Source organism: Chroococcidiopsis sp. CCNUC1 (assembly GCF_023546805.1).
GTDB classification, from domain to species: domain Bacteria; phylum Cyanobacteriota; class Cyanobacteriia; order Cyanobacteriales; family Chroococcidiopsidaceae; genus Chroococcidiopsis; species Chroococcidiopsis thermalis.
Genome location: NZ_CP097480.1, coordinates 2,537,023 through 2,652,365, shown reverse-complemented (window position 1 = coordinate 2,652,365; position 115,343 = coordinate 2,537,023). Strand labels below are relative to the sequence as shown.

The following is a 115,343-nucleotide window of genomic DNA, read 5'->3' as shown; positions in this document are numbered from 1 at the left end:
CGTTACTGGCTCTGCTGGTCTCATTGGTTCGGAAGCAGTACGTTTTTTTAGCGCTCTCGGTATGCATGTCGTCGGGATCGATAACGATATGCGTAGCTTTTTTTTTGGAGAGGAAGCTTCCACAAGATGGAATCTTAGGCGTTTACAATCTCAGATTAGAGAGTACACTCACTACGATGTAGATATCCGAGATAGCGATCGCCTGGATGTCATTTTTCAGTACTACAAACAAGACATTGCCCTTGTCATTCATACCGCAGCCCAGCCATCTCACGATTGGGCTGCACGCGATCCGTTCTCCGATTTCTCGGTCAATGCCAACGGTACGTTGAACTTGTTACAAGCAACGCGCCAACATTGCCCAGACACCCCATTTATCTTCACTTCCACTAACAAAGTCTACGGAGACTTACCCAACTTTTTACCCCTAGTTGAGTTAGACCGCCGCTGGGAGATCGATCCCGCTCATAAGTATGCTTTGGGGATCTCTGAAGATATGAGTATCGATCGCAGCAAGCACTCTCTATTCGGAGCTTCTAAGGTTGCAGCCGATGTATTAGTCCAAGAATACGGTCATTACTTTGGCATTCCTACTGTTTGCTTTCGGGGTGGCTGTTTGACCGGACCCAGCCATGCGGGAACGAAATTACACGGCTTTCTCGCTTACTTGATGAAATGTACCGTGACTGGCGATCCCTACACGATCTACGGTTATCAAGGCAAACAAGTCCGCGATAACATTCACTCCTCAGACTTGATTGCGGCATTTTATGAGTTCTATCTCAACCCTGGAATCGCTGAAGTTTACAACATCGGCGGTGGTAGAGAAAGCAATTGCTCAATGCTAGAGGCGATCGCTTATTGCGAACAAATTGCTAGCAAGGAGTTGAACTACTCTTACACCGATGAAAATCGCAGTGGCGACCACATCTGGTACATCAGCGATTTATCGAAGTTTAAAGCCAAGTATCCAAATTGGTCGATTAAATACGACGTACCGCACATTTTGCGGGAGATTTACACCCAAAACTGTGAAAGGTGGTTAAAGTACAGTGATTAATCGAGGCAAACACTCCATCTTAGGAATTAACATCCACGCTATAGATTACGAATTTGCTGTCAACAAAATTGTTGTTGCGGCTGAAAAGAGAGTTCCCTATGCGGTCAGTGCGTTAGCCGTTCATGGCGTGATGACGGGATTTTTAGACCCCATTCACGCCCGTCGATTGAACGGTATGGATCTCGTAGTTCCTGACGGACAACCCGTGCGCTGGGCGTTGTGGTGGCTGCACAAGCAAGGATTACCCGATCGCGTCTGCGGTCCCAAGCTGACGCTCAGAATCGCTCAAGCTTTTGCTGAAAAAGGATTGAGTGTCTATCTATATGGCAGTCAAATAGAAGTATTACAGCAATTCGCTTGTCAGTTGCAGCAACGCTTTCCCCAGCTCCAAATTGCGGGCATGGAACCTTCTAAATTTCGCCGTCTCTCTTCAGAGGAACGGAAAGAGTTAGTGGCTCGGATTAAAGCCTCTGGAGCTAGTACCGTACTTCTTGGTCTTGGTTGTCCTCGACAAGAAGTTTGGGCTTACGAATATCGCCAAATGCTAGGCATCCCCATCTTAGCTGTGGGTGCTGCCTTCGATTTTCACGCTGGTAGGCTAGCGCCAGCACCGCAAACAATGCAAGATTTGGGATTGGAGTGGTTATTTCGTCTGCTACAAGAACCCAGACGCTTGTGGCGGCGCTATATCCTGCTCAATCCGCTTTATTTATGGTATGTTGGCTTTCAGTTACTCGGTTGGAAAAAATTTGTGCCACCTGCTCCTGACGGTAGCGAACCGATTGAATCTTACGGGTAATCTATAAACGACGTGCAAATTTTGCACGAGGTTTAATCGTCATTATTTGACAGTAAATGCTGCGCTAAACTCCGTGAAGACAGTTGACGGGTGTTTTATTCTGCTCTCTGCTCCCAGCTCGTCCCTGCTCCCTGCTTCGCAGCAAGAGCGATCGCGGCGGGTAAAATTCGATATTCTTGCTGGTGAATTCGTTGGTGTAGAGTTTGGGGGGTGTCGTCAGGTAAGACGGGTACGGCTGCTTGGAGCAAAATGCGCCCGCTATCAACTTCGGGAACGACTATATGCACCGTACAACCTGCGATTTTTACACCAGCAGCAAGGGCTTGTTCTACTGCCTGAATGCCGCGAAAGCTGGGTAATAAACTGGGGTGGATGTTAATAATTCGTTCGGCAAAAGCATTGATGAGTACTGGCGTGACAATTCGCATCCAGCCCGCCATTATAACCCATGATACGTCATATTGATGTAAAGTTTGAACAATTTGACGATCTAGATCTTCACGGCTGGGAAAGTGACGATGATTGAGCAAAACGGCAGGTACGTCACGATTTGCAGCTCGAACTGCGACTTTCGCTTCTGGGTTATTGTAAATTAAAACTTGAATTTTAGCATTAAGTCTACCTTGGGCGATCGCCTCTGCTACAGCTTCAAAGTTACTGCCATTTCCCGAAGCAAGTATACCTAGTTTAATTGGTTCTCCTGGTATCCATAGATCGGTGGGATCGACCGGAGAAATTAAGCTGGCAGTAGAGGCGGTGGTTGCTGGGATCGTCATACAGCATTTTATCGAGCAAGGTGTTGACTCAGTCATTATCCATCATTCGACCGGCGATCGCCTCACTCCGACGTTAAAAATTACCAGGAACAGTTATCAGTTATCAGTTATCAGGGAGCAGTGACCACCAACTACCAACTACCAACTACCATCAACTCTTGACTCCTCCCTGGTCCCTTTAATGAGTAAAATAGCCCTACAAAGTTAAAATACAAAGTATGGCTTTTGAGCGTTCTCGCAAGCAACTGCTAGATAACGATGCGATCGCAGCATGGATTTTTCTCACGCCAGCGCTGCTCATGCTAGGAATATTCCTAATATTTCCCATTGCTTATCTGTGTTATCTCAGCTTCACTACAGGAAGTTTTACCGCTGCTGGCGTGCGCTGGGTAGGGTTTAACAATTACTTACGACTAATTCTCAATCCTGATTTTTGGCAAGTTCTTAGTAATACTTGCTATTTTACCATTGCTACAGTAATTCCCAGTTTAGCGATTCCTTTAGGTTTGGCAGCACTATTAAACCGCAATATAGCTTGGCGAGGTCTATTACGCAGTGCCTATTTTCTCCCTTCAATTGTGTCTATTGTCGCCGCTGGGTTAGGATTTCGCTGGCTATTTCAAACCGAGGGACCAGTCAATACATGGTTGAATGCAATTGGAATTTCTCCGATTCCCTGGCTAGGTAGTAATATTTGGGCAATGCCAGTCATCATTTTATTGAGTATTTGGAAGCAGTTAGGCTTCAATATGGTGGTATTTCTAGCTGGATTGCAGGCAATTCCTCCCAGTCGTTATGAAGCAGCAGAATTAGATGGAGCAAATGCTTGGCAGCAATTTTGGTATATTACTCTACCAGGATTGAGACCGACGTTAATCTTCGCTACGATTACAACAGCAATTTTTACTTTGCGGGGTTTCGAGCAAATTTATGTCGTGACTGGTGGAGGACCTTTAAATTCTACTAATATTTTAGTCTATTACATTTATCAAGAAGCTTTTGGGCAATTCGATTTCGGTTATGCTGCGGCTGCGGCTACAGTTTTGTTATTGGTAGCGCTAGTTTTAGTTTATATTCAGTTGCAAACTTGGGACGAAGAGTAGAAGCACGCTATATATATTTTTTGCTACAAATTAACGAAATACAACTAAAGAAGATGCTGTTTTTGCTTGCTGTCTCGCTTTCTCTATAGCACTCATAGTTTGTAATGAAAGAAAACCAAAACCTACCTTGGAAGCCATATCGAGGAGAGTCACAAACATTGTTTCCACGCTAATATTTAAGAAATTCAAACCTGCGGGACTCAGAAGCCAGACTATCGGGTAAAGCGTCCATATTGTCAAGTGAACTTTCAGCAATTTGTGAAAAGCTGGAATAACTCTAGGGAAGGTACGTTCTACTTGTGGGCGATATTGGTTAAGGAGAAGATATACAGTAGCACAGTAAGCTGCACAACTGACAATATACCAAATATAATTAACTGGATAGGGTGAAATAGTAGCAACAAAACCAGCAGCAATTGTATAAGCATTTGCTCCTAACAAGCTCGCTGTAGTTGTCACGCTAGTTTTTCCAAGATATGTGAGAATTAAGAGCAACAAAGGCGTAGAAATAAACCAAGAAACATATCTGACCCAGAAAGTGGGACGACCGTTAATAAAGTCTACTCCTTGACCGAGAGCCATAATTAAATAAAGTCCAGCCGCGATCGCGCAAACGAAAAAGTTAAGCGTGTACAAAATTTGCCAACGCTGATTTTTCGCATTGTGAGCGCCAATTCCAAAAACGATCGCACCAAACGACATACCAAATACACCAAGCCACTGCCAGAGAAATGTCATATTTCTATAACTTATATAACTGATAACTTGCGATATAACTTTCCATATGCGAGCCAGTGGTTATGTGAGAATTACCAGCAACCGCTGGCATTTGCTTAGCTTGATTTAGATGTTCGTCAACTACATTACTCCCATACTGACTAATTGGCTAGTGTCAATTTTTTGAACTGTTGGCATAATTTGCGAATATGGAAAAGAGATGTTACATAACACCATCATTTGAGATTAACACTGTAATTCGAGAGCTAGTATGGTTAAATGTAATTCCTTAAGCTTGAGTGAATTTCATCATAAAGTACTTGCCTGATGCCAACGCTCGGTCTTGGTGCTTGGCGCTCGTCCTTCGTCATCCCAAGAAAAAGCCTAAGTCAAAAAATCTTCTTTCTGACTTAGGCTTTCTAATTTAGGCTTTGACGTGCAGACTATGAGGAATTATAAATCCTCTTCCTCCTATCTCCAATCATGTCCTAACTATCTGAGCGGATTGCGGCTCTAATTGCTAAAAGCATCCTTGATAGAGTCAACAGTACGCTTGACAGCGTTCATGTTTTTGTCTACTGCTTTTTCAGTCCGAGCGGCATCTTCCTCAGCTCTTTGCTCAATCCGATCTCGATCTCGCTTGGCTTTGCGCTCAACGCCACTACCCTCGTCGTCAGCTCGATCGACTTTAGCAGCATTTTTGTTGGCAGCTCGCTCAACTTTGTTTGCCGTATCTCGGATCAAATTCTTGGAGCCTTTAGCAACATCATCGGCTGCTTCTTTAGTTCGATCGCCCATATCTGCCGCTGCGATCGAAATCGGAGCGGGACTAGCCATTGCTACAGGGTTTGAGAACAAGGCAAAGTGCCATACAAAGCCGATCGCCGACAGAAAAAATAGCGTTGTTGCCAGAAAACGTCCCAAAGTCGAAACTTGTTGCTTCAAATATGTCAGTTTCATCGGATACAATCTCTATACGATTTAGCATTTACAGTACTCCAACTAACTCATCTGCTAGATCGTTCTGCGGATAGAGGGTTTTCAAGTTACTCAGTTGTTAACTAAATTTCCTCCTTTCGGTAGACTAGAAGTCGTTCCTTAATTTAATCCTCGCCAGTAGCAACAGTCATCCTATTTGATTTAGAGAGCTGATGGTTTGAAGATTACGGGTACTACATCCATCGATCGCCACAAGGCGATCGCAGATTTAAACGAAGAACATCACAATGGTGGATGCATCGTTAAGACATGCTGCTTATATTTGCGTAGCGGTAGCGGATGATACCACCAGATGACGATCCAAGAGTAACGAACCAATAATGAATGCAAAAATTAAAAATCAGCCTGGAAGACCGCGTAGTGTAGAAGCCGATCGCGCTATTCATAGAGCCACCTTGGAACTCTTAGCCGAGGTGGGTTACGAGCGCATGAGTATAGAGGCGATCGCTAGCCGTGCAGGGGTGGGAAAAACCACAATTTACCGTCGCTACAACTCAAAAGAAGAACTGGTGGCAGATGCGATCGAAAGCCGTAGAGAAGACGTAGAAATTCCAGATACGAAAAACTTTTGGAGCGATATCGATTTAATTATTGCCAGTGCTACCCAAATGACCTTAGATCCTCTGGGACGGCAAATTGTAGCTTTAATTATCAGTACAGCATCTAACAATCCCCAGTTTGCTCAGGTTTACTGGGCGAGATATCTCCAACCCCGTCGCCAAGCCTTTGCTGCTGTCATCGCACAAGCAAAAAGCAGACAGGAAATTGCCACAGATATAGATGCCGATCTTGTCTTCGACCTCATCAGCGGTATCATGCTTTACGGATTGGTATTTCCACCTACAAACGAGTCGTATCAAGCATACGTTCGTCGTGCTGTTGGTTTAGTTGTAAAAATGTAATTGTCATCTAATTTTGAAAATTTAGACTTCAACCGAATGTCTACTTTACCATCAGGATGCAATCTTCGCCCTGCCAATGCTAAAGATGCTTGGGCAATTCGGAAGTTGGTGCTATCGGCAAAACTCGACCCGACGCAGTTACGCTGGCAACAATTTTCAGTCGTTGAATGCAACGGACGAGTCGTTGCTTGCGGGCAGTTACGGGCTTTTGCTGGGGCGCAAGAATTGGGTAGTTTAGTGGTTGCCTCTAACTGGCGGGGTAAAGGCTTGGGGTCGTACTTGGTGGAATATTTAATTGAACAAGCAACTCAGCCGCTTTATTTAGAATGCTTGGGGCGTAAACTAGCAGAGTTTTACACTCGCTTTGGGTTTGTTGCAGTTACATGGAAAGAATTACCGCGATCGCTCAAATTTAAGTTTGCTTTGTCTGACTTGGCAGCGAAAATCGGTGTTCCTGTAACAATTATGCGTTATTCAAAGCTGTAGTCGTTAATCATACTAGAGAGCAGGGAGTAGGGAGCGCACGAGCAGAGGAGGAAGCAGGGGAGCAGGGGAAGAAGAGAGCTGAGGAAGCTGAGGGAGCAACTACCGATTACCAACTACCAATTCCCCACTCACTACTGTAAAACAAAACGCATGAGTCTATCTTTTGAGAGAAACACTGCTGTAATTCTTGCCATAAAATCGAACAATAAGTTCGATAAAAAGTGGCGATAGTGTTACTATGGCGAATTCAAAATCGGCAAAAAAATCCGCTGCTCAGATTAACAAAACTACAGATAATGAGACAGCAAAAGTTGCCCGCACTATGTCTCCAGAGACAGTTGTAGCAGACGAGTTACCACCAAAACCCGATTATCCCCGCTATCGCGTCACTCCCAACGAACCAATTCAGCTAAGTCAAATCGACCCAGATACTTGTGAAAGCTATCAGAGCAAGAAAGAGATAGAAGCAGAACTAGAGTATTATCGCGATCGCTTGAGTTTGTTACAAGAACGCCTGTACGCCGAGCAGCAGCGCAGTCTACTCATCGTACTGCAAGCAATGGATACTGGTGGGAAAGACGGCACAATTAAACATGTTTTTCAGGGAATCAATCCTCAAGGTTGTCGAGTTTGGTCTTTTAAAAATCCCAGCCAAGAAGAATTGAGCCATGATTTTTTGTGGCGCTACCATCAGCGGACACCGCAACGAGGCATGATTAATATTTTTAATCGTTCTCACTACGAAGATGTATTAATCGTGCGCGTTAAACAACTCGTGCCGGAAGCAGTATGGCAGAAAAGATATCACAGCATTAATGAATTTGAACAAATGCTGGTTTTGAATAATATTAGTATTATTAAGTTTTTTCTACATATTTCTAAAGACGAACAAAAACGTAGATTAGAAAAGCGGCTGGAAGACCCAGATAAGCGATGGAAATTTTCTATTAACGATGTCAACGAGCGGAAATTATGGGATGATTACCAACAAGCTTATGAAGATGCAATTAATTATTGCTCTACAGAGTATGCTCCTTGGTATGTCGTTCCGGCAAATAAGAAGTGGTATAGAAACTTAGTTATTGCTCGGGCGATCGCTGATACCTTAGAAGCAATGAATCCACAATATCCAGCAGCAGCACAAAATTTAGAAAATATAACTATTCCCGATTAACAGTTATCAGTCAGTTATCAGTGGAGAAGAGAGTAGAGAGCAGGGAGTAGGGAGAATTAGTTTTGACTTTTAGCTTTTGACTTTTGACTTTTTTGTTGATGCTTATTCCGAGCGTAAAGCTTTGACAGGATCGAGTTGGCTGGCACGGAGAGCAGGAATAAAGCCAGCACCCATACCGACTAGTAAAGCTGAAGCTAGCGCTAGACTTGCGGTGCTGGGTTCAAATTGATAGGGTAAGTTAAATGTATCGGCGACTGCAATAGCAATTCCATGCACCGTCCCTATGGCGATCGTCCCGCCGATTAAACTTAAAAGCGCAACTTCTAAAATAAATTGCGCCATAATATCTTGCTGAGTTGCTCCCAAAGCCCGACGCAAACCGATTTCTGGCGTGCGTTCTATCACTGAAGCGATCGTAATATTAGCAATACCCACACCTCCTACCAGCAGGGAAATTGCACCCACTACAGTTAGCGCTTGGGAGGCTAGCTGCATGATTTTTTGTTGTTGAATGATATCTTCTACATTGTTCCAAGCCCAATAAGTTCGCCCTGGAAAACGTTGTGCCAAGAGTTGCTGGACTCGATTACCAAAAGCTTCAAGGTCTTCAATTCGGCGAGGACGCAACTGAATTGTATCGACAGCACGGCTACCTGTAAGAGAACTATAAATTGGTAGCGGTACTAACAATTGTCCTTCAGGTGGTGCGTTTTCCTGCATTTTAGTTGGTACGACTCCCACCACTACGTAGGGTCGATCGTTAGCATAGAGGCGTTGTCCAACTGCTTGACCATCTTTAAATAACTTATCCGCCAAAAAGCGATCGATCGCGACCACAGGTCGGTAGTTGGCGAAATCAGCAGCAGTAAAAAACCGTCCTGCTTCCAACGGTCTACCCAAGGTGAGTAAAAAATCTGGGGTCACTGCCATCATCTGAGGACTAGCTTCTTCAGTTTGAAATACAGTTTCTGCCGAACCCACCCAAGCTGCGCCACTACTCGCCCGTAAGCCAGAGAGTCGTTGGCGGAAAAATTCCAAATCTGCTAGGCTCATTTGAGCGCTCAAGTCGCTGCCTGCTTGCCAATTGAGTCCTACCATAATCTGAGGCGCGTCTCTTTCTGCTAATCGTTGGGCAATAACAATCCGGCTGATACTACCAACTTGAAGCGTAGCACTGACCGCAGCCACACCCATAAATACTCCTAACGCCGTCAAAGCAGAACGTAGGGGATTGCTACGCAAAGAGTCAAAGGTGAGGATTAGCAGTTCGACTGGTGAAAGGCTCATTGGATAATTGGTAGTTGGTAGTTGGTAGTTGGTAATTGGTAGACTGACAACTGCTCCCTGCTCCCTAATAACTGATAACTGGTGTTCCTGGGGTCAGGGTGGCTTCGGCGGGGGGTAAAATGACTTTTTCGCCAAAGTTCAATCCAGCAGCAACTTCAGCGGTGAGCAATCCTTCTAAACCCAATTTAAGATATCGTTTCTGAGCTTTGTTTTGACTGTCTTTTACCCAAACAAAAGGACGTTGTTCGGTGCGTTGAATAATTTCTGAATTCAAGACTAAAACGTTGCGCCGCTGCTTTAGTACGATTTCAACGTTTACGCCGCTACCTGGAATGAGCGATCGCGTGGGGGTGTCAAGCTTGACAGTTGCAGGTACTCTAGGTTGATTCGATCGATCGCTGCTACCACCACTACGACCGCTTTGTTTTTGACTTTCTTCGGGAGTCACTGCCTGGGGATATACGCTTTGGATTGTGCCAGTAAAAGTTTTGGCGTTAGGCGCGATCGCGCTGACGCGAACCACTTGATTGACTCTGACTTGAGCGGCGTTTAGAGGAGAGAGCAAAAGCTTGATTTTCACTTGCGCCGGATCGCCTACCGTCAACAGATCGGTACGCAACTCAACTCCATCACCATTTTTGACGCTGACTCCCAAAACCGTGCCATCTAGCGGCGATCGCACTAATGTATCTTGGAGTTTTTGCTGAATGCTTTGACGTTGAAGCTGCTCGATCTGAAGCTGGATTGTCGCGTTTTGAGCTTCCAACTGAGCATTGCGGATGTCAGCTTCATTCTGCCGCACTTTATCTTCTAGCTCTTGGACTTGTTGTTGCGCCACGGCTCCTTCTTGTGCCAAGGCATCTAGTTTTTTACGAATTTTTTCATCAGCGATCAGCTGTTCCTGAGCCTCCAAGATTTTTTGGCGATTGCGTACCAGAGTCGCTTGCGCCTCTAGTATTTTCAATTGCTGGTTGGCTAAAGCAGTTTGGCGCTCGGGATAGCGGAGAATGACGAGTACTTGATCGGCTTTCACTTGATTTCCCGGCTGGACTAAGACGCGATCGACAGCGCCTTCAGTGGGCGACTTGATCGTTCGCTGTCCCTGAAGTTCCACAGTACCGCTTTCATCAATTGTATTTTCTACGGTTCCTGTTTCTACGGCTACCGTTTGTACTGTCACTGGTTCGGCAGTGGAATTGAAAACCAGAAAGTAACCCAGCCCGCTAGCTAAGCAAATTCCGGCTAGAGTCGCCGACCAAGCTAGCCATTGCATACCAGAACGAAATTTGTGTCCCTGTTTTCTGCTCACGATTGACCAGGTGTCAGTTATCAGTTGTCAGGGAGCAGGGAGCAGGGAGTAGGGGAAGAAAAATGGCTTCTGACTTTTTCCCTGTCTTCTGTGTCTCCCTTGTCCCCCTTGTCCTCTTTCCCTATGCCCTCACTCCTCCTTTTATGGCGGCTTCAAGTAAAGGTGGCAGGACGTGACGGGCATCGAAATATTCTTGGGCGATCGCTCTTGCCGCTTGGCAGTGGAATTCGTAGCGGCTGTTAACTACTTCAATCCCCGCGATCGCTTCCTCTAAATTACTAAATGCGATCGCGCCTGCACCAGTAGGTAACCAATCAGAAAAACCCGTGTCTTGAATCACCACAGGACGACCGCTAGCGAGATAGCAGGCGCTGCGTTCGCTAAACAAACCACTCCAAGTTACGGCAAAAGCATCCTTGGTTATACTAAACTCTGCCTTCGATTGTTGAATGTATTCTTGGTAAGTCCAGGGCGATCGCGTCGGTGGCTCTCGCACTCTCCAGCCTTTAGTTGCCAGTTGCTCGGTGGGTGTATTACCTCCACTCACTGCCAGTTCCAAGATCGAGCCTACCCGCTTTGGCAAATCTATGTAAGGGGGAAAAGCATCTGCCTTTAAGCCATAGCGAATACCTTTGTATTCTCGCGCTGGATAACTTTCCCATTGCATGACTGTCGTAAATTTGGCTGCGGCATCTGCTAAGGGTTTTACCAACCAGGTATCGAGAACGATCGGTTGGCGCGTGGGTTGCCAGGGAAACCCATCATCGGGGACAGTACATTTGCTCTGACCGATATTTTCCGCACAAGAAAAGAAAGTTGTATGCTGTCGCGCTTGTTCGTAGGCATAAGCATCGGTGAGGTGGCGAATTTGGGTGAAGACAGAATCTCCCTCAACTAATGCACGGGCGGGAATTTGCAGCAGCCAAGGGCGCAGCGGGTTAACTCCATCTAAATTGAGTAACAGATCGGCAGTAGTGCAAATCTCCTTAATCCGGTCAGCACAACCTCCCAACCACGAACTTGTATGGGCATCGTAATACGCCCAGCGATCGCCTAAACCAACTTGCTCAAAGATACTCGCGGCATATTTCAAGCCATAAGTAGGATCGATATCCATATAACCGCGTGTCGGGTCGTAGCAAGAGGGATAATCATCGCTATCTTCGATGAAATAAACATCGTGACCCAAATTTGCTAGCCCCATTAGGTATTGCAAAGGATGCCAAGACATTCCACCCAAAGGTCCACGCACGATGTATCCGAGGACGACGATTCGCAGGCAACTGGCGCGATCGGGAGTGGGAGAGTGGGAGTCAGCAGGGACGGGTTTGGAAACCCGCCCGTACAGGAGTGGGAGAGTGGGAGTCGTAGGGGCGGGTTTAGCAAATAGCTCCCCGATTGAGACAGTAAATCTTCGGTCAAAACCCGCCCGTACAGGAGTGGGAGAGTGGGAGTCGGGGAATTTTGACTTTTGACTTTTGAATTTTGACTTTTGCATCATGGTTGAAGCCCGTACACAACAAGGCGGGTATTTTTCAACACGCAGCGACAATGCGATCGCAAATAACGTTCCAGCTCAGAATAGTAATCGAACCACCAAAACGCCGACCAGCCAAAAACGATAAACTGCACCCCTTTGCTCTGCAAACGTTCCAGTTCTTGAATTGCCGTTGCATCATCTGCTGGTGCGCCCCAGTACTGTCCATCTTTTTCCAGAAAAGGAATTGCTGGTGCAGAGGCGATCGCTTCCCCTTGCCACTGACCGTCATCAACGAGAATGTATGCTTCTTCTGGGGGGATTAACCGAGCAATTTCCTGGCTGGCTAATTGCAATCGTTCTTCCCAAGTTTGTTGCATGTGAGGTAGAGCCATTTGCGTGTATTCGCTTTGGCGTGCGTGTAGAGCAAGAAAGCGCTCGGCAAGCCATTGTCGATAGTTCTCGTTCCTAGCGCGATCGCTTTGCAACAGATAAGCGACAGCATCGGTAATTTCAGCAATGACACCAATTGGTCCGTTGCGATCGAAGCGCCAGTCTGTTTCGGTAATCTGTCCTGAGTGCAGGCGGACTTGAGCGAGTTCTCGGGCTAAAAAGAAGATGTCAAACTTGGCAGCCAGCCGATAGATCGTCGTCAAGTCAAATGTATGCTTGGAATGGGGACTATCAAACTGTCCCACGACTGCCAATGCTGAAGCGCGAAAAAACAGACTAGAAGTATAAACCGGACAACCCTGCCAGGAAATCGTCTGTTCGAGGAAATCTAGACCCTTAACCAAGCCTTCAGAAATTTTTCCCGTGTGCTGTAAGTCTAAGGAATTACCAGCAGCATCGATCAGCCTCACCATTGCAAATGAAAACCCGACTTGCGGATGCTCGTCTAAAGCTCGGACAGATTCGCTTATCAACTCTGGCAGCATCAAATCGTCATCGCTCAGAATTGTTAAATAAGGACTAGTATTTAATTCAATAGCGAGATTCCAATTACCTAAACCACCAATATTAGTTTCGTTACGAATGTAAGTGACGCGATCGTCGTCTTCAGCAAGCGATCGCACGACTGTTTCAGTATCATCAGTCGAAGCATTGTCGAGTACCATCACCCGAAAGTCTGGATAGTCTTGAGCTAAAACACTTGCCAAACTGAGCTTGAGTAACTGCGATCGATTATACGTAGTTAGGGCTACAGTAACTTTAGTCATTATTGTTGATTGCTAATTGCTAATTGCTCCCTTGTCCCCCTTGTCCCCCTTGTCCCCCTTGTCCCCCTTGTCCCCCTTGTCCCCTTGTCCCCCTTGTCCCCCTTGTCCCCCTTGTCCCCCTTGTCCCCCTTGTCCCCTTGTCCCCCTTGTCCCCCTTGTCCCCCTTGTCCCCCTTGTCCCCTTGTCCCCCTTGTCCCCCTTGTCCCCCTTGTCCCTCTTGTCTAACCAACTCCTAACCTCCCGCTTTTTCAATCAAATTCGTCAGTACCTTATCCGAGTCGAAATATGCTTGCGCGATTTCTCTGGCGGCTTTGGCGTGTCGCTGCGGGTTGGTTTTTAATTTCTCGATTGCCTCTGCTGCTTGAGCTGTTGTCGTAAATGTCAATAGCCCTTCCCCAGTAGGAATGGTTTTGCTAAAGCCTGTATCTTGTAGAATCACTGGTACGCCAAGGGCGAGGTAGCTGGCTGTGCGACAAGAAAACCAACCGCTTTGACTGGCAACGTAAGCATTTTTGGCTATACTCCATTCGCCAAAGGAATGAGCAAGATAATCTCGGTAAACCCAAGGGTTGTGGGAAACTTCGTAGCCATCGCGCACAATCCAACCGCATTCTTGCAGCCTCTCCACTGGAGCGGAACCACTTAAAGCTAATTCGAGTGGTAGCGGACTGTGAGATGGTAAATCCATGTAGCGCTCGAATTCGCTACTTTTTCCGGTATAAGCAACGCCATTTACTATTGGACCCTTTTCTTTTGGTTCCCACGATGCAACGGTTGTCAATACGGGTCGCCGCTCTGTGACTGGTACGGCTGCTCGGTCGAAGCAGTCTAATACTATTGGTTGGCGTGTGGGTATCCAGTCAAACGATTCGCAGGGAACTTTACAATCAGTAGCGCCTATATTTTCTCCAAAGCTGAAGAAAACGTCGTGATGTTCCTGCCACCAAGCAACGCGGGCTGCGACTTCCGCAGGGGAACCAGTCAGCAGTCCGGCTTGGGTGTATAAAGGATCGGTATCGATTAATATGACTTTGGCATTGGTAAAGTTTTCCTCGCGCATCCAATGCCCAGCAGAAATGTGGAGTAACAGGTCGGCACTGCGGCAGAACTCGACGACATCGTGCCAAGGACGACCGTAGGTTTTGCCAGTTACATCGCGAAAAAACCAGCGATCGCTCAAACTCTCGTCTAAAATGGCTAGTTCTCGCGCTAAGAAGGCAGCGTTTTTCGACCCATCCTCCACAAATGTTTTCGCAATCGGGTCGTAACACCATTTACCCGTATCTTCTATATATAGGACATCATGACCGAGCCGTTGCAATCCGAGTAAGTATTGTAAGTAATGCCAAAACATGCCCCCAAAGGGATACGTCCCAGCTAAACCAGCGATCGCAATCCGCAGCGACATATTTATTTCTCCCCCTGTAAACTGAACTGGGTACGGTAGAGCGCCGCAAATGCACTCCGCTGACTCATCAATTCGGCAAATGTACCTTGTTCGACAATCTGCCCAGCTCGTAACACGACAATTGAATCAGCCTGACGCACGGTTGAGAGTCGGTGGGCAATAATTAAGGTCGTTCGTCCGACTGTGAGTCGATCTAACCCTTCCATAATCAGTGCTTCAGTTTCGGCATCCACTGAGGAGGTGGGTTCGTCCAAGATTAAAATAGGTGCATCTAGTAAGATTGCTCGGGCGATCGTCAAGCGTTGTCTTTCCCCTTCTGAAAGAGTCGCTCCCCTTTCGCCTACTACCGTGTCGTACCCTTGGGACGTACTGACGATTAAATCGTGAATTCGAGCAAGACGGGCAGCAGTCACGACCTCTGACAGGGCTGCATCGGGGCGACCGTAGGCGATGTTCTCCCGAAAGCTGAGGGGAAAGACGATCGGCGGTTGCAGCACCATACCGATTTGACGACGCAAGGATTTCAGTTGAAATTCTCGCACGTCAACTCCATCAATTGTGACTCGACCGACTTGCGGATCGTAAAAGCGTGGTAGCAGGCTAACTAAAGTCGATTTTCCCGCTCCCGTGGGACCGACAATTGCCACTTTCTGTCCCGCCCGCACGCGCAAATTTATTTGTTTCAGCGTCGGCTGGTCGGGCAGATAATCGAAACTGACATTATCCCAGACAATTTCTCCCTTAGCTCCAACTGTAGGGAATGTTTTAGTTCCCTCTGGCAGATCTCGCTCGATATCCAAAATTTCAAACACTCGCATCACGCCCACCTGCGCCCACTGAGTCATTCCATAGGTTTGACTGATGCTATTAATTGGGTCGTAAAGCGAGGCAAGATAAGAGGTAAACAACACCAACTCGCCTACTGTCAATTCACCAGCTAAAACTTGATTGGCAGCAACCCACACGACTAAGGCAGTACCCACGGCGCTAACTAAACTGACTACCCCAGAGTAAAGACTTTGTAGATTATAAAGTCGTAAGCGCGCTGCTAAGCTCTCCCGACTCGCCGCCATAAACTTGCTGTGTTCTTCATCTTCTTTGGTAAAAGCCTGGATGATCCGCATGGCAGAAATATTTCGCTGCACGAGCGAATAAACCACGCTCTCCTGTTGGTGAGATTGAGTTGCTGCCTTGTTAATCGGGCGGTTTAACAGCGATAGCGTGATAAACAAAGCCGGACAAACGCTCAGCGCTAAGAAGGTTAGCAGCGGATCGAGCTGCACCATGATAGTAAACATTCCCACCAAAAACACCACTGCTGAGAGGATGGGAATTACGGTGTTCATCGTCAAGCTTTGAATCGCGTAGGTATCGGTAGCAATGCGGTAAAGTAAGTCTCCTACCTGCTGGCGATTGTGAAATGCTAGAGAAAGGCGCTGCAAGTGGCTGTAGAGGTCGCCGCGCAAATCGTTGACCATGCGCTGACCGATGCTAATAGTTGTGTAGTTATGTAATAGTGACAGACCACCCCAAAGTAGGTAAATCAGCACCAGTCCGATACAGATCGCCAAAAGTAGCTGCTCGCGGGACAAGCCTTTTAAAAATTCCCACGGGAGCGGCTGACCGCCGACTTGTACGTTATCGATAATCAGTTTTAGGGGCCAAGGCTTCAGCAATTCTAAAGCATTTAGCAAAATCACCTGCGCGATCGCTACTAAAAATAGAAAGCGATAGGGCAGAAGGTAGCGTAAGGTTTTACGAGCGAGGACTATTATCATTAAAAACCGGGAGTCGGGGGAAGAGAGCTGAGGAGGCTGAGGAGGCTGAGGGAGCTGAGGGAGAGAAGAGAGCAATCGGGAGCTGAGGAAATTACTTACGACTTACGACTTGTTCCACCCCATACCCGTTGTTCACGCACCACCTTTATTGTCAGTCGGCAACAAATAAAGTCTTTGTGCCACGTTTTCCATGACGTGGTAGAGAATGCGACCGAGGCGGGAGTGTTGATAGAGAATTGTCGCAGCGGCGATCGCACTCGTGAAAATCGCGATCGCGCCTAGTTCTGACCTGCCAAGGGCGATCGCGGCAACTGCCATTAAGGTACAGCCGATCGCCGTCATTTTAGCGAGCTGCGTTAGCTTGAGTCCGCACCGTACCCGCAGCAACCGTTTACCGCTACCGTGATTTTCGGTGCAAACCTTGATTTGAGCTTTCGACCAGATGCCTCGGTAAACTTCCAAATCCCAACTGCTCCAACCGCGATCGGGAATGATGAAGTATTTGCGAGATAAAAGTAGTTCCATTGCTCCCAGCAGCAAACTTTCTTTCTCCATTCCTGCTTCTGTCCAATAGGACAAGTAAAAAGCAGACTTGTGCCACACAACTTCGGGTTTTTGCGTGACGCGATCGCACTCGATCGCATCCATCTGAGTTAGTCCTTTAAACCGCCAGCGATACCGCTCTAGACTACGAACCAGTGGACCTAAGTAAATTAACGTTGCTACCAGCAAACGCGCTTTTATGCCCTGAAAACGGGAGTCAATTGGTGCTTGTACGGCAGCAGCCACAGACCAACCCCAGGAAATTAATACCATAATGATGGCAACCCAAGGGAAGTGACCGGATAACAGCGATAAAGTGCCAAACAGGGCGATCGCTAAGTTCCACTCTAAAGTTAGAGGGAGATAGCCAAACAGAGAGGCTGGAGGTTGGTACAGCATCTGAAAGAAGCCGCGACCGAACACTCCAGAGTAAATCGTCGGTTGACCGATGAGAAAAGTGGAGTAAAGTCCGCCGTAAATTCTGCCGAACCAGCGGGGTTGTCCCAATAAATTAAAGCGATAGGGGTGCTTGAAGTAGACGAGAGCTTCTGCCTTACCATAGCCTTGCTGTTGTTTTAGGTAAGCGGCTACGGTATTGCGGCGAAAGTGCCAGACGATCGCAGCGGGACTAAAGCCGATCGTATAGCCTTGGTCTTGTAACCGCCAGCACAGATCGACATCATCGCCAGCAGCATGAAATAACGGGTCGAAACCGCCAATTTCCGCTAGCGCTTCTCGGCGAAAAGCCATGTTGCAACCAGCAATATGCTCCGCTACCTCATCGTTTAGTAAGACATGGGTAGGACCACCAGGAGACACTGCCACGCAAGCAGGGATCAAAGCATCTTCTGGTGGGGGTAAGTTGGGACCACCAACGGCTGAAAGTCCCGAACTGAGAAATTTATCTACCAGGTAAATTAACCAGTCTGGGTCGGCAACGCAATCAGAATCAGTATAGGCAATAATTTCGCCTTCAGCAGCAGCGATACCGACGTTACGAGCGACACTTAACCCCTTATTTTCTTGGTTAATTAAGCGAATATAGTCATATTTTCGAGCAATTCTCCAGCTACCGTCTGTAGAGCCATCATTGACCACAATTACCTCATAGTTAGGGTAATTGAGCCGCTCTAGCGAGGCGAGGCAACTGTCTAGAGTTCGTTCGGCATTGTAAGTACAGACAACCACCGAGACTTTGGGGTATTCAGGTAGTTGTGGTGGTAGCAGCGATTTGTAATACTGCTGCACGCTATAGAACGCAGGCTTTTTATGCCGATCGCGATCGACTAAACCGAACGCCCAGTCTTGAATTGCAAACCCACCAGTAAACCACTCGTCCGTCCAAGAAAAGACTATTGTACCTGCTGCTCCAGTTTTGAAACTCGATGCCAGTTTGCGATCGAGGATCTGAGCTTGCCCCTCTACACCCTCGCGGATAGAATCGATGCCGAACTCGCTCAGTACTAATGGTTTGTCTTCTGCTAGATTGTGCAGCCGCGCTAGGTAACTGCGAAAATCTTTTTCCTTGTGTAGATAGACGTTGAAGGATAAAAAATCAGTGAAGTCAATATCTAAATACTCAGTACAGGGGTAGTTAGCATAACTGACAAGTGCGGTAGGATCGCCATCCTTGGCAACTGAAACTAAATCTCTCAGGAAAGCTCGAACTTGCTTCGCTCCGTGCCAGCGAACGACATCTGGAGGGATCTCGTTACCGACTAGATAAGCAAACGTAGCGGGGCTGTCGCGACAGGCTCGCACCCCATCAGCGATCGCGCCCCGAATCTCTGCTCGGACAGCAGAGGAACTCAAAAAACAGATATGCTCAGCCCAAGGAATACCGACCATTATTCTCAGACCGTAAGCTGCTGCCAAATCCAACAGCCATACAGGGGGAACAGTATACGTGCGAATACAGTTCGCTCCTAGTTCTACCATCAAGGCAAAGTCTTTTTCAACAACCTGTTTTTCAGGAAAGGGAGTGCCGTGTGTTGCCTGAGAAAACGGACCGTAGCTAACTCCTTTGAGAAAAAACTTTCGATCGTTAACGTACAAAAACTTACCTTGAGCTGTGACTGCTTCCCTGGTTGCCAGCGGTGCATAACTGAAGCTAGAACACGGCAGACTCATGCAGGATTCCGCTCCTCATAGTTCAAATTTCTAAATTTTTAAATCTCGATACTTAATTCTTGCCGCTTGTGTTGAGATACAGCACAGAAGTACTGCCCCTCACGCATGTGGCAGAGCGCGAAAGACTGCGATCGCGATCGCTAATTAAGGCAAAAATTGGTCTCTATCAAAACCTAGTCATAAGCTACACTCTTACCAAAGTTAATTACAAGTGTCAACTGCAAAATCGAGCTTTTTGAGAACTTATAACACAATGCCATATTTTCAACTCAGGACAATTGGTCAATATATTCTCTCTAGTTAGTTGTTGTCTCTTGCTTGCAGCTAGTTTGGAGGGAATATTTACTTTCAGAGTTTTGCATAACGTACTTCAATCGCATGTCTGAAGTTCGACCCTACTTTTGCAAGTATCTTCACATTTGTGCAAAATTTGCACAAATATCTCGAACTCGGTATTTGCAAATATGGGGTTGACACGCTCAAATTAAGTGTGTAGTATCCAGTTTAGAGGAAAAGTGAGTATTCAAAATCAATTCTTAAATTGCAATAGGTTTTAAGTTGCATTGACGACTAGCGCCAGCTAGTTGTGAACGATCGGACGTAGTAAGTTTTAGGCATAGTGAAATATAACAATGAATAGCTCGTGCTGTCGTTTCTGTGGCTCTTTGCTGAGACATAGCTTTGTCGATCTAGGAATGTCACCATTGTGCGAGAGCTACATAACACCTGCTCAGCTCAACCAGATGGAGCCGTTTTATCCACTGCATGTGTACGTATGCGATCGCTGTTTTTTAGTTCAACTTCTAGAGTATGTTAGTCCGAGTGACATCTTCAGTCACTATGCGTACTTCTCGTCCTATTCTGATACTTGGCTGCAACACGTTCGAGATTACACTGAAAAAATGGTAGGACGTTGGGGATTGCACGAACAGAGCCAAGTTGTCGAAATTGCAAGTAATGATGGTTATTTGCTGCAATACTTTGTGGCTCAAGGGATACCTGTTTTAGGCATTGAGCCAGCAGCAAATGTAGCCAAAGTAGCGCGGGAAAAAAGTATTCCTACAGTTGTCAAGTTCTTTGGGCAACAGACAGCGCGAGAGTTAGTAGCAAAGGGGAATCAAGCCGATTTGTTGTTGGGTAATAACGTGTTAGCTCACGTACCCGATTTAAATGATTTTGTGGCTGGAATGAAAATTTTGCTCAAACCGGAGGGAGTTATTACAATGGAATTCCCCCATTTGATGCGGTTGATGGAGGGAAATCAGTTTGATACTATTTACCACGAACACTTTTCTTATCTTTCATTTCTCACGGTTGAGAAAGTTTTTGCCACCCACGGACTGACTATTTTTGATGTTGAACAGTTGTCAACTCACGGGGTTCCCTCAGAATTTATGTCAGTCATGCTGAAGATACGTCGAAATCAATTAGTCAACAGGTGAGAGCGTTAAGATCTGAAGAGAAAGCGGCTGGATTTACAACTCTAGAGCATTATTTCTCTTTTGCTCAAAAGGTTAAAGAAACCAAGTTTAAGCTGTTGGATTTTTTAATTACAGCGAAAAGGCAAGGCAAATCTGTTGTTGGTTATGGCGCTCCAGGCAAAGGCAACACGCTCTTGAATTTTTGTGGAATCCGCACGGATTTTATCGAGTATACAGTCGATCGCAGTTCTTTTAAACAAGGTAAATTATTACCAGGCACTCATATTCCTATCTTTTATCCTCACAAAATTTTGGAGACAAAGCCAGACTATCTTTTAATTTTACCTTGGAATCTTCAGGATGAAATTATGGAGCAAATGGCATATATTTGCGATTGGGGTGGTAAGTTTGTTGTACCAATACCTGAAGTAATTGTTTACTCTTAGGTAATGGGTAGTTGGTAGTTGGTAGTTGGTAGTTGGGATTTACACGACTTGCTACCTTATGGCTCAGTTTAAATCTACTCCGACAGAAATAAGGAGAGTATATTATGAAAGTTGTTTTATTTTGCGGTGGTTTAGGAACGCGATTGAGAGAAGCTGCTGCAAATTTACCTAAACCAATGGTTCATATTGGCTACCGACCGATTTTATGGCATATTATGAAGTATTATGCCTACTACGGGCATAAAGATTTTATTTTGTGCCTTGGCTACAAAGCTGATGCTATAAAGAATTATTTTCTACATTACAATGAGTGTTTATCTAACGACTTTACATTATTGAATGGTGGGAAAACTATTCAACTATCTAATAGCGACATTGAAGATTGGAAAATAACTTTTGTCGATACGGGTTTGCATTCTAGTATCGGGCAAAGGTTTAAAGCGGTAGAAAAGTATCTGGAAGGTGAAGAGGTATTTTTAGCAAATTATAGCGATGGGTTGACCGATCTGAATCTACCAAAATTCATTGATGATTTTTATCAAAAAGATAGGGTAGCTTGTTTTTTGTGTGTCAAGCCTTCTCATAGCTTTCACCTTGTTTCTACTACAGAAGATGGTTTAGTCAACGATATTAAAGATGTGAAAGAAGCAGGAATTCGGATTAATGGAGGATATTTTCTTTTTAAACGAGAGATTTATCAATACATTAATGAAGGTGAGGAGTTAGTTTGCGAGCCATTTCAAAGATTGATGAAGTTGAATCAGCTAACGGCATATAAATATGATGGTTTTTGGGCGTGCATGGATACCTTTAAAGAACAGCAGCAGTTAGACGATTTGTATTGCCAAGGGAAAGCACCTTGGCATGTATGGAAATCTACTCAGTCAGAATATTGTTGGGAAACAAATGAATCAAAAACATTCAATCTAGCATATCAGATTGGGAGATAGACTGGATGCTTAAATTCAACTTTGAGGAGAAAAGCGATTCGCATTATAATATCCTGTGTTTGGGAGCGCACTGCGATGATATTGAAATTGGGTGTGGAGGTACAATTTTAAAACTGATAGAAAAATATCAGAATCTTGTTTTCTACTGGGTGGTATTTAGCTCGAATTCACAAAGAGAAAAAGAGGCTTATGAGAGTGCTAAACAGTTTTTAAAAGGAACGCAAATAAAAAATATTGCGATCGCAAATTTTCGAGATGGATTTTTGCCTTTTATGGCGATTGAAGTTAAGGAACTTTTTGAAAGCTTAAAACAAGAATTTCAGCCCGATCTTATTTTGACTCATTACCGTAACGATCTACATCAAGATCATCGATTAATTTCTGATTTAACTTGGAATACCTTCAGAAATCATCTAATTTTAGAATACGAAATTCCAAAATATGATGGCGATCTCGGTATACCTAATTTCTTTGTTCATTTAGATCCAATAATTTGCCAACATAAAGCCCACTTAATTCTCAGTAGTTTTCAGTCTCAAATAGAAAAGCAGTGGTTTACCGAAGAAACCTTTTTATCAATTTTAAGAATCCGGGGAATTGAATCGAATGCACCGGAAAAATACGCAGAGGCTTTTTACTGTCGTAAAATTGTTTTTTAATTTACCAATTACCAAAGTAGTAGGGTGCGTTTTGAAAACGCACCCTATTAGCCTTACAATTTTGTAAAGCTTTTTTGATTGAAAAGAGTCATAGAGGTGTACGGTTGTTTGGTAGGGGCGCACAGCTGTGCGCCCCTACTACGAATTAGATTGTCCTATTTTCCAAAGATAGCTAGAAATTAAATTTGTAAACGTGTGCGCCACAATTGGAACTAATAAATTGTGCGTGACTACAGCACTGAATCCTAGCAATACACCTACTATAGTTGCCCAAACAACATAAGACCATTGCTGAGAACCACTCAGATGTAAAGCACCGAAGCATAGACTTGATATGGCAATGCCAGTAGCATTTAAACCGAGTGCTGGTAGCATGACCCCTCGAAATAATAATTCTTCACTCAGCCCTGGTAATAACCCTACCCAGATAATGTCTGGTAGTAGCAATGGCTTGAGAACAAATTCTAGATAGAAATCCGAACTACGACGATATGCGGGCCACAATCGATAAACTACAAAGCTAGCAGAAGTAATAATGAGTCCTAGACCAATGCCTGTAAGTATAGATCCGGCATCCCAACTAACACTTAAGAGGGACACGGAACCAAATCTTAACCAGAGTTTTGAGATTATTAAAAATACTACAGCAGTCACACCCATCAACATTAAAATTTGGAGGCGCGACAAAGGTTGAAGACTCGGATCTTGCTGCTGACTCACGGAAATGGCAGGGCGGTTAGGGGTTAGTGATAGTATAGGGCTATGGCTAGTCATCTGTGGTAGATAAGCAATGTAAATTTGCGATCGCCCCACAAAGGACAGTTGGATTCACACCTGCTTTGTGGGCAGCGATGACACCGATTGCCTCTAAATACGAGTTTACTGCGATCGCTTTGATTCCCAGTGGTGCGGGTGGCACTTGCATGGTAGTTTGATTTTCTGCCACAGTAATAATTTGCGCCTGGGATTGGCTTAAACTGAGGACGGCACTACTACCGCAAGCCGTGGCAGGGATGACGACAGCATCAATTTGGTTCGCCCATATGTTCTCCTGTAGAGATGTTACATGTAACGTCTCTACACGGTGTGGATTGACAACGAATTGAGGGGCGCGACTTAACCCAACTAAAACGCTAGGCAAAAATGTATATCCCAATTCTTCCGCCGCCGAACGAGGAGACAAATCGGGATCGAGGGGTAAAGGTGATAACGCGGGAGAATGGGCGCAGGGAATTTGAAAAGTTTTGACAATTAAATGGCTGATAATCGCTTCCGCACCCGCTAGCGGATCGACTCCTTGTCCGTGACGATAGTTTTGCAATGCTTCGCTACCAATATCATCAGGGAAACGGGCAACCACTGCGATCGCTTCTGCCCCAGCTTTACTTATCAATACTTCCGCCGCCCGTAACAAACTATCGGGATTGCCAATTGTTCCCCAACTCGCCCCAGAAGCAGCAGTCCGCAATTCCACATTCAAAGGCGCATCAGTAATAACATAGTCGGTTAAATTTAACCCCAAAGTTGCCCTAGCCGCATCCGCAGCTTGGAGATGTCGCAGTCGCAAATCTGTCTCTATTCCTTTGTCAAGAATTAAACCTATGCGATTTTGATGTATTGGACGTAAACCCCAGCATCCCGCTGCGAATTTGTCAAGTCCGTAGCCTTCAACATAGAAAGCATTAGGTAAAGACCAGTATAATTGTGCGCCATTGAGGACGTTCGGGTGAGTGATGAGGCGATCGCATACCGAAGCAAGTGTTCTAGCAACGGGCATTGCATCACCAGCATAACCACCAATAGCTGCCCCAATTCCAGTAGGGACGATTAAGAGGGCTGTGTAGAGACGATTCATATAAAGTCAAAAGTCAAAAGTTAAAAGTTAAAAATTCGTAGGGGCGGGTTTAGCTAAAATCCTTACCAATTCACCAAGATTGTGATTCAAAACCCGCCCGTACAACCGTGAACAATTCGTAGGGGCGGGTTTAGCTAGAATCCTTACCAATTCATACCAATTTACTCTTTGACGACGACAAAAGAGATCCCCCCACCCCCCTTATCAAGGGGGGCTAGGAGGGATCTTCTGTAGCATAGTTTTAGTGAAATGGTATCACCAAGATGGCGATCCAAAACCCGCCCATACAACCGTGAACAATTCGTAGGGGCTGTTTTTGAGAACATCCCTGTAACAGAACAAACAATTAAAAGTGAGGAGTCAAAATTGAGTAACACCTAGTGCAGAATCTTAGATTGAATTATCTCTCTGATAACTATCAACTGATAACAACTGCTTCGACAATTGCTTTTTGGGTGAGGAAATCTACGCTAGTAATTGCCCAGCGTAACGGTTCTCCAGACAAACGTAATTGTGTCTCAATTGCTTGCAGTAACTGGGCTGGCGTTTCCTGAAGATTAATTTCTAGAGTGATAAATTGAGTAGTCATGTAATGGCGGGAGTCGGGAGTCGAGCAAGGGTACAGGGTTTAATTGTAAATTGTGAATTGCAAATTCTCTCCCCTGTCTCCCTTGTCTCCCTTGTCTTCCTTGTCTTCCTTGTCTTCCTTATCTTCCTTATCTCCCTTGTCCTTCACTTCTGGGGTTGTCCAAATTGCAAATCGTATAACTCGTCTTCTTTTTCCGTTTCAATTTTCAAATCGGAACGGGGACGGGCAACACATAGCAAGACATAGCCTTGTTGTTGAAGTTCGGGACTCACACCCATTCCATCGCTTTGATCTACAGTTCCTTCTAGAATTTTGCCAGCGCAGGTAGTACAAACGCCTGCATTACAAGAACTCGGCAAGTCTAGCCCAGCAGCAGTAGCAGCCCGTAAAATGATTTTGTCTTCTGGGACTTGGATCGTGTGAGTTTCGCCTTGATGATGAATTTGAACCGTGTAAGTTTGAGACATATATAAAGTTAGGGCGATCGCAAGCTCGAACGCAGCATCAGCTATTGTAAATTGCTCACCAGTTATTTTATCTTGTACGGTCGGGTTCTAACGAATGGTCATTAGTCATTCGTCATTTGTCATTGGTTGTTGGTGAGTAGCTAGTCACCGAATCTTTATTTAGTCACTAGCCACCAGCCACTAACCACTGATAACTGTTAACTGATAACTGATAACTGGCTCTTGCTAGCACTAAGCTGGAAGTAGGAAGTAAAAATACTGGAGATCCTTAAGAGGTAGAGAATGCTGGAACAATATCGGCAGCAAGTAGCAGAACGCGGGGCATTAGGTATTCCGCCGTTACCATTGGATGCGGCACAAACATCGGATTTGTGTGAATTGCTGAAACATCCGCCTGCTGGGGAAGAGGAGACATTGCTGCACCTGTTGCGCGATCGCATTCCTCCTGGTGTCGATCCGGCGGCTTATGTCAAGGCTGGGTTTTTAACGGCTGTGGCTAAGGGTGACGTGACGAGTCCCCTTGTTTCCCCTACAGATGCGATCGCTTTATTGGGGACGATGGTAGGCGGTTATAACGTGCGATCGCTAATCGATCTACTCAGTGCGGAGGCGACTTTAGCTGCTGCTGCTGCCAAGGCTTTGAGTAAGATCGCTCTAGTTTATGAGTCTTACCACGATGTTTTGGATTTGTCAAGTGAAGGCAATCCTTACGCTAAGCAGGTAGTTGATTCTTGGGCAAATGCCGAGTGGTTCACTTCTCGCCCGACTTTACCTGAAGCTATCACCGTCACTGTATTTAAAGTGCCTGGGGAGACGAACACGGACGATTTATCTCCTGCACCCCATGCTACTACACGCCCTGATATTCCCTTACATGCCTTAGTGATGTTGGAATCGCGGCAACCTGGTAGTTTAGAAACGATCGCTCAGTTAAAGCAAAAAGGACATCCTGTAGCTTATGTTGGCGATGTTGTCGGTACGGGTTCTTCCCGCAAGTCGGCGATTAACTCGGTGTTGTGGCATATCGGTCAAGATATTCCCTGCATTCCCAACAAGCGGGCAGGGGGGTATATTTTAGGTAGTGCGATCGCGCCAATTTTCTTCAATACAGCTGAGGATGCTGGTGCATTGCCAATTCAGTGTGATGTCACCCAGATGGAAACGGGTATGGTAATTACCATCCATCCTTATAAAGGGGAAATTACCAACGAAGCAGGCGAAGTTATCTCTACCTTCACTCTCAAACCCGACACGATTTTAGATGAAGTTCGTGCAGGCGGACGCATCCCCCTATTAATCGGACGTACCCTTACCGATAAAACTCGCACGGCTTTGGGATTAGAACCGAGTCCTATCTTTACTCGTCCCAAGCAACCAGTTGATACGGGTAAAGGCTATACTCTAGCGCAAAAAATGGTGGGTAAAGCTTGCGGTTTACCTGGTGTCCGTCCTGGGACTTACTGCGAACCGATTATGACTACTGTTGGTTCCCAGGATACCACGGGACCCATGACGCGCGATGAGTTGAAAGAACTTGCATGTTTGGGTTTCAGTGCTGACTTGGTGATGCAAAGTTTCTGTCATACGGCAGCTTATCCCAAACCTGTAGATGTGAAAGTTCACCACGAACTCCCCGATTTCATGTCTTCTCGCGCTGGCGTTGCCTTGCGTCCTGGGGATGGTATCATTCACTCTTGGCTGAACCGGATGCTGTTACCCGATACTGTCGGTACAGGTGGCGATTCTCACACTCGTTTTCCCTTGGGAATTTCTTTCCCTGCTGGTTCTGGGTTGGTAGCGTTTGCAGCGGCTTTAGGTGTAATGCCTTTGGATATGCCGGAATCTGTTTTAGTTAGATTCAAAGGTGAGTTGCAACCAGGTGTAACGCTGCGAGATATTGTCAACGCTATTCCCTACGTTGCTATCCAAAAAGGCTTGTTGACGGTAGCCAAGCAGAATAAGAAGAACATCTTTTCTGGACGGATTATGGAAATAGAAGGCTTGCCAGATTTAAAAGTCGAACAAGCTTTTGAACTCACCGATGCGACAGCAGAAAGATCTTGTGCGGGTTGTACCATCAAATTGAGTATCGAAACTGTTTCCGAATATTTGCGTTCTAATATCGCGCTGATGAAAAATATGGTAGCGCGGGGTTATCAGGATGCTAAAACTATCATGCGGCGCGTTGCCAAGATGGAAGAATGGTTAGCAAATCCTGTGTTGATGGAAGGCGATGCTGATGCAGAATATGCCGAAATCATCGAAATTGATTTGAATGAAATCAAGGAACCAATTGTTGCCGCACCTAACGATCCTGACAACGTGAAATTGTTATCGGAAGTGGAAAACGATCCGGTACAAGAAGTATTTGTTGGTTCCTGTATGACTAATATCGGTCATTATCGGGCAACCGCGAAAGTATTAGAAGGTGCTGGCGCTGTTAAAACTCGTTTGTGGATTTGTCCGCCTACCCGCATGGATGAAAAACAACTCAAGGAAGAGGGTATTTACGGTGTGTTTGGTGCGGCTGGTGCGAGAACAGAAATGCCTGGTTGCAGTTTATGTATGGGTAATCAGGCGCGGGTTGAAGATGGCGTAACGGTGTTTTCTACTTCTACGCGCAACTTCAATAATCGCATGGGTAAAGATGCCCAAGTTTATCTCGGTTCGGCAGAATTAGCTGCTGTTTGTGCGTTGCTCGGTCGTCTGCCTTCCGTACAGGAATATATGGACATCGTAGCGCATAAAATTCATCCTTTTGCTGGCGATTTGTATCGCTATTTGAACTTCGATCAAATCTCAGGTTTTGCGGATGAAGGACGGGTAATTCCTTTAGAAGAGATGCCTCGGATTGAGGATATTTTGGGAATGCCTACGGCTGCTAGTAAGTCATAATTGTAGGGTGGGCAATGCCCACCCTATTTCTACATAAATTTTGCACAATAGGATAACTTGAATTATGAGTGAAACTATAACAGTTGTATTTGACGGTCAAGTTTTTCGTCCAGATTCTCCACCTAATTTAGAACCAAATACACGCTACACTATTACAGTTGAATCTGTCGAGCCTGTAGTTAAAGACAATGCTTGGGATGTTCTAGAGGCAATGGCAGGAACGGTAGAAGCTCCTAGCGATTGGTCTAGCCAACACGACCATTATCTATATGGCACACCAAAACATAACACTGAAAATATTGAATGAATGGCGATCGCTTGTTTATAGATACTGTATTTATTCAAGCCTTACTGAATCGTAATGACCAGTATCATCAACAGGCTAAATCTTTTTTACCACGATTACGTGCTGCTTTAGAAGTATGGGTAACTGAAGCAGTTTTGATTGAAGTTGGCAATGCTTTGAGTGCTACTAATCGTACAGCAGCTATTCAGTTTATTGAGCAGTGCTACCAGACCAGTAATATACAAGTTGTCTCTGTCGATACGCAATTGCTAAGCCGTGCCATACAACTTTATCAATCTCGTCCAGATAAAACCTGGGGACTTACGGATTGCATATCATTTATTGTTATGCAAGACCAAAGTTTAATCGATGCAGTTACAGTTGATAGGCATTTTGTCCAAGCAGGTTATCGTGCTTTATTGTTAGAGTAATTTTAGCAAATGTATTAGACTGAGCAGTATCTTTACTTGCAGCAATCATAAAACCGTAGAAAGTTTCTAACAAAAGTCAAAAAGTTTTTATTTTTATTGCTGCATTCTGTTAGTTCTCACTCTTTGCTGTATTTGCTAGAATCATGCTTACTGCTAAGCCTAAATATTACTCCCAGCAACCTAAAAATCATGCCCAAAAAGAACATTGTTACTAATCCATAAACCAAAATATCCAATCCAAGATCTCCAATTAGCTCTCTTTGGAATTTTGTTTTCGGAGAAGTCCAATAAAAACTGGGTTTCCAGTATTGCAAAGCAAAAAATAATAAAAGTATCAGAGCTGCTATGGCTGTGCCTTTATAACTATTTGTTAACTTGTTAGCCTTGGGAGACATAACCTTTCTTAAAGAGAGTAATATGGTACTAAACAAATATTATCAGTAGAATAGAAAAGTCGTGCTAAGCGTCTAAGCGTCTAGCTGGGGGCTGTTGAATTCTAGTTTTGTTAAAAGCATCTGGTAGTTCTAATGTAAATTTAGGAAAGAAGTAACGATGCTAGAAATTCACAAAAGTTATATCCTTGATGAGAAAGGACAACCTATAGCCGTACAAATTCCTATTGCTGAGTTTGAAAAAATTGAAGAAATACTAGAAGATTATGGCTTAGCGCAACTGATGAATGAAGTAAAAGATGAAAAGCCACTATTTAAAGATGAAGCTTTGCAACAACTCATAAAAGAAGAGTAAAGCGCGATCGCACCCCTACCTCTACAAATGCGATCGCTATTTTAAACTATAAATATTTAAGAATCAACTTGCTCGATTCCCATTAAATACCACTTATGTTCAGCATCTATACTAATATTCCAATATTCAGTAAAAGATCGCGGTTCAGGTTCGCCACTTCTGACGTATCCTTGAGGAGAGAGAACGAAGTTAGTTATTTTTGCATTTATCTGTATTTTAAACATATGCTTGTCTTGCTCTTGTCTGTAACTAATCGGTGCAAGTTCAATTATTTCAGGTTGATAAACAATATCAAAATTATTGCCAAAATCACGTAGAAAAATATATTCTTGTTTAGAGTAAAATGGCTCGGCAACATACTCAACCATTCGAGTAAATTTTTTCATCGTCCAGTCAGATTGATACTGGATAAATAGTTGACTTACTTTTTCTATTAGTTCCGCTTTACTACATATGTGCTGATAGTCTTGTTCGTTAATTTCCGATCTAATTGAAATTAAACGCCAAATTTCATTGTCTTTTGTATAGCTAGCAGAATAGCAATTGGTAAAATTTGGATTTACAAGTGTAGCAAATTTAATTAAATCTAGATTATCAGTAAAATCTTTTCTAAAAAAACGAATAGAATTATAAATTTCTCGTCGAAATCCAAAAGGTACTAGTATAGCCAATAAGAGCATACCCACAAATGCAAGACTGTAAATAGTCTTTTTAGTAATTGGAGCAGATGAACCACCTCCATGTCCTCCACCAGAAAAGCCTCTACCACCGCCGCCATGTCCTCCTCCACCACCGCCGCCACCTTTGTTATGTACTAAAATTTTGTTGGCATAAAAGTTATGCTGAAGATTAATAGAAATCAGATTATAGACGGTGATAGGTTTATTTATATGCTCAATAGAAGAAATAATATGAGTAGCAGCATCTTCTCCTACAAGGCGATCGCCTACTTTTATTCTTCGCGCTTCAACTAAATCGATTCCTGTAGAAGTTTGAATGTAAAACGGGTGAGTTCCCGTAACTTTGAGCGTTTCGTTAATTATAAAATAATCAGGAGAAGATAAAACTTGAATTTCACCAACTTTCCCTACTTCAGAATGATGCGTGGTAAAGTTGTAACTAATAACGCGATCGCCTGGATGCAATTGCTCAATTAATTTATCGCCCGTTGGAGTTGAAATTGTGGTTCCCTCTCCAAAGCAACCGCCACGAGCATAAGCAAAATTAGGTAAACAGAAAAATAATAATAAAATAGCCAAACTCATTCCTAACAGTTTGGCACATCCAATAATTTTCATTGAAATATTACTTTTCTAACCGCACGGCGTACCACTGTAAAAACTGCCCTGGTTCTAAGTCTAAATCGCAACTCGTATCGATTAAATACTTAGCCTGAGCTTCGATAGAGTTGAACTTTTGCAACTCTGGGGGTAAATTCTGTTGCCTCTGACTCAAAACATCTTTAAGCTTTTCTAACAATTCCGCAGCCGTAAGAAATTGTTCTGGCTGGTTTGGTTCTAGGACAACAAAGTGATCCTCTTGATACATTAAAGGGTCTGTCATAAATTAATTGTAACTTAGGATATAGTGACAAAATGCGTGTTTCAGCTGCTAGTTTAAAAGAAAACGCAACTATCTGAGTGCCGAATCGGAAGATTTTATGACCCGAAAGACAGCTTGCCTAGTATTTAACCCAGTTGCTGGTCAAAGTAACCCCGAACAAGATTTAGCACAAATTAGATCGCTGTTAGAGCCGGAGTTTGACTTGGATATTCGGATGACAACAGCAGAAATGGATGCGGATGAAATCGCCAGAGAAGCGATCGCAGATGGCGCAAAAGTTATTATCGCATCTGGCGGCGACGGTACTCTCTCAGCGGCGGCTGATGCTGTAGTGGGAACGGATATTCCCTTAGGTGTTATTTCTCGCGGTACGGCTAACGCTTTTGCCGCAGCTTTAGAACTACCAGATACAATTGAAGCTGCTTGTCAGATGATTTTAGGAGGAGTAACGCGCAAAGTTGATGCGGCTTTGTGCAACGATCGCCCGATGGTATTGCTAGCTGGCATTGGGTTTGAGGCGGAAACGGTAGAAAAAGCAGATCGTCAGGCGAAAAAGCGATTTGGAATGCTAGCTTATGTAATGGCTGGACTGCAACAGTTGCGCGAATTGGAAAGCTTTACAGCAGAAATTGAGACAGAAGACAGAATTATCAACGTCACGGCTGCTGCAATTACCGTAGCCAACGCCGCACCACCTACCTCGGTCTTAGCTCAAGGTCCAGACGGGGTAGTATTCGATGATGGACTATTAGATGTTACCGTAGTTTCTTCTACAACTCGCGCCGGAGCGATCGCAGCTTCTTTTCACTTACTCTCTACAGCTTTAAATGAGAATGCAGCCGAACGAGATGACGTAGGGTATTTACGCGCCGAACGAGTCAAAATTCGCACCGATCCGCCGCAAAAAGTTGTTTTAGATGGCGAAATCATTGGTGAGACACCTATCGATGTTAAATGCATTCCAGATGGACTGACGATTTTTGTCCCAAAGGAAGCAGCACCACCCTCAGCCGCAGAAAAACTGGAAGGACTGCCAGATTTGATTGTGGAAAATAAAGTGGTTGTCGGGTTTGCGGATTAATCAGTTATTAGTGACTAGTGACTAGTGGCTGGTGACTAGAATTCTCCCCCTTGTCCCCCTTGTCCCCCTTGTCCCCTCCCAACCAAAAAGCTACACTTCCACCACAACTTTCCCGACTGCTTGACCTGATTCGGCGTAGCGATGGGCTTCTGCGACTTCGGAGAAACGAAAGGATTTAGGATCGAGTAAGGGGCGGATTTTGCCCTGGTCTACGAGTTTGGCAACGTTGAAGAGGATTTTGCCATGTTCGGCTCGTTCCGTGCCGCATAACATACGTAAGAGCATGAAAACGACGTGTAAGGTTAGTCCTTTGGCATGAAGGGGGCTGAGGTCGTGGGTAGAACGGGTAGAAATAGAGACTACTGTACCGTGCATTGCTGCCGCAGCGAAAGAGCGATCGAGGTTGTCTTTACCAACTGTATCAAAAACTACGTCAAAGCCTTTGCCTGAAGTGTGTTCTGCTACGTATTCTTCTACGGTTTGCTGGCGATAATTGATGACTGTATCGGCTCCTAAATCGCGGGCGATCGCTTTCTTCTCTTCATTAGAAACTGTAGTATAGACTTTTGCCCCCGCCCATTTTGCCAATTGAATGCCAATATGACCGACTCCTCCAGTTGCAGCATGAACTAGTACTTTTTGTCCTGGCTGGATTTTGGCGCGATAAATTAAACTTTCCCAGGCTGTAATTGCGACTAATGGTAAAGCAGCAGCTTCTTTCATTGAAAGCGATTTGGGCTTTAATGCAAGTAAATCGGCATCGGCTAGCATATATTCTGCTAAAGCGCCACCCATACCTTTAAATCCGCCTGCACAGCCGTAGACTTCATCCCCAGGTTTAAAAGTGGTGACTCCTTCCCCCACTGCTTCAACTACTCCCGCAACATCTCCATGCAACACGGCAGGGAATTCAGGCGCGATCGCGGGCATTGCCCCTCGTCGCAGTTTAAAATCAACTGGATTAACGCTGGTAGCTGCAACTCGAATCAAAACGTGACCAGGAATAACTTCTGGTTTAGGTAATTCTACAGTTTGGAAGACACTTGGTTCGCCAAAAGAGGCGATCGCTTGGGCTTTCATGGTAATTGGTAATAGGTAATGGGTAATTGGTGGTTGGTGTCAGTATTGCGATAGTTTTGACTTTTAACTTTTAATTTTTGACTTTTTTCCTAATGCCACTGTCATCACTACTATAGTTGCAGCTCCTAGAGTTAGAGGTGTAATTGTCTCACTTAGTAACAGCGCTGAGGCGAAAATTGTCAAAAATGGCTGCAAAAGTTGAACTTGTCCGACTCTGGCGACACCACCCAAAGCTAGTCCGCGATACCAAGGGAAAAAAGCCAGAAATTGACTGATAATACTAACGTAAGCAAATCCCAACCAGGCAGAAGGGGAGGCGGTTAATCCATGCTGGTAAACTGCGATCGCGGTTGGTATGACTAATATTGGGGCTGTAAACACTAATGCCCAACAAATCACCTGCCACCCACCTAAATCTTTTGCCAACCGTCCCCCTTCCGCATAACTCACAGCCGCAGCGAAACCCGCGCCAAGTAAAACCAAATCTGCCCAGTGCATTTGTCCTGCACCCGAAACAATCGCGAACAGCACGACGGTGATACTACCTGCAATGCTGGCAATCCAGAAACCTAAACTGGGGCGTTCTCCTAATCGCCATGCGCCTGCCAATGCCGTTGCTAAAGGCATCAGTCCTAGAACCACTCCGCCGTGGGCAGCTGGTAGCTGTTGCATTGCCCAAGCTGAGAGTAAGGGAAATCCTAAAACCACCCCGCAGCAACAATCGCTATACTTTTCCAGTAACGGCGCTTGGGTAAGGGTTGATGAGTTATTCGTAAAACTACCATTGCCAAAAATGCTGCGACAATCGCCCTTCCTAAACCAACAAAATTGGGGTCAAAATCGGTGACGGCGACGCGAGTTGCTGGTAGTGTTAAGCTAAAGCCGAATACCCCCACAAAGCCATATATTAATCCCAGTAGTTCAGGATCGATGCCGCGAAATTTTTGATTTTGTCTCACCCTTGCAACTTCCTCTTTCTTGGCGCACCACAGGGAATACTTTCAGGTTTAGCTAATCATTTGGCGATCGCAGAAGGTACGGATTGAGAAGTTTTGTCCTAGTACAGTTTTAGTAAAGTTGGTGCTGCTATAGTTCGATCCGTTTTATAGCGAGTTTATAGCGGTTCGATCTGTAGGGGCGCACAGCCGTGCGCCCCCAGAATTGTCGCACACGCGATCGCGAATTGCGATCGAGCAAATTCTGTAATCGGTAGATTTTGGTTAGTAGTTAATAGTTAATAGCCATTAACTATTAACCGCCCTTATGGAATCACAACTAGAATAGACTCTCCCTAGTATAGTTTCAGCAAAGTTTGTCTCGCTATCGCTTGAGTCTAGAAGCGCGATCGCTTTTTCATGTTCGCATTTTGTGACATGATTTATAGCTTTTTAAAACGCTCGCTCTACAAAAGGATGTAAGCATAATGTATTCTTCTGAATCTAATCTGCCGGATGCCGAGCCGTATACAATTTACGAATTTCAAGGAAATGATTCAGCCAAAATCCCTGGTTATTTAGTCGCTAGCACTGCAACACTTAATGTCGAACAAAAAGGCGATGCTACTCAGTCTTTTCTCACTTTCTCTAACTTAGATATTCTGAATCTAAATCGTTTTGGTTCGACGCGAGAAATGTTGGAAGAGATTGCAGATCGTTTACTCAAAAGTCAAGAACCAGAAATTATAGTTAACATTCATGGATATAGTTCTACCATTTCCGACGGACAAGAGGGATGCCAAAAAATTTACAATTATGTTAACGAAAAGATCGCTCAACCCAACAAGTATGTTTTTCTCGGTTATAGGTGGGCGGCTGAAAATCCCTTTAGGCAAGACGAATCTGGTACTTTTCAAGAGAAACTAAGAAATGCATTCGATTCCTTGCCAATTTTACCAGGCGTTATCTTTGTTGTTGGTGCAATTATTAGTATATTTTCTAGCGCGATCTTACTATTTTTGTCGCCCAAAGAATCTAGCCTGTTCCATTTTTTATTAGTCAGTTCTTTAATTTTATCGGGCTTGGCATTTACCACAATTTTTACGCTGTTTCTCCTCAGAACTGTGGTTTATTTTCGCGATGGTTATAGAGCCAGAAACTATGGCGTTCTAGATTTAGTTGAACTCTTCAGGCAACTCGATCTCATATTACAACAAAAAGGAGGAGGGCAGCGAGTCAAATTATCATTTATCGGTCATAGTATGGGATGCTATGTCATCACAAATGCAATTCGCATCCTTTCTGATGTTTTTGACGATCGCGCGATCGGCAAACAACCAAGCTCGCATATCGGTCAAATGTTTTGTTTGGAACGACTAATTCTAGTTGCACCTGATATTCCTGTAGAAACAATTTTACCAGGAAGGGCTAATTTTCTCCGTTCTTCTTTACGTCGTTTTGAGGAAGCCTATATCTTTTGTAATGAGGGGGATCTTGCTTTAAGACTGACTTCTACCGCAGCCAATTACTTTAGCTTTCCAGCTAGAACTCGTATCAGTGGTTATAGACTGGGTAATGTAACTGTGAGTCGTTTTCGCGATCGCTTCGATCGCACTGGTTATATTCCCCAGTATGGAATTGTCAATTTATCTCAGCAAGATGACGCGATCGATCGCCCGTACAAATATCTCGAAATTCGTTCTTCTAACCGAGAACATCGAAAACTCGAAGAAATGAGAGCATTTTTAGAAACAGAGGTGCAAGCCGCAGATTTCTTTACCTATTTTGACTGTACGGATTACAAAGACGAACCGAGTCAACGTACAGGAATTGTTAGCTTAGCTTTACAACAACCAGCGATAAACTTTTGGGATTACGTGTTGCTCTCGGTTGCTGCTATACGCAAATTGAGAAATTACAACGATCCTCAAGGTGTTGATACTCATACTGGCTACTTTGAAGGTAAATTTAGCCAGCAAGCAATCTACGAACTAGCCTTTCTAGGATTTCAAGGGTTTTTACAATCTCTAGCACCAGAAGCACAGGAGAAAGCTCGAATTGACGTTTTATCTAAGGAGTGTAGCAAGAGGCAAATACAAGTCGTTTTAGCACCAAGGCTTAAATTTTAGTCGCTCTCTAGCACGAAAATTTGCATCTGTACTGGTACACGGATTACGCCTGCGCTCCACGTTAAAACAAAATTGCGATCGCACACAAATCTACCATCCTAACGCGCGATCGCAAATCAAAAGCCCCCCAATTTATCGGGGGGTTGGGGGGATCTACTTCTTAGGAGAGATCAACATCATCATATTGCGCCCTTCCTTCTTCGGCGCTTGTTGTAACTCTCCTACCTCTTGCAGATCCGTTGCCATCCGCTTGAGCAAGGTTTCTGCCAAATCGCTGTGTTGAATTTCCCGACCTCGGAACATCACAGTTGCTTTCACCTTATCGCCATCTTTCAAGAAGCGTTCGGCTTGATTGACGCGCACTCGATAGTCATGTTCCTCAATCTTGTAGCGCATCTTCACTTCTTTCACGTCAGCCGTATGCTGCTTCTTCCGAGCTTCCCGCGCCTTCTTCTCCTGCTCGAATTTATACTTGCCGTAGTCCATAATTCGGCACACAGGCGGATCGGCTTTATCACTGAGCAGAACGAGGTCTAACTCTTTTTCCTCAGCAATTTGCAGTGCTTCGTAGGGAGTTAAAATTCCCATCTGACTGCCATCAGTATCGATGACTCGAATCTTAGGGAAGCGAATGCGTTCGTTAATTTGGGGTAAATCTTTTGTGGGTCTTCTTTTTTCAATCACAGGCATATAGGATTATTAGCAACTGTTTGTTAGATAACTGGGATGAATCCAGCTTGAGCAACTATTAGACTAAGACAACTATGTATACCTTCACACCAAAGAATCGGCTTTCGGAAACGTAACTAGTAGAGTCTACAATCCATAGCAAACAGCAGGCTTTCTTAGTACTTGCAATTCACGATAGCACTTTTTTCTGCTAGTTAGGGGTAGGGAAATTCCTCTATTTGCGAACTCCGATCGCCATCCATTTGTTAAGATCGCCTTAACTTATCAGGATAGATGCGATCGCCTCCCATCAAAACATCTCAATTGTTAAAATAATTTAGAGATTTTATAACTTTATTCAAATTGACCAAAACAAGCGTGGATACCTTATTACACTGGCAGCAACGGGTAGGTAGTCAAAGAGACTGGATTTGGCGTGGCTGGCAGACTCGCTACACTTTTATTCGCCCAGAACAACCTCAGCCTCAGACAACACCAATAATTTTACTGCATGGCTTTGGCACGTCAATCGGTCATTGGCGACAAAACTTAGCCGTGCTAGGGGAACAGCACACAGTTTACGCGCTAGATATGTTGGGCTTTGGTGCGTCGGAAAAAGCTCCAGTGAGCTATAAGGTAGAACTGTGGGTAGAACAAGTTTACGATTTCTGGCGCACGTTTATTCAGCATCCAGTCGTCTTAGTTGGTAATTCTATCGGTTCGCTAGTGTCGCTGAGAGCAGCAGCCATGCATCCCGATATGGTGCAGGGTATTGTAATGCTCAGTCTTCCCGATCTATCTATCCGACAGGAAGCCATACCTAAGATTTTACGTCCCGCGATCGCCGCGATCGAAAATCTCTTCACCTCACCCCTATTAATTAAAACCATTTTTCGCATTGTCCGCCGCCCCCAAGTGGTAAAGCGTTGGGCAGGCATTGCATATGCTAATTCTGAAGCCGTAACTGATGAATTAGTAGATATTTTGTTAGGACCAGCTCAAGACCGAGGTTCGGCACAAGCTTTCTATGCCACGCTAAAAGCTATGTTGGATTCTCAATTCGATCCTTCAGTCAAGAGCATCTTGCCAAATCTAAACATTCCCATCCTACTGATTTGGGGACAGCAAGACCGCATGATTCCACCCGCTTTCGCTCCCAAGTTTGCTGCTTACAATCCTAACGTGCAGCTTCTAATTTTAGAGAATGCAGGACATTTCGCTCATGATGAGTGTCCTGAAGAAGTCAACCAAGCAGTCTTGAACTGGATCGACTCTTTCCTTGCCCGTCCCGATCTTGCTCTATACAAAGTTAATAATTAGTTGTTAATGGTTAATTGTTTGTATCGCCATTAACCATTAACAATCAGCCATCAGTTTTTATCCGATACTGACTTGATCGGTAGTTACGTCAGTTGCGCCTTGAACGTTTCTGGCAACAGAAACCATTTTTTGCAAAATATCTTGGCTGGGAACCTTGCCTTTTAAAACCACGGTACTGCCCGTTTGAGCTACGTAGAGAGTATCAATGTCAGTTAAGCTTTGGTCTTCATCAAATGCCAAAGCAACACGCTTAGCTAAACCACTCTGATCGTATTCTCCATTCAATCCTAGACGCTCGGGAGGAACTGATTCAGTGGCAGCAGCAGCCTGTGGCGTAGGATTAACTTGAGCATTTTGCGGTTTGTTCATGCCAAACAGTCTTTGTAACCAACCCATAGATTTTTCTCCTCAGTAATTAACTGCTCTCAGTGTAAGTTTGTGTAGCGATCGCCACACCTATCCGAAAGAAGATATAGTCACAAGTCGATCATCTTAAGAGTAAATCTACGAATTGAAGTTTAATTAAGTTAAATTTAATTTTTTTAGCTACTTTTTAACCTACAATTGCGCTGCAAGTCTCATTATCTACTTAGCGATCGCCCAACTCCCTTTTTGAGGAACGCTAGGGGAGCGAGTCTAGCTTCAAGCGCGTAACTCCTGCAACGACACGCGCCTTTTTTTCAGCTAGAAAACATTTGTTGAGAACGAAAGACGAGATAGATCGAGATAGAATATAAGGCTGAACAGATTGATTTTAGCGATCGGACAGAAAGTAGAGAGCAGTGAATAGCAACTATCAACCATCAACCATCTTCACGCATTGTAGCGCCAGCGCTTACCATCAACCATCAACCATCAACCATTAAAAATGAAACACACCCTTTCAGTTCTAGTGGAAGATGAAGCGGGGGTACTAACCCGCATTGCGGGTTTATTTGCCCGTCGTGGCTTTAACATTGAAAGCCTTGCTGTCGGTCAAGCGGAGCAAAACGGAGTCTCTCGAATTACAATGGTAGTCCCTGGGGACGATCGCGTTATCGAACAGCTGACCAAGCAGCTATATAAACTTGTCCACGTCCTCAAAGTCCAAGATATCACCGAAGTTCCTTGTGTCGAGCGGGAATTGATGTTGATTAAAGTGAATGCTACTAGCTCTAATCGCTCGGAAGTGATTGAAATCGCTCAGATCTTTCGCGCTAGAGTGGTCGATGTGGCTGAAGACTCTCTTACCTTAGAAGTTGTCGGCGACCCTGGTAAAATTGTCGCGCTCGTGCAGTTATTACAAAAGTTTGGACTGCGAGAGGTCGCCCGTACAGGTAAAATTGCCCTCGTGCGAGAGTCGGGAGTCAATACGGAATATCTTAAGTCTCAAGTCGAGGTAAAAGTGTCGTGAGTTAGGCTAAAGTCGTCAATCCGGCAAAATAGTCCTGCAATTGTTGGTTGTGGTCGTGAGCAAGTTGACCGGGAGGTAAAGCACCAGGAGGAAATGCACGAACTTCCATCACTTCTAATGGATCGCGGACTTTCATCCTGCCTGTGACATCTGCCTCAACTACAATACAAATCGAATGGATGCGCGGATCGCGATCGGGTGCGGAATAAACTCCTACCAGTCGTCGAATTTTGACTAAATCCAGCCCCGTTTCCTCAGCTAATTCTCGTTTGACTGCCGTAGCCACATCCTCACCCCAATCTACCATCCCTCCTGGTAGCGACCACAGCCCATTATCACGACGGCGAATCAAAACGATCCGACCATCAGGCAAGATGGGAATGATACTCGTGCCTGGGACGGGATGACGAAATATGATGCCGATGACAGTTTGAATAAATCGCCACCAGCGGCGTAGGGGTTGGGCGATCGCCTTAAAACTAGAAAAAATCACTATTTAACCGTTAATTAAAATTTATAAATTTTCATATGCTGAAAAAATTCGGTGAAACCCCAGACAGATAGTCTATCCCAGCTTTTGATAATGTCTTAATATAGTTTAAGTTCATCTTATCATTTATCGATCTCCAACTCAAAACTATGCCCAGAGCTGTATTTAGCTATAGCTTTTTCCCGAGATTAACTATTGAGATTCATTAATGTTTCTTAATGCAAATGGTGGCGATCGCGCGTGCTAAGTTGGAATTAGCTGACTACTACAGTCCGATTGGTTTATACTTATGACATTAATCCGCTAAGCTGGGAAAATACCGCTGATGTCGGTGAGTCCAATCGCCTCTAGAAACTCTAGGGGTGGTGTTTTGTTGTCTACAAATAATGAGGTGAACATGGCTAAGCGCCGTAACCAAAAAAAAGAAAAGGCGCTACGGAATCAGGCATATGCCCGTAAGTTTCGTAAACGTGCAACTACGGGTCGGATGCAGAATCGTAGAAATCAACCTCAACCACAGGCTGAGGAAGATGAGGATACAGCAGCTAGTAACTAAGACCAGTTAACAGTTATCAGTTATCAGTTATCAGCCACAACCAAGCTTTCTGTAAAGAACAAAGACCCTGGTTCTTATTTACAATCTCGGTTGCTGACACAGTGTAAAAATGTTGCATGTAACGTCTTTACACTGGTCACTGGTCACTGGTCACTGTTAACCAAAGCTAGTCATGCTTTTGACTAAAAAGCCAATAAAAATCCCGATCAGCAAAGCCCATACTTGCCCTGTTTGGATAAAGTGATCGAAAGCTTTCTGCCATTGACCTAGCAGATCTGGATCTTTGATACTTTGAGCTAGCGTACTATGCCAAGGCAAGTGCCAAAGTATTTGAGACATAGAACTCAAAACTTGAGTGTAGTGGGAAAACCACGTAGTGAGTGGAAGAACTGAACCGACAACCATAACGAGTCAATCTCCTAGCTGAGTATTTGCCTTCTCAAGGCAGCATAAGTTCATGACTGTCGTAACACATAGAATTGGTAGTGACCAGTATCAGTGACCAGTGACCAGTGACCAGTTATCAGTGAAGAAAGGGAGCGGGAGGAAGAGAGCTGAGGGAGTTGAGGAAGCGCAAGGTTGCGCTCGGGAGCAAGAGCTGTCAACCAACAACCAACAACCAACAATCAACAACTACCAATTACCAACTACTAGTTGATTCGCATCACTACTAATGTCATATCGTCTTTATTTTGGTTAGTTGCGCCACTGATGAATTTGTGAACTTGAGCGAAAAGATATTCGAGAATTGCTTGGGGGTCTTGACAGTGGCGACAAGCAAATTTGAATTCGCCTTCTAGCCTTTCTTCGTCAAAGCGATCGCCTCTTTGATTAGCAGCATCAGTAAACCCGTCTGTATAGTAAATAATTGTGTCTCCTGGTTCTAACTGAACTTGAGCATCTTCGTAATTGCTATGAGCTTCAAGCCCGATCAACATGCCCTCTAAAGTATCTAAGCGCTTCACTGTTTTTGTAGCTGCTTGCCATAATAAGGGCGGATGATGGGCTGCATTACTGTAAGTCAACCTGCGCGTCTGTGGGTTGTATTCTGAATAGAATAAAGTGACAAAACGATGGGAATTTTCTAAATCGGTATACATGACCCGATTCAAATGCTGCAAAATTCGAGCTGGAGAATGTTCGTTTAATGCCTCAGCGCGCAACATTCCCCGCGTCATAGTCATGATGAGTCCGGCTGGAACCCCTTTGCCCATCACATCACCAATTACTAAGCCCCAGCAACTATCAGGGTTGCTACTTTTACCGTCTGCTTGATTCAAGTCGCGCTCGATCGGGATGAAGTCATAGTAATCTCCGCCAACGCGGTTTGCTGGCTGACATCTCGCCGCTAGAGATACCCCAGGGACGTTAGGACATTGGCGAGGTAAAAGTCGTAATTGAATTTCTGCGCCAATTTCTAACTCGCGGTCTAGACGCTCTTTTTTGCGTAGTTCTACTTTTAGTTCGTCATTTTCAATTGCTACTGCTGTTTGATCGGCAACAAGTCGGACTAACTTCTGTCTGGTTTCCGTCCAAGTATATTCGGGATCGCTGCTAAAGACGTATAGTCGTCCCCGTTCTGCCTGCTTGACTAAAATTGTCGTACCAAATAACTGTATTTGCGATCCTAAGTGATGGCTGACTTGAGCATCTAAAGTTGCCGTAGCAGGAACGATTTGGGCTGTTGTAAGTGCAGTGGTGACGGCACTCGTGGCTGTTTCTAAAGCTTTACGGATTTGTTTGCGTTGGTGAATATCTTGGCAGTGTAGCTTTTCCAAGCTCACCTGACCGTTGGATTTGTAGAGGAACAATACCCCGCCGTCAGCATCCGTTACCCGTGTTGCTATTAACGGAATTAGTTCGAGAAACTGATTCAAATTATTGAAGCTCCTGAGGGCAAATCCCAAGGAACTTAGCAAATCTTGTACCTTATTCTGTTCCCGATACAGGCGCGCCACTAGTTCTTTGAGCGCTACAACTGGGTTAACATCAGTAGCGGCGCTGCTAGTTCGATCGGTGGGTTGGAAGGGCGGTTGAGGCACAGACACGGGTTTAGTTTTATTATGTTAGAGAGTAGTCGTGAGCCATCAAGTTAGGCAGTAAGAGTCATAGAACCAATAGCTAAGTAGTTTAGCAATGTCTTTTGAAGGATATACCTACAGCTACACTAAAAAAAGTGTGTTTTACCCCCTTTTGCTCCTGTTAGTATAGATTCTTTGACAACAATGTAGCTGAAAAAATTTTAATTTTAATTTTGGATTTTACTAAAACTAAGTTAGTTGCTGCATTTTATTGACTTTTACGCATAAGCAGGAGCGATAGGTTAAGTTGAGATATCTTAACTTAAAATTCAATACAATTGCTGTCAAAGTATTACTGAATTTAGAGGGAGCAGAGAGCAGGGAATGAACAGGTGGATTCTTCCTTGTCTTCCTTGTCCCCCTTGTCTTCCTTGTCCCTTAGTTTTCTCTTTCTTCCCCCAGCCCCTAGTTACGTTCCGATCAGTGCTTCTACAAATTCGTAGCTAGAAAAAGGACGCAGATCTTCGATGCCTTCTCCAGCGCCGATGAAGCGAATTGGGAGATTGAGTTGCTGCACGACTGCTAGAGCCACGCCACCCTTAGCCGTGCCATCAAGTTTAGTTAAGACTACACCGCTGAGCTGAGCGGCTTGAGCAAACACTTCTGCCTGTCGCAAGCCGTTTTGTCCCAGGGTAGCATCGAGGACGAGTAAAGATTCTACACGGGCATCGGAAGCTTTTTTATCGACGATACGACGAATTTTACTCAGTTCGTCCATCAAGTTTTTCTTGTTTTGCAGTCTCCCAGCTGTATCGACGAGTAGTAATTCTGTGTTGCGTGCTTGTGCGGCAGCGATCGCATCAAATACCACTGCGGCTGGATCGGTATTTTTACCAGGGTTGGCAATCACTTCGACATTGCTCCTTGCGCCCCATACCTTCACTTGTTCCACGGCAGCGGCGCGGAAGGTATCTGCTGCCCCAATTAGGCAGTCGTAGCCGGACTTCTGCGCGATATGGGCGAGTTTACCGATAGTTGTGGTCTTACCTGCCCCATTGACTCCGGTAATTAACCAAATATTGAGTCTATCTTTTTCTGGAACAAAAACAGGGCTGCAATTTTGCAGGGGGCGATCGAGCATATCTCGGAGAATCTTTTTCAGATAAGCGATCGCGGCATCTGGGGGTAAGGCTGCTTGCTTGATCTGATTTTGCAAAGCTTCGATGATGTAATCCGTCGCTTCCACTCCAACATCCGCTTGCAGCAGCAGAGCCTCAATTTCCATCACTGCTGCTTGGTTCAGCGGTCCTTGACCGACAATTGATTTTAACTGGTTGACAATGTTACGGCGCGTTTTGCCTAAACCCTGCCGCAGCTTTTTCAACCAAGTAATTTCTTCGAGCGAAATATCTTCTGGTCGCCGTCCTTGCGCCGCCAGAACCTCTGCCGACCACAAAAATCCTTCATCAAAAGCAAAGTCAGGAGCTAAGTCAGTATCGGCTGTAGGTGTAGTAACTTCTGTTGCCGTCACTGGCTGTAATACTTCTGGTTCTGGTTCCTCGATCGCAGTTGCCTTTAGCCTCTCCAACCTTGCCTGACGCTCTGCTTCTGCTTTTGCCCAAAAAGGTACGCTCGCTGTTTCCTCCGGCGCAGTTGCTTCTGGTGTTATTTCCTCTGCCGCTGTTTCCTCCGGCGCAGTTGCTTCTGGTGTTATTTCCTCTACGATCGCTGATGCTTCTGTTGTAGCTATTTCCTCAGTCGAGATCGGTTCTGCTAGCGTGGCTGTTTCTGCCGTAACTGGCTCTTCCGTCTTGACAAGTCGCTCTACTTGTGTATCTAAAGCTTCTGCTTCGGATTCCGCTAACTCAGCAGCTTCCTCAGCTCCCTCAGCTTCCTCAGCTCCCTCAGCTCCCTCAGCTCTCTTTTCTGGAGCTTGCTGCTGCCTTTCTTGAATACTTTTATAGGCTGCTTTAGCAAAGCTGAGATAATCTACTGCTGCATCTTGAGCCGATTGTTCCTGGGATACGTCTGCTGGTTGCTCCGGTGCTGGAGTAGCAGGTTGCTCCTCTTGTGGAGTAGAAGATTCATCGTGTTTGCGGCGGAACCAGTTAAAAGGCATTGTCAGTTATCAGGGAACAGGGAACAGGGAACAGGGAACAGGGAGCAGGGAGCAGGGAGCGCACGAGCAGTCACTGTTGACTCTTGACTTCCGACTTCCGACTTCCGACTTCTTTTTGTTTTAAGCGATCGGTGACGCGGCGCAAAACGCCGTTGATAAATTTGTATCCTTCGTCTCCACTGTACCGCTTTGCGAGTTCTACTGCTTCATCGATCGCGACACTAACCCGATCTTGAAAACCTAAAAATTCAATTTCGGCTACTGCAATCCGCAGGATATCGCGATCGATCCGCGCCAGTCGATTTAATTGCCAGTCTACTAGAGCCTGTTCTAAAATTTCATCAATTTCAGCTCGGTTTTGATTGACTGTATTCACAAGTGTTAGTGCGTAACGGCGGACATCAAAATTTGGTTCTGCTGCCGTGGCTGATTGGATCGTCTCTGGTAGTTGCATGGCTGTAGCAAGGCGATTGATTGCACTTTGAGTCAATTGAATCCCATCCTGCAACATAGCTCTGGCTGTTTGGACATCGTTAGCACGGGTTTCGCTCGTCAAGAGGCGATCGTTTGCCCGCTGAACTTCTCCAGAAGCCGTCTCTAGAGCATCTTCTACTTCCGTTGTCAAAGTTCTGACGGCTGCAACTAACAAATTAGATAGTTGTTGCGCTTCCAATTTTTCTGAGGAATTAGGCAGTTGGCTCAAACTAAGCAGAGCCAATTCGCGAGCAATACTTCGTGCTTTCATTATTGGAAGGGTAATTGGTAGTTGGTAGTTGGTAGTTGGTAGTTGGTAGTTGCTCGGCAGTGACTGACAACTGATAACTGTTCACTGATTAATCGCTTGTCCTTGGCGATCTAGCAAAAGTGGGGGTAGGGGCGCATTGGGGGAAACAATACCACCAGAGATAATGACTTTAAAGGCATCTTCAACGGACATGGATAGGTCGATCGCTTCGTCTGCTGGAACAATGGCATACCATCCGGTGGTTGGGTTGGGGGTTGTGGGAATAAATACGCTCAGCATCGGGCGATTCATGTGAGATTGAATTTCATGACTCATAATCCCAGTGACAAAGGCGATCGCCCATATACCCCGCCGAGGATACTCTATTAGAATAACGCGCCGAAACTTCCCATTAGAATCTTTAAGCAGGGTTTCGAGCAATTGTTTTAAGGTTTTGTAAACTGCTCCAGCTAAGGGAATGGCTTGTAATAATTGTTCTCCGAAATCGAGCAGCCAGCGTCCGGCGATATTGCGTGCCATTAAGCCGATCGCTAAAATGCACAGCAGCGGTACTGTTAGACCTACTGCTAAGTTGATGAGATTCACGAGGAAGGGGTTCATTTCATCTAACGGATTCAGTTGTTTGGGAATCCGCGTCAGAAATTCGATCGTCCAACTAGCAACGGCGATCGTCAGCCAGATTGTCGTAGCTAAGGGAATGACGACCAATAATCCTGCAATCAGGTCATTTTTTAGATCCTGTTTCAACCTTTCAAGCACAAGCTGCTGATTCTCCTTTGTCTGGCTATTGACTTTAGCAAGCCTCTTTTCCTGTTTTTCCCTAATTGGGGAGAAGCAATTTTATAAATAGGCATATCTCTATAATATTTTGTTGACTCTGTAAATAAATATTGCAAGTGGGAATTGGTAGTTGGTGGTTGGTAGTTGGTAGTTGGTAATGGGTAATGGGTAATGGGTAATGGGTGGTTGTTGCACCTGAAGCCCACCTGCTCCCCTGCTCCCCTTGTCCCCCTTGTCCCCCTTGTCCCCCTTCGCCCCCTAATCCCCACTCCCTTCGGTCGTGGGGTCCCCGAGTTCCCCCTTGTCCCCCTTGTCCCCCTTGTCCCCCTTGTCCCCCTTGTCCCTCCACTCCACGCATCACTCCTACAAATACTTCTGTAACAAGCCGATCGCGATTTCCGGGGTTTCTAAATGTGGTAAAACACCAGCATGGGCGATCGCCTCAAATGCAATAATCGATCGCAAATTCAGCTTTGCTAAGCGTCTTCCTAAGCCTATTTTGGTAAATTGTGCTTGCTCTCCCCATAAGATCGCTGTGGGTACGGTTAGCTGCGGTACGTACAAAGCCAAGTCAAAATAAAGATTAGCCTTGAGAAAAGCAAGGGCAGCGTATTCGGCATTGGGTTTTTGAGCAGAAGTGAGATAGGCTGCTACCATTTCTGGCGTGACTCGTTCTGGTTCGGCAAAGAGAAATTGTTGGAGAAAGTTACGCACAGAGACTTCGTTTTCTGCACCTATGGCATAAATTAGGCGATCGAGTAAGGGTGTACTAATTAACTGTAGCGGTAGTCTGCGTCCCGCACCTTCGCCGAAGTCGTCAAACCCAGAGGGACAGATGAGCAAGAGAGATTGAAATAATTCGGGACGCTGAACGGCAAGGCGAATTACTAATGCTGCTGTTAAAGAAGAGGCAACTACCCTGATGGGAGGATGGCAAGCTTGAATAAATTCAGCGATTGTAGTGAGATAGTCGGCAATTTGATATTCTCGCACGGGATGCGCTGATTCGCCCCAACCAATTAAGTCGGCTGCAAGAATCTGGTATTCGCTGGCAAATGCAGGGTAAACTTTAGACCATTCGTAAGCTGAAGCACCGCCACCAAAGCAGTGTAGAAAGACTAGGCGAGGTAATTCATGACTGGATGAGGATAGCCAAGGTGCGGCTACCTGGGTGTAGTAAGTCATCGATCCTAAAGAGGTGGCGATCGCCTGTTTTCCAAAGCCAGGGGGCTGAAATTGATTCATGTTAATTTGAATTTGAACGCGCTTGATTTCGACATTTTGACTTTTGTACGGGCGGGCTTACCAAAAAACTCTGACTCCGACAAAGATTTCGGGTGAACCCGCCCCTACGAATAACTTTTGACTTTTGACTTTCTAGAGAGATTGAATGCAAACTATAAAAGTAGCAATTATAGGCTGTGGTTATGTCGGTAAGGCGATCGCGCGTCACTGGCAGCAGGATGGTAAATATCAGATTACCGCAACCACGACAACTCAGGCACGGATGAGCGAGTTAGAACAATTAGCTCAGCAAGTTGTCATCGCTAAAGGAGACGATGAAGCCACTCTCCTGTCAGCCATCCAAGATCGAGATATTGTCATTCTGAGCATTGCGCCTAAATTTTTTGCAGCTGATAGCTACGAATCTACTTACCTACAAACTGCCAAGAATTTAATTCAAGTTTTGCCACAAACTGCTGTTAAACAAATTATTTATACGGGGAGTTATTCTGTTTACGGCGATAAAAATGGGGCATGGGTAGACGAAGAATCACCTTTAACGCCAGCAAATCAAAACGGACAAGTTTTGGCAGAGACAGAAGAAGTATTGCTCTGCGCTGCGAGTGACAAATTGAAAGTCTGTATCTTACGCTTGGGCGGAATTTACGGTGAAGGGCGGGAATTGACAAAAATCTTCAGTCGTGCATTTGGTACAACTCGTCCAGGGAACGGGCAAACCTATACGAATTGGATTCACCTTGACGATATTGTCGGCGCGATCGCCTTTGCCGCAGAAAGGCAATTAGAGGGAATTTATAATTTAGTAGGTGATGAACCTCCATTATCTCGCGATTTGTTGCAAAATTTGTGCGATCGCTATAACCTGCCTCAAGTGTTGTGGAATCCTGAGTTATCGGAAACCCGTCCATACAATGCCAGGGTATCGAATCGGAAACTCAAAACCGCAGGATACAGTTTTATTCACCCAGAAGTTTTGATTTAGGGCTAGACATGGGTAAATTCTGCAAATTTCAAGTTTTGAAAGGCTCCTGTCTCGTCATATGCAATTGTAATCTGTTGCAGATAACTTGAATTAACCAACCAAGTAGCAGCGATTACAATTGGTTTGCCTACCTCAACTTGTCTGGGACAACTTAAAGAAATCTCGTCGGGAAAAAAGAACGATTCGTTCCCTTCTATCTGCCAATTTAAGTTAGCTGGAACTGCCGGAGAAACTTTTAAATCGGGTGTCATCGTAACTGAAGTCCCCGCCCAATTTTCACTCAGACTTCTTTCCGATACTAAATCAAGATTGGTAGACCAATGTTGACTGGGAAAGCCTGTAGAGTCTTCGCGAATACTCAATATTTTAGTTAAGTTAGTACCATCTGTATAAGCCGCGATCGCGCTATGGCGTAAGTTTTTGTGAATGAAAAATAATTCTACTGCAAAAAAAGAGGCAGTTACTAGCTTCTCAGCATGAAAAGCCCCAGCACCTTGAGGAAAAAAAATCGATCTAAGAAATGGCTTTTGTAACTGCCAAGTTTTTTCCTCGATTTTCCCATCGGCATAAATATATCGATTTGTATGTGTAATTTGAGTTTTTTCTAAGTTGGCGCGAAAACTTCTCAAACTTTGAAACGAATCTTTGACCTCTCCTTGAGCAGAATAACTCGTCCAAATTCCATGCCAATCATGTAAATGGTGAGCGCAAAAGTTATTCCAATTTTGTTCTTGAATGTCTATCGGCATAATTAAACTCTTAAATCTTTATCCTCATACAAATACCGCGATCGCCCTACTTCATTCAAGATTTATACCAAAGGCTTAATCATCTTGGCGCTGTTTGTTACCAAAATAGAGATAGCTGCTCGCAATCTGACTAGGAACAAGCTATGACAGAAAAAAATCGTGCTGGCTGGGATGCAGGTAGGTTCATCCGCACTTTAGCCTATTTCGAGGCGATTCCTGGCTGGAGTTGGTTAAAACAGATACTCCCAGGTGTGGCTGACAAACCCGAAAATTATTTATCTGGAGGTAAGCAAGTGGGAGTTATCCTAGTCGCTGGCGCAACGGGTGGTGTAGGTAAGCGAGTCGTACAACGGCTGTTAGAAAGAGGATACCAAGTGCGATCGCTCGTCCGAGATAAAGATAAAGCAAGCTCGATTTTGGGCAACAATGTAGAAACCTATGTCGGCGATATTACCCAACCAGAAACCCTAACACCAGCAATGATGGCAAACGTCCGTGCTGTCATTTGCTGTACGGCGGTGCGGGTGCAACCAGTGGGCGGCGATACCCCAGACAGAGAAAAATACAATCAAGGCGTGAAGTTCTATCAACCCGAAATCGTCGGTGATACTCCAGAACGGGTGGAATATTTGGGGGTAAAAAATTTAGTCCAAGCGGCGGCTCAATATTGGCAACATAACCCAAGTGGTGAAAAAATCGTCTTTGATTTTAGTCAACCAACTCCTCAACTACAACAGATTTGGGGTGCTGTGGATGATGTTGTCATGGGTGGTGTCAGTCAAAGCGAGATCCGCTTTGTGGAAGGGACGGCTTTGTTTACGGGTAATGTTTCTACAGCTAACTCTGGTGGCTTTGCTTCTGTCAGGACAAAAAATTTCACCTCGCCACTAGATTTATCCGGTTACGAAGGCGTGACGCTGCGAGTCAGGGGAGACGGTAAGCGCTACAAGTTTTTCCTGCGCACGGAATCGAGTTGGGATGGAATGGCTTATTCGTATTCTTTTGATACCGTAGCCAATGAGTGGATAACGGTACGAATTCCATTTAACCAATTAACAGCAGTATTTCGGGCAAAAACAATATCAGATGCTCCGGCGATCGATACTAGCAAAATTCGCTCGTTGCAATTAATGTTGAGCAAATTTGAATACAATGGCGAACTCAATCCGCAGTTTTCTGCTGGTGGTTTCGCGTTGCAAGTCGAGTCAATTGGCGCGTATGGTAGTGCAAAACCCCAGTTTATTTTAGTCAGTTCCGCCGGTGTCACTCGTCCCAATCGCCCAGGAATTAACTTAGAGGAAGAACCGCCAGCCGTGCGTTTAAATGACCAATTGGGAGGCATTCTAACTTGGAAATGGCGTGGTGAGGAAGCTGTGAGAGAAAGTGGCGTTCCTTATACAATTATCAGACCGTGCGCCCTGACAGAAGAACCTGAAATACAGCCTTTGGTTTTCGACCAAGGGGATAATATTAAAGGTAAAGTCAGCCGCGATTCAATTGCCGAACTCTGCGTTCGAGTCGTGGAGCAACCCCAGGATGGTAACTTGACTTTTGAAGTCAAAGCCGATCCGAACTACGGTGCTTTTGCTGCTAATTGGCAGAATTTGTTGGCTCGTTTAAAACGCGATTGATAGCGGTTTTCGATTGGGCAAAACACACGATCTGTAGGGGCGCACAGAGAAAGCGCCCCTACAAATGTCACGCACGCAATCGAGAATTGCTATGAGAGTTACGCGCCGGAAGTCCGAGATCTCGATCCCCCCTAACCCCCCTTTTTAAGGGGGGAATTTTATACTTTCTGTGAGATTATCTCTGTTTATTGAGAAAATTTCTTGCCGATTTTTATTAGCCGAGTAGTATTATTGAAAATTAGTTTCAGTAAATTTACTGGCTAAAAAGCGAGTATTTACTTCAAAATCGCGCAAAATCGAATTTTGCATCTCTCTAAAGGAGTAAATCAGCAAGTCACATGATGGTTTGTGAGCGAGGAGTTATTGTGTCAAATTTGCAATTACTATCTGTACTAAGCTTAGTGGGCGCGATCGCCACGTTCGCCCCCGCGATCGCTCAAGCGCAACTTGCATCAGTATCCACTTATACTCAAAACGCGCCCCAAGAGCAGCGTAGCGGTGCAGAGAAGGCAATCGAGGTAACGGGTGTACGACTGAATTCGACTCCTCAAGGGCTAGAACTTATCCTAGAAACGGCAGGCGGGCAGCAATTGCCAGTGGCTACACCCACGGTTGACGATAATAGCTGGATTGCCGATCTTCCTCAAACAAGGCTGGTGTTACCAGAGGGAGATTATCGGGCAGAAAACCCAGCCCAGGGAATCAGTCTCGTTACAGTAACTCAGATTGATGCTAATCGTGTCAGAGTTCAACTCGTGGGAGAGACAGCAGCACCCATAGCAGAAGTTGTACCAAGTCAAAATGGCTTGGTTGTTACCGTTACGCCTGCAACCGCCGCACCAACAGCGCAAACTCCAACAGAAACAGAGACGATTACAGAAGGCGAGCCAGCACAGGAAATTACCGTGACGGCAACGCGGACGGCAGAAGAACCGCAGGACGTACCGCGATCGGTGACGATAATTAACCGCGAACAAATTGAACAACAAACAAGACTGTCCCAAAATGTAGGGGAAATTCTCGGTAAGTTGGTTCCTGGCTTAGCAGTTCCAACTCAAAGCAGCAGTAACTTTGGGCAAACTCTACGGGGGCGCAACATACAAGTTTTAATTGATGGCATTCCGCAATCAACTTCGCGAAATGCTCAGCGCGATTTGCGCACGATCGATCCTTCGGCGATCGAACGAATTGAAGTGGTAAGGGGTCCTTCGGCGATTTATGGTGATGGTGGAACGGGTGGTGTCATCAATATCATCACGCGCACGCCAAGCGAGGAGAGGTTAGCTTCTCAGACTCAAATTGGCATAAGTGGAGCTTTGGGAAATTTATCAGGCGATAGTTTAGGTTATAACCTGCAACATGCGATTTCTGGCACTGAGGATAATCTCGATTTTGCCGTGAGTGGTTCGCTGACGACTACAGGTGGTTTTTTTGATGCCGAGGGCGATCGCATTCCTCCCGATCCGAATGCTCAAGGTGGTTTTTCTGATGCGGAAACACTCAACTTTTTTAGTAAGTTGGGCGTAAATTTAGACGAACAACAGCGTCTCCAGTTGACGTTCAACCACTTCGATGATACTCAAGATACGGACTTTACAACTGACCCCAGCGTCAACTTGTTACCAGGCAGACAAAAAGCTCGCACTCTAGAAGGATTGAACTTAGACGAGCTTCCAGGTACTCGAAACACGCTGCTGAATTTGCAATACAGCCACGAAAACCTGTTGGGCAGCAACGTGCAGGCTCAACTGTACTACCGAGATTATTTAACTGAGTTCTTTCCATTTGACGGTAGAAATTTTAGTAACTTGGGCAACCAGATTTATCAGTCGCGGGTGGAATCGGAAAGGTTTGGCGGACGCTTACAAATTGAAACGCCTTTATTTAACAAAGGGGCAGCGAGATTGTTGTGGGGTGTAGACTACTTTAACGAAGATACCGTGCAACCAGTGACAACCTTCGATCGCGCTGCTTTTGCAGCCAGTGGAGGTTTGGATTTTCTCCCTACAGGCGAACGGACTTGGACACCACCGCTAGAACTCAATAGTTTGGGTTTATTTGCCCAGTTAACCTGGGATGTGAGCGATCGGTTTATCGTCAACGGCGGTGTGCGCTACGAAAATGCTGATGTCAGCGTGGATGACTTCACGACTTTAGCCAATCCCGATACGGTGATTCCTGGGGGCGATCTCAATTTCGATGCGACGCTGTTCAACATTGGTACAGTATTGTTCTTGACAGAAGAGATAAACGTATTTGCGAATTTCGCCCAAGGTTTCTCGCTAGCAGATATCGGCTTAGTTTTAAGAAATGCTCAACCAGGATTCGATGTCGAGTCACTCAATCCAGAACCGCAGCAGGTTGATAGCTATGAAATTGGTGTGCGCGGGCAGTGGGAGACAATCCAAGGGTCTTTATCTGCTTTCTACAATGAGTCAGAGTTAGGTACGACTTTTACCGCACCAGGAACCGTACTGCGCGCCCCAGAACGGATTTATGGTGTAGAAGCTGCTGTAGACGTGCAACCAAGCGATCGCACTTCACTTGGTGGTTCTGTTACTTTACAAGGGGGTGAAATCGATCTGGCTGATGATGGAGAATATACAGCTTTAGATGGCTTTCGGATTCCGCCTTTGAAAGTTGTAGCTTATGTCGAGAATGAAACTTCCCCAGGTTGGCGCAATCGTCTTCAAGCATTATTTTCTGGCGATCGCGATGTGTTTGGTGACAGCATTGCTTTTGGGAGAAGGGAAGTAGAAAGTTACTTGACTGTAGACTACATCAGCAGCATTCAACTGGGAGATGCTGGAACTTTACAAATTGGAGTGGAAAACTTGTTCGACAATCAATATTTCCCAATTGTGTCCCAAATTCAAGCTAACGATTCGGCTTATTCTGCTGCTAGAGGTAGAACTGTGAGCATTAAATATTCGATTGATTGGTAAAAACTCAGGACGTACTAATCTACGCTTCTAGACCCACTTGAGCGATCTAATTTTAGATTTGGGATTTTTGATTCAAGAAAACATCGTAAATCCCAATTTCTAATAAATATTTTTAGCTTTTCTGTATCAATAAAAATTTTGAACTGCTAAGTCAATAGTAATCTAAAAAACTAAAACTCTGTGTTAGCAATACAAAACAATCTGTACTGTTCAGTATTGTTACTTGCTTCTTCCTAACGGCTTATAACTAAATTAACTACTTTTTGGCGCTTTTTCCTCTCTCTAGTTAGAGGAAAATTTTAAGTTAAATTGTGATGAAATACACTATAGCAATCTTAGATGGATCGTGAAATCGATTGTTCGTGTAGAGACGTTACATGTAACATCTCTACACGAGGAAGAACGTGTATAAATCATTTTCTAGAAATAATTGTTTTCTTTTGTATTCAAATAAACACAGCAAACTACATCAAAATCTCTCATAAGTATTAGTGAGATCGTCTATAAGACTGAAATTAACTGGTCAACAACTTGTGGCGATCGCAGCTATGATAAAGTACTTATGTACTTCGATCGAGCGAGGAAAAGTATGTTCGACGTAGGAGAGTATGTAGTTCATCAGAATACGGGACATACAGGTAGGGTAATTGGCTACGGACACCAAATACTCAACGGCGTTTACGTAACAACACTTAAAGTACTAGTGCATGATGCTGAAATTATTGGTAGGCGGGGAGCCATAGAAGAAGATTTATATTCAGCATGGATTGGGTATCATATTTCAAACAATTCTCTTTTTTAAAATTAGTTAGTGAATAGGGTGGGCAATGCCCACCTTAAGACAAGCATTTGTTATTCGTGAAAAAGGGAATATTTCTATAGACAGTTGATAAATATTATTTGAGATTAAATTGCCATAAACAGATATTGCTAAAGATTCAAGTTCTATTTTTGACTCGGTAATTATTGTTGTAATGGATACAAGTATTTCATAGTGCTTTTCACTCTTTAGCCGGTTGCTAGACAAAGCGCTCTTGCTCTATTGTTCACCTAGCAATCTATGCAAGCAGAACCATGACAGATATTAAACAATTTTTCATGTCTCACTTAAGTAGCTTGCAAGGACAAGTAAACAATGAAAACGATCTAATAGCATCTTGGGGTAGTGGTTGGCAAAAACTTAATTTAGATCAAAAAAAACTGGTAAGTGAAATCTTTCACAAGCCAGTTTGCCTGACGATTAAGTTTGTTCAGGTAGAGAATCTACTGGATAATCTGAAAATTGAACCCGAAACAACTAGTTTGATTAATCGAAAAACTGGGGCTATTTGGTCGCTGACTTTGAAGCAAAAAAGACTAACAATAGACGTACCTAACTTTAGCTTTCCAATTTATTCTTGTAGTCCGACTCAATTTAAACCAATCGATCCAGACATGAAAATAGACATTGAATTTGATGAAGATTACCAAAATAAGAACTTACTGATGCACTTGTATGCTAAAGGTGAAAAGCGGGCTACTTTTGAAGCTCTTTAAAAGTGAGTAGTGAGTAGTTGCAGAATCTCTATAGTTGTTGTTGCAGTGCTTGGCGCATAATCTCTACAGGAACGGGTTGTTGTAACCAGATTTTTAAAGCAGCCGCGCCTTGTTGCACTAGCATTTCCAAGCCATCAATAGTCCTTGCACCTTGTTGCTGTGCCTGTTGTAGAAATAACGTTGGACGAGGAGTATAAATTAAATCGTAGGCGATCGCACCTTGTTTTAATACTGCCATCTCACTTAGACTCAAAGGCGATCGATCGACATGAGGATACATACCGATGGGCGTTGTATTTACCAGTAAATCGGCACGGGCAATTAAATCCGGTAGCTTATCCCAAGTATAGACTTGCAAGTTAGCTTGAACTTGAGAATTACTCCAACTCGTGTAAAACTCCTGTAACTTTACCTCATTACGCCCTACGACACAAATTTCCGCACAACCTAGCTGAGAACAACCCGCCACTACAGCCCTAGCTGCACCGCCATTACCGAGAATGACTGCTGTTTGTGGGTAATTGGTAATTGGTAATTGGTAGTTGGTGTTTGGTGAGTCAGTTTCTACTTTTGACTCTTGACTTTTGACTTTTGACTTTTCTAAAAGCGGTGCGAGAAATCCTTCCACGTCAGTATTAGTTCCCGTCCACCCTTCATCTGTGCGCCAGACAGTATTGACTGCGCCTACTGCTTGCGCTACGGGAGAGACTTCTGATAGAAAGGGCAAAATTGCCTGCTTGTGAGGAATGGTGGCGTTAAAACCGACTAAGCCAATCGCTGCAAAACCTTGGAGTGCAACAGCTAAATCTTCCGGTTTTACGGGTAAGGGGAGATAGACATAATCTAATCCTAAATGGGCGATCGCGGCATTGTGCATCGCGGGTGAAAGGGAATGTTCCACCGGATGTCCAATTACGCCAAGTAGTTTTGTTTTACCTGTAATCATCAAGAAAGTGAGTCGTGAGTAGGGAAATCACCAACAACTAACTACCAATTACCAATTCCCTCTAAATTAAAATTAGTAATGTTACTTAACATTACTAAATCGTGCAAACAACAACAGCTGCTACAACCTCGGTTCCTGGTAAGTATTGGCAGTGGCGCGGGCATTCGATTTACTATGTCAAGGCGGGAACGCCCCATCCTCAGCGCCCACCTTTACTATTAGTACATGGATTTGGTGCTTCTACCGACCACTGGCGCAAAAATATTGCCGAACTGCAAAAGGATTTTCAAGTCTACGCGATCGATCTGATTGGTTTCGGACGCTCCGCTAAAGCTAAACTGCAATATAGCGGTGACTTGTGGCGCGACCAACTGCATGATTTTATCACCGAAGTTATCGAACAGCCTGCGGTACTGGCGGGTAATTCATTAGGTGGATATGCGAGTTTGTGCGTTGCTGCCCAGCGTCCAGATGCCGCAGCAGGGTTAGTATTATTGAATAGTGCCGGTCCTTTTAGCGAAGAACAGCCTAGCGTTGAATCAGAATCAGTGCAAACTGAAGTTCAACCACCACGCCAGCCGGACTTATGGCAAAAATTCTTCGGAGATGTAACCAAGTGGACTTTTCAGCAGCCTTGGGCGCGGTTTCTGTTATTTCAGTACATTCGCCAACCGTGGGTAATTCGGCAAACTTTAGAAAAAGTCTATCTTGATAAAAGTGCCATTACAGACCAATTAGTAGAAGATATTTATCGTCCGGCGTGCGATCCTGGTGCAGTAGATGTGTTTGCCTCGGTTTTCAGCACTCCTCAAGGGGAAAAAGTTGATATATTGCTACAACAATTGACTTGCCCGTTACTGTTATTGTGGGGTGAGGGCGACCCGTGGATGAATGCCAGAGGGCGAAGTCCAAAGTTTCGTCAATATTATCCACAATTGCGAGAATACTTCTTGAAAGCAGGTCATTGTCCTCATGATGAAGTTCCCGAACAGGTGAATTCATTGCTGCGGGAGTGGATATTATCGATTTCTACGTGAATTTGGTAATTGGTAATATTTTTTAGGGTGCGTTGATTAATGCACCCTACCAATTTTGAATTTTGTGCATTACCCTTCAGCACAGATAGTAAACAATTTAGCAAAATCTTATTAATTCTTCAAATAAACTGGACGATCGCTCATTTTCTGCTCCATATTAAGTGCATTATCGAGAGTAGGAATTAGGGCTTTGAAATACGATATTCGCTACAAACCAGCCTTTGCTGCTATTTTCGTCACGCTCGATCCTGGGGAGAGTATTACTGCTGAAGCTGGGGCAATGACGAGTATGGATGCGCAGTTATCAATCCAAACTAAATTTTCTGGTGGTTTAATTCCTGCCTTACTGAAAAAGTTTTTGGGTGGCGAATCATTATTCGTTAATACTTTTACCAATCGGACTCAACAATCCCTTAGATTAGTTTTAACTCAATCCACAATTGGCGATATTGGCAGACTTGATTTGAGTCAGGGAGATATTTGCTTGCAACCAGGGGCATTTGTCGCCCATAGTGCAGGGGTGAAAATGGGCTTACAATGGGCAGGAATTAAAAGTTGGTTGGCAGGCGAAGGATTATTTAAACTGAAACTCAGTGGTAGTGGTAGGGCATTTTTTGGCTGCTATGGCGGGATTACAAAAAAGCAGATTCAAGGAGAATTTATTGTCGATAGCGGACATTTAGTTGCCTACGAACCAAAAATTAAAATGAGCATTGGATTAGCTGGTGGCTTAGTTGGTTCCGTCACCTCTGGCGAAGGATTAGTCAATCGTCTTGCTGGTACGGGCGATATTTATTTACAATCTCGCAGTATTGATGGATTAGTTAGATATTTGCGATCGCAAGTTAAGTAGTCAGTTGTCATTGTCATTTGTGAGTAGCTAATTTTGACTTTTAACTTTTAACTTTTGACTTCTATGAACATAGATATCTTACATCAACCCGATAGCGCGATCGCTCATATTAGGATGAGGGCTGGCGAGGAGTTAGTGGCGGAAGCAGGCAGTATGATTGCTATGAGTAGTTATATCAATGCTAGTACTACCCTCAGACAAGGAAAAAATGGTGGAATCTGGGGCGGACTTAAACGAATGATGGCGGGAGAGTCTTTATTTTTGAGTATATTTCGTTCTCCCACACATGACGGTGAAGTCTTTTTAGCCCTAAATTAATGGGCGATATTTTGATTTATCAAATGTCATCAGCTGGGCTAGTTGTTCAAGCAAGTTCTTATTTAGCTAGTGAAGCAAATGTTGATATTAACGTCGGGTTTCAAGGCTTTAGATCGTTCTTTTCAGGAGAATCAATTTTTTGGTTGGACATAGGCGGTTCCGGTCAGATTATTTTGACATCTTTTGGAGCAATTTACGAAATTCTTGTTGATGGCGAGTATATCGTTGACACTGGGCATATTGTTGCTTTTGAAAAAAGTTTAAATTTTAGCATTACAAAAGTTGGCTCTAGTTTAATTGGAGCATTTTTAGGTGGAGAAGGATTAGCCTGTCGCTTTCAAGGTAAAGGCAGATTATTTTGCCAAACTCACAATGCTAATGCTTTCGGTCAAATAGTTGGCTCGCAATTACCTGCAAAATGAGGGAATCAGTTATCAGTGTAGAGACATTACATGTAACGTCTCTACAAATTTACCAATTATCAATTACTAATTACCAATTATGAATATCACTTATAAAATCGAACATTCTCCTGCTTATGCTTCTTTGCAACTCGATTTGAGGGCAAATGAAACTGTACTAGTCGAATCTGGGGCAATGGCGGCGATGGACTCTTGGATAAAAATGAAGTCCAAAATGAAAGGGGGATTGATGAAAGGAATAGGCAGAATGGTAGGAGGGGAGTCTTTATTTATGAGCGAATTTACCGCTGAAGGACGAGCCGGACAGCTACTGCTTTCCCCTGGAGTGCCAGGAGATATTCAGCATTATTATCTAGATAGTAACGGTTTAATGCTGCAATCTTCGGGATTTGTGGCTGCTAGCCCTACAGTTGAAATCGACCCTTCATTTCAAGGATTTAGAGGTTTTTTTAGCGGTGAGTCTTTATTTTTGTTACGAGTTACTGGTAAGGGCGATCTTTGGTTTAGCTCCTATGGTGCAATTATTGAGATTCCTGTAGAAGGCGATTATGTGGTGGATACGGGCTACGTGGTTGCTTTTGAAGATTCACTCAGTTACCACGTAGAGATGATTGGTGGTCTATCATTTAAGAATCTGAGAACGGGAATTTTAGGCGGGGAAGGATTGGTTTGTCGCTTCCGAGGGAAAGGAAAGCTTTGGATTCAATCTCGTCAGATGTATAATTTACTCAATTTTTTAGACGCTTTTCGTCCCACTAAGAGTAGTGATTGAATTTAAGGGAGTAGTTATCAGTGACCAGTGACCAGTGACCAGTGACCAGTTAACAATCCACTACACCTCACACCCCACACCCTATTTACTACTAGCCACTAGCCACTAGCCACTAGCCACTCTTAATGAATTATAAATTTTGTTCCCAACAAGACTGATGGTGTTATGCTAAATGCCAAAATCGATAGATCTTCGGTTAGGCAAGCTCAGCCAAATTAATTGCGATCGCGAATGAATCCAGCAGAAATAGAAACCCGTCCAGGTGAAAGATATTTAAAATTTTATCTGGCAGAACAAATTCCTGCTATTTTGGCAATGGAGTACGTGCAAGAGGTATTAATGATACCGGCACGGAGAATCACCCCTATGCCCAATATGCCTGAGTGTGTAGTCGGTTTGCTGAACCACCGCAATCGGGTATTGTGGGTAGTCGATTTGGCTCAGATCCTCAGCTTGCAGCCGCTCGACCATAATATCTCGCAACATAACGTCATTTTAATTCAAGCCCAGCAAATGACTTTGGGGTTACTCGTACCAGAAGTCAACGGCGTAAAATACTTTACTCCAGACTTGGTTCAATCCTCAAAAGAGCTGGTAACATCAGCATTAATTCCTTTCCTTCATGGCTGTATCGTCCAGGAACAAGAGTTAATACTCGTAGTCAATGCAGAAGCAATTTTACTTGCCCCCGCTCTGTACAGGAAATAGCTTTGATGTTGAAATGATTGGTGTTTGGCGGAATTGCTCTTACTGGAGACGCTGAGTTTATGAATATACGCTCTAAGAAAGAACCGAGGCAAGACGCGGCAGGAGAAGATCGCAAAACTGGTATGAATCGTCAAGCAGATCGCAGTCAAGAGCCGGAGTCTGGTTTAACCAAAAGTCATACTAACCCGCTGACGATCGCTGCCGGACAAACTACAGTGCCTCACGGCGTTAACTCAGTCAAGCGTCCTCCCTCCAAGTCGCGTTCGTGGTGGTGGCAGCGGATCGGCTTGAGAGCCAAAGCTACGCTTGGGGCGATCGCGGTTAGCACGATGCCGATCGTTCTTTTAGGAGCAACCGCCTATCACCTCACCAGTAGTAATATTACTCAGAATATCAGACAGCAACAGCAAGTGCGAGTTGCATCTTTCGCCGATCGCTTAGATCGATTTTTAATCGGACGCTACCAGGACGTACAAACCCTGGCAAGTATGACGCTATTCAATCGCCCTTATATTCGGCGATCGCTACCAGAAGCAGAAAGACAAGCATTTTTAGACCAATACATTAAGAACGGTCAAGGCTACGACAGTATCATCCTGCTAGATCTGGACGGCGATGTCGTGATGCAATCGTCTGGAGATGTCATTCAAAACTACAACAAAATCGACTACTTTCAGGCAGCCCTGAAGGGCGATCGCCCAGTCATTACGCCGCCGCGTAAATCTATCGCTACGGGACAGTACTCGATTTTTACCGCTGCACCAGTCAAAGATCCCGATACGGGACAAACAATTGGCGTAGTCCGTACCCGCACTCCTGTAGCGTATTTCGATCGCAGCGTGCAACAGCAAGATCGGCAGCTGACCAAAAATATTCCTGGCTTGCAGATTGAGGAGTTCCTGGCTTTCAACGAGCGCGGTACGATCTTCATCGCCCCAGCATCGTATCCCGAATACTTGGGTAAAGATGTCAAAGCAATTTTTCCCCAGGCAGTTACGCAACTGCAAAAATCGTCAACCCTGGGTAGTACATACGATATCAATCGCCAGCAACAACAAGAATATTTGCTATCTTATGCGCCGTTACCAGCAATTAAAGAATTAGCCAAACTGAACTGGGGAGTGGCGATCGCTCAGCCTAGTGACGAACTGTTTGCCGACATTCGCGGCGGATTGCTGCTCACTTTTATGGGAGCAACGGGATTGACCACATTACTAGCAGCGGCAATCGCGACAATTCTAGTCAACCGCGCCCTGCGCCCGATCGTCACCGTTTCTCGCGCCGTGCGCAAACTAGGACAAGGCAAACTTGACACTCGCGTTCCGGTGACAGGCGAAGATGAAGTCGGGGTGTTAGCAGCAAATATTAACCGCATGGCGGAACAACTGCAAACCCAACTCGAACAACAGCAAAGCACTGTCGAAAGAGCAAATTTACTCACCGATCTAACCTTGCAAATTCGGCAGTCGCTTAACTTTCAAGATATTTTAGTTACTGCTGTGCGGGAAGTACGGCGCGTCCTGAAAACAGAGCGCGTTGTGGTTTATTGCTTCGATCCTGACTGGCAGGGAAAAATTATTGCCGAGTCAGTAGCCCCTGGTTGGCAACAGTTAGTCGGGCAAACAATAGATGATAGCTGCTTTCGGGAAGGTTACGCCCAACAGTATCGCGAAGGTAGGGTACGGGCGATCGACAATATTTATCAAGCCGGACTGGCAGCTTGTCATGTCAAACAGTTAGAAAAATTTGAAGTCAAGGCTACGTTGGTTGCGCCGCTGATTCGCGATCGCGAATTGTTAGGATTACTCATTGCCCATCAATGTTCTAAATCGCGGATCTGGCAGCAAGCGGATATCGATTTATTTACCCAGTTAGCAACTCAAATTGGCTTTGCCCTCGATCAAGCTCATCTTTTAGAACAGGTAGAAGCCTCTCGCCAAAAAGCTGAAACGATTTCCCTCGACCAAAGACAACAAAAAGAAATTTTGCAGCAAAAACTCGTACAGTTGCTAGCCCAAATTGAAGGCACGGCAAGGGGAGATTTGACAGTCAGGGCAAACACAACCACTGGAGAAATCGGCACGGTAGCAGAATTTTTCAACGCCATTATCGAAAGCCTCAGACAATTAGTCGTGCAGGTGAAAAAAGCGGCAACACAAGTGAATATTTCGGTAGACGAAAACGCAGGCGCAATCCGCCAACTCGCCGATGAAGCACTCAAACAAGCCCAGGATATCGATCGCACCCTAGACTCAGTACAGCGCATGACTCATTCGATTCAAGCTGTAGCAGCTAGCGCCGATCGCGCCGCCGAAGTTGCTAGCATTGCTTTTAGCACGGCAGAGACTGGTGGCAAAGCAATGGATCGCACGGTACAGAGTATTTTGAGTTTGCGGGATACAGTGACAACAACCGCAATGCAAGCCAAGCAGTTAGGCGAATCGACTCAACAGATCTCGAAAGTCGTATCTTTAATCAATCACATTGCCCTGCAAACTAATGTTTTAGCCATTAATGCTAGCATCGAAGCCGGACGCGCCGGAGAAGCCGGACGGGGATTTACTGTCGTGGCAGAAGAAATCGGGCAACTCGCCGCCAAATCAGCCGCAGCCACGCAGGAAATCGAACAAATTGTCGAGAATATTCAAATGGAAACGAGCCATGTCGTGCGGACGATGGAAATAGGCAACCAGCAGGCGATCGCAGGCGCGAATTTTGTGGAAGATTCCAAACAAAGTTTGGGACGAATTTTAGAAGAATCGCATCAAATTTATCAATTGGTGCAATCGATTTCGCGTGCCACGATTTCCCAAGTCGAGACAGCACAAATGGTTACGGAATTGATGCAAGAAATTGCTGGTGTATCGGCAGGATCTTCCGAATACTCCCGTCAAATCTCCAATTCCCTACAACGCACCGTAGAAGTTGCCCAACAACTGCAAGTTTCAGTTGGCAAGTTTAAAGTTGGCGACGAAATGCGGGAATTGGGCAGGAAGAAAGCTGAAATAGTTGACGAGGATGAGACAGTTAAGGGAGAAGAGAGCTGGGGAGGATAAGGGAGACAAGGGAGACAAGGGAGACAAGGGAGACAAGGGAGAAGTCAAAATTTACCTCTTGCCTCTTACCAACAACCAACAACCATCAACTATCAACCATCAACCATCAACCATCAACCATCAACTAACCACTCCTCACCAAAATGTCTCAGGATAAAGAACGTGAAATTCAGCTCCAGTTTTTAGAAGAAGCCCAAGACCATTTGGATGCGATCGAGTCAAAGCTAATTGGAGTTAGCAGTCGTGTAGAACTGACACGGCAAGAAGTTGATGCGATGCTGCGATCGGCACACTCGATTAAGGGTGGAGCGGCAATGATGGAATTTTCAACTCTGAGTCATTTAGCTCATCGCCTGGAAAACTTTTTTAAAGTCATTAGAACTCAGAAGCAAATTCAGCCAGAAGTAGAAAGGTTGCTGTTGAGCGCTGTGGATTGTTTGCGCCACGTCGTCACGACAAATCGCCAGACAAACGTTGTGGACGAGCAATGGCAGACAAGTCAAGTTCAACCGCTATTCGAGCAGTTGCAACAAATACTGGGAGAACCAAGGGAAGAACAGGAAACAGTTACACCTCTGTCACCGCAGCAGGGATTAGAAACGATCCAAATGCTGTTTGAATCGGAAGTTGATGCTTATTTGCAGCAGCTAGAGACGATTTTGGCGCAAGAGGATAAGTCTAATTTGGGCGCAGAAGTTGTGACGATCGCCCAAGATTTAAGCGATCTGGGGGAAGTGCTAGAGCTACCAGAGTTTAACAGTTTGTGTACCTCCGTAAAACAGCTATTAGCAACTCAACCCGCACGGGAGGAAGAGATCGCCCAGGCAGCTTTGCAGGCGTGGCGGCGATCGCAAGCCGCAATTATGGCGGGACAATTACAGGGTTTACCCTCGACGCTCAATTTAGATGGTGTTGTAGAGGAAGTTGTCTCAAGTCCAAGTACTGCCGATCCTGCACCCGTTTCAGATGCTAGTCCTGCCAGATTATCATCTCCGCTCGATCTCGCGCCGCCAGCCGAACTGAAGGAGACGCAGGAAAATACCGTTAGAGTTCCGCTCAAACAGCTAGAGCAACTCAACGATCTGTTTGGGGAGTTGACCATAGAACGCAGCGGACTCGACTTACAAATAGAGAGGTTGCGGAACTCCGTCAAAATTCTGGAACGGAAAGTGCGATCGCTGCAACAATCCCATCACCGTCGTCGGACTGCGACACTGCCACCATCTCCATTTCCATCGGCTTTACCCACGACATCATCTTTTCTATCGGAAGTTGCCTTTTCTCCTGACAGCAGCCAATTGCAGCCGAACACAACCCCGCGATCGCCTCAGCCAACGCCCTCAATAGATAGTGGTAATAATCTAGATGAGGCAGCAGACGAAGCTTCGACAGAAGTAATGGCAAACCTGGTGCAATTGCAAGAAGTGAGCGGAGACATCGATCTGTGCTTGCAGGAAACAGAGCAAATTGTTGGCGACCTCAACCGCACGGCAAAACAACTGCAATTTTGCATCAACCAACTGCGAATGCGTCCGTTTGCCGATCTGGTCGGGCGGTTTCCTAGAGCCTTGCGAGAATTGGCTTTACAGCACGGTAAAAATGTCGAACTCAAAATTCAAGGCGGCGATACCCCGATCGATCGCAGTATTTTAGAAGCCCTGGGCAACCCGCTGATGCATTTATTGCGTAATGCCTTCGATCATGGTATAGAAGACCCTGAAACTCGCAAAGCTAGCGGTAAGCCGGAACAAGGTACGATTTCAATTGAAGCAGCATATCGGGGCAATCAAGCCCTGATTACCTTCAAAGACGACGGACGGGGGATTGCCCTCGATAAAGTCAGACAGCGGGCGCAACATCTAGGACTCGATCGGGAGGCGATCGCCAATGCTAGCGATGAAGAAGTTTTAACCCTGATCTTCGAGCCTGGTTTTAGTACTGCCGATGAAGTCACTTCCTTGTCCGGTCGCGGTGTCGGGATGGATGTCGTCCGCACGAACCTGCGCCAAGTGCGCGGTGACATTAAAGTAGAAACCAAAGCAGGAGTGGGTACGACATTTACGATCGGCGTTCCCCTCACTTTATCGGTGGCACGGGTGCTATTGGTGGAAAGTCGGGGGATACTACTGGCTTTTCCTACCACGGCGATCGAAGAAATGCTCCTGCTCGATGTAGAACAAATATCTACAATCGAAGACAAACCACAACTGCACTGGAAAGAATACTCAGTCCCGCTGATTTATCTGGGCGATTGGCTGAAATTTCGTCGCCTGCAAAACGCTAACGAAGAAAGAACTCAGCCCCTGATGAGCGCACCAACAGTATTATTAATTGCTAATGGTAGCGATTGGGTTGGTTTGCAAGTAGACCGTTGTTGGGGCGAACAGGAAGTTGCCATCCGTCCGGTCGAAGGTAACATTCCCATGCCTCCTGGCTTCAACGGTTGTACGATTTTAGGCGATGGTAAAGTCGTTCCCTTAATTAACACCCCAGAGTTACTTTACTGGATTGCCACTAGCCAACACCCTGCCAGCTTAGAGCCAGAGGATCGCCATCGTGCAGCGGCAGAACTACAAAACCAACGCCCGACAATTTTAGTCGTCGATGACTCGATTAACGTCCGCCGCCTCTTATCTTTGACGCTAGAAAAAGCAGGATATCGAGTCGAACAAGGCAAAGACGGACTGGATGCTTTAGAAAAGTTGATGAGTGGTGCTCAAATTGCTGCCGTAGTTTGCGATATTGACATGCCTCGGCTCGATGGGTACGGTTTCTTAGCTAGGGTGAAATCCAATCCAGCTTTCCAACAGTTACCCATTGTCATGTTGACCTCTCGCAGTGGCATTAAAGAACGTCAACTGGCTTTAAACTTGGGTGCAACCGCCTTTTTCTGTAAGCCTTATGACAAGCAGCAATTGTCAGAAACGCTGGAGCGTTTGATAAATGGGGGGGAGAAGAGAGCTGAGGAAGCAATTCAAAATTTAAAATTCAAAATTCAAAATTCAAATTTTCCCGACTTCTGTACGGGTGGGTTTTGGAAGAAGAGCGCTCGTCAAAGCCTGTAAATCCTTTGCCAAACCCGCCCCTACCTGTACGGGCGGGTTTTGGACAAAGATTTATTGTCACTAGCCGTGAATATAGCAATCCTATTTGATTCATGAACGTGGAGCAGGCTTCTAGCCTGTCGCAGGCTAGAAGCCTACTTTACAAATCATTTAGAACTGCTATATATCCCTCTTCTGTCAGAGTGGGGTGAAACCTTGATTTTTCGTTGGCTGAAACAACGTAAATGCGTCAAATTTTTCAAGGACAGACCAACCTCTGTCAATTAAGTGAGAACTTGGTTGATAAGTTGACTGGTTGATTTGGGAACCCCGTACCGTCATCTTTGATGCGGTGTCGGGAGGATGTCAGACCAAAGCAGAATTAATCGATCGCGAACGACAGTTCCACGAGGTGCAGCCAGAAGGCATTATTCTCAAGTTTGGTACGGTTGTGGGTTTTGTCGTCGGGGTAATTATTCTCTATCAAGTGCTTTATTCTGATGTCAAAATTTGCATACCTAAAATTCTCCCTTGTCCTCTTTATCGCTTTCTGCTCGACTCCCGACTCCCGACTCCCGCCAAAAGCCGCTCGATTTGCCGATTTATTTCATTTAATTCAAACCGTTGACTGGCTGAAATTTGGGCTTGATGGGCGATCGCACTAGCCATTTCAGACTGCTGGCGACAAGTATTGATAATTTCTGCTAATTTCTGAGCATCTCCTGGTGGTACGAGCCAACCTGTTTTTCCCGTCTCTACCAGTTCCACTGCACCCCCAGCTTGGCTGGCTACGACTGGACGACCGCAAAGCATAGCTTCGACAATCACGCGCCCGAATGGTTCCGCCGCAATTGATGTGTGGGCAACTAAGTCACAGGCTGTCATTAATGACACGACATCGCTACGAAAGCCTAAAAATTGCACTCTTTGTTCTAGTCCTAACTCGGCAACTTGCTGGTGTAATTGTTGCTTGTAGTCCTGTTCGCCAAATAAAGCATCTCCAACAAATATTGCTGTCACTTCTGGCGGACACTGCGTCAGTGCTTCTAGAAGCACGTGCTGTCCTTTCCACGGTGCGAGTCGGCTGAAATGTCCGACAACAAACTTGCCTTCTAGCCCCAATTCTTGCCTTGTCTGAGCTACGGAATTTTCCTGTCGATACAACTGGGGGGCAAATCCGTTGTAGACAACACGAACGAGTTTGGGATTTCCCCCGGCGGCGAGGAAAGCTTTTTGACTTGCCTGGGAGTTAGCAATGACTAACGAGGCACGATTTGCCAAAGTTACAGCTAAACGCAGGTTAGTGCGGCTAAAATGCTCGGTTGAGAGAATGTCATGTAGGTGATATACCAAAGGGCGGCGACTGAGGAGGGATGCGATCGCTCCTACCACCAGTGCTTTTTGCGTATTGGCGTAGATGATGTCATACTCGCGGGCAATTTTGGCAACGCGGGTAATCAAAGGCAGCAACTGACCCAGGCTACTCGCGCCTTGAAGTAAACCACTGTCTTTACTCACTTGTAGCGATCGCCCAGTTAGCACCTGCACGGGAATTTCGTGCTGTTGGAGTAAATCTTTAAACCCACCATCGGCGAACAAACCAACTAAACAGCGATCGCGATATGGTTTAGCAATATCCAACAGACAAAGCTCCGCCCCTCCTGGCTTGCCACTTTGATCGAGGAATAGGATTTTCATACGAATTGGTAATGGGTAGTTGGTAATTGGTAGTTGGTTGTTAATTACCATCAACTATCAACCATCAACTATTAACCATTTCCCCAAACTTTTTTCAGCTCAACTCCTTGTTCTCTAGAGTAGGCTCCATAGCCATAAGAAACGTTACTCACGCCATTTGCCACCACTCCAATCACGTTAAGCTTTCTCAGCATAGCGTTGGCTTGTACTAACTCTGTCTTCTTCACCATGCCAACGCGAGAAACTAGCACGACACCAGTACAGCAAGAAGCGGCAATCATCGCATCTACCATACCCAGTAAAGGTGGAGCATCGAGTAAAATCAAATCGTAATTTTGCTCGAATCCTGCCATCAACTCTCGCATTCTTTGCGAGCTGAGTAGGTTGGCTGGGTCTTCTGGCTGTGGTCCAGCAGTCAAAATGTCTATGTAGGAGCCAGAAGACTGAATTGCATTATGAATCGGCAGCGTGGCATCGCTGCTCAACAAGGTAGACAGTCCGTAATCGTTGGGTAAATTCAGGATTTGATGTAAACTCGGACGGCGCAAGTCGGTATCGATCAACAACACACGCTGGTGCAGCCGTGCCGCACTTAAAGCTAGACCCAAGGCTAAAGTAGATTTACCCTCACCTGCTACGGCGGAAGTTACCACCAAAGATTTGAATGCAGCCATTTCGTTCATCAACTGGAGATTGCGATAAATCAAAGTCCAGCGATTCCCATGATGGGGCCAATTTCGTACTTGTACCGTCCAGGGCGACAGATGCAGCGGCTTGCCAAAAGGCAAACTGACTTCTGGTTGTGCCACTCTGCCTCTGGGCAATTCTGGAGTCATGCCCAACAATGGTAGCTCGAATTGTCTCTCCAAGTCTTCGGAACTGTGGACGGAATCATCGACGGCATCGCGCAAGAAGGCGGCTAAACTACCCAGCATCAACCCCGCAACTAGACCCAACAACAAGTTCAGCTTCAAGTTGGGACCAACTTTCAATCCTAGACGTGGTTCTTCCAAAGCTTGCCAGTCAAATCCACCTCTAGCAATTTCTAAACTTAATTCTTGCTGCGCTCTCAACAGCTGCTGGAGTTTATCGCGGTTAATTTGGACGAAGGGAACTAGACGGTTGTATTCTGCCAATAGCACTGGGAAGCGCTTGAGATCGCTACGTAGCTTCTGCTGTGTTTGCGCTAGACTGTTATCCCGCGCCCGCATCGCATTCATGTTTGTCTGTACTTCGATCAATTGACCTGCAAGGTTGAGGTCGAGCGCTCCTAATTGTCCTTGCTGGAGAATACCATCTGCCGCATTACCAGCTGCTGCTGCTTGGGATGCTTGTCCCTCACCCAGAACTCGTCCGCCTTCCTGCTTCATCATGCTCAGCAGGTTTTGCCGTTGTTCGAGTAATTTTTTCACGTTAGGGTCTTCATCCGTGAAGACAACCCGCCGCTGTGATAGGGCGAGTTCCGTTCTCTGCAACTCGTTGAGTAGGGTTTGATAGCGCGATGATTGGCTCAAGCGGGAAGCAACTAGCGCTTGTTGGGGAGAACGAGCGAGTTGCTGTTGCAGTTGACCGTAGCGTGCTTGCAAGTCATTATACTGGGCGCGGATGACTTCGCGTTCCTGCGCGATCGCATTTAACGAGTTATTGACTGTCGCCGCTTGTTGCTCTGGATCGATCAGGTTATTATTTTTGCGAAACTCTTCTAATTTATTCTCTGCTTGATCGACTGTTTTAGTCACGGCAGGGATTTGTTCGTTAATAAACTTCAAACCCTTTTTCAACCGCTGCTCTTGTTGTTCGCGATTATAAATTTGATAAACTGTATGGACGGCTTTCAGGACTTTTTGTGCTTTAATCGGATCGTTTGCTGTATAAGTCGCCTCGACAATCTTGGTATTGGCTTTTTCTTCAACAACTTGTTTTAGTACTAAGTTTTTCTTCACCTCCGCCACTGTAAGCGTAGGATATTCGGAGCGGAGAATATCGACTGCCCTTTGAATCAGCAGCGAACTACGCATGACGTTAATTTGCGTAGCATAGTCGTCAATCGTGACTCCAGAATCAGCATACTGCTCGCCTTGTCTCGGGGTCGTGCCATCTTTCTTCCCCTGATAATTCGGCTCGATCAGTAACTGCATCTCGCTCTGATATGTAGGCTTGGAGATTAAGGTAAACACAGTGGCAATTGTCAACACCGCTCCCATAACCCCCAGCAGCCAGTAGCGACGGCGCATCAAAACTGCTAACAACTGCCCGTAACCACCGTCTGATTCTTCGACGGTCATGGGCATATTACTTTCATTTACTCTAACCATGCCTAGCACTCCAAACAGTCTACAACGATCCTAATGAACTTATGCAATGCTACTCACCGTATCGGCGATCGCCCGTTCAACTTTGCTAAAAAACGCTTGTTCTGAAAAATGACTCAGGGCGTGATGGCGAATTTTGCCGTAATCCCACTGAATTTCTTTGGCAGCAAGCAAAGCATTTTGGATTGCATCTGGCGATTGTCTGTAAAAGAATACTCCTGTATGTCCTGGAATTTGAGTATCTATGACTCCTCCCGCGCCATAGGCAATCACGGGCGTACCGCTGGCATTTGCTTCTACTGGTACTAGCCCATAATCTTCTAAAGCCGCAACAACAACAGAGCAAGCTTTTGACATCAAATATTTTCGTTCGGCATCGCTGACATGTCCTAAAAATCTGACGTTCTTCAGCGCTTTTGACTCTAGCCGTTGGCGTTCTGGTCCATCGCCAATGATGACTAAAGGTAATCCCAGCCAGTTAAATGCTTCCACAATTACGTCAATTCGTTTGTAACTGATTAGACGAGCTGAAGCTAAATAAAAATTTTCCTTGTCATTAGAAAAAGTAAAGTTACCGCTATTAATTGGGTAGTTAATCACCAGTGCTGGTTTGCTATAGTGCTGGTTAATTCGCCGAGCTACGATACTAGAGTTAGCGATATAAAGGTCGGGTTCTTGAGCATAAATTCGGTCAACCTCTCGCATTTTGCGAAAGATCATTTCAATTAACGGATAGAAATAATGATAGTCCCCATACTCTCTCAAGTAAGTTTTTGTATCCCACAAAAACCGAGTCACGTTATGGCAAAAGCAAATGTGTTGCGCTCCCTTCCTCTTCTTCACAGCTTTAGCAAAGCTACTGCTGCTACTAATAATGAGGTCGTAATCCTGCAAATCCAGAGAGCGAAAAGCAGGGAAATAGAGAGGAGCCAGCATTCGGAAATATTTTGCTGCACCTGGGATTTTTTGTAATCCTGTCGTGTGAACTATACGGTTACCTAAATCGACAGTTTGTTCGGGATCGTATACAGAAGTAAAGATGTCTGCCTCGGGATAGCGTTGACAAAGCAGTTCAAAAACTCGCTCTGCGCCACCTCTTTGCGTTAGATAATCGTGAACTAGGGCTATCTTCATGAAAAAATAATAGAAGTTTATTTAGTAGAGTCAAACTTTAGGAACAGGCATTATTACAATTCATCTGTTGAATCCGCGAACGTACAAATCACTATGTCTCCAGAGATAGTACTTGTTGGTAGGCGCTGGCATTTGCGTAGATACACTGAAAATATAGGTAAACAGAAATTATTATACTCAACTTGTTATCGAGAACCGATGGAATCGCATACCTAGCTGAGAAAATTTACCTAAACTTTAAATAATTGAGCAATGGAAGCACTAGCAAAAAATGAATCTTATTCGAGGGAGAATCGCAGTTCGCGTTCTGCATTCAATTGGACTTGACGCATTCACAGAGGAATTAGTTGCATTGAATACAGGATTCACAACGTATTGGCAGAATTACTGAAACTAAAATCGGGGTTCATGCTTTGCTCATATTTTTCGGTCAATCCAAATCGAATCTATAAGTTGGGTAGAATCGTTGACATCAAGCGAACTCAACTGAGGTAACAGTTCGTGCCGAGTTGGAAAAGCCAGTAAATTATGACTTTCCGTATGCTAGGATGAGAAACTAAACTTTAAATCAAATTCGCAATCGGCAAGAGTTTAGCCTTGACCAATCGATTATAGGTCTAGTTCTAGGCAATGTTTTGAAAATAGTTTGGAATCAGCTTGCCTATTCTTTAGAAGTTACTTCAGGCTGTAAATTATTCCCTCCGTGTTGCTTGGCATAGACTGTTCTACTATGGCAACAAGCAGAGCTTCAGGCGTTATTTCATGCATCTCATGCATCGCTGCTTATGTCTCAGCCACTTTCGGATCGTTTCGCGATCGCCTCAGCCCAAAAATTACTGAAAGCTTTCAGTTGTTTGGAAGTTAAACCGGTAGAATCGGCAGCAGAAGCCGCCCAGTTGCAACAAGCATTAGTACTACTAAGCACGCAAGCAGATTTCGTCAACTTCGGAATTTGTGCCGACACGCCAGAGCAGGGGCTAGCAGCATTAGCATCCTATGCCAAAGCTTTAGGATATACAGTCGCCATCGCTCCTCATGATTTAGCTGCGGCGATCGCTCCAGTATATATTAAATTTAACGGTCAAAGACAGACGTACTACCTCGACTCCTACACGGGTACGTATCGCGGCGTGCTGGTATCCTATCATTCATTGGTAGAAGAATCAGTCAACGGTACTTACGGTTATTTACCGTTGGATTTGTTTCAGTGACCAGTTATCAGTTATCAGTAAGAGCGTGAAGGGTGGTAATGGGTAATAGGTAATGGGTAATGGGTAATGGGTAGTTGGTGGTTGACAGTTCTTGCTCCCTTGCCCCTCTGCTCCCTTGCCCCTCTGCATCCTTGTCTCCCTTGTCTCCCTTCGCCCCCTAATCCCCACTCCCTTCGGTCGTGGGGAAGAGCGAGTTCCCCCTTGTCTCCCTTGTCCCCTCTACAATGGGTAAATACCGATACATTTTGTTTAATAAACCCTACGGGGTGTTGAGCCAGTTTAGCGATGGCGATCGCGCTGGCGCAAAAGAGCGGCGCACGCTCAAAGATTACATTCCCATTCCCAAAGTTTATCCTGTCGGTCGCCTCGACTGGGATAGCGAGGGGTTGATGCTACTAACCGATCGCGGACAACTTCAACATCGACTTGCCGATCCTAAATTTGGACATAGCCGCACTTATTGGGCGCAAGTAGAACGAATTCCAAATGCATCAGCGATTCAGCAGTTAGAACAAGGAGTGATAATTGAGAATTATCGAACTCGACCAGCCAAAGTTAAACTGCTAGAACCCGAACCAACCTTACCACCAAGAAATCCGCCAATTCGCGATCGCAAAAGCGTGCCTACAGCATGGTTAGAACTAGTCTTGACAGAAGGTAAAAACCGCCAGGTAAGGCGAATGACAGCGAAAGTAGGATTTCCCACCTTACGCTTAATAAGAGTGGCGATCGCTCACCTACACATAGGCGATCTGCCACCCGGTCAATGGCGCGATTTGACTTCTCAGGAACTGGAACTACTTTTAAAAAGTGTAGGGTGTAGGGTGTAGGGACAAGGAGGACAAGAAGACTTGGGGAATTTAGATATATTCTTCTCATTCTGGCTCCTGATTCCTGACTCCTTGACTCCTGTTCGCTAATAACTGATAACTGCTAAGCTGAACAAAGTATTGATTTTTTAAGCCTCGTAGCTCTACTTGGGTATATCCTGCTATTATCTATAGCTCGAACTATTCCTGAGTAGGGAAAAGTGACTTGTGATGACTTGGATGGGTAGCCAGTTTTCTGCCGTCATCGGGGTTAAAACGGCTCCTAAAATGGGAAGACAAGGAAGTTAAAGATGCTGATTTGCCCCCAGTGTCAGAGCGAAAATGCCAATACCAACAAGTTTTGTCAAGGTTGTGGTACTCCCCTGACCTTCAAGTTTTGTCCTGAGTGCGGGACTCAGGTGGCTTTAAATGCAAAATTATGCCACAACTGCGGCGCTCAAACGGGGACGGTGTGGTGGGCGATCGTGATGGGAGTTGTAGAGACGCAGGAAGGTTCGCCTGTTAGCAACTCAGGAGTCGTAGAAGTGCTAGACGTAGCAGGAGAACCAAAAACTGTAGAATCGCTCCCCAGCAGTATATCTCAGCAGAAATCAGAGGGAACTGCACCGCCTGCTCCCTTGGCTCTCTCACTTACCACTCACCACTCACCACTCACCACTTCTGCTTTACCAGCAGGAGCTTATTTAGATCTACAGCAGCGCTATCAGTTGCTCGATCCGTTGGAAATGCCTTTGAATCCAAGCGATCGCGTAGAGACGCAAGTGAGAGTCCTAGACTGCCAGCCATTTCAACTATCGCCCTTAGAAGCAGGCGCAAACGTGATGGTGGCGCAATCAATTCCCGCGATCGCCAAAACCTACATTGCCCTCAACTCTAGATTTGGGGAAAAATATCGTCAAAAGCTACCGAAAATCCACGATGCTTGGCAGCAGGGAAACCAGCAAGTGATCCTGATTGCCGATCGCTCCGATTGGCAAGACCTAATGCAGATGTGGCACGAACGCAGCACGACTCCAATACAGATTATGCAGTGGTTTGAGGATATGGTACGGCTGTGGCACGAACTGGAGCCTTGGCATTGTCGCCAAAGTCTATTGGAGCTATCTAACTTGCGCGTGGATGCGACTGGGAGTCTTGGATTGCAACGCTTGTATCCCGATCCACCTCAAGAAAATTTAACCTTGCAAGATTTGGGGCAGATTTGGCAGCAGTTATTTCAAGAATCTCAACGCACTAAATTTGGTTCCTTGGTAGAGCTATTGTTGGATTTAACTGCGGGCGACATCCAGACAACAGATGAGCTACAATCGCGCCTGCAAGCTACGAGTAGTGAATTACAATTAGATGCGATCGACGCACCTTATTCTCCTTCAGTATTGAATACACAGGAGGCAGCTGCCGATCGAGGAAAAGTTGGAGTAACTTTAAATAACTCTGCTGCACCAACTGTTATTCAAATGAACGAATCTCAAGAGAATTTTATGAAAAGCGAGGAGTTACCGACTTTAGTGCTGCCAATGCATTTGGTTAGCATTGAGGATGCGGGTAACACTGATGTCGGTCGTCAAAGACATCATAACGAGGATTGTTTTGGTATCATCACCAAAGTTGATAAATACGTGTTTCCTAGCGATCGCACGATTGAGGCACAAGGTATTTATATTCTTTGTGATGGCATGGGCGGACACGCTGGCGGTGAGGTAGCCAGTGCGTTAGCAGTGAAGAAGCTACAAGAATACTTTCACGCTAATTGGCAACCGTACCAAGCTTTACCCAATGAAGCTTCCATCCGCGAGGCAATTCGCATTGCCAATCAAGGAATTTTTGACCTCAACCAGCAGGATGCCCGTTCGGGTGTCGGACGGATGGGAACGACTTTGGTACTCGTTCTCGTCCGCAACAATCAAATGACCGTAGCTCACGTTGGCGATAGCCGTCTCTATAGCTTCAGCCGCAAGCGCGGATTAGAGCAAGTCACCTTGGATCATGAAGTGGGACAGCGAGAGATTCTGCGGGGTGTGGAACCCGCGATCGCCTATGCCCGTCCTGATGCATACCAGCTGACACAAGCATTGGGTCCAAGGGATGAGAATTATGTCAATCCTGATGTCAGCTTTGTGGAATTGAATGAAGACACTCTGTTGATATTAGTATCGGATGGAGTTTCAGATAATGGGCTACTAGAGCAACATTGGGAAACCCATATCGAACCATTACTTAACACGGGCGCTAGCTTAGAACGAGGTGTGAGCGAATTGATTGAATTAGCTAATCAGTACAACGGGCATGACAATATTACCGTTGTCTTAGTACGGCTGAAAGTGCGCCCGAAGTTGGAGCATTAATCGTGTGGTCACGCTATATCTGCTACATCCAGAACAATCCAAACCCCTGCAACAATGGCAATTCGAGGATGCGTCAATCGTCCGTATCGGTCGCGCCCCTGACAACGATGTAGTTTTGGCAGATCCCCTAGTTTCCCGCCATCATTTACTGCTCCAGCGGCAAAATGGAGAAGATTCATCGAGTCATGTTTGGCAGCTGATCAATCAGGGGACGAATGGGACTTTTCTGGATGGCGTGTTAGTCTCCCAAAGCGCGATCGTCGATGGGTCGATAATTCAACTAGCAAAAGGCGGACCTACTCTCAGGTTTCAATTTCAATCTCCCAGTACCAGAGCGGGGGAGCAGGGGGGCAAGCGAGCAGGGGAGAAGACTTGCACTCATGATGGTAATTCGCCACAGAACCTATTCTGCATTCACTGCGGTCAGCCCCTTTCAGTACAGCAAACGATTCACCAGTATCAAGTGCTACGTATTTTAGGACAGGGAGGAATGGGAACGACATATCTTGCTTGGAATCCCAGCCAGAAAAAGCCTCTGGGGAACAATTCAACTCGCAAGTCTCAACCTCAATTACTCGTCCTGAAGGAAATGAATGCTGAAATTGCCAAGGTTGCCAAGGCTCAAGAACTGTTTGAGCGGGAAGCTAATGCCCTGAAGCATCTAAACCATGTAGGAATTCCCAAATATTACGATTTTTTCGTCGAAGATGGGAAGAAATACTTGGCGATGGAACTAATTCACGGTCAAAATTTAGAACAGATAATTTATAAATACGGTCCTGTCACCCCAGCAAAAGCGATTGGTTGGATGCTGCAAGCGTGTGAAATTTTAGATTACATTCACAGCCAAGAGCCACCGCTAATTCACCGCGATATTAAACCCGCTAATTTGATGTTGCGATCGCTCGATCATCGGATTGTGGTGCTAGATTTTGGTGCGGTAAAAACGGGTGGAACCGCTTTTGTGACGCGGATTGGGGCTGAGGGATATTGCGCTCCCGAACAAGAACGCGGACATCCATTAATTCAGTCTGACCTTTACGCGATCGGACCTACTTTAATTTTTTTGTTAACAGGTGAAGCGCCGTATAAATTTTATCGTCCTAGTAGTAAAGGCTATCAATTTCAGTTGGATAGCATCCCAACTGTCACCCCCGAATTGCAGGCTGTCATCACACGGGTGACAGAGACTAAACCTAGCGATCGCTATGCCACGGCTAAAGAACTGGCAATAGCACTGAGCGAGTGTTAATTCAATATATCTCGGTTAGTGATGCAAAGATCCTGGAGATCCCCCAACCCCCTTAAAAAGGGGGCTTTAAGTTCCCCTCTTAAAAAGGGAGGTTAGGGGGATCTTGTCTTAATCAAAAAGTATTGAGCGTTAATTCTGGAATTCATGTCTACACAAATAAAATCCGTTGGCGCAGACTGGATAGTAAGGTAGCCCACGCAGGTAGGCTTTGTTTGTATGCGCCTCAGACCTAATCGTCTGAGGGCAAATCTAATGCGGACAGATCTATTCTTCGTCCCAAGCTTCTACCGATAGCAGTTCGCTGACGGGATCTTGCATGGAAAAGCCGAAATCCGTTAATTCCTGCTTCCAATAAGACCATTCATTACCAAATACGAGGGCAATCTTCCAGATACTATCTGTTGGTCTAACAATTTTGGATTCTACGAGCGAACGGATCTGGTGCTGGAACTTCACCATTGGGTGAATAACAGGCTGAGCCATAAGTTTTACTTAGATTTTCGATTGAGTTTGCTAAATACCTAACCTGAAACGCTTCCGAATTTTGATTAACACCGATGCGTGGAGTTTTTCTTCGGCGCAGAAGCAATTCTCTACTCTTGTACTCTACCACAAATGATTTGGCAAGTACCTTGACAATTGTTATTGGTTCGGGAATTACTACTGTGCCAGTTGAGTAACTGGAATGCAGGGAAGTGAAATTGGACGCTAAAAGCGATTGGGTTTTCTTAGCTATGTAAAATATGATAACAATAATTGCTGCTCTGTGATGCAGTACGGTTAATTAGTATTAGGCGATCGCCCCCAACTTAGACAAAAATTCGCTGTAAATTTAACACGAAACCGGGCAGCACATCTTCACCAGATAAAGTTAAAGGAGCTAGCAAAACTTCTACTGGTTGTCCCAGGCGATAGATTTCAACTTGACGATCTTGAGGATTAATTAACCAACCCAAACACGCACCATTATCCATATATTCCTGCATTTTAATTTGCAGATCTTCCAGAGCATCAGTGGGGGAGCGTAACTCGACTACAAAGTCAGGACATAGGGGAACGTAACCATCTTGCTGCTGTTGGCTCAAAGCATCCCAGCGCCGTCTTTCTACCCAAGAGGCATCAGGAGAACGTTTTGCACCATTTGGCAGCACGAACAAGACGTTGGAATCAAATCCTTCTCCCAAATTCAAGTTTGCTTCTACCCATGTATCTAATTGTCCAGTTATACTGCGATTCTTGCGGCTAGATGTTCCTCCTGTGGGTGGCACAACAATTAAATCTCCTGCTGCCGTTTGTTCAAAATTCCACTCTGGATTAGCTCGAACGATGCGATCGAACTCTGCATCCGAGAGTTTTAATGAATTTATCATCAGGCTGCTGTTCATTGCTGTGTTAAATCTACAGGCAATTCTTTTAATTCAAATGTATCATTGACTGGCGATCGCAGAATTCTAGTTTTGTTCGGTTGCGATCGCGTATTCTTTTTATATGCGATCGCAATTCTTTCTATGAAACTTGCTATATTTAGCTACAAGGGCAAACTGATAAAACCTCACCTCAATTATTTTCTCTCATATCATCGTCCAAAATTGCTTCAATATCTCTGGCACTATGAATGACTCGAAGAATTTCGATTCCTGAGTCACTAGTTAGTAATTCTCTCACGCACGGTTTGGCGAATGTCTTGCCAATCTTGAGCAGTAATCGGAGTTTCTTGACCAGAGGCTAGACCCTCCAATAATAAAGCTTCCAAACGCTCTTGGGCTTTACGCTCTCGATCTTGGCGCACTAATTCGCGAAAATACTCGCTAATTGTACTATAGCTACCGTTTGCTACTTGTTCTTCAACATAGGCTCGCATAGCATCAGGTAATGAGATATTGATGCTTTTCACAAGATTCCCCTAATTAACTTCTCTCTATATTTTGACAATTCTTGCCATTTCTTGTCACTACATATTTTTAGGCACGATCGCCATTAAGTACTCTTTAAGCAACTTGCTACATTGAACTGCAAATGCGAGTTGATAAGAAGCCACTGTTGTAGCAGAGTGCGATCGCACCTTCTCTGTAGAATGCATCTTTTTCTTAAACAAGTATTAAGTATTGAAGTCTCTTCCCGTAGAATTACTGAATTATGACTTTGTGAATTGGTAAATAGATTGAATCTCTCCGTGAAATTGCGCTTGAGTAACCCCAAGAGGTAGCGTTAAATAGCTATGTCAGGGTGCTAAATCTACTTAAGTGCAAATACTTTGTAATTAATAGTAATGAAGGCGATCGCTCTTACATGAGAAGTGGGTAATTTAGAGCTATCCTTTACCCACGGTTTTTATATGCCTAAAAGACGAATCGAACGGATTGCTGCTGTTATATCAATTGTCTCATTCGGTGGCTCGATGATTTTTGGAGCTGTGCAGGCTGTTAGTAGTGGCTTGAATCAGGCTGCAGTCATTCCTCAGCCAACTGCTGCGGCTAAGCCATCTCCGGTATCGTTACCAAAATCAAAAATTCCAGCTCAGGAGCGCGAATATGAAATTGTGTTGAAAAGCGAACCAAATAATCAGATTGCTCTAGAAGGATTAGTTAATGTTAGGCTTCAAATGCAAGACCATCAAGCTGCTATGCAACCTTTGGAAAAGCTAGTTAAACTTAATCCTAGCAAACAGGAGTATAAAACTTTACTTGCTCAGGTGAAGCAGGAAATTAGTAAAGGTAAGTGATCGTAATTAAGAATATCTAATCTTTTTGAGGAAGTTGAACTGATAATCCTCCTTGAGGTGTAACTGTTACTAGTCCTCCTAAAGCCTGGATTTTACTAATTGCTAATTTGCGCGTGCGATCGTCGATCGCGTTGTTAAAAACCATAACCCATGCACTAACTTTAGCTGATTTACTCAATGGATTTTTTTCTAAAAATTTAGCTGTTTGCCGCGAAATAGCAATAACGCTTTTGCTTTCTTCGTCTGAATAGTGACTTGCCCAATTTGCTGCTATTTCAAATGATTTTTTGGCAGATGAAGCGTTATCTGTAAATAATAACTCATTCATTCCTTTGTAACGCCAAACATAGTACGATTTAGGTGGAAATTGAGCCGTCATGTGTTTTAACCCTTTTTCCATTAAGTTGATTGTTTTCTCTGGCATTCCAGCATACATAGTTGTACTACCAGAAAGGAAAGGGTAAGCATGGAGGAAATAAGGATCGCGATTGATGATGACTTCAAAAAATTCGGGACTGAGGCTGTAACCAGTTTTGTTGCGAACTGTGTCATCGCCGAAGTAGATTAGAAAGTTGATAAATGTCCAATTAGACACTACGTTATCAAACCCAAAGCTAGGTAGCTTACGTAAGACTTGGAGGCGTTGTTTTTCTACTTCTAGTTCTTGATTGAGTTGTGCTACTGAGGTAGATTGTACTTTACTAGTTAGTTTATTTAACTGAGGTAACTGTAAAGCACCAATTGCGGTCGCGCTTAGTATAATAACAATTAGAGTGCCTGGAAACCGATTGAGTTTCTGACGAGATATTAACATTTTTAAACTTTAAGCAATACAGTCAATCTGTTTATATCTGTTGTAGCATAGCCTTTCAAGTTTTAGTTCTATGTAGCTAATTTATTATAAATATTACTGTGACACGGTAGATGTTGTAGCTAGTTCTAAAAGTTATGTAAATAAATTTGACGGGTGCGATCAGTACTCAGAACAAGCTGGGTAGCATAAAGTTAACTCTTTATAATTTACTTAGTAAACGAAGAATAATTATCTATATTAAAGGCTCAACTTCATTGAATTTTCTGCTTTAAAGTTCAAATAAATAGTTTAAGTAAAATACTCGCTTACAAATTGACAAGAGCGATCGCTAAAATAAACCACGCCAGTTATGAATAATTCCTCTTCTGATTCTACTCTCAACTGTTTGATTTCTCCCGAAATTAAAAATGATGATTTTTATGTAACTCTTCAAAGACTTGCTAGAGAAGAAGATATTAAAACAGTTTTAGAAATTGGCTCGTCTTCAGGTCAAGGAAGTACTCAGGCTTTTGTAGAGGGTTTACAAGAAAACTTAAACAATCCTATACTTTTTTGCATGGAGGTTTCACAAGCTAGATTTACAGAATTAAAGAAGACTTATGCTAGTAAAACTTTTGTAAAATACTATAACTTATCTTCCGTTTCTATACGAGATTTTCCTAGCGAAGCTGAAGTTAAAGAATTTTATGAATCTACCCCAACTAATTTAAATTTATATCCGTTAGAGGTTGTTTTAGGATGGCTAAAGCAAGATCTTGAGTATATTCAACAAACAAATTTAGTTGACAGTGGCATCAAGCAGATTAAAAAAGAAAATAAGATTGATTATTTTGACCTTGTTTTAATTGATGGTTCTGAGTTCACTGGTAGCGCTGAGCTAAATGAAGTTTATGGAGCAAAAATTATTTGCTTAGATGATATTAATGCATTCAAAAATTTTAAAAATCATCAAAAATTACTTGCAGACAGTAATTATACATTGATTGTAGCAAATCTAAAACTACGTAATGGTTACTCTATTTTTAAAAGGATAGATACTATTGAAAAATTTTCATTCGATAATGAAAAGAACGAGCAGTTACTTGTACGCAAGCTTGTCAATTCTGGAATGTTGGTTTTTGATGTTGGCGCAAACACAGGCGATTATTCAATTTTACTGAGTAAACTTGTTGGAAATTCAGGACAAGTATTTTCGTTTGAGCCAGCAACTACCACTTTTCACAAATTTCAAGAACGAATACTTGGGTCTAATATTCAAAATATATCTGTATTTCAAATAGCAGCTTATTCAGAAAATACAGAAATAGAATTTAATGAATTTCCAGATGACTATTCAGTTTGGAATAGTATTGGCAAGCCTCAGATGGCAGATCCCTATCAAATATATGCTAATTATGTTCCTATTATTAAAACTGAAATAGTTAAAGCAATTTCAATGGATTCTTTTTGTCAAGAACATGACATTACAAAAATTGACTATCTCAAACTTGATGTAGAAGGGGCTGAAAGCGATGTCCTTCAAGGAGCTATCAATTTACTAAAAGCAAAAGCTATTCGCTTCTTACAATTTGAGATATCGCAGAAGATGTTAGAGGGTTTAAATCGTACAGCTAAAGGCTCCTTTGACATTTTAATTGAAAATGGCTATGAATGTCACCGCATATTAGCAAATGGTGAGATTGGAGAAGAAGCTAACGACTCAACTTCTTTTTATGAAAACTATATAGCTTTTCCTTCGCTATCAGTAAATTTCTTTACTATTGTACTAAATGGTAAACCATTTATCGACTATCATATTGAAGTATTTAAACAACTACCTTTCAAATGGCACTGGCATATTGTTGAAGGAGTAGCAGAACTAAAACACGATACAGCCTGGAGTATTCCATTAGGTGGGCGAATTGTTGATGAATTTCACCACAACGGTCGTAGTCATGATGGTACAACAGAATACATAGACGAGCTAGCACGTCAGTACCCAGAAAATATTACAGTTTATCGCAAGCCAGAAGGTATTTTTTGGGATGGAAAACGTGAAATGGTAAATGCACCATTGTCAAATATTCACGAAGAATGTTTACTTTGGCAAATAGATGTTGATGAATTATGGACTGTAGAGCAGATCTGTACTTCACGGCAAATTTTCGTTAAGAATCCTGAGAAAACAGCTGCTTATTATTGGTGCTGGTATTTTGTAGGTGCAGACTCGATTGTAAGTACTCGTAACTGTTATAGTCAAAATCCTCAACAGGAGTGGCTACGCACTTGGAGATACAAACCTAGTGCAGTTTGGGTAGCGCATGAACCTCCTAGACTAGCTGAGCCTTTGCCGAATGGTCAGTGGAGGGATATAGCGTCGGTTGATCCTTTTACGCATAATGAGACAGAAAATCTAGGCTTAATTTTTCAGCATTTTGCTTATGTAACACCAGAACAATTGAAATTCAAAGAACAATATTACGGGTATAAAAATGCAGTTTCTCAATGGGAGCAATTGCAAACACAAATTCAATTTCCGCTATTATTACGTCAGTTTTTTCCTTGGGTTAGAGATACAACACAAGTAGATAGAGCTAGTTCATCCGGTGTAGTACCGATCGCACAAAGAAATAATAATGGAGATTGGCGCTTTTTACAACTAGAAGAATTGTCCGCAGAGAAGCTAAACGGAAAACAAACTGAGACGAAAAAGTTAGCACCAACTATCATCGTCGATGGTGTATTCTTCCAACTTTATAAAACTGGTATTGCACGAGTTTGGCGATCGCTATTAGAAGAATGGGTAAAAAGCGGTTTTGCTCGGCATATTATTGTCCTAGATCGTGCTAGAACTGCGCCAGCTATGGCAGGAATTAAATATCATCCAATGCCAGCTTATGATTATGGTAATACAGATGCCGATCGCGCCATGCTTCAGCAAGTTTGTGATGAAGAAAATGCCGATTTATTTATTTCTAGTTACTACACTACACCTTTATTAACTCCGTCCGTATTCCTAGCACATGACATGATTCCAGAACTCATGGGAGCAAATCTAAATCATCCCATGTGGCAAGAAAAACACTATGGAATTCAACACGCAACTGCTTATATTACGGTTTCGGAACAGACAGCACGCGATCTTGTTAAATTCTTTCCCGATATTTCTCTAGAATCTGTAACAGTTGCACAAAATGGAGTAGATCGTCAAATATTCTCACCAGCTAACTCTGATGCGATCGCTCGATTTAAGATGAAATACGGCATTTCTAAGCCATACTTTCTCATAGTTGGCGCTGGTGCTGGTTATAAGAATAGTATTGTGTTCTTCCAAGCTTTTGCTCAACTTCATAGTAAACAAGGATTCGATATTGTTTGTACGGGAAGTGGCTATGTGTCTGATGTGGATTTTAGAACTTATACGTCAGGTAGTACCGTGCATATGCTGCAACTCAGCGATGAGGAATTGAGCGTTGCTTATTCTGCCGCTGTTGCATTAATTTATCCCTCAAAATATGAAGGATTTGGCTTACCCGTGCTAGAAGCAATCGCTTGTGGGTGTCCTGTTATTACTTGTGCTAATGGAGCCATTCCAGAAGTTGCGGGACAAGCAGCTTTATACGTAAATGATGAAGATGTAGATGGATTAGCAAATGCACTTTGTGAGGTTCAAAAACCTATAGTACGCAATTCCTTGAGCTTTGCTGGACTACAACAAGTGCAAAAGTTCTCCTGGTCAAAAATGGCAGAAACGATAAGTTCTGCTTTGATTAACGCTACTCTTTTGCCACTTAATTTGAAAGAAATTAACTATATTATCTTCCCAGACTGGTCGCAATCAGAAGAGATAATTAGTGAGGAATTAGAGCAAGTAATTAGAGCGCTCGCAACTCATCCTGATAGTAATAAAATTACACTACTGGTCGATAAAGGCAATTTAGATGAAGAGGAAGTTGGTTTAATTTTATCTGGTGTTAGTATGAATCTGCTGATGCAGGAAGATTTAGATATTTCAGAAGGCGCGGAAATTTCTTTGATAGGACAATTGAGTGAAGTGCAATGGCAAGCTTTATTACCTCGTATTCAAGCGCGAATTGTTTTGGATAATGAAAATCAAGAGGCGATCGCAGCAGCGAAAGCAGAAACTCTTCCCTGTTACTTAAATCTTGCAAGTAATCTCAACTAGTATGCAGAGCCGCCCAGAAATTAATTTCTGGGCTAATAGCAAAAGTCTACTGAAGTAGACTATAGACTAATTACAGTCGGATTTATCCGACTTAGGCTTTGAGACTGGGATTTAAATCCCAGGCGGACTTGGCAACAGTTGCAAGATCTTGGTACTACGAATTAAACAACTTTATCAGTTTACCCATCTCGGAATTCATTCCGAGACTAATCGCAAAAGTCGGCTGAAGCCGACTACATATTTCCATCTACAAAAATTTTTATGGCTCTCTGGCGACTTTACTATCATTTAGTTTGGGCAACCAAAGAGCGCCAATCTTTTATCGCTCCTGACATAGAGCCTAAACTTTATAGTTATCTGATCGGCAAAGCTGATTCCCTCGGTTCTATTATCCATGCGATCGGTGGCATAGAAAATCATATCCATCTGGTAGCTTCCATTCCACCCAGCCTTTCTATTGCGAATTTTGTTAAAAATCTCAAGGGCAGTAGCGCTCATCATTTGAATCATAGCTTGCCTAATTCTTCGCACACCTTTGCTTGGCAACGCGGGTATGGAGTCTTTTCACTTGGAGGTAAACAACTGACTCAGGCTGTAGACTACGTGAGCAATCAAAAAGCACATCATCTACAAAGAACTACCATTGCCTCTTTGGAGCGAGATAGTTATGAAGAAGATGCTCCACTTCCCTGGAATCAAGGCAGAACAGTAGATTAAGCGCTAGCCTTAAACTTTAGTTCAAGCTCAAAGCTCAAGCCCGTTGAAACGGGTTAAAATCTCTACATAGTTAGCTTCAGCTGACTTGAGCTATTAGCCAGGAAATTGATTTCCTGGCGAGCTGTGGGTCTGTCGGTAAGATTTGAGTTAAGCATTATCTGAAACCATGAAGATTGAGGGGCGATCGCAAAATTACCAGTAGAAAAACTACCCTTACGGGAAGACGCTCTGCATGTACATGGCAACTCTACCCATATCAAATTGGCTGTATTATAGAGTAGTACAGGCTATAAATATGATGAAACAATTGTGAGCATCGAACAAGCTATCGTTGAGAATCTACGAGTCCTACCTTTAGAAAAGCAGCAGGAAGTTCTAGACTTTGTAGAATTTCTCAAGACTAAAAGCCGATTAAAAGTTACTCGTCATAGTGTTAAAGGACTCTGTGCAGATTTAGGAATTCATATTACAGAAGAAGACATTGCCCAAGCACGGCAGGAAATGTGGAAAAGCTTTCCTAAAGAGGATTTTTAATGACCTCTGTAGTCGCAGATACGCACGCGATAATCTGGTATTTAGTGGAACCGGAGCGATTATCATCAAATGCTTTATTAGCTCTCGATCGAGCCACAAATACAGAGCAGTCTATTTGTATATCTGCTATCTCAATTGTTGAAATATGTTACCTAGTAGAACGGAATAGATTACCAAAGCTTGTCCTTCAACGCTTGCTTAATGTTTGTGATGCTAGAGATGCAGTAGCTGTTAGCATACCGCTTAGCCGTGCCATTGCCGAAACTATCCATCAAATACCTCGTGATTCTGTACCAGATATGCCTGATCGAATTATCGCGGCAACAGCACTACATCTAAACTTACCCCTAGTCACCCGCGATCGGAAAATTCAGTCTTTAGAAGAAGTTCAAATAATTTGGTAGTTGTTAATGCTGATGGATAAGATTAGACAAAATTAACCTCAACATACCTTTGCCACATTTGCTTATAAGCCTTTTCCATCTCAAGGGTAAATTGCTTAGCATTCCATAGAGGTGATGTTTGTCTCGATTGCCGTAGTTTCCAAGAAATTTGTTGCCGCAGTGAAGCATCTTTACCTAATCTCACTCCCCACTCGACATATTCTTCATCTGTCCAGGCAATACCTTCTGTTACCCCAACATTCATCATGAAGGTGTAACTATTGCGGGCAGCAAACTGTTGACCTACTTTTGTGACTAGAGGTATACCCATCCACAATGTTTCTAGAGTTGTGGTTGCTCCATTGTAGGGATAGGTGTCTAAAACAATATCTGCAATTTCCAAATTGGCTCGATGGGCAAATTCGCTAGGATCTCTAGATAAAAATCTTAACCGATCTGGGTTAACTCCTTCATCTTCTGCAATTTTATTGAAGAATTCCCGAATCATATTTTCATCCGCTCTACCCTTAACTAAGAAATAGCTATTGGGAACTTGGCTGAGAATCTTCATTTGCAGGCGTACTGTGTCTGGATGGCGCTTATAGCCTGTTTGAGAACTTAAGTAAACTACAGCATCCGAGGGAATTTCTAAGTGTTCACGGCGTAACGTCGGTACGCCAACTTCAAAGCCATCTACTGCTATATAAGTTTGAGGTAAACGCCAGATTTTTTCACTATAATAATTTTGGGCATTTTCTGGTAGTACGTATGGGTCGGCAATGTAGTAATCTACGGCTGGAAGTCCAGACGCATCCCATCCTAACCATGTTACTTGTACAGGTGCGGGTTTAAGTGCCATGACTTGACAAGTTGTATCTAAAGTCAGGCTATCTAGATCGACTAGAATATCAATTTCATCTGCTTTGATTTGAGTAGCAGTCTTTTGTGGTTCAACTCCAAATGTATGAACGCAATCTACTTGCTTTTCAAACCATTGATAACCTTCAGCTTGCTGATAGATTAAATAAAGATTGGTTTGAAATGCTTCTCGATCGTAGTATTGAAACAACCAACGACTCAACCAACCAACTGAATGCCCTTTAAGAGTATGGGCAACGTAGCCAATTTTGAGTTTTTTAGTGGTTGTAATAGAATTAGTCCACCCTGTTTGAACAACAGGAGAACTCTTTGCTTGAAAATTGGTTTGAAAAATCTGAGCAATTTGATTCTGCAAAGGACGGTTTTCTTGCGGTCTATCTTCAATATAGGGTAAGAAAAAGTTAGCAGTTAAGATATGACTATCAATATTTAAGGAATCATCAGAGTCTTGTAGTAGCTTTGGAATTAAAGCTTTGTGGCGTTGGACAATATTTTCTAAATCTAGCCAAGAACCTGCACTTAGTATGGCGCGAAGTAATATATAACTACCTTGAATCTGCCAATATGGGCTCTGGCAGTTCTGAAAGAAATGTTTTGCTGTCTTTATTGCTTCTTGATGACATCCAGTTTTGGAATGAAAACACGATAAATGTCTCAGCGCTTCTGGATGTTCTGAGTTTAATCGCAAACATAACTGAGCTAAATCGGTAGCAAAATCTGGTCGGTCTAATTGATGAGCTATTTTGACTGCGATTGGCATCACAGTATCAATGAAAGCTGCTGGTCTATCTGTGTAATGAGGAAGACACGATTCAGCAAATGATAAACTTGCTGGAATGGGATAAGCAACAAATTTTATTAGTGTTTCGAGTAAAATGTTTAAATCTATTTCTGTTGGTGAAGCTTGTTGAATTAATGTATTTACCTGCCAGCCTGCTATGTCTTGAGAGGTAATACTATCTAAATCTAAGCCTAGTTGAATTATCTGGAGAATATTATCAATATTCGTCGGAGTAATTTCGCGAATATGCTGCCGAATTAGCCAACTCAGTTGTAAATTTTCTAACTCTAGTTGACGTTGAGCTTCAGTGTCGAGAATCTGGATGAGTTCTTTAGTCCATTGTTCGGCTTCCTCGTTACTAGCTTCAGACATCGCTAGCAGCCAAGTTGTTTGAGCAACTTCTTCTTGTTCTTGTAATAGATAAGCTAAACCTAAATGCCAATAATGACTAATAACTTCGGGTTCTGTTTCAATTGCCCGTTCGTATAGACTAGCAAGTTGGCTGTATTTACCTTGTGTTAGTAAATTGCTAGTTTGTACCTGTAAGTTTAGTGCAACAACCATATTTTGTTGAGCAATCGCTAGAAGCTTTACTTGTAAGATTCAATTGCTATTTTAATCTCGCTAGATATGAAGTTGCCAATATGTGAAATAAGTTTGAAAAAATAGATAATTATCGTCCGAGTTCTACGTTAGTGCCACAAGCATTAGTACCAGGACGACCAGATGTAGGTAATGTGGTAATATTTCCGGCTGCGGCAGATTCACAGATAATGCCAGAAATGATTTGTTTTTGGTTCCCATCGGCATATCTTTCAACTATACCAACATAACCTTTGAGCATTGTATCGGATGCGGTTGCATTCACCGTACCAAGTGACGTATTACCGGAAATATTGTAGGTGTAGTTAGCTGTAGAACTAGGTAAACCAATAGATAGTTCGCTCATAGCATTGGCAAAAGTACCTTGAGTTAACCAATGAGTAGATTGAGCGGCGTTGATATGGGCAATACTCGATTTTGCTTCAGCTTGTTTGGCTTTGGGAATTTCATTTAAAATGGTCTTCATTCCAACTGCTGATAGAATTCCAAGGATAATGATAACGACCATTAATTCAATGAGAGTGAATCCTTTGTTATGATTTTGACTGCAAGATCTTATATACTGATATGTCAATATTAGCCGAGGTTTCATAATAGTTTAAGAAAGATGAGTGCTTGCTTGAATCAATAGTTATAGAGCAATAAACTGTTCCTTAAAGACAAGGGTAACTCAATGAAGAGTTACCCTTACAATGCACGATACAATTAACAATTAGCTGAGAATAGCTTACTTGACTGGTGAAAAGTTACTACCACAGGCAGCAGCACCTGCCAAAGTAGTTGCTGCTGAGCTAAGGCTTGGATAGCCAGGAGCGCTATTTCCAGCTTGATCTGCCTCACATCCAACAGTAGCGATCACGCTATTGCTGTTGCCATCTTTGAAAAATGCATTGCCACCATGGTATCCCTTCATAGCGCTGTTAGCTGCTTGTGCCTCAATACCAGCCGTGTCGCCGCCTCCCGATATAGTGTAGGTATAGTTGGCAGTAGCAACTGGTAATCCCAAAGCTAGAGTACTCATGTCTCCAGCAAAGTCGTTGTTAGTGTTTCTATGCAAAGCTTGAGCGTTGTTGACTTGGCTCATTGTGGTTTTAGCTTCGGCTTGCTTCGCTTTAGCAGTTTGGTTCAGGAAGTTGGGTAGAGCGATTGCTGCTAGAACGCCGATAATGATAACAACAACCAACAATTCAATTAAGGTGAAGCCTTCGTTACTGTCTTTCTTTTTGCCGAGTAAGAATTGGAGGTATTTTACTTTTAGTTCAGATTTCATGATTCCGTTTCCTTTAGGGGTGAAGTGTGTGGCTCATTGCCTTGTTACAAGTAACTTACCCACCCCTAGATCGGATCATGTCACCTAGTTTCAAAATTCAGTAGCTACACATAGTTTGAGCGAAGAAGGTGAAAACTTCATATTGTTTTAATATAAGTTGGTTGTAGATTGCGTGAATTTTACGTAGTTCTCGATCCCTCCAACCTTACCAATCGTTGGGGGCGAGATCCTTCAGGGCGGGTTTGACGAGATATTTTTTGAGAAGTAGAGATTTCGGGTGAACCCGCCCGTACATCAATGCCTTATGGAGAGCGATCGCCTGTTGGTAAAAGTAGAAATGCGATCGCCTGTTGAGGAAGGAAGATGCGCGATCGCCTGTTGAGGAAGGAAGATGCGCGATCGCTTATAAGATCTGTGTGTACAATGTCCGTAGATAAATTACAATTTTGCTCGAAGCTGAGCTGAGTAATCGCTATGTCAGACAAAGCTAGAACAAAAGATAAAAGAGTGGATTTAAGGTTGACTCAAGAACAAAAGGAGTTATTGGAGCGAGCAGCTGCCCTTAAAGGTATTTCTGTAAGTGCATATACTTTATTTCACGTTCTGCCAGCTGCTAAACAAGATCTAGATTCTCATGAAAGGCTAATCTTATCCAATCGTGATAGAAATTTGTTTATATCAGCGATGGAAAATCCACCCGAACTCAAAGGAAAGCTGAAATCTGCGATCGCTCAATATAGAGCAAAATATGGAGAGTGATAGCGAGAGGCGATGGGAATTTCTGCCAATAGATAAGAGGTATCAAAGAGATTCCTTTGATTGCGGTTATCCCGTGTTAAACGAATATTTGAAAAAATATGCCCGACAAAATCATTTGAAGGGAATAGCTAAAACTTTTGTGGCAATTCCTACGTCTGGAGAACTGAAAGTAGATGGCTACTACACGATCGGCTCCAGTATCATAGAATATGAATCTGTGCCAAATGAGTTCAAGCGGCAAATACCTGCCGATCCGATTCCCGCTGTGTTGATAGGTAAGTTAGCTGTAGATAGAGCGGTGCAAGGACAAGGTTTGGGTAGAGAACTTTTAGTAAATGCCTTATTCCGTGCCGTGCGAGCCTCTCAGGAAATAGGCATATATGCAGTGAGAGTTGATGCCATAGATTTGACAGCAAAGGCATTTTATCTGAAGCATGAGTTTATTCCCTTTCAAGATAACGAGCGATCGCTCTTTTTACCAATAGAGACTATTTTGAGGGGGTTTGATTGAGAAGAGAAAGTGGGCGAATTGAATTCTAAACAGGCAAAACCCGACAAGCGCGGGTTTCAAATGCGATCTCCCTTTGGTAAAAGTAGAAATGCGATCGCTTTAAACCTAACTCATTAGAATATGCTTAGGGTGTTAGATAGGAGAGCAAGATGCATACATCTATCCTCGATTGCGTGGTCGAGCAACTGAAAGATATGCCTGAGAATTTACAGCAGCAAGTACTTGAATATGCGCGTGCTTTGGTAGGCTCAAAAATTCAAGGTGTTCCAGGTCAACAATTACTGCGTTTTGCAGATACAATACCAACAGACGATATTCAGTTGATGCGCGAAGCAATTGAACAAGGGTGCGAGCAGGTTGACACCAGTGAGTGGTAAATACCTGCTGGATACTAATATCATTATTGCGCTTTTTGCAGATGAAGCAGTAGTCAAAAGCAATCTTGCACGAGCAAATGAAGTCTTTATTTCGAGTATTGCCATTGGTGAGCTGTATTATGGTGCAAGACGATCGAGCCGCTCAAACGAAAATTTAGCACGTATTGATGAGTTGGTAGCCAATACTACTGTACTTGGATGTAATACACAAACCGCTCGTTACTACGGAGAAGTTAAGAATAAATTGCGTCTTAAAGGCAGACCGTTACCTGAAAATGATATCTGGATTGCAGCACTTGCGCTTCAGCATAGTTTGACACTGGTTACACGCGATGCCCATTTTCAACAGGTTGAAAACCTCCAAATAGTCGTTTGGTGAGTAAGTTGTAGCTGGCGATCCGCCTGTTGGTAAAGTTGGGGTGCGATCGCTTGTGAAATGTATGAGAGCAATACAGTTTCCTAGCTAACGCAATACAATATTGAGACGATCGTTACACTAGAAACTTATGCAAATTCACATTGCTTTACCGGATGATGTCGCCCATTCTTTAGAAGCAAAATGGGGCAATTTAGAACGGAAATTACTAGAAATGCTGGCGATCGCGGCTTATCAAGAAGGCTCTATTAGTGCTGGAAAAGTGCGAGAATTGCTGGGGATGTCTACTCGTTTAGAAGTCGATGCGTTTCTCAAAGAAAAGGGCGTATACCTACATTACGATGAAGCTGACTTTGAACAAGATATACAAACCATGCGGAGGCTAGAGCAAGAGGGGCAGCTAAAACGGTAATGATTGTTGTTTCGGATACCTCGCCTCTGTGCTATTTACTACTGATTGAAGAAATTGAAGTTTTACCGCAGTTGTTTAATTTATTAGATGATTTGGCAGCAAGACGCATAGCAACCCAGTTCGAGCTAGAGATTGTTGGCTTGCTGGGTATTCTTGGTTCTGCGGCAGAGAAAAGAAGAATTGATTTTTCTACTGCTATTGAGCGGTTGCAACAAACCACATTTCGAGTTTCACCAAAATTGATTCAGTCTCTTTTGCAGCAGTACCAAAAGGACGAGCAACCATAATTCGTCTGAACTATAACTTTAGAAAAGCGATTTTACAATAGCGCCGATGGACTTTTAGACTTAGTTGGAGAGCCAACAGACGTGCTTTTCTATCATCCAAAATGACAAAAACATCCCCAAGCTCCATTGCTAAAGCGATTGCTTCAGCTTCTCCTGAGTCTACTTAGGTGTTTAAGGTAGCAACCACAGCAAGATTTTGCACCGTTCTAACTATTAGCCAATCTGTCTCAATCCCCACTTCAGCAGCAACAGCAGTTGGTATAGTGATGGTGGAAAACACTTGTGGCAAGATATCTAAGCGTTCAATCCTCTCTAATCCAACTAGGCAGGTGCTATTTGTAACAGCCTCTAAGGTCTCCAGTTTAATAGGATCGCTCAAAGGTTAATCTCCCGCTCCAATTCTTCAGATGTATAGTTAATTACTGGTACTCCCATTTTGCCAAGCAATTCAATGAAGGTACGCTTGGAATAACCTGCTAGTTTGGCAGCTTGTCCAAGAGAAATTTTACCAGTTTCAAATAACTTGAGTGTAAGTAGCAGTCGAGCCTCATCCGTAGAAATATTTGGAGGCAGTTCTATTTTTAGCTCGTTCATAATCGTTGAAATTTCAAGCTCTAAGTTGCCTATTTATGGCTAAAGATTAGCACGTCTTTACTTTGCCTCGCTTTCTATCAAGTGCGATCGCAAGTTGTACGGAGATCAGCACGAGGCGAATGGAATTCGAGGCTACACAGGCAAAGTCCGCGAAGGCGGACTGTTGAGGTTTGCCCTTTGGTAGAGTAGATAAGTGCATGAGTCCGATAACTCCGCTAAGCTATGATAATGCCCCATCGGTATTCTGCGATCGCGTCACGACAAAAATAATTATATTTCTTCTAGAATAAGTTATTCAGCTATTCAGCCTAAAATACAACTCATCAGCTTGGTGCATATTGACTCGTCGAACATATGGCAATTTTACACTGTAATTGGATTCAAAAAGACCAGCAAAGCTATTTATTTATTTGGGGTGAAGTCTGGCGCTCTTTAGTGGGAGATATCGAGATCGACTCAGCTACAGACGTTCCCACTCACCCGCTAACAATGACGGCTCATGAACTATTAGAATGGTGGCGTGCCTCAGATATTTCCATTCCTAAATCTTTATCTCTATCCGAACAAAAGCAGGGGCGATCGCAGAAAAATAGCGAACCGTCACCGATCGACCTCCCAATTTTAAACCAAACTCTTGCCTTACCAAGCATAGAAACTCAGAAACAAAAAAAAATCTCGATCCGTCCATTGTATTCTGCTCCTATAACGGAAGAAAACGACGAACGAGAAACTACAAAATCTCAATTTTTCTATCCGTGGCAAGTTGAAGGTTTTTACCTAGAACCGCAAGAGGCGATCGCATTTTTAACATCACTACCTTTAGCCGTCGATCGCCCAGAAAATTCATGGATGGGAGGCGATTTACGTTTTTGGTCGCAAGTAGCGCGATGGAGTTTAGATTTACTCAGTCGAGGCAAATTTGTTCCTACTTTGAGTCAACAAAGCAATGATATTAACAACTGCGTTATTGCTCGTTGGCGATCGCTTCTCGACAGTGCGATCGATTCCTCGCGATTAGCAAAATTTGCGCAAGCAATGCCTGCGGTTTGTTGTTTTTATCAGAATACAACAATTATAGGGGCGCACAGCCGTGCGCCCCTACAAATCAAATTCCCATCGCCGCCACAAGAATTAATCTTAGAATTTCTCAACGATACAATTGATGTACAGGTTAGAGCGATCGCGCAGCAAAATGCACAAAATAATTCTTTCCCTACTGTACCTTCACCTCTGAAAGAATGGTTACAAAGTTTGGCTGCTGTTGACGCAAAAATAATAGCAGATCCAGCCCAATTAGAACGCTTAGAAGCAATTGTCAAAGCTTGGACTGCACCAATTCAATATCAATTAGAAGGGCGAAGTTTATTTCGGACTTGTTTTCAGTTATCTCCTCCAACTGAAGGTAAGAATAATTGGTCTCTAAGTTACTATCTACAAGCAGTAGACACGCCCGAATTTATTGTTGATGCAGCTACAATTTGGCAACATCCAGTTGCTAACTTAGAATATTGCGATGCCGAAGGCGGTATGCTCTTCGACCATGCTTCGCAAACGCGAAGCGACCAGCGCACGATCTCGCAACCGCAGGAAACCTTACTAAGGGGTTTGGGATTAGCTTCAAGGCTTTATTCTCTAATTGCACCAAGTTTAGAACAACCATTTCCTCAATCTTGTAGTCTCAATCCCCTACAAGCATACGAGTTTATTAAATCAGTCGTATGGCGATTTGAGGATAGCGGTTTGGGTGTGATTTTGCCCTCCAGTTTAGAGCGTGAGGGTTGGGCAAATCGCTTAGGATTGAAAATTAGTGCTACGACTCCGAAGAAAAGCGATCGCCTGGGATTGCAAAGCCTACTGAATTTTAAATGGGAATTGGCGATCGGCGGACAAACTTTATCGAAAGCAGAATTCGATCGCTTGGTGAAGTTAAACAGTCCCCTAGTCGAAATTAACGGCGAGTGGGTAGAGTTGCGTCCCCAAGATATCAAAACAGCCCAAGCTTTCTTTACGGCGCGTAAAGATAACTTGAATTTAAGTCTAGAAGATGCTTTGCGATTGAGTACGGGCGACACCCAGACGATTGAAAAGCTTCCTGTCGTTAGTTTTGAAGCATCAGGGGCGCTGCAAGAATTAATGACAGCACTAACAGATAACCAAGCGATCGCACCTTTAGCCACACCAGAGGGCTTTCGCGGCGAATTGCGTCCCTATCAAGCACGGGGTGCGGGGTGGTTGAGTTTCCTCGAACGCTGGGGCTTAGGTGCGTGTCTGGCGGACGATATGGGACTGGGAAAAACGATCCAGTTCATCGCTTTTCTACTCAATCTCAAGCAACAAAAAGCATTAGAAAAACCAACTTTGTTAGTTTGTCCTACTTCTGTATTGGGAAACTGGGAACGGGAGGTGAGAAAATTTGCCCCGCAGTTAAAAGTATTGATGTATCACGGGGATAAAAGACCAAAAGGTAAGACATTCGAGCAAACTGTTACAGGAAAAGATTTGGTAATTACCAGTTATGCTTTAATGCACCGCGATTTAAAAACTCACCAAAGTGTTTCTTGGCAAGGAATTGTTTTAGATGAAGCCCAGAATATCAAAAATTCTGAAGCCAAGCAATCTCAGGCAGTGCGTCAGTTAGAAGCCCAATTTCGCTTTGCTTTGACGGGTACGCCAGTAGAAAACAGATTGCAAGAATTGTGGTCGATTCTAGATTTTATCAACCCTGGATATTTAGGACAAAAGCAATTCTTTCAAAGACGATTTGCGATTCCGATTGAGAAATATGGCGATGCAGCTTCTTTAAAAACATTGCGATCGCTAGTTCAACCTTTTATTTTGCGACGATTAAAGAGCGATCGCAGTATTATTCAAGACTTGCCTGAAAAACAGGAGATGACTGAATTTTGTGGTTTATCTCCCGAACAGGCGAAACTGTACGAACAATTAGTTGAAACATCCTTGGCTGAAATTGATGCTGCTGATGGAATTCAACGCCGAGGGATGATTTTAGCTTTGTTAGTAAAATTGAAACAACTATGCAATCATCCCGGGCAGTTTTTGAAAGAAACAACGCTGAAAGAACCACAGCGATCGGGTAAATTGATTCGGCTACAAGAGATGTTAGAAGAAGCGATTTCAGAAGGCGATCGCGCTTTAATTTTCACTCAATTTGCGGAATGGGGCAAATTATTAAAACCTCATTTAGAACAAAAGTTAGGTCGAGAAATCTTTTTCCTCTATGGTAGTACTTCCAAGAAACAAAGAGAGGAAATGATCGATCGTTTTCAGCACGATCCGCAGGGTCCACCCGTGATGATTTTGTCTCTCAAAGCTGGGGGAACGGGATTAAATTTAACGCGGGCAAACCACGTATTTCACTTCGATCGCTGGTGGAATCCAGCCGTAGAAAACCAAGCCACAGATCGGGTATTTCGGATCGGGCAAACTCGTAATGTTCAAGTCCACAAATTTGTTTGCACGGGAACGTTGGAAGAGAAAATTAACGACATGATTGAAAGCAAAAAAGCCTTAGCAGAGCAAGTGGTAGGCGCAGGTGAAAATTGGTTGACTGACTTAGATACAGATCAATTGCGACAATTACTCGTACTAGAACGTAATGCTGTAATTGAAGAGAATGAGGATTAACAATAACTGTAGGAAGATACAATGACTACAAACCAAAGCTTTCAAGCTAGTCGAGAGTGGTGGTCGCAACGCTGGCTAGATCTATTAGATTCCTATCGATTCAAAAAGCGATTGGAACGCGGCAGAAATTATGCACGACAGGGAAACATTTTAAATATCAAATTTGAAGGTTCTCAAGTATTAGCACGGGTGCAAGGGACAGATCCAGAACCATACAAAGTTTCACTATCTTTAGAAAAATTTGATGACGAACAGTGGGGATATGTTGTAGAAACCATGTCTCAAAAAGCAGTTTATGCAGCCAAATTACTAGCAGGAGAAATGCCGCAAAATATAGAAGAGATTTTTACTGCTAATGGTTTATCTTTGTTTCCTTTTACCCTATCAGAAGTTAAAAGTCACTGTTCTTGTCCCGATAAAGCCAACCCTTGCAAACACGTCGCCGCAGTCTACTATCAACTAGGCGATCGCTTCAGCGAAGATCCCTTTGTCTTGTTCCAACTACGGGGACGCACTAAGGATGAGGTTCTCACTTCCTTAAGGGAATTTAGGAGTAAAGAAGAAAAGTCAAAAGTCAAAAGTCAAAAGTTAAAAGTTAAAAGTCAAAATTTCCCGACTCCCGACTCCCGTACGGGTGGGTTTGGAAACCCGCCCCTACCGACTCCCTCATTTTGGCAATACAATGAATCACTCGACCCATCGTTAGTGGTCATAGCACCATCACTCAGCGGCGAAACGATTTTAGATGTCTTAGGAGAAATTCCCGTGGCAGAATTAGAGACTGATGAAGCAGATCGAGGTGATGCCACTGCATCTGGAATAGTACAAAAATACTTAACTGACATTTACCAACAAGCCAGCCAACAAGCCGCGATCGCAGCGATGAGTACTGGATGATGGGCTAGGAGTGAGGGAGACAAGGGGACAAGGGAGACAAGGGAGACAAGGGAGACAAGGGGGAACTCGGGGACCCCACGACCGAAGGGAGTGGGGATTAGGGGGCGAAGGGAGACAAGGGGGACAAGGGGGACAAGGGAGACAAGGAGGATACACAATTCACAGTTAATTCCAACTTCCAACTTCTTTCCCCGCATCCCAAGACACGACAGCCTTTTCCCTACTCTCTGCTCCCTGCTCCCTGCTCCCTAATAACTGACAATGGGTGGAATATATGGCGATCGCGTCGTTTAATAAACTAAGGTCTTAAATCTTAATGTTGTTTATTTTCTGACTCAACTATGGCTGAAGCTTTGAAACTTGAAGATGCGGTGGAATTTGCCGAAAACCCAGAACCGCGCTGTCCGTGCGTCCTGCTGTTAGATACTTCTGGCTCCATGCAGGGAGTCGCTATTGACGCTCTCAATGAGGGTTTACGCACTTTCAAAGAGGAACTCAACCAAGATAACTTGGCGCGCAAGCGGGTTGAAGTGGCGATCGTCACGTTTGGTAGTGACGTGAAAGTAGCGCAGGATTTCGTCACTGCTGACATATTTGAACCGCCTAGCCTATCAGCCCAAGGTTTAACTCACATGGGTGGGGCAATTCTCCAAGGGCTAGATATGATCGAAGCCCGTAAAGGTCAGTATCGTAGTAATGGTGTGAATTACTATCGTCCTTGGGTATTTTTGATCACGGATGGCGAACCGCAAGGAGAACCAGACAGTATCATCGACCAAGCCACGCAACGGATTCGCGACGATGAGGCAGGTAAGCGAGTTGCTTTCTTTGCTGTAGGGGTAGAATCAGCCAACATGACGCGCTTGAGTCAAATTGTCGTCCGCAGCCCCTTAAAGTTACAAGGATTAAACTTCAAAGAGCTGTTTATCTGGCTATCGGCAAGTATGCAGCGGGTTTCTCAATCCAAACCAGAAGATCAAGTTGCTCTCCCACCGCCTGGGTGGGGCGTAGTCTAAATCAGTGACCAGTGACCAGTGAACAGTGACCGATATTTGTCTGTTGCGATCGCTGTCAAACCTTACGATTCTGTTTCTCTTGACAATAGATCTAGATCTACCTCTCTTTTACCCCCCTTAAAAAGGGGGGTTGGGGGGATCTTCCAAGGCACAGTTTCAGGGAAATAGTAGGGCTACTGTTTATAGCCTCTCATTTAGCATTCACCACCAAACAACTCGCTTTCTCGTTTCCTTCTGGTGGCAGCAGGGCGACGACGTGAGGCACGGGACGGGGCGTATAAGGTACTAGCAATTCACCCTTATAAGCAAGCGAAGAACTGTCACCGGAGTCGAGCATTACCGCATCTCGCAACCCAGCTTTAGCTAATACTGCACCTAGCCTCACAGCATCGACATTTCTCGGAGCCACGCCAATTGTGGGCTGTCCTGCCTGGTTTATTCCCCAGAAAGCCCGACGACGCGCCGCATCAAAACCAAATAAGTTACCAAAAGACTCTCGCGATCGCGGTTGTCCGTCTTTTACCAGCCAAGCAGCAGCGACAAAAGCATCTGTTACGTCTGACATCTCCGCCTGGATTCCTTCTAACGTGTTGTGTAAGAAGGGATCGAAGGGAATATATTTAACTGCTTGAGTACCAATTAATACCAAGGGTCTACCTGCAAGCCTAAGATTCTCACTCGCATTACCAGGGACAAAGTTACTCGCTTTTTGACTGAGTACGGGACCGATCATAATATTGGAATTGATGACTTTGAGCGAGAAAAAGCCCCCATCTACGCCCGCAACTGCGGCAGTATCAGCTAAAATCTCCGGGACTTGGTAGCGGCTTTTCGCATGGATCGTCATTGGTCTACCACCAGAGATTAATAACAAGTAGGTGCGATCGATGGTGGTTTTGTTGAAGGTGACATTGGCAGAAAAATCGAATTCTTCTCCCCACTTAGGAATTTTCATGCCAGCTGAAGTTTGAGAGAGAATGCTAGATTCTGGGTTGGCGATCGCCCGTGCTAAATTAGATTGACCGAAGCGACCGATGGCAAGTAAACTTTCCGAGTCGCCAGCAAAGCGTTCGTCGTTGTCGTTCATCGTCAGCGCCGATAGATAACCAGCCTTTTTGACTGCTGCGGCAACTTTTTGGTTATATTTCCCAGCCGGATACGTAAAATAGCGGATTGGTATATCTAGCTTATTTTCCAAAATCTGTTTGGATTTAGTCACTTCCATTTGGAGTTTGTCGTCGGACAGGCGACGCAAATCTTCAGGATGGGTAACGCTGTGAGCTGCAACAGTAATTAACGGATCGGCTGCCATTTCCTTCAGTTGTTCCCAACTGACATGACTTCTACCGACGTTGTTGCCTACCCCAGAAGTATAAATAGAAAACACGGCTGGATAGCCATATTTTTTTAGAAGTGGATAAACATATTCGTAATGTCCCCCGTAGCCGTCATCAAACGTTAACATAATCGGCTTTTCTGGCAAGGGTAAACCCGTCCGCAGATGAATAACGAGTTGGTCGTAACTGATGGGGGTAAAACCCTGTTGTTTAATAAATTGAAGATGCTGCTCGAATTCTTGGGGTGTGACATCAAAAAAGACTTGTTTTTTGGGCAAGATGTCGTGATACATCAAGATGGGAACCTTTGCCAATTTTGCCCTTTCATTGATAGTGGGGTAAGGGCTGGAATTGAAATAGGCAGCTAATTGGGGTCCCAACTTCAAGCTGAGAAACTCAAAGAGTTTGGTTTTATCTTCTGTCCAATTTGTCGTCTGAAGCAACTGAGTTGCCAAGCTAGTAAGTTCGGTTCCATAAGGCGAAGCTTGCGGACAATGACTTAAAGACGGTGCTGGTGTTGAGGAATTGTTTTGCTTTTCTTGCGCTTGAGCTACAGTTGCAAAAAGCGACACGGAAAAAGTCAGCGTTACTGACAGAAGTAGTTTTGACAGCACCGGACTGAAATATTGAGCAGTAAAAAACCGATAAAAGCAAGTTGACAACATGGGTATCTACAAAAACGAGCGAGACTCTTAGATTCTGAGCCAATAAAGTTTTAGCCAAGTGTAAGCCATTCCCAAAAGTGAGACAATTACACCCTAATCGCAATGCATTAAAAGTCTAATATTTACTGCTTAAGTTCCCGCTAAGGCAGCTTTAAGTTAGTGCAAATACCGTGAGGAATATAAGTCGGGAGTCGGGAGTCGGGGAAGAGAGCTGAGGGGCTTCAGGGGCTTCAGGGGCTTCAGGGGCTTCAGGGGCTTCAGGTGCAAGAACTGTCTTCACGCAGTGTAGCGTAGCGTTTACTGTCAACCAACTACCAATTACCAACTACCAATTACCAATTACCAACTACTATCAACTCCATTCCCTGACTCCTCATTTAAGTGTCCAATAGTGGCTAAAATGATTAAGCCTGTACCTGGCAAGCTAGAACGCTAATCAAGAGTAATCCTGAAATGGTTGCACGATCGCTGCTCTACGAAGGCAAAGCCAAAATTGTTTACACGACAACAGAGCCAGAAATATTACTGGCACATTTCAAAGACGATGCCACTGCCTTTAATGCTCAAAAGCGAGGCAGTATTGTCGGCAAAGGAGAGATTAACTGCACCATCTCCACTGTGTTGTTTCAGTATTTAGAAAAGCAAGGCATTCCGACACACTGGCTGGAAAGCATTAGTGCCAATCAAATGCGCGTCAGGCGATTGCAAATCTTGCCGTTAGAGGTGGTCGTCAGGAACATTGCCGCAGGGAGTCTCTGTCAACAAACAGGATTACCTCTAGGGACAGTTTTGAAACAGCCGTTGGTAGAGTTTTATTACAAAAACGATAGTTTAGGAGATCCCTTATTGACGAGCGATCGCCTCTTTTTGCTAGAGCTAGCAACTCCAGAACAAGTCAACCAATTACAACAAATGGCGCGCCAAATTAATCGCTATCTGAGCGAATTTTTCCAGCGTTGCGATCTGACCCTGGTAGACTTCAAGCTAGAGTTTGGGTACGATGCTCAGGGACAGTTACGGCTGGGTGATGAAATTAGCCCCGATACTTGTCGTTTATGGGACGTAGCTGAAACAGACCCCAATCGGCGAGTCATGGACAAAGACCGTTTTCGTCGCGACTTAGGCAATGTCGAAACCGCCTACCAAGAGGTGCTGCGTCGCGTGTTAGCTCAAGGTAATGAGGGAGGCGGGAATTAGGGAGTCGGGAGTCGGAAGTGGGAGACAAGGAAGACAAGGGGGACAAGGAAGCAGAGGAAGAGAGGAGCAAACAATTGCTAACCGTCAACAGTCAACCGTCAACTACCAAATGACAAATGACAAATGACGAATGACAAACTTTTATTGGTGTGCGGACGTGCTAAATAGGTGAAACAAAATGCGTTTATTTCGTGTATGGGTAGCGATCGCGGCGATCGCGAGCTTTCGGCAAGTCATGCTGGTGCAAATGCCAGCAACGTATGCAACTCCTGCTAATCGAAGCGCGACAGAGGAGCAAGGAAAACAATTTAAAGTCAAAAGTCAAAAGTTAAAAGTCAAAAATAATTCTGAAATTGCCAGAAGTCGGAATTCTCCGACTTCTTCACGTCAAGTGTTAATCGCCAGCTTAAAGGGAGAAAAGGTTGTAACAGCAACACCAAAATTAGCAGCAAAAAAATTAGCAGCTAAAGAAAGCTTTTCTCTAAAACCAAGTACAAATCGTAGCGATCGCCATCTGACAGAGCATGGCGCAGCGGCACTCAAAACGCGAGCGATCGCCCAACTCGACTCGCAGGACGAGACCCCCAGAGGAATTGAAATTCCGATTAACCGCGATCGTCAACCAGCACCGGATTCTAAACCAGCGACAGAACCAGCTACGCCGCCAACAGTACCAGTGCAACCAGCTCCAGGTACGGAATCTCTACCGCAGCAAGAAACACCCAATCGCATTCAAGTTCCCGTGACTCCTAACGGCGCACCTGCACCAGGAAGCGTTCCCAATCAGCCAAATCCACCTATTCCTCCATCCACTCCAGCACCAGAACAAAAACTACCAACAGATGCGCTTCCCCCTACGCCAACTCAGCCAGGAACGCCGGGAGAAACTCAACCCACGCCAACTCAGCCAGGAACGCCAGCACCAAATCAACCCACGCCAGAAACTCAACCCGAAGCCGCAGAACCTAGAGTTCTTGTCGCAGAAGTCGCTGTGAGTAGCGAAACTGGCACTTTGACTGAAGAATTACAAAACGAAGTTTACCAAGCAATTCGTACCGCTCCAGGGCGAACGACAACGCGATCGCAATTACAAGAAGATATCAACGCCATTTTTGCGACAGGCTTTTTCGCCAACGTCCGGGCTATACCGGAAGATACACCCTTGGGCGTGCGGGTTGCCTATATCGTGCAACCCAACCCAACCCTTCAGCGAGTCCAAATCGAAGCTAACCCTGGTACAAATGTTCCGTCTGTCTTGCCTCCCAAATTAGTTGAGGATACTTTTAAGCCGCAGTACGGCAACATTCTCAACTTCCGCCGCTTGCAGGAAGGCATTAAGCAGCTCAACGAGTGGTATCAGAAAAATGGTTATGTCTTGGCACAAGTGATTGCCGCGCCCCAAGTTGCACCAGACGGCACGGTGACGCTCCAAGTATCGGAAGGGGTTGTTGAAGATATCCAAGTCCGTTTCGTGCGGGAAGGCGAAGCAACCGACGATGAAGGCAAACCAATTCGCGGTCGGACGCGAGATTTTATCATCACGCGAGAACTCGCCCTGAAGCCCAATAACGTATTCAATCGCAACGTGGTTCAAAGCGACTTGCAGCGAGTTTACGGACTAGGGATATTTGAAGACGTAAATGTTGCCCTCAACCCCGGTCAAGACCCCCGTAAAGTGATTGTCGTGCTGAACGTGGACGAACGCCGCAGCGGTAGTTTGGGATTGAGCGGTGGTATTAGTTCTGCCAGTGGCTTATTTGGAGCAGTCAGCTTTCAACAAAACAATTTAGGTGGCAACAACCAAAAGCTAGGGGCAGAGTTGCAGGTTGGTACGGAACGGAGCGAGTTGCTGTTCGATCTTCGGTTCACAGACCCCTGGATTGCTGGAGACCCCTATAGAACTTCCTATACAGTCAACTTATTCCAGCGGCGATCGATTTCGCTAATTTTTGATGGAGATGACGAGAATATCGAGGTAGGCGACCCCGATGATGGCGTGCGTCCCCGCGTGCGGCGACAAGGTGGCGGCGTTACCTTTACCCGTCCTTTGTCTCGCAATCCCTTGGCTCGGTCGGAATGGACTGCATCCGCAGGATTGCAATATCAGCGTATTTCCATCCGCGATGATGATGGTGAAGTCACGCCAGAAGGTAGATTTAACGGTAGAGAAGATATTCCCTTGAGTTTTTCTGACGACGGTTCAGACGATTTGCTCACTGTACAGTTAGGAGCAGTGCGCGATCTCCGAAATAACATCACGACACCTACTGACGGTTCTTTCCTGCGATTAGGCGTAGAGCAATCGATTCCCATCGGTAGCGGTAGCATTCTCCTGAATCGATTGCGGGGTAGCTACAGTCAATATATTCCGGTCAACTTTACTAGTTTCAATGAAGGACCGGAAACTTTAGCTTTTAATATTCAAGCTGGAACGGTCATTGGCGATCTACCTCCCTACGAAGCCTTTTCCATTGGTGGTAGTAATTCAGTACGGGGTTACGGAGAAGGAGAATTAGGCAGCGGACGCAGTTTTGTCACTGCTACAGCCGAGTATCGCTTTCCGATTTTCTCGGTTGTCGGTGGCGCTCTATTTGTCGATTTTGGCTCCGATTTAGGGACGGCAGGTAACGTACCTGGAGAACCAGCAATTCTACTCGATAAACCAGGTACGGGAGTCGGCTACGGTGTTGGCGTGCGAGTCAATTCTCCCTTGGGACCCCTGCGCCTAGACTACGGCTTGAACAGCGACGGCGATAGTCGCATTCAGTTCGGTATTGGGGAGAAATTTTAGGGGTAGGGGTTATGGATAGGAGACAGGAAATAGGAGGACAAGGAGATAAGGGTGACAAGCGAGAAATTAATTCCGAATTCCGAATTCCGAATTCCGAGTTCTCCTCACAACAATACACTCTCGCAGGTACTATAAGTCAGTCGGGAGTCGGATTGCATAGTGGAGAGACTAGCCAAGTTCGCATTTTACCCGCCGCAGCGGGAGAAGGGCGCTATTTTGTGCGGGTCGATTTGCCAACTCAACCAATAATTCCTGCTCGCGTTGAGGCGGTTAGCCAAACCGTACTTTCAACGCAACTCGAAACTGGAACGGCATCCGTGCGCACCGTAGAGCATTTGCTAGCAGCCCTAGCAGGCAGCGGAGTCGATAATGCCAGGATTGAAATTGATGCGGCAGAAGTGCCGCTGTTAGACGGTTCTGCGCGAGTCTGGGCAGAGGCGATCGCCAAAGTTGGGCGATCGCCTCTGCCAGCGCCTACTATTATTCCCCAATTACTAGAACCCGTTTGGGTACGTGAAGGCGATACTTTTGTCGCAGCTTTGCCCGCACCAGAAACCCGCTTTACTTACGGAATTGACTTTGAGACTGAGGCGATCGGCAATCAATGGCATAGTTGGACGTATAATACATCTACATTTGCGGCAGAAATTGCCCCAGCACGCACTTTCGGTTTGGCAACCCAGATCGAATTCTTGCGATCGCAAGGGTTAATTAAAGGTGGAAGTCTTGAAAATGCTATTGTTTGTACCCCCCAATCATGGCTGAATCCACCATTGAGATTTGCAAATGAACCAGCACGTCATAAAATTTTAGATTTAGTGGGAGATTTGTGCTTACTGGGGACATTCCCCAACGCTCATTTCCTTGCTTATAAAGCAAGCCACAAACTACACGTTCAACTTGCCCAACTGCTGGAGCAAAAAATGAAATCATGAAGGAGACAGGAGACAGAGACAGGAGACAAGAAAGACAAGGGGGTAATTCTAGTCACTAGCCACCAGCCACCAGTCACTCACCTGACTCCCTGCTCCCTAATCCCTTCTCTGCACAGCCCCGATCTTTGAGAAATTCAGCCATGTCAACCCTGATCCAAGTCAATTCCCCAGATTCTCCTGCTAGCGATGATGCTAATCTTCAGCATCTCGATCGTCAAACTGAAGTTACTCCTACCCCAGAGAAAACAACCCTCACAGTCGAGCAAATTCATGCACTTTTGCCTCATCGCTATCCTTTTGCCCTGGTAGATAGAATTATTGAGTACATCCCAGGGAAAAGAGCGGTTGGGATCAAAAATGTGACTTTCAACGAACCTCATTTTCAGGGACATTTTCCCCAAAGACCATTGATGCCTGGAGTTTTGATTGTAGAAGCTATGGCACAAGTCGGTGGAGTCGTGTTAACTCAAATGCAAGAAATGGACGGCAATTTGTTTGTGTTTGCTGGCATGGATAAAGTTAGGTTTCGGCGACAAGTAACTCCAGGAGATCAGTTGGTGATGACAGTGGAACTGTTGTGGGTAAAGCGTCGTCGTTTTGGGAGAATGCAAGCCCGTGCTGAAGTTGACGGTCAACTGGCAGCAGAAGGTGAATTACTCTTTTCCCTTGTAGAGTAATTTAGCAGAAGTCAGAAGTCAGAAGTCGGAAGTCAGAAGTCAAAGGTCAAAAGTCAAATGTCAGAAGCGATTTACGCACCACTCACCACTCATCGATCGCTGATAACTTTGTAGAGACGTTACATGTAACGTCTCTACACTGATAACTGATAACTGACAACTGATTTTCTAGCGCCTCGATTGGAGATGCATCCTTGAAAACACTCATTCATCATACTGCTGCAATCCATCCAGGAGCAGAACTACACCCGACCGTAGAGGTAGGTCCCTACGCGGTTATTGGTCGGGAAGTCAAAGTTGGTCCCGAAACTACCATTGGCGCTCATGTTGTGTTGGAGGGACCAACAGAAATTGGGGCGAGAAATCAAATTTTTCCGGGAGCGGCAATTGGGCTAGAACCACAAGACCTTAAGTACGATGGCGGTTCCTCAATGGTAAAAATTGGCGACGGCAATCGTATCCGCGAGTACGTCACCATCAACCGCGCCACTCGTGCCGGAGAAGCCACGATTATAGGTAACAATAACTTATTAATGGCTTATGCTCATGTAGGTCATAACTGTATCATTGAAGACTCTGTGACGATCGCCAATGGTGTGGCTCTAGCCGGACACATCCATATTGAATCACGCGCCACAATCAGCGGCGTTTTGGGCGTACATCAATTCGTGCATATCGGAAAACTAGCAATGGTGGGTGGTATGAGTCGTATCGCTAGGGACGTGCCACCCTATATGTTAGTAGAAGGCAATCCCGCACGAGTGCGATCGCTCAACATTGTAGGAATTAGACGCGCCGGTATTGCCCAAGCAGAACAAGGGCAAGTCTATCGTTCCTTGAAAAAAGCTTTTCGCATTCTTTATCGTTCCGATCTCACTCTCAGTCAAGCTTTGGAACAATTAGAGCTAATTGCAGATAACGAACACGTACAGCATCTGTTGCAATTTTTGCGGATGTCCCAGGTTAAACCCAGGCGCGGTTCCATTCCTGGGCGACAATTGCCTAACAGTGACGAGGAAATATGTTAGGCAAAGTCAAAAGTCAAAAGTCAAAAGTCAAAAGTTAAAACACAATTGACAACTAACAACCAACAACTTATCAAATGACAAATGACGAATGACAAATGACTACAGAATTTTCATTAGTACGGGCGAAGTTTCGGGCGATCTTCAAGGAGCTTTACTTGTAGAAGCATTGCATCGTCAAAGCCGCGATCGCAATCTGCCTCTAGAAATTGTTGCCTTGGGAGGCGATCGCATGGCAGCATCTGGCGCTCGTCTTTTGGCTAATACTGCTAGCATTGGCTCTGTTGGTACTGTCTGGGAAGCAATTCCATTTGTCTTACCTACCCTCAAAATTCAAAGTCAAACTAAACAATATCTCCAACAACATCCCCCCGATCTTGTCGTACTCATAGACTATGCCGGACCCAATTTGGCTTTAGGCAGCTACATCCGGCGAACTTTTCCCCAAGTTCCAATCGTGTATTTTATTGCTCCCCAAATGTGGGTTTGGTGGTCTAATCGGAGAGAAATCGATCGCTTAGTCAAGATGACGGATCGGTTGTTGGCAATATTTCCCGCAGAAGCCAGTTATTTTGAACGCTTGGGCGTGTCAGTTACTTGGGTAGGGCATCCTCTACTCGATCGCGTGCAGGCAGCACCTAGTCGCGAAGTAGCAAGGGCTAAGCTAGGTATTGCACCAGAGGCTCTGAGCGTAGCGTTAATTCCTGCCTCTCGTCACCAAGAATTAAAATATCTGCTGCCAGCAATGTTTCAAGCAGCAAAAGCAATTCAGGCAAAACTACCACAAGTAAGTTTTTGGATTCCCCTATCTTTAGAAATCTATCGCCAACCAATCGCCCAAGCAGTAAAAGATTACGGCTTACAAGCAACTATACTTTCCGGTCAAACTTTAGAGGCGATCGCGGCAGCTGATTTAGCAATTACTAAATCTGGTACGGTCAATCTAGAAATTGCCTTGTTAGACGTGCCGCAAGTCGTAATTTATCGCGTCAGTCGGTTTACAGCGTGGATTGCCCGCAATCTCCTCAAAATTAACTTACCCTTGATTTCGCCACCGAACTTAGTTGTCGATCGCGAGATCGTCCCAGAGTTACTTCAAGATCGAGCCACACCGGAAAATATTACCCAACAAGCTTTAGAATTGCTGCTCAACCCAACTCGCCGCCACCAAGTTTTAACAGACTATCAGCAAATGCGATCGCTTCTAGGAGAAACAGGCGTAGGCGATCGTGCTGCTACAGAGATATGGCAAATATTGTTAGCTAGAAGTCGGGAGTCGGGAGTCGGGTGAGTGGCTAGTGGTTGGTGGCTGGTGGCTAGATGGTTCTGACTTGTGACTTGTCCCCACACCCTTTTCTTCGCTACTCGCGACTCACTTTCTACTCATATCTAGCTGATTGTGCCAGAATCGGTGGCGATAAGGTCAGGAGTTACGCACAAGAAAATCTGAGATCTCGATCCCCCTGGTTCCCCTTAAAAAGGGGGTTTGGGGGATCGGCTGCGTAAGTTCTGAAGGTATTGGCGATCGGTGAAAGCAAGAAAGTTTATGGTTTATGGCTATGACTGGCGATCCTGAAATGTTGCTAGAAGCAACAAAAACAGCACTCCAACAAGAAGACTATCAAGGGGCGATCGCTCATTTAGAAATCCTCTGTCAGACAGAAAATATTTCCATCGCCGAGCAACAAACTCAGCCAGCAACTTCTAGTAGCAATATCAAATACCTGCTCTCCCTTTGCCGACTCTTAGCGCAAAGCAGCAATCTCCAAATCGAAGAGCTGAGGGAGTTTCTAAGCAGAAGAGCAGAGGAGACTATGAGACTAGGAGCAGAGGGAGCAATTCTAGCCACCAGCCACCAGTCACCAGCCACTTTTCTCCAATTCAAGCAAGCACCAAGAGCGCAACGCTGGCAGCCATTACCAACTATTAATTTGATTCCATTTTGGTTGTTACAGTGCGGTAGCGCGATCGCTCTATTTTGGTCGATCCAACAACTCATTGAGTTGGCGATGGGATTGACTAACGATTTATTGGTAAAACTCCCCTATCTAGAACCGTTTCAGCCGTTCTATCACGACCATACTACCAAGATCGTATTCGTATTAGTGCTGTTGCTAGCCCTATCCCCTTGGTTGATAGATGGGTTACTGAGATGGTGGCACGGGCTTCAACACCTATCTCTGGAAACTTTGGCAATTTCCAGCCCAGAAGCTAGCAGGCTGCTACAGCGCTCTTGTCGCCAGCACCACTGTCGTTTACCTCAGTTACGTCTGTTACCTACAACCGTGCCTCTGATTTTCACTTATGGCAACCTGCGCCGCACGGCAAGAATAGTCGTAAGTCAAGGTCTGCTAGAGCAACTCGCAGATGATGAAATTGCCGCTATCTATGCAACACAATTAGGGCAGATAGCTAATTGGGATTTTATCGTTTTATCTCAATTTATATTAGTTACTCAGTTACCCTACATAACCTATTCCCAGTTATCGCAGTGGGGCAACAAGATATCGAATAAAACTCTACAAGCCTTTATCGCGATCGCCGCTAACTTTGCTTATGGACTGTGGTTGCTTCTACGTTTACCTACGTTTTGGCTCTCTCAGTTACGCATATACTACAGCGATCGCCTTGCCGCAGAATTAACTGGTAATCCTAACGCCCTCAGTCGCGCCATACTCAAAATTGCCCGTGGTGTGGCTCAAGATATTCAACAGCAAGGACATACCAGTTGGTTGCTAGAAGGTTGGGACTTACTCGCAATTATCAGCTACAAACAAGCGATCTCCCTGAGCAATCTCCATTCATTACCCGAATTAGAGGCAGCTTTAGCCTGGGACTGCACGAATCCTTTGCGCTACTGGCTTAGCATCAACCAAGCTCATCCCTCAATGGGCGATCGCCTCCAACGGCTGAATCAAATTGCCCACTTTTGGCGCTTGGATACTGAATTAAATTTACGAATGAGTCGGGAGTCGGGAGTCGGGAGTCGTTGGGGGACAAGGGGGACAAGGAAGCTAGAGGAGAACGATCGCGCACCACACCCCACACCCTTCTTTCTTCACGACTCGCTATTATTACAAGTTTCTCCTTACTTAGGAGTTCTCCTCGGTGCTGCTTTTAGCAGTTTTATGTGGCTAATTGGATGGCTCGGCGGTTACTGGTTGGGTAATCCTTACTTAGCGTGGATGTGGGGTGATTGGTGGATCGTGCGCGGTAGCTTGGCGATTGGCTTGAGCCTCGGTATTTTTCTGCGGCTAAATGCTTTATTTCCAGAAACAAAGTCTACCAGCTTGCTAAATCGTCCCAATCTTGCCGAGCTGTTGTCTAATCCCGATTTATTACCAGTTGTCCCGCAGCCTCTCCGCCTCCAAGGTAAGTTGTTAGGACGGCGCGGTATTGGCAACTGGTTCGGACAAGATTTACTGCTGCACTTACCAACTGGCTTAGTCAAGCTGCATCATGCTTCTTGGCTGGGACCCCTCGGCTGTCTTTTGCTTAGACCCTCTACCGACCCTACCGATTTAATTGGAAGGCATGTTATTTTAACAGGCTGGTTCCGCCGTGGGGCTACGGCTTGGATCGATATTGAAATTTTACGAACTCAAGCCGGTAAAACCAGTACCAGCAGCCATCAGGCTTGGTCGATTGCACTGGCGATCGCCGCTACAATTTGGGGCGTGTACGTGATTGTAAAGGGAGGCAGTTATTAATTATCAGTTATCAGTTATCAGTTATCAGGGAGCAGGGAGCAGAGGAGAATAACAACCAATTACCGATTACCAACTACCAATTACCAACCAATAATGTAAAGATTAATTGCAAAATCCTAGTTGTTTATGTTACATTTATTTACATAAACAACTAAAGTCCAGATCTAGCTGCAAGTTAAAGCGACCTAACGTCTTACGCTTCGGTTAGTTTGGGTCAGGTTTTTCTCCTTCCAACACAGCAACAGCCAGACCAGCCACAGGCTGGTTTTTATTTCAGGAGTTAGTGAGACAGGTATCGCATTTCTATACTCAATAGCCCGATCCGAAGTTAAAAAACTGACAATAAGCACAAATCTATTTTGAAAACAATATCTATAGTGTCAACCGTGATATTTTAGAAGATGGTGTCAACTTTCCAGGCGATCGGAAATATCATCAGGAGTCAAACGCCGTTGCGATCTAACCGCCAAAACTGCGCAGTCAAGCTTTTAGATCGTACCGTAGCATGATAAACTTATCAGTCTTTGCCAATACAATGAATTGGATTTTAGAAGTTGACAGTTTAAGGCAAAAGTTAGTTGGCGACGGTTTGCGGCGATTCTTGCCACTATTCACCTCACCCTCCTGTCAGAAATTTTGTTAACAACCTTAATTGCATCCAAGTTGAGAGGTACATTTCATGCCAGTCCGTTTATACATTGGTAATTTGCCAAAAGATGAAGTCGATCGGCAAGAGTTGCAAGCAGTTTTTGCTGATGCGGGTAGTAACGTGACTACAAAAGTCATTAAAGACCGCAAGACCGGAAAGTGCCGTGGTTTTGGTTTTGTTACTGTCAATAATGACGAGCAAGCAGACGAAATCATCGAGAAATATAACGGCTATATGTTTAAGGAAACGCCACTAAAGATTGAGAAGGCGTTGCCTCGTAACAAAGGTCAAGAAGAGGAAGACCAAGCCCCTGTTGCTAGTAGTGCTAATACTGGAGATGCTCCTGTTAGTAGCAACGCAGAAAAAAGCGGTGGCAATAAGCGTAGTGGGAAAAAACCTCGTCGTGGTGGTTCTGCCGGAACTTCTACAGGCTCGTCTGATGCTGAGGGAATTCGTCCCGATCCTCGTTGGGCTTCTGAACTAGAAAAGCTGAAACAGATGTTGGCAGCTCAAACTACTAATGGATAGGCATCTGATTGAGGGTTAGGTGTTGGGAGTCAAGGATTGTTTGCAATTAGCGGTTGACGATTAGCGAATAGTTGTTGTCAGCTGTTTCTCATCTGCACTCCTACTCTCCCCCTATACTCTCTGAGTGGGCGTTCTAGTTGTTAGAGTGACTGCGACATGAACTCAGCCTTGCCTCAGAATCTTCTGGGAAAAAATGTGCTAAGCGATCGCTCTAGAGGCATATGGAAAAAGTCGGATATTGAATGTATTCAATTAAATTTTCAAATATTATATAGAAAATAAACTTATACATTAAGTCAAAAATTATACAAAATCAACCGGAGGTTTTGCTCGTATACTTAGTTGTTTTTATACTTAAATTTCATAGAAAAACTCGCTCGTCAGTTAACTCTTGCCAACAATAACTAATTGAAGCTGTGCTTTAGGTAAAGAGAACTTGCAGCCATGCAACCTTTCTTAAATATTTTTTGACATACCTAACTGTCATCAATAAAAAGTAACAGTAGAAATCTATCTTTTGGAGCGGATAATCCCTAAGGAAGATTTGTATGCATGGCAATTCATCCACCTAGAGGATGCGATCGCGTGTGGTATTGTGTAAATTAAACTTAATAAACTTTAGGGGTAAAGACAGAAGCCTTTGTAAAGTCTCCTTACATTCACCCCTGTTACGGTGCAAATTCAATAGCCACAAAGCTATGAACAACAAAAATCAAAAGCGAATTGCCCTAATTTCAGTCCACGGCGACCCTGCGATTGAGATTGGGAAAGAAGAAGCTGGAGGGCAGAACGTTTATGTCCGCCAAGTGGGTGAAGCATTGGGTAAACTGGGATGGCAGGTTGATATGTTTACCCGCAAAGCTAGCGCCGAACAAGCAAAGATTGTCGAACATAGCGAGAATTGTCGGACAATTCGCTTAACCGCTGGTCCTGAGGAATTCGTTCCGAGGGACAATATTTTTGGTTATGCCTCGGAGTTTGTCGAAGCATTCCTCCAGTATCAACAGCAAACTGGTTATCGATATCCTCTAGTGCATACCAACTACTGGATTTCTAGCTGGGTGGGCATGGAATTGAAGAAAGCCCAATCCATCAAACAAGTCCATACATATCACTCTTTAGGCGCAATTAAATATAAGTCGGTTGCAACCGTACCACTGATTGCCTCGAAGCGGTTGGAAGTCGAAAAAAGGGTACTAGAAACAGCAGAGCGGATTGTTGCCACTAGCCCGCAAGAAAAAGAACACATGCGATCGCATGTCTCTACCAAAGGTAATATTGACATTATTCCTTGCGGTACAGATATTCATCGCTTTGGCGCGATCGACAGCAAAATTGCCAGACAACAGCTAGGAATTCCCCCACAAAGCAAAGTTGTCTTTTATGTCGGACGATTTGACGAGCGCAAGGGAATTGAAACTTTAGTGCGAGCAGTTGCCCAGTTGCAATTGCGTGGCAAAGAAGACATCAAACTGATTATCGGTGGTGGTAGCCGCCCAGGACAAAGCGATGGCATCGAGCGCGATCGCATTGAAGGTATTGTCAAAGAATTAGGGATGAGCGATTTTACCTCCTTCTCCGGACGGCTAGGCGATGTCGATCTACCTGTTTATTACGCCGCTGCCGATGTTTGTGTCGTTCCCAGTCACTACGAACCATTTGGTCTAGTTGCCATTGAAGCAATGGCAAGCGGTACGCCAGTAGTGGCTAGCGATGTCGGCGGATTGCAATTTACTGTCGTCCCAGAAGAGACAGGTTTACTCGCTCCACCTAAAGATGATGCAGCCTTTGCTGTTGCTATTGACCGAATCTTGAGCGATACTGCCTTCCGAAATCGCCTCGGCTCATCAGCAAGACAACGGGTAGAAGATATGTTTAGTTGGGAAGGAGTCGCCAAACAACTAGGCGAGCTTTACACCAAACTGATGACAGAAACATCAACCGTCGTACCCACGAAGAAAAAAGCTATTAGCGCGTAATGAGTGGTGCGTGGTGAGTGGTGAGTGGTGAGTGGATGATTTCCTTGCCAATTGCCACTCGTCACTCTTTTCCTACTCCCTGCTCCCTGCTCCCTGCTCCCTATTCACAGCAACCCGAGGCAGACGGTGCTTAAAGCCGCAGAGGATTTCCCAAGAAATTGTTTTTAAGACTGCTGCCCAATCATCAGCAGTAATTTGTTCTTTACCTTCTTGTCCGAGGAGAGTGACGACTTCTCCAACTGCTACATCTGGAATTGCCGTCACATCTAGCATTAACTGATCCATAG

Annotated in this window: 111 protein-coding genes and 3 pseudogenes (2 of these 114 only partly in view); 65 read left to right on the top strand and 49 right to left on the bottom strand. The window is 44.5% G+C overall.

Annotation, left to right across the window (positions count from 1 at the left end; translation table 11 throughout):
• Together M5J74_RS12410 and M5J74_RS12405 are read left to right on the top strand one after the other, a co-directional pair.
• Nucleotides 1-1,060, top strand: partial view of an NAD-dependent epimerase/dehydratase family protein gene (locus M5J74_RS12410; protein ID WP_250016836.1) — the 3' portion only. 14 nt of this gene lie to the left of the window's left edge; only the last 1,060 of its 1,074 coding nucleotides appear in the window; the start codon falls outside the window, past its left edge; its stop codon occupies nt 1,058-1,060.
• Nucleotides 1,053-1,859 carry a WecB/TagA/CpsF family glycosyltransferase gene (locus tag M5J74_RS12405; RefSeq protein ID WP_015154402.1) on the top strand — a complete coding sequence of 269 codons (807 nt, stop codon included), beginning with the start codon at nt 1,053-1,055 and terminating at the stop codon, nt 1,857-1,859. Before M5J74_RS12410 ends, M5J74_RS12405 begins: the two co-directional genes overlap by 8 nt.
• A 95-nt stretch (nt 1,860-1,954) precedes the next feature.
• Here the strand turns inward: M5J74_RS12405 and purN are convergent, their stop codons facing one another.
• Nucleotides 1,955-2,635, bottom strand: a complete 681-nt coding sequence (gene purN / locus M5J74_RS12400) for a phosphoribosylglycinamide formyltransferase (RefSeq protein WP_106166968.1) — start codon at nt 2,633-2,635, stop codon at nt 1,955-1,957.
• Between the two features lie 218 nt (nt 2,636-2,853).
• Between purN and M5J74_RS12395 the strand changes: the two genes are divergently transcribed.
• Nucleotides 2,854-3,738, top strand: coding sequence for a carbohydrate ABC transporter permease (locus M5J74_RS12395; protein WP_250016834.1), 885 nt, complete (start codon nt 2,854-2,856; stop codon nt 3,736-3,738).
• A 30-nt stretch (nt 3,739-3,768) separates the two neighbouring features.
• Here the strand turns inward: M5J74_RS12395 and M5J74_RS12390 are convergent, their stop codons facing one another.
• Both M5J74_RS12390 and M5J74_RS12385 read right to left on the bottom strand, forming a co-directional pair.
• Entirely contained in the window at nt 3,769-4,476 is a 708-nt protein-coding gene (locus M5J74_RS12390) for a bacteriorhodopsin (RefSeq protein ID WP_015154399.1), read from the bottom strand.
• A gap of 492 nt (nt 4,477-4,968) precedes the next feature.
• Nucleotides 4,969-5,415: a hypothetical protein gene (locus tag M5J74_RS12385; RefSeq protein WP_015154398.1), complete on the bottom strand. Its 447-nt coding sequence runs from the start codon at nt 5,413-5,415 to the stop codon at nt 4,969-4,971.
• A gap of 196 nt (nt 5,416-5,611) precedes the next feature.
• Between M5J74_RS12385 and M5J74_RS32665 the strand changes: the two genes are divergently transcribed.
• The 4 genes from M5J74_RS32665 (at nt 5,612) to M5J74_RS12370 (ending at nt 8,016) form a co-directional block, all read left to right on the top strand.
• On the top strand, nt 5,612-5,737 hold the full coding sequence (locus M5J74_RS32665; protein ID WP_256498779.1) for a hypothetical protein: 126 nt from the start codon (nt 5,612-5,614) through the stop codon (nt 5,735-5,737).
• A 37-nt stretch (nt 5,738-5,774) separates the two neighbouring features.
• Nucleotides 5,775-6,356 carry a TetR/AcrR family transcriptional regulator gene (locus M5J74_RS12380; protein WP_015154397.1) on the top strand — a complete coding sequence of 194 codons (582 nt, stop codon included), beginning with the start codon at nt 5,775-5,777 and terminating at the stop codon, nt 6,354-6,356.
• A 36-nt stretch (nt 6,357-6,392) separates the two neighbouring features.
• The gene (locus M5J74_RS12375; RefSeq protein ID WP_015154396.1) at nt 6,393-6,842 is read left to right on the top strand and encodes a GNAT family N-acetyltransferase; all 450 of its coding nucleotides are present in this window, start codon (nt 6,393-6,395) and stop codon (nt 6,840-6,842) included.
• 238 nt (nt 6,843-7,080) lie between these two features.
• The gene (locus M5J74_RS12370) at nt 7,081-8,016 is read left to right on the top strand and encodes a polyphosphate kinase 2 family protein (protein WP_015154395.1); all 936 of its coding nucleotides are present in this window, start codon (nt 7,081-7,083) and stop codon (nt 8,014-8,016) included.
• A 102-nt stretch (nt 8,017-8,118) separates the two neighbouring features.
• On the opposite strand, the gene M5J74_RS12365 is transcribed toward M5J74_RS12370, so the two are convergent.
• The 8 genes from M5J74_RS12365 to M5J74_RS12330 form a co-directional block, all read right to left on the bottom strand.
• Nucleotides 8,119-9,303, bottom strand: coding sequence for an ABC transporter permease (locus M5J74_RS12365; RefSeq protein WP_015154394.1), 1,185 nt, complete (start codon nt 9,301-9,303; stop codon nt 8,119-8,121).
• Nucleotides 9,304-9,367: 64 nt separating this feature from the next.
• A complete protein-coding gene (locus M5J74_RS12360) occupies nt 9,368-10,612 on the bottom strand; it encodes an efflux RND transporter periplasmic adaptor subunit (RefSeq protein WP_250016832.1) in 1,245 nt (414 codons plus the stop codon).
• Between the two features lie 121 nt (nt 10,613-10,733).
• Nucleotides 10,734-12,113, bottom strand: coding sequence for a hypothetical protein (locus tag M5J74_RS12355; protein WP_250016831.1), 1,380 nt, complete (start codon nt 12,111-12,113; stop codon nt 10,734-10,736).
• Nucleotides 12,110-13,309, bottom strand: coding sequence for a glycosyltransferase family 2 protein (locus M5J74_RS12350; protein ID WP_106170353.1), 1,200 nt, complete (start codon nt 13,307-13,309; stop codon nt 12,110-12,112). The genes M5J74_RS12355 and M5J74_RS12350 overlap by 4 nt, the downstream gene beginning before the upstream one ends.
• A gap of 19 nt (nt 13,310-13,328) precedes the next feature.
• Nucleotides 13,329-13,538, bottom strand: coding sequence for a hypothetical protein (locus M5J74_RS12345; RefSeq protein WP_250016830.1), 210 nt, complete (start codon nt 13,536-13,538; stop codon nt 13,329-13,331).
• 3 nt (nt 13,539-13,541) lie between these two features.
• On the bottom strand, nt 13,542-14,717 hold the full coding sequence (locus tag M5J74_RS12340; protein ID WP_250016829.1) for a glycosyltransferase: 1,176 nt from the start codon (nt 14,715-14,717) through the stop codon (nt 13,542-13,544).
• A gap of 2 nt (nt 14,718-14,719) precedes the next feature.
• Nucleotides 14,720-16,495, bottom strand: coding sequence for an ABC transporter ATP-binding protein (locus M5J74_RS12335; protein ID WP_015154389.1), 1,776 nt, complete (start codon nt 16,493-16,495; stop codon nt 14,720-14,722).
• A 132-nt stretch (nt 16,496-16,627) separates the two neighbouring features.
• A complete protein-coding gene (locus tag M5J74_RS12330; RefSeq protein ID WP_106218482.1) occupies nt 16,628-19,168 on the bottom strand; it encodes a glycosyltransferase in 2,541 nt (846 codons plus the stop codon).
• A gap of 107 nt (nt 19,169-19,275) precedes the next feature.
• On the opposite strand from M5J74_RS12330, the gene M5J74_RS32660 reads away from it, so the two are divergent.
• The 4 genes and pseudogenes from M5J74_RS32660 to M5J74_RS12310 all read left to right on the top strand — a co-directional run bounded on the left by M5J74_RS32660 (nt 19,276) and on the right by M5J74_RS12310 (nt 22,644).
• Entirely contained in the window at nt 19,276-19,407 is a 132-nt protein-coding gene (locus M5J74_RS32660) for a hypothetical protein (protein ID WP_256498778.1), read from the top strand.
• Nucleotides 19,408-19,800: 393 nt separating this feature from the next.
• Nucleotides 19,801-21,035: pseudogene (locus M5J74_RS12325) on the top strand (methyltransferase domain-containing protein).
• 104 nt (nt 21,036-21,139) lie between these two features.
• Nucleotides 21,140-21,985, top strand: a complete 846-nt coding sequence (locus M5J74_RS12315) for a sugar phosphate nucleotidyltransferase (RefSeq protein WP_106218483.1) — start codon at nt 21,140-21,142, stop codon at nt 21,983-21,985.
• A 5-nt stretch (nt 21,986-21,990) separates the two neighbouring features.
• Nucleotides 21,991-22,644, top strand: a complete 654-nt coding sequence (locus M5J74_RS12310) for a PIG-L deacetylase family protein (RefSeq protein WP_250016826.1) — start codon at nt 21,991-21,993, stop codon at nt 22,642-22,644.
• A 138-nt stretch (nt 22,645-22,782) separates the two neighbouring features.
• Here M5J74_RS12310 and M5J74_RS12305 read toward each other — a convergent pair whose 3' ends face one another.
• From M5J74_RS12305 to M5J74_RS12290, 4 genes are all read right to left on the bottom strand, one after another.
• A complete protein-coding gene (locus M5J74_RS12305) occupies nt 22,783-23,370 on the bottom strand; it encodes a CPBP family intramembrane glutamic endopeptidase (RefSeq protein WP_041463047.1) in 588 nt (195 codons plus the stop codon).
• Nucleotides 23,371-23,410: 40 nt separating this feature from the next.
• Nucleotides 23,411-24,499 carry a DUF3326 domain-containing protein gene (locus M5J74_RS12300; protein ID WP_250016824.1) on the bottom strand — a complete coding sequence of 363 codons (1,089 nt, stop codon included), beginning with the start codon at nt 24,497-24,499 and terminating at the stop codon, nt 23,411-23,413.
• A gap of 418 nt (nt 24,500-24,917) precedes the next feature.
• On the bottom strand, nt 24,918-25,088 hold the full coding sequence (locus M5J74_RS12295) for a hypothetical protein (protein ID WP_015154382.1): 171 nt from the start codon (nt 25,086-25,088) through the stop codon (nt 24,918-24,920).
• Between the two features lie 143 nt (nt 25,089-25,231).
• Complete coding sequence (locus M5J74_RS12290; protein WP_015154381.1) at nt 25,232-25,555, bottom strand: 2Fe-2S iron-sulfur cluster-binding protein; 324 nt, start codon at nt 25,553-25,555, stop codon at nt 25,232-25,234.
• A gap of 282 nt (nt 25,556-25,837) precedes the next feature.
• Between M5J74_RS12290 and acnB the strand changes: the two genes are divergently transcribed.
• The 3 genes from acnB to M5J74_RS12275 all read left to right on the top strand — a co-directional run bounded on the left by acnB (nt 25,838) and on the right by M5J74_RS12275 (nt 29,167).
• The gene (acnB, locus tag M5J74_RS12285) at nt 25,838-28,450 is read left to right on the top strand and encodes a bifunctional aconitate hydratase 2/2-methylisocitrate dehydratase (RefSeq protein ID WP_250016823.1); all 2,613 of its coding nucleotides are present in this window, start codon (nt 25,838-25,840) and stop codon (nt 28,448-28,450) included.
• 64 nt (nt 28,451-28,514) lie between these two features.
• The gene (locus M5J74_RS12280) at nt 28,515-28,757 is read left to right on the top strand and encodes an antitoxin family protein (protein ID WP_250016821.1); all 243 of its coding nucleotides are present in this window, start codon (nt 28,515-28,517) and stop codon (nt 28,755-28,757) included.
• The gene (locus M5J74_RS12275; RefSeq protein ID WP_250016819.1) at nt 28,754-29,167 is read left to right on the top strand and encodes a type II toxin-antitoxin system VapC family toxin; all 414 of its coding nucleotides are present in this window, start codon (nt 28,754-28,756) and stop codon (nt 29,165-29,167) included. The genes M5J74_RS12280 and M5J74_RS12275 overlap by 4 nt, the downstream gene beginning before the upstream one ends.
• Before the next feature lie 116 nt (nt 29,168-29,283).
• Here the strand turns inward: M5J74_RS12275 and M5J74_RS12270 are convergent, their stop codons facing one another.
• The gene (locus tag M5J74_RS12270; protein ID WP_250016817.1) at nt 29,284-29,562 is read right to left on the bottom strand and encodes a hypothetical protein; all 279 of its coding nucleotides are present in this window, start codon (nt 29,560-29,562) and stop codon (nt 29,284-29,286) included.
• A gap of 157 nt (nt 29,563-29,719) precedes the next feature.
• On the opposite strand from M5J74_RS12270, the gene M5J74_RS12265 reads away from it, so the two are divergent.
• The gene (locus tag M5J74_RS12265; protein ID WP_106218487.1) at nt 29,720-29,914 is read left to right on the top strand and encodes a hypothetical protein; all 195 of its coding nucleotides are present in this window, start codon (nt 29,720-29,722) and stop codon (nt 29,912-29,914) included.
• Nucleotides 29,915-29,970: 56 nt separating this feature from the next.
• Here M5J74_RS12265 and M5J74_RS12260 read toward each other — a convergent pair whose 3' ends face one another.
• Together M5J74_RS12260 and M5J74_RS12255 are read right to left on the bottom strand one after the other, a co-directional pair.
• On the bottom strand, nt 29,971-31,212 hold the full coding sequence (locus tag M5J74_RS12260) for a Hint domain-containing protein (protein ID WP_250016816.1): 1,242 nt from the start codon (nt 31,210-31,212) through the stop codon (nt 29,971-29,973).
• Nucleotides 31,213-31,219: 7 nt separating this feature from the next.
• A complete protein-coding gene (locus M5J74_RS12255) occupies nt 31,220-31,477 on the bottom strand; it encodes a chlororespiratory reduction protein 7 (protein WP_106218489.1) in 258 nt (85 codons plus the stop codon).
• A 97-nt stretch (nt 31,478-31,574) separates the two neighbouring features.
• On the opposite strand from M5J74_RS12255, the gene M5J74_RS12250 reads away from it, so the two are divergent.
• Complete coding sequence (locus M5J74_RS12250) at nt 31,575-32,558, top strand: YegS/Rv2252/BmrU family lipid kinase (RefSeq protein WP_015154372.1); 984 nt, start codon at nt 31,575-31,577, stop codon at nt 32,556-32,558.
• Nucleotides 32,559-32,648: 90 nt separating this feature from the next.
• On the opposite strand, the gene M5J74_RS12245 is transcribed toward M5J74_RS12250, so the two are convergent.
• Both M5J74_RS12245 and M5J74_RS12240 read right to left on the bottom strand, forming a co-directional pair.
• Nucleotides 32,649-33,638, bottom strand: a complete 990-nt coding sequence (locus tag M5J74_RS12245; RefSeq protein ID WP_250016814.1) for a zinc-dependent alcohol dehydrogenase family protein — start codon at nt 33,636-33,638, stop codon at nt 32,649-32,651.
• A 63-nt stretch (nt 33,639-33,701) separates the two neighbouring features.
• Nucleotides 33,702-34,597 (bottom strand): annotated as a pseudogene (locus tag M5J74_RS12240) (DMT family transporter).
• A gap of 464 nt (nt 34,598-35,061) precedes the next feature.
• Here M5J74_RS12240 and M5J74_RS12230 point away from each other — a divergent pair.
• Nucleotides 35,062-36,702, top strand: a complete 1,641-nt coding sequence (locus tag M5J74_RS12230; RefSeq protein WP_250016809.1) for an alpha/beta hydrolase — start codon at nt 35,062-35,064, stop codon at nt 36,700-36,702.
• 153 nt (nt 36,703-36,855) lie between these two features.
• Here M5J74_RS12230 and infC read toward each other — a convergent pair whose 3' ends face one another.
• Entirely contained in the window at nt 36,856-37,392 is a 537-nt protein-coding gene (gene infC, locus M5J74_RS12225; protein WP_015154368.1) for a translation initiation factor IF-3, read from the bottom strand.
• A gap of 357 nt (nt 37,393-37,749) precedes the next feature.
• Here infC and M5J74_RS12220 point away from each other — a divergent pair, with 357 nt between their 5' ends.
• On the top strand, nt 37,750-38,691 hold the full coding sequence (locus M5J74_RS12220; protein ID WP_015154367.1) for an alpha/beta fold hydrolase: 942 nt from the start codon (nt 37,750-37,752) through the stop codon (nt 38,689-38,691).
• A gap of 57 nt (nt 38,692-38,748) precedes the next feature.
• Here the strand turns inward: M5J74_RS12220 and M5J74_RS12215 are convergent, their stop codons facing one another.
• Nucleotides 38,749-39,087, bottom strand: coding sequence for a hypothetical protein (locus tag M5J74_RS12215; protein WP_015154366.1), 339 nt, complete (start codon nt 39,085-39,087; stop codon nt 38,749-38,751).
• A gap of 472 nt (nt 39,088-39,559) precedes the next feature.
• On the opposite strand from M5J74_RS12215, the gene ilvN reads away from it, so the two are divergent.
• A complete protein-coding gene (ilvN, locus tag M5J74_RS12210) occupies nt 39,560-40,084 on the top strand; it encodes an acetolactate synthase small subunit (RefSeq protein ID WP_015154365.1) in 525 nt (174 codons plus the stop codon).
• Between the two features lies 1 nt (nt 40,085).
• On the opposite strand, the gene M5J74_RS12205 is transcribed toward ilvN, so the two are convergent.
• On the bottom strand, nt 40,086-40,577 hold the full coding sequence (locus M5J74_RS12205) for an NUDIX hydrolase (RefSeq protein WP_199197696.1): 492 nt from the start codon (nt 40,575-40,577) through the stop codon (nt 40,086-40,088).
• 394 nt (nt 40,578-40,971) lie between these two features.
• On the opposite strand from M5J74_RS12205, the gene M5J74_RS12200 reads away from it, so the two are divergent.
• A complete protein-coding gene (locus tag M5J74_RS12200; protein ID WP_165587649.1) occupies nt 40,972-41,130 on the top strand; it encodes a hypothetical protein in 159 nt (52 codons plus the stop codon).
• Between the two features lie 156 nt (nt 41,131-41,286).
• On the opposite strand, the gene M5J74_RS12195 is transcribed toward M5J74_RS12200, so the two are convergent.
• Entirely contained in the window at nt 41,287-41,469 is a 183-nt protein-coding gene (locus tag M5J74_RS12195) for a hypothetical protein (RefSeq protein ID WP_041463045.1), read from the bottom strand.
• A gap of 166 nt (nt 41,470-41,635) precedes the next feature.
• Here M5J74_RS12195 and M5J74_RS12190 point away from each other — a divergent pair, with 166 nt between their 5' ends.
• Nucleotides 41,636-41,788: a hypothetical protein gene (locus tag M5J74_RS12190; protein WP_181246550.1), complete on the top strand. Its 153-nt coding sequence runs from the start codon at nt 41,636-41,638 to the stop codon at nt 41,786-41,788.
• Here the strand turns inward: M5J74_RS12190 and M5J74_RS12185 are convergent.
• From M5J74_RS12185 to M5J74_RS12160, 6 genes are all read right to left on the bottom strand, one after another.
• Nucleotides 41,781-43,178, bottom strand: a complete 1,398-nt coding sequence (locus tag M5J74_RS12185; RefSeq protein WP_041462442.1) for a PP2C family protein-serine/threonine phosphatase — start codon at nt 43,176-43,178, stop codon at nt 41,781-41,783. The two genes, M5J74_RS12190 and M5J74_RS12185, sit on opposite strands and share 8 nt — an antisense overlap.
• Before the next feature lie 442 nt (nt 43,179-43,620).
• Nucleotides 43,621-45,270, bottom strand: a complete 1,650-nt coding sequence (ftsY, locus tag M5J74_RS12180) for a signal recognition particle-docking protein FtsY (protein ID WP_250016807.1) — start codon at nt 45,268-45,270, stop codon at nt 43,621-43,623.
• A 70-nt stretch (nt 45,271-45,340) separates the two neighbouring features.
• A complete protein-coding gene (nusB, locus tag M5J74_RS12175) occupies nt 45,341-46,015 on the bottom strand; it encodes a transcription antitermination factor NusB (protein ID WP_015154360.1) in 675 nt (224 codons plus the stop codon).
• 81 nt (nt 46,016-46,096) lie between these two features.
• Complete coding sequence (locus M5J74_RS12170) at nt 46,097-46,774, bottom strand: DUF502 domain-containing protein (protein WP_015154359.1); 678 nt, start codon at nt 46,772-46,774, stop codon at nt 46,097-46,099.
• Complete coding sequence (locus M5J74_RS12165) at nt 46,759-47,064, bottom strand: hypothetical protein (protein WP_250016805.1); 306 nt, start codon at nt 47,062-47,064, stop codon at nt 46,759-46,761. Before M5J74_RS12165 ends, M5J74_RS12170 begins: the two co-directional genes overlap by 16 nt.
• A 94-nt stretch (nt 47,065-47,158) precedes the next feature.
• On the bottom strand, nt 47,159-48,040 hold the full coding sequence (locus M5J74_RS12160) for an alpha/beta fold hydrolase (protein WP_250016804.1): 882 nt from the start codon (nt 48,038-48,040) through the stop codon (nt 47,159-47,161).
• Between the two features lie 154 nt (nt 48,041-48,194).
• Here M5J74_RS12160 and M5J74_RS12155 point away from each other — a divergent pair, with 154 nt between their 5' ends.
• A complete protein-coding gene (locus tag M5J74_RS12155; RefSeq protein ID WP_371934032.1) occupies nt 48,195-49,022 on the top strand; it encodes an SDR family oxidoreductase in 828 nt (275 codons plus the stop codon).
• Nucleotides 49,023-49,024: 2 nt separating this feature from the next.
• Here the strand turns inward: M5J74_RS12155 and M5J74_RS12150 are convergent, their stop codons facing one another.
• Nucleotides 49,025-49,771, bottom strand: coding sequence for a DUF3598 family protein (locus M5J74_RS12150; RefSeq protein ID WP_250016800.1), 747 nt, complete (start codon nt 49,769-49,771; stop codon nt 49,025-49,027).
• Between the two features lie 143 nt (nt 49,772-49,914).
• Here M5J74_RS12150 and M5J74_RS12145 point away from each other — a divergent pair, with 143 nt between their 5' ends.
• The 4 genes from M5J74_RS12145 (at nt 49,915) to M5J74_RS12130 (ending at nt 55,883) form a co-directional block, all read left to right on the top strand.
• Entirely contained in the window at nt 49,915-51,402 is a 1,488-nt protein-coding gene (locus M5J74_RS12145) for a CIA30 family protein (RefSeq protein ID WP_250016798.1), read from the top strand.
• Nucleotides 51,403-51,767: 365 nt separating this feature from the next.
• On the top strand, nt 51,768-54,347 hold the full coding sequence (locus M5J74_RS12140; RefSeq protein WP_305883637.1) for a TonB-dependent receptor domain-containing protein: 2,580 nt from the start codon (nt 51,768-51,770) through the stop codon (nt 54,345-54,347).
• A gap of 589 nt (nt 54,348-54,936) precedes the next feature.
• Nucleotides 54,937-55,149, top strand: a complete 213-nt coding sequence (locus M5J74_RS12135; protein ID WP_106217216.1) for a hypothetical protein — start codon at nt 54,937-54,939, stop codon at nt 55,147-55,149.
• Nucleotides 55,150-55,421: 272 nt separating this feature from the next.
• Nucleotides 55,422-55,883: a hypothetical protein gene (locus M5J74_RS12130; protein ID WP_250016797.1), complete on the top strand. Its 462-nt coding sequence runs from the start codon at nt 55,422-55,424 to the stop codon at nt 55,881-55,883.
• A gap of 28 nt (nt 55,884-55,911) precedes the next feature.
• On the opposite strand, the gene M5J74_RS12125 is transcribed toward M5J74_RS12130, so the two are convergent.
• Entirely contained in the window at nt 55,912-56,829 is a 918-nt protein-coding gene (locus M5J74_RS12125; RefSeq protein ID WP_250016795.1) for a shikimate dehydrogenase, read from the bottom strand.
• A gap of 101 nt (nt 56,830-56,930) precedes the next feature.
• Between M5J74_RS12125 and M5J74_RS12120 the strand changes: the two genes are divergently transcribed.
• From M5J74_RS12120 to M5J74_RS12075, 9 genes and pseudogenes are all read left to right on the top strand, one after another.
• Nucleotides 56,931-57,866 (top strand): alpha/beta fold hydrolase, encoded by a 936-nt coding sequence (locus tag M5J74_RS12120; protein WP_015154349.1) that lies wholly within the window; start codon nt 56,931-56,933, stop codon nt 57,864-57,866.
• A gap of 190 nt (nt 57,867-58,056) precedes the next feature.
• Complete coding sequence (locus tag M5J74_RS12115) at nt 58,057-58,719, top strand: TIGR00266 family protein (protein WP_015154348.1); 663 nt, start codon at nt 58,057-58,059, stop codon at nt 58,717-58,719.
• A 63-nt stretch (nt 58,720-58,782) separates the two neighbouring features.
• A pseudogene (locus M5J74_RS33405) lies at nt 58,783-59,459 on the top strand (TIGR00266 family protein).
• 79 nt (nt 59,460-59,538) lie between these two features.
• The gene (locus M5J74_RS12100; RefSeq protein ID WP_250016790.1) at nt 59,539-60,231 is read left to right on the top strand and encodes a TIGR00266 family protein; all 693 of its coding nucleotides are present in this window, start codon (nt 59,539-59,541) and stop codon (nt 60,229-60,231) included.
• A 231-nt stretch (nt 60,232-60,462) separates the two neighbouring features.
• Complete coding sequence (locus M5J74_RS12095; protein WP_106217206.1) at nt 60,463-60,939, top strand: chemotaxis protein CheW; 477 nt, start codon at nt 60,463-60,465, stop codon at nt 60,937-60,939.
• Between the two features lie 59 nt (nt 60,940-60,998).
• Entirely contained in the window at nt 60,999-63,995 is a 2,997-nt protein-coding gene (locus M5J74_RS12090) for a methyl-accepting chemotaxis protein (protein WP_250016788.1), read from the top strand.
• The gene (locus M5J74_RS12085) at nt 63,958-64,152 is read left to right on the top strand and encodes a hypothetical protein (RefSeq protein WP_250016787.1); all 195 of its coding nucleotides are present in this window, start codon (nt 63,958-63,960) and stop codon (nt 64,150-64,152) included. The genes M5J74_RS12090 and M5J74_RS12085 overlap by 38 nt, the downstream gene beginning before the upstream one ends.
• On the top strand, nt 64,139-67,060 hold the full coding sequence (locus M5J74_RS12080; RefSeq protein ID WP_250016785.1) for a response regulator: 2,922 nt from the start codon (nt 64,139-64,141) through the stop codon (nt 67,058-67,060). Before M5J74_RS12085 ends, M5J74_RS12080 begins: the two co-directional genes overlap by 14 nt.
• 295 nt (nt 67,061-67,355) lie before the next feature.
• The gene (locus M5J74_RS12075; RefSeq protein WP_250016783.1) at nt 67,356-67,667 is read left to right on the top strand and encodes a hypothetical protein; all 312 of its coding nucleotides are present in this window, start codon (nt 67,356-67,358) and stop codon (nt 67,665-67,667) included.
• Here M5J74_RS12075 and M5J74_RS12070 read toward each other — a convergent pair.
• From M5J74_RS12070 to M5J74_RS12060, 3 genes are all read right to left on the bottom strand, one after another.
• Entirely contained in the window at nt 67,580-68,737 is a 1,158-nt protein-coding gene (locus M5J74_RS12070; protein WP_371934031.1) for a glycosyltransferase, read from the bottom strand. The two genes, M5J74_RS12075 and M5J74_RS12070, sit on opposite strands and share 88 nt — an antisense overlap.
• Nucleotides 68,738-68,808: 71 nt before the next feature.
• Nucleotides 68,809-71,052 carry a GumC family protein gene (locus M5J74_RS12065; RefSeq protein ID WP_250016779.1) on the bottom strand — a complete coding sequence of 748 codons (2,244 nt, stop codon included), beginning with the start codon at nt 71,050-71,052 and terminating at the stop codon, nt 68,809-68,811.
• Nucleotides 71,053-71,091: 39 nt separating this feature from the next.
• Nucleotides 71,092-72,183 carry a glycosyltransferase gene (locus M5J74_RS12060; protein WP_015154339.1) on the bottom strand — a complete coding sequence of 364 codons (1,092 nt, stop codon included), beginning with the start codon at nt 72,181-72,183 and terminating at the stop codon, nt 71,092-71,094.
• Between the two features lie 785 nt (nt 72,184-72,968).
• Between M5J74_RS12060 and M5J74_RS12055 the strand changes: the two genes are divergently transcribed.
• Entirely contained in the window at nt 72,969-73,394 is a 426-nt protein-coding gene (locus M5J74_RS12055) for a DUF1824 family protein (RefSeq protein WP_250016778.1), read from the top strand.
• Here M5J74_RS12055 and M5J74_RS12050 read toward each other — a convergent pair.
• Nucleotides 73,371-73,562, bottom strand: a complete 192-nt coding sequence (locus M5J74_RS12050) for a hypothetical protein (RefSeq protein WP_250016777.1) — start codon at nt 73,560-73,562, stop codon at nt 73,371-73,373. The two genes, M5J74_RS12055 and M5J74_RS12050, sit on opposite strands and share 24 nt — an antisense overlap.
• A 56-nt stretch (nt 73,563-73,618) precedes the next feature.
• On the opposite strand from M5J74_RS12050, the gene M5J74_RS12045 reads away from it, so the two are divergent.
• The 3 genes from M5J74_RS12045 to M5J74_RS12035 all read left to right on the top strand — a co-directional run bounded on the left by M5J74_RS12045 (nt 73,619) and on the right by M5J74_RS12035 (nt 77,821).
• Nucleotides 73,619-74,224, top strand: coding sequence for a pseudouridine synthase (locus tag M5J74_RS12045; RefSeq protein ID WP_250016776.1), 606 nt, complete (start codon nt 73,619-73,621; stop codon nt 74,222-74,224).
• A 290-nt stretch (nt 74,225-74,514) separates the two neighbouring features.
• On the top strand, nt 74,515-76,569 hold the full coding sequence (locus tag M5J74_RS12040) for a serine/threonine phosphatase (protein ID WP_015154336.1): 2,055 nt from the start codon (nt 74,515-74,517) through the stop codon (nt 76,567-76,569).
• A 4-nt stretch (nt 76,570-76,573) separates the two neighbouring features.
• Complete coding sequence (locus M5J74_RS12035; RefSeq protein ID WP_250016775.1) at nt 76,574-77,821, top strand: protein kinase; 1,248 nt, start codon at nt 76,574-76,576, stop codon at nt 77,819-77,821.
• A 264-nt stretch (nt 77,822-78,085) separates the two neighbouring features.
• Here the strand turns inward: M5J74_RS12035 and M5J74_RS12030 are convergent, their stop codons facing one another.
• The 4 genes from M5J74_RS12030 to M5J74_RS32655 all read right to left on the bottom strand — a co-directional run bounded on the left by M5J74_RS12030 (nt 78,086) and on the right by M5J74_RS32655 (nt 79,901).
• Entirely contained in the window at nt 78,086-78,304 is a 219-nt protein-coding gene (locus tag M5J74_RS12030) for a DUF4327 family protein (protein ID WP_015154334.1), read from the bottom strand.
• Nucleotides 78,305-78,630: 326 nt separating this feature from the next.
• Nucleotides 78,631-79,191, bottom strand: coding sequence for a Uma2 family endonuclease (locus tag M5J74_RS12025; RefSeq protein WP_250016774.1), 561 nt, complete (start codon nt 79,189-79,191; stop codon nt 78,631-78,633).
• A 275-nt stretch (nt 79,192-79,466) separates the two neighbouring features.
• On the bottom strand, nt 79,467-79,715 hold the full coding sequence (locus M5J74_RS12020) for a type II toxin-antitoxin system ParD family antitoxin (protein ID WP_015154332.1): 249 nt from the start codon (nt 79,713-79,715) through the stop codon (nt 79,467-79,469).
• A gap of 57 nt (nt 79,716-79,772) precedes the next feature.
• Nucleotides 79,773-79,901, bottom strand: a complete 129-nt coding sequence (locus M5J74_RS32655) for a hypothetical protein (protein WP_255409943.1) — start codon at nt 79,899-79,901, stop codon at nt 79,773-79,775.
• A gap of 216 nt (nt 79,902-80,117) precedes the next feature.
• Between M5J74_RS32655 and M5J74_RS12015 the strand changes: the two genes are divergently transcribed.
• Nucleotides 80,118-80,543, top strand: a complete 426-nt coding sequence (locus M5J74_RS12015) for a M48 family metallopeptidase (protein ID WP_250016773.1) — start codon at nt 80,118-80,120, stop codon at nt 80,541-80,543.
• Nucleotides 80,544-80,559: 16 nt separating this feature from the next.
• On the opposite strand, the gene M5J74_RS12010 is transcribed toward M5J74_RS12015, so the two are convergent.
• Nucleotides 80,560-81,357: a hypothetical protein gene (locus M5J74_RS12010; protein ID WP_250016772.1), complete on the bottom strand. Its 798-nt coding sequence runs from the start codon at nt 81,355-81,357 to the stop codon at nt 80,560-80,562.
• 349 nt (nt 81,358-81,706) lie between these two features.
• On the opposite strand from M5J74_RS12010, the gene M5J74_RS12005 reads away from it, so the two are divergent.
• The 4 genes from M5J74_RS12005 to M5J74_RS11990 all read left to right on the top strand — a co-directional run bounded on the left by M5J74_RS12005 (nt 81,707) and on the right by M5J74_RS11990 (nt 87,177).
• Nucleotides 81,707-85,522 carry an FkbM family methyltransferase gene (locus M5J74_RS12005; protein WP_250016771.1) on the top strand — a complete coding sequence of 1,272 codons (3,816 nt, stop codon included), beginning with the start codon at nt 81,707-81,709 and terminating at the stop codon, nt 85,520-85,522.
• A gap of 261 nt (nt 85,523-85,783) precedes the next feature.
• A complete protein-coding gene (gene tnpA, locus M5J74_RS12000; RefSeq protein ID WP_371933996.1) occupies nt 85,784-86,239 on the top strand; it encodes an IS200/IS605 family transposase in 456 nt (151 codons plus the stop codon).
• A 309-nt stretch (nt 86,240-86,548) separates the two neighbouring features.
• Entirely contained in the window at nt 86,549-86,773 is a 225-nt protein-coding gene (locus M5J74_RS11995) for a DUF2281 domain-containing protein (protein ID WP_250016770.1), read from the top strand.
• Nucleotides 86,773-87,177, top strand: coding sequence for a type II toxin-antitoxin system VapC family toxin (locus M5J74_RS11990; RefSeq protein WP_250016768.1), 405 nt, complete (start codon nt 86,773-86,775; stop codon nt 87,175-87,177). Before M5J74_RS11995 ends, M5J74_RS11990 begins: the two co-directional genes overlap by 1 nt.
• A 22-nt stretch (nt 87,178-87,199) precedes the next feature.
• Here the strand turns inward: M5J74_RS11990 and M5J74_RS11985 are convergent, their stop codons facing one another.
• From M5J74_RS11985 to M5J74_RS11975, 3 genes are all read right to left on the bottom strand, one after another.
• Complete coding sequence (locus M5J74_RS11985) at nt 87,200-89,380, bottom strand: O-linked N-acetylglucosamine transferase, SPINDLY family protein (RefSeq protein WP_250016767.1); 2,181 nt, start codon at nt 89,378-89,380, stop codon at nt 87,200-87,202.
• 109 nt (nt 89,381-89,489) lie between these two features.
• A complete protein-coding gene (locus M5J74_RS11980) occupies nt 89,490-89,885 on the bottom strand; it encodes a type IV pilin-like G/H family protein (RefSeq protein WP_250016765.1) in 396 nt (131 codons plus the stop codon).
• Nucleotides 89,886-90,146: 261 nt separating this feature from the next.
• Nucleotides 90,147-90,689, bottom strand: a complete 543-nt coding sequence (locus M5J74_RS11975) for a type IV pilin protein (protein WP_305883635.1) — start codon at nt 90,687-90,689, stop codon at nt 90,147-90,149.
• A gap of 474 nt (nt 90,690-91,163) precedes the next feature.
• Between M5J74_RS11975 and M5J74_RS11965 the strand changes: the two genes are divergently transcribed.
• The 6 genes from M5J74_RS11965 to M5J74_RS11940 all read left to right on the top strand — a co-directional run bounded on the left by M5J74_RS11965 (nt 91,164) and on the right by M5J74_RS11940 (nt 93,411).
• On the top strand, nt 91,164-91,448 hold the full coding sequence (locus tag M5J74_RS11965; protein ID WP_015154320.1) for a DUF1778 domain-containing protein: 285 nt from the start codon (nt 91,164-91,166) through the stop codon (nt 91,446-91,448).
• The gene (locus tag M5J74_RS11960; protein WP_106169318.1) at nt 91,438-91,959 is read left to right on the top strand and encodes a GNAT family N-acetyltransferase; all 522 of its coding nucleotides are present in this window, start codon (nt 91,438-91,440) and stop codon (nt 91,957-91,959) included. Before M5J74_RS11965 ends, M5J74_RS11960 begins: the two co-directional genes overlap by 11 nt.
• 149 nt (nt 91,960-92,108) lie before the next feature.
• Complete coding sequence (locus M5J74_RS11955; protein ID WP_015154318.1) at nt 92,109-92,336, top strand: hypothetical protein; 228 nt, start codon at nt 92,109-92,111, stop codon at nt 92,334-92,336.
• The gene (locus M5J74_RS11950; RefSeq protein WP_015154317.1) at nt 92,326-92,715 is read left to right on the top strand and encodes a type II toxin-antitoxin system VapC family toxin; all 390 of its coding nucleotides are present in this window, start codon (nt 92,326-92,328) and stop codon (nt 92,713-92,715) included. The genes M5J74_RS11955 and M5J74_RS11950 overlap by 11 nt, the downstream gene beginning before the upstream one ends.
• A 127-nt stretch (nt 92,716-92,842) precedes the next feature.
• On the top strand, nt 92,843-93,124 hold the full coding sequence (locus tag M5J74_RS11945) for a UPF0175 family protein (RefSeq protein ID WP_015154316.1): 282 nt from the start codon (nt 92,843-92,845) through the stop codon (nt 93,122-93,124).
• Complete coding sequence (locus tag M5J74_RS11940; protein ID WP_250016763.1) at nt 93,124-93,411, top strand: DUF3368 domain-containing protein; 288 nt, start codon at nt 93,124-93,126, stop codon at nt 93,409-93,411. Before M5J74_RS11945 ends, M5J74_RS11940 begins: the two co-directional genes overlap by 1 nt.
• A gap of 163 nt (nt 93,412-93,574) precedes the next feature.
• Here M5J74_RS11940 and M5J74_RS11935 read toward each other — a convergent pair whose 3' ends face one another.
• Nucleotides 93,575-93,790 carry a hypothetical protein gene (locus tag M5J74_RS11935; RefSeq protein WP_051033218.1) on the bottom strand — a complete coding sequence of 72 codons (216 nt, stop codon included), beginning with the start codon at nt 93,788-93,790 and terminating at the stop codon, nt 93,575-93,577.
• The gene (locus tag M5J74_RS11930; protein ID WP_250016761.1) at nt 93,787-94,005 is read right to left on the bottom strand and encodes a UPF0175 family protein; all 219 of its coding nucleotides are present in this window, start codon (nt 94,003-94,005) and stop codon (nt 93,787-93,789) included. The genes M5J74_RS11935 and M5J74_RS11930 overlap by 4 nt, the downstream gene beginning before the upstream one ends.
• Nucleotides 94,006-94,359: 354 nt before the next feature.
• On the opposite strand from M5J74_RS11930, the gene M5J74_RS11925 reads away from it, so the two are divergent.
• From M5J74_RS11925 to M5J74_RS11905, 5 genes are all read left to right on the top strand, one after another.
• Nucleotides 94,360-97,650, top strand: a complete 3,291-nt coding sequence (locus M5J74_RS11925; RefSeq protein ID WP_250016759.1) for a DEAD/DEAH box helicase — start codon at nt 94,360-94,362, stop codon at nt 97,648-97,650.
• Between the two features lie 21 nt (nt 97,651-97,671).
• Nucleotides 97,672-98,547, top strand: coding sequence for an SWIM zinc finger family protein (locus M5J74_RS11920; protein ID WP_250016757.1), 876 nt, complete (start codon nt 97,672-97,674; stop codon nt 98,545-98,547).
• 10 nt (nt 98,548-98,557) lie between these two features.
• Complete coding sequence (locus M5J74_RS11915; RefSeq protein WP_181824312.1) at nt 98,558-98,716, top strand: hypothetical protein; 159 nt, start codon at nt 98,558-98,560, stop codon at nt 98,714-98,716.
• Nucleotides 98,638-98,799 (top strand): hypothetical protein, encoded by a 162-nt coding sequence (locus M5J74_RS11910; protein WP_181824311.1) that lies wholly within the window; start codon nt 98,638-98,640, stop codon nt 98,797-98,799. Before M5J74_RS11915 ends, M5J74_RS11910 begins: the two co-directional genes overlap by 79 nt.
• Nucleotides 98,800-98,888: 89 nt before the next feature.
• On the top strand, nt 98,889-99,563 hold the full coding sequence (locus M5J74_RS11905) for a VWA domain-containing protein (protein ID WP_181245383.1): 675 nt from the start codon (nt 98,889-98,891) through the stop codon (nt 99,561-99,563).
• A gap of 190 nt (nt 99,564-99,753) precedes the next feature.
• Here M5J74_RS11905 and M5J74_RS11900 read toward each other — a convergent pair whose 3' ends face one another.
• Both M5J74_RS11900 and M5J74_RS11895 read right to left on the bottom strand, forming a co-directional pair.
• Nucleotides 99,754-101,565 carry a polysaccharide deacetylase family protein gene (locus M5J74_RS11900; RefSeq protein WP_015154310.1) on the bottom strand — a complete coding sequence of 604 codons (1,812 nt, stop codon included), beginning with the start codon at nt 101,563-101,565 and terminating at the stop codon, nt 99,754-99,756.
• Nucleotides 101,566-101,716: 151 nt separating this feature from the next.
• Complete coding sequence (locus M5J74_RS11895; protein WP_250016755.1) at nt 101,717-101,890, bottom strand: hypothetical protein; 174 nt, start codon at nt 101,888-101,890, stop codon at nt 101,717-101,719.
• 128 nt (nt 101,891-102,018) lie between these two features.
• Here M5J74_RS11895 and purC point away from each other — a divergent pair, with 128 nt between their 5' ends.
• From purC to M5J74_RS11845, 10 genes are all read left to right on the top strand, one after another.
• A complete protein-coding gene (gene purC / locus M5J74_RS11890) occupies nt 102,019-102,762 on the top strand; it encodes a phosphoribosylaminoimidazolesuccinocarboxamide synthase (protein WP_015154309.1) in 744 nt (247 codons plus the stop codon).
• Nucleotides 102,743-102,889, top strand: a complete 147-nt coding sequence (locus M5J74_RS11885) for a hypothetical protein (RefSeq protein WP_158631790.1) — start codon at nt 102,743-102,745, stop codon at nt 102,887-102,889. The genes purC and M5J74_RS11885 overlap by 20 nt, the downstream gene beginning before the upstream one ends.
• A 51-nt stretch (nt 102,890-102,940) precedes the next feature.
• On the top strand, nt 102,941-105,553 hold the full coding sequence (locus M5J74_RS11880; protein WP_015154308.1) for a BamA/TamA family outer membrane protein: 2,613 nt from the start codon (nt 102,941-102,943) through the stop codon (nt 105,551-105,553).
• An 11-nt stretch (nt 105,554-105,564) separates the two neighbouring features.
• Nucleotides 105,565-106,488, top strand: a complete 924-nt coding sequence (gene lpxC, locus M5J74_RS11875) for a UDP-3-O-acyl-N-acetylglucosamine deacetylase (protein WP_250016753.1) — start codon at nt 105,565-105,567, stop codon at nt 106,486-106,488.
• 140 nt (nt 106,489-106,628) lie between these two features.
• Nucleotides 106,629-107,165, top strand: coding sequence for a 3-hydroxyacyl-ACP dehydratase FabZ (gene fabZ / locus M5J74_RS11870; RefSeq protein WP_015154306.1), 537 nt, complete (start codon nt 106,629-106,631; stop codon nt 107,163-107,165).
• Nucleotides 107,166-107,359: 194 nt separating this feature from the next.
• Nucleotides 107,360-108,193 carry an acyl-ACP--UDP-N-acetylglucosamine O-acyltransferase gene (lpxA, locus tag M5J74_RS11865; RefSeq protein WP_250016751.1) on the top strand — a complete coding sequence of 278 codons (834 nt, stop codon included), beginning with the start codon at nt 107,360-107,362 and terminating at the stop codon, nt 108,191-108,193.
• A gap of 88 nt (nt 108,194-108,281) precedes the next feature.
• The gene (gene lpxB, locus M5J74_RS11860) at nt 108,282-109,481 is read left to right on the top strand and encodes a lipid-A-disaccharide synthase (protein ID WP_250016749.1); all 1,200 of its coding nucleotides are present in this window, start codon (nt 108,282-108,284) and stop codon (nt 109,479-109,481) included.
• A 262-nt stretch (nt 109,482-109,743) separates the two neighbouring features.
• Nucleotides 109,744-111,900 (top strand): M48 family metallopeptidase, encoded by a 2,157-nt coding sequence (locus M5J74_RS11855; RefSeq protein WP_250016747.1) that lies wholly within the window; start codon nt 109,744-109,746, stop codon nt 111,898-111,900.
• A gap of 679 nt (nt 111,901-112,579) precedes the next feature.
• Nucleotides 112,580-113,077, top strand: a complete 498-nt coding sequence (locus M5J74_RS11850; RefSeq protein WP_015154302.1) for an RNA-binding protein — start codon at nt 112,580-112,582, stop codon at nt 113,075-113,077.
• Between the two features lie 698 nt (nt 113,078-113,775).
• On the top strand, nt 113,776-115,056 hold the full coding sequence (locus tag M5J74_RS11845; RefSeq protein WP_250016746.1) for a glycosyltransferase family 1 protein: 1,281 nt from the start codon (nt 113,776-113,778) through the stop codon (nt 115,054-115,056).
• Nucleotides 115,057-115,128: 72 nt separating this feature from the next.
• Here M5J74_RS11845 and alr read toward each other — a convergent pair whose 3' ends face one another.
• Nucleotides 115,129-115,343, bottom strand: the end of a protein-coding gene (alr, locus tag M5J74_RS11840) for an alanine racemase (protein WP_250016744.1). 991 nt of this gene lie beyond the right edge of the window; only the last 215 of its 1,206 coding nucleotides appear in the window; its start codon lies beyond the right edge, outside the window; it ends in the stop codon at nt 115,129-115,131.

What these genes read in the sequence shown, in the direction of transcription:
- purN (WP_106166968.1), bottom strand. Translation starts at nt 2,635, where the DNA reads ATGACGATCCCAGCAACCACCGCCTCTACTGCCAGCTTAATTTCTCCG.
- M5J74_RS12395 (WP_250016834.1), top strand. Translation starts at nt 2,854, where the DNA reads ATGGCTTTTGAGCGTTCTCGCAAGCAACTGCTAGATAACGATGCGATC.
- M5J74_RS12390 (WP_015154399.1), bottom strand. Translation starts at nt 4,476, where the DNA reads ATGACATTTCTCTGGCAGTGGCTTGGTGTATTTGGTATGTCGTTTGGT.
- M5J74_RS12385 (WP_015154398.1), bottom strand. Translation starts at nt 5,415, where the DNA reads ATGAAACTGACATATTTGAAGCAACAAGTTTCGACTTTGGGACGTTTT.
- M5J74_RS12380 (WP_015154397.1), top strand. Translation starts at nt 5,775, where the DNA reads ATGAATGCAAAAATTAAAAATCAGCCTGGAAGACCGCGTAGTGTAGAA.
- M5J74_RS12375 (WP_015154396.1), top strand. Translation starts at nt 6,393, where the DNA reads ATGTCTACTTTACCATCAGGATGCAATCTTCGCCCTGCCAATGCTAAA.
- M5J74_RS12370 (WP_015154395.1), top strand. Translation starts at nt 7,081, where the DNA reads ATGGCGAATTCAAAATCGGCAAAAAAATCCGCTGCTCAGATTAACAAA.
- M5J74_RS12365 (WP_015154394.1), bottom strand. Translation starts at nt 9,303, where the DNA reads ATGAGCCTTTCACCAGTCGAACTGCTAATCCTCACCTTTGACTCTTTG.
- M5J74_RS12355 (WP_250016831.1), bottom strand. Translation starts at nt 12,113, where the DNA reads ATGATGCAAAAGTCAAAATTCAAAAGTCAAAAGTCAAAATTCCCCGAC.
- M5J74_RS12350 (WP_106170353.1), bottom strand. Translation starts at nt 13,309, where the DNA reads ATGACTAAAGTTACTGTAGCCCTAACTACGTATAATCGATCGCAGTTA.
- M5J74_RS12340 (WP_250016829.1), bottom strand. Translation starts at nt 14,717, where the DNA reads ATGTCGCTGCGGATTGCGATCGCTGGTTTAGCTGGGACGTATCCCTTT.
- M5J74_RS12335 (WP_015154389.1), bottom strand. Translation starts at nt 16,495, where the DNA reads ATGATAATAGTCCTCGCTCGTAAAACCTTACGCTACCTTCTGCCCTAT.
- M5J74_RS12330 (WP_106218482.1), bottom strand. Translation starts at nt 19,168, where the DNA reads ATGAGTCTGCCGTGTTCTAGCTTCAGTTATGCACCGCTGGCAACCAGG.
- M5J74_RS12315 (WP_106218483.1), top strand. Translation starts at nt 21,140, where the DNA reads ATGAAAGTTGTTTTATTTTGCGGTGGTTTAGGAACGCGATTGAGAGAA.
- M5J74_RS12310 (WP_250016826.1), top strand. Translation starts at nt 21,991, where the DNA reads ATGCTTAAATTCAACTTTGAGGAGAAAAGCGATTCGCATTATAATATC.
- M5J74_RS12300 (WP_250016824.1), bottom strand. Translation starts at nt 24,499, where the DNA reads ATGAATCGTCTCTACACAGCCCTCTTAATCGTCCCTACTGGAATTGGG.
- M5J74_RS12295 (WP_015154382.1), bottom strand. Translation starts at nt 25,088, where the DNA reads ATGACTACTCAATTTATCACTCTAGAAATTAATCTTCAGGAAACGCCA.
- M5J74_RS12290 (WP_015154381.1), bottom strand. Translation starts at nt 25,555, where the DNA reads ATGTCTCAAACTTACACGGTTCAAATTCATCATCAAGGCGAAACTCAC.
- acnB (WP_250016823.1), top strand. Translation starts at nt 25,838, where the DNA reads ATGCTGGAACAATATCGGCAGCAAGTAGCAGAACGCGGGGCATTAGGT.
- M5J74_RS12280 (WP_250016821.1), top strand. Translation starts at nt 28,515, where the DNA reads ATGAGTGAAACTATAACAGTTGTATTTGACGGTCAAGTTTTTCGTCCA.
- M5J74_RS12275 (WP_250016819.1), top strand. Translation starts at nt 28,754, where the DNA reads ATGAATGGCGATCGCTTGTTTATAGATACTGTATTTATTCAAGCCTTA.
- M5J74_RS12270 (WP_250016817.1), bottom strand. Translation starts at nt 29,562, where the DNA reads ATGTCTCCCAAGGCTAACAAGTTAACAAATAGTTATAAAGGCACAGCC.
- M5J74_RS12265 (WP_106218487.1), top strand. Translation starts at nt 29,720, where the DNA reads ATGCTAGAAATTCACAAAAGTTATATCCTTGATGAGAAAGGACAACCT.
- M5J74_RS12260 (WP_250016816.1), bottom strand. Translation starts at nt 31,212, where the DNA reads ATGAAAATTATTGGATGTGCCAAACTGTTAGGAATGAGTTTGGCTATT.
- M5J74_RS12255 (WP_106218489.1), bottom strand. Translation starts at nt 31,477, where the DNA reads ATGACAGACCCTTTAATGTATCAAGAGGATCACTTTGTTGTCCTAGAA.
- M5J74_RS12250 (WP_015154372.1), top strand. Translation starts at nt 31,575, where the DNA reads ATGACCCGAAAGACAGCTTGCCTAGTATTTAACCCAGTTGCTGGTCAA.
- M5J74_RS12245 (WP_250016814.1), bottom strand. Translation starts at nt 33,638, where the DNA reads ATGAAAGCCCAAGCGATCGCCTCTTTTGGCGAACCAAGTGTCTTCCAA.
- M5J74_RS12230 (WP_250016809.1), top strand. Translation starts at nt 35,062, where the DNA reads ATGTATTCTTCTGAATCTAATCTGCCGGATGCCGAGCCGTATACAATT.
- infC (WP_015154368.1), bottom strand. Translation starts at nt 37,392, where the DNA reads ATGCCTGTGATTGAAAAAAGAAGACCCACAAAAGATTTACCCCAAATT.
- M5J74_RS12215 (WP_015154366.1), bottom strand. Translation starts at nt 39,087, where the DNA reads ATGGGTTGGTTACAAAGACTGTTTGGCATGAACAAACCGCAAAATGCT.
- ilvN (WP_015154365.1), top strand. Translation starts at nt 39,560, where the DNA reads ATGAAACACACCCTTTCAGTTCTAGTGGAAGATGAAGCGGGGGTACTA.
- M5J74_RS12200 (WP_165587649.1), top strand. Translation starts at nt 40,972, where the DNA reads ATGGCTAAGCGCCGTAACCAAAAAAAAGAAAAGGCGCTACGGAATCAG.
- M5J74_RS12195 (WP_041463045.1), bottom strand. Translation starts at nt 41,469, where the DNA reads ATGTCTCAAATACTTTGGCACTTGCCTTGGCATAGTACGCTAGCTCAA.
- ftsY (WP_250016807.1), bottom strand. Translation starts at nt 45,270, where the DNA reads ATGCCTTTTAACTGGTTCCGCCGCAAACACGATGAATCTTCTACTCCA.
- nusB (WP_015154360.1), bottom strand. Translation starts at nt 46,015, where the DNA reads ATGAAAGCACGAAGTATTGCTCGCGAATTGGCTCTGCTTAGTTTGAGC.
- M5J74_RS12160 (WP_250016804.1), bottom strand. Translation starts at nt 48,040, where the DNA reads ATGAATCAATTTCAGCCCCCTGGCTTTGGAAAACAGGCGATCGCCACC.
- M5J74_RS12150 (WP_250016800.1), bottom strand. Translation starts at nt 49,771, where the DNA reads ATGCCGATAGACATTCAAGAACAAAATTGGAATAACTTTTGCGCTCAC.
- M5J74_RS12145 (WP_250016798.1), top strand. Translation starts at nt 49,915, where the DNA reads ATGACAGAAAAAAATCGTGCTGGCTGGGATGCAGGTAGGTTCATCCGC.
- M5J74_RS12135 (WP_106217216.1), top strand. Translation starts at nt 54,937, where the DNA reads ATGTTCGACGTAGGAGAGTATGTAGTTCATCAGAATACGGGACATACA.
- M5J74_RS12130 (WP_250016797.1), top strand. Translation starts at nt 55,422, where the DNA reads ATGACAGATATTAAACAATTTTTCATGTCTCACTTAAGTAGCTTGCAA.
- M5J74_RS12125 (WP_250016795.1), bottom strand. Translation starts at nt 56,829, where the DNA reads ATGATTACAGGTAAAACAAAACTACTTGGCGTAATTGGACATCCGGTG.
- M5J74_RS12100 (WP_250016790.1), top strand. Translation starts at nt 59,539, where the DNA reads ATGAATATCACTTATAAAATCGAACATTCTCCTGCTTATGCTTCTTTG.
- M5J74_RS12095 (WP_106217206.1), top strand. Translation starts at nt 60,463, where the DNA reads ATGAATCCAGCAGAAATAGAAACCCGTCCAGGTGAAAGATATTTAAAA.
- M5J74_RS12090 (WP_250016788.1), top strand. Translation starts at nt 60,999, where the DNA reads ATGAATATACGCTCTAAGAAAGAACCGAGGCAAGACGCGGCAGGAGAA.
- M5J74_RS12085 (WP_250016787.1), top strand. Translation starts at nt 63,958, where the DNA reads ATGAGACAGTTAAGGGAGAAGAGAGCTGGGGAGGATAAGGGAGACAAG.
- M5J74_RS12080 (WP_250016785.1), top strand. Translation starts at nt 64,139, where the DNA reads ATGTCTCAGGATAAAGAACGTGAAATTCAGCTCCAGTTTTTAGAAGAA.
- M5J74_RS12070 (WP_371934031.1), bottom strand. Translation starts at nt 68,737, where the DNA reads ATGAAAATCCTATTCCTCGATCAAAGTGGCAAGCCAGGAGGGGCGGAG.
- M5J74_RS12065 (WP_250016779.1), bottom strand. Translation starts at nt 71,052, where the DNA reads ATGGTTAGAGTAAATGAAAGTAATATGCCCATGACCGTCGAAGAATCA.
- M5J74_RS12060 (WP_015154339.1), bottom strand. Translation starts at nt 72,183, where the DNA reads ATGAAGATAGCCCTAGTTCACGATTATCTAACGCAAAGAGGTGGCGCA.
- M5J74_RS12055 (WP_250016778.1), top strand. Translation starts at nt 72,969, where the DNA reads ATGTCTCAGCCACTTTCGGATCGTTTCGCGATCGCCTCAGCCCAAAAA.
- M5J74_RS12045 (WP_250016776.1), top strand. Translation starts at nt 73,619, where the DNA reads ATGGGTAAATACCGATACATTTTGTTTAATAAACCCTACGGGGTGTTG.
- M5J74_RS12040 (WP_015154336.1), top strand. Translation starts at nt 74,515, where the DNA reads ATGCTGATTTGCCCCCAGTGTCAGAGCGAAAATGCCAATACCAACAAG.
- M5J74_RS12030 (WP_015154334.1), bottom strand. Translation starts at nt 78,304, where the DNA reads ATGGCTCAGCCTGTTATTCACCCAATGGTGAAGTTCCAGCACCAGATC.
- M5J74_RS12025 (WP_250016774.1), bottom strand. Translation starts at nt 79,191, where the DNA reads ATGATAAATTCATTAAAACTCTCGGATGCAGAGTTCGATCGCATCGTT.
- M5J74_RS32655 (WP_255409943.1), bottom strand. Translation starts at nt 79,901, where the DNA reads ATGCATTCTACAGAGAAGGTGCGATCGCACTCTGCTACAACAGTGGCT.
- M5J74_RS12010 (WP_250016772.1), bottom strand. Translation starts at nt 81,357, where the DNA reads ATGTTAATATCTCGTCAGAAACTCAATCGGTTTCCAGGCACTCTAATT.
- M5J74_RS12005 (WP_250016771.1), top strand. Translation starts at nt 81,707, where the DNA reads ATGAATAATTCCTCTTCTGATTCTACTCTCAACTGTTTGATTTCTCCC.
- tnpA (WP_371933996.1), top strand. Translation starts at nt 85,784, where the DNA reads ATGGCTCTCTGGCGACTTTACTATCATTTAGTTTGGGCAACCAAAGAG.
- M5J74_RS11990 (WP_250016768.1), top strand. Translation starts at nt 86,773, where the DNA reads ATGACCTCTGTAGTCGCAGATACGCACGCGATAATCTGGTATTTAGTG.
- M5J74_RS11985 (WP_250016767.1), bottom strand. Translation starts at nt 89,380, where the DNA reads ATGGTTGTTGCACTAAACTTACAGGTACAAACTAGCAATTTACTAACA.
- M5J74_RS11980 (WP_250016765.1), bottom strand. Translation starts at nt 89,885, where the DNA reads ATGAAGACCATTTTAAATGAAATTCCCAAAGCCAAACAAGCTGAAGCA.
- M5J74_RS11975 (WP_305883635.1), bottom strand. Translation starts at nt 90,689, where the DNA reads ATGAAATCTGAACTAAAAGTAAAATACCTCCAATTCTTACTCGGCAAA.
- M5J74_RS11965 (WP_015154320.1), top strand. Translation starts at nt 91,164, where the DNA reads ATGTCAGACAAAGCTAGAACAAAAGATAAAAGAGTGGATTTAAGGTTG.
- M5J74_RS11960 (WP_106169318.1), top strand. Translation starts at nt 91,438, where the DNA reads ATGGAGAGTGATAGCGAGAGGCGATGGGAATTTCTGCCAATAGATAAG.
- M5J74_RS11955 (WP_015154318.1), top strand. Translation starts at nt 92,109, where the DNA reads ATGCATACATCTATCCTCGATTGCGTGGTCGAGCAACTGAAAGATATG.
- M5J74_RS11945 (WP_015154316.1), top strand. Translation starts at nt 92,843, where the DNA reads ATGCAAATTCACATTGCTTTACCGGATGATGTCGCCCATTCTTTAGAA.
- M5J74_RS11940 (WP_250016763.1), top strand. Translation starts at nt 93,124, where the DNA reads ATGATTGTTGTTTCGGATACCTCGCCTCTGTGCTATTTACTACTGATT.
- M5J74_RS11930 (WP_250016761.1), bottom strand. Translation starts at nt 94,005, where the DNA reads ATGAACGAGCTAAAAATAGAACTGCCTCCAAATATTTCTACGGATGAG.
- M5J74_RS11925 (WP_250016759.1), top strand. Translation starts at nt 94,360, where the DNA reads ATGGCAATTTTACACTGTAATTGGATTCAAAAAGACCAGCAAAGCTAT.
- M5J74_RS11920 (WP_250016757.1), top strand. Translation starts at nt 97,672, where the DNA reads ATGACTACAAACCAAAGCTTTCAAGCTAGTCGAGAGTGGTGGTCGCAA.
- M5J74_RS11905 (WP_181245383.1), top strand. Translation starts at nt 98,889, where the DNA reads ATGGCTGAAGCTTTGAAACTTGAAGATGCGGTGGAATTTGCCGAAAAC.
- M5J74_RS11900 (WP_015154310.1), bottom strand. Translation starts at nt 101,565, where the DNA reads ATGTTGTCAACTTGCTTTTATCGGTTTTTTACTGCTCAATATTTCAGT.
- purC (WP_015154309.1), top strand. Translation starts at nt 102,019, where the DNA reads ATGGTTGCACGATCGCTGCTCTACGAAGGCAAAGCCAAAATTGTTTAC.
- M5J74_RS11885 (WP_158631790.1), top strand. Translation starts at nt 102,743, where the DNA reads ATGAGGGAGGCGGGAATTAGGGAGTCGGGAGTCGGAAGTGGGAGACAA.
- M5J74_RS11880 (WP_015154308.1), top strand. Translation starts at nt 102,941, where the DNA reads ATGCGTTTATTTCGTGTATGGGTAGCGATCGCGGCGATCGCGAGCTTT.
- lpxC (WP_250016753.1), top strand. Translation starts at nt 105,565, where the DNA reads ATGGATAGGAGACAGGAAATAGGAGGACAAGGAGATAAGGGTGACAAG.
- fabZ (WP_015154306.1), top strand. Translation starts at nt 106,629, where the DNA reads ATGTCAACCCTGATCCAAGTCAATTCCCCAGATTCTCCTGCTAGCGAT.
- lpxB (WP_250016749.1), top strand. Translation starts at nt 108,282, where the DNA reads ATGACAAATGACTACAGAATTTTCATTAGTACGGGCGAAGTTTCGGGC.
- M5J74_RS11855 (WP_250016747.1), top strand. Translation starts at nt 109,744, where the DNA reads ATGGCTATGACTGGCGATCCTGAAATGTTGCTAGAAGCAACAAAAACA.
- M5J74_RS11850 (WP_015154302.1), top strand. Translation starts at nt 112,580, where the DNA reads ATGCCAGTCCGTTTATACATTGGTAATTTGCCAAAAGATGAAGTCGAT.
- M5J74_RS11845 (WP_250016746.1), top strand. Translation starts at nt 113,776, where the DNA reads ATGAACAACAAAAATCAAAAGCGAATTGCCCTAATTTCAGTCCACGGC.